A 115,343-nucleotide genomic window follows, 5' to 3' on the forward strand; every position below is an offset into this window, starting at 1 on the left:
AAAGGTTTGTGTACCAATAAAGTTCGGCTTGACCGGTGCCTGTTGAACAAAGTCAATTTTAAAACCATTCTCGATTGATTCTTGATAAGAGAGTTTGGCTGCTTTAGGTTGTTTATTGGCTAGACGAGTACGAATCTTGTCATAATCTGCTGCATAGTCTGCCAACAGCTGCGGTTTCATTTCTGCAGAGAGCAATTGTGTTGCCACGCCCACTGCACGAGATGCATCTGCAGTATAAAGCACACCATCATTATGATACTGAGGTGCAATTTTTACCGCAGTGTGTGCTTTAGAGGTTGTTGCACCACCAATCATTAAGGGAATATTAAATCCTTTACGTTGCATTTCTTTGGCAACAAAAACCATTTCATCTAAAGAAGGGGTAATTAGACCTGATAAACCAATAATATCTACTTGTTCATCAATGGCAGTTTGTAAGATTTTTTCACAAGGGACCATGACGCCCAAGTCAATAATGTCATAGCCATTACAACCTAAAACGACACCCACAATATTTTTACCAATATCATGTACATCACCTTTGACTGTCGCCAACAAAATTTTACCTTTGGATTGACCTTGTGTTTTTTCAGCTTCAATAAATGGGTTTAGCCAAGCAACGGCTTGTTTCATTACCCGTGCAGATTTGACGACTTGAGGCAAGAACATTTTACCGGCACCAAATAAATCACCGACAACATTCATGCCTGCCATTAATGGCCCTTCAATGACATCCAGTGGTCGCGTTGCTTGTAGACGTGCTTCTTCGGTATCTTGATTAATATAGGTAGTAATCCCTTTAACTAGAGCATATTCTAGACGTTTTGCTACAGGTTCGTTACGCCATTCAAGATTTTCTTCAACTTTTTGAGAGCCACCTTGGCCACGGAACTTTTCTGCAATTTCGAGTAGTTTTTCTGTTGCATCATGACCGCTTTCACCTTGATTTTGGTTTAAGATTACATCTTCAACGGCGGCTTTAAGCTCTTGCGGAATATCGTCATAAATTGCCATTTGACCAGCATTGACAATTCCCATGGTCATCCCTTGTTGGATGGCATGATAGAGAAATACCGAATGAATTGCTTCTCGAACAGGCTCATTACCACGGAAAGAGAAAGAAACGTTAGATACACCGCCTGAAATCATGGCATGAGGTAGATTTTGTTTAATCCAGCCAGTTGCTTCAATAAAATCAACAGCATAGTTATTGTGCTCTTCAATACCTGTTGCGACAGCAAATACGTTTGGATCAAAAATAATATCTTCAGCAGGATAACCAACTTCATTGACCAATATATTATAAGAGCGTTGACAGATTTCTTTTTTACGTGCAGCCGTATCTGCTTGTCCATCCTCATCAAAAGCCATCACAATAATAGCAGCACCATATTGACGGCAAAGACGTGCTTTATGAACAAACTCATCATAACCTTCTTTTAAGGAAATGGAGTTTACAATAGCTTTACCTTGTACACATTTTAAGCCTGCTTCAATGATTTCCCATTTAGAGGAGTCAATCATGATCGGAACACGTGAAATATCGGGTTCAGAAGCCACCAAGTTTAAGAAATGCACCATAGCACCCTCTGAATCGAGCATGCCTTCATCCATATTAATATCGATGACTTGCGCGCCAGCTTCAACTTGCTGACGTGCCACATCAAGTGCTTCAGCAAAATTTTCTTCTTTAATTAAGCGTAAGAATTTTTTAGAACCTGTGACGTTGGTTCGTTCTCCCACATTAACGAATAAAGAATCTTGCTTAATATTAAATGCTTCTAAACCACTTAAGCGACATGCTGCTTCAATATCCGGAATACGTCGTGGACTAATGTCTTTCACTGCTTGGTAAATTGCACGGATATGATCTGGTGTTGTACCACAACAGCCGCCAGTGATATTAATTAAGCCACTTTCAGCAAATTCTTTAAGAAATGCTGCTGTTTGTTCTGGTGTTTCATCATAACCGCCAAATGCATTTGGCAAACCCGCATTTGGATGAGCAGAGACAAAGGTATTGGCTACATCTGCAATGGTTTTCACATGAGGGCGCATCGCATCTGCACCTAAAGCACAGTTAAAACCAATTGAAATAGGTTCAGCATGGCGTACTGAATTCCAAAAAGCCTCTGCTGTTTGGCCTGTCAATGTTCGCCCAGAAGCATCAGTAATTGTCCCTGAAATCATGATAGGTAATTCAATCGACAATGTTTGAAATACTTCTTTAACAGCAAAAATAGCCGCTTTTGCATTGAGCGTATCGAAGACCGTTTCGATGAGAATAATATCCGCACCACCTTCAATCAGTGCTTTGGTTGCTTCAATATAGTTAACTTTAAGTTCGTCAAAAGTAATATTACGAAAAGCAGGATCATTGACATTGGGTGAAATTGACGTGGTACGAGAGGTTGGCCCAAGCACCCCAGCAACGAAACGTGGTTTATCTGGTGTCGAATATTTTTCACATGCTGCTTTGGCAATTCGTGCCGCCTCACGATTAATCTCAACCACTAAATCTTCCATATGGTAATCTGACATGGAAACACGTGTGGCATTAAACGAGTTTGTTTCAATAATATCTGCACCAGCAGCTAAATAAGCTTCATGGATATTTTGAATAATCTGGGGTTGGCTGAGGACTAAAAGATCATTATTACCTTTTAAATCATGTGCCCAATCTGTAAAACGCTCACCACGATAATCAGCTTCTTCCAATTTATGGCGTTGGATCATGGTACCCATTGCGCCATCAATAATTAAAATTCTTTTAGAAAGAAGCTCTTTAAGGGTGGTCAGTGTGGACATTGAAACTTTCTCAGCAGATATTAAAAAAACGCCTATAATGTTAGCAGATTCATACATTGATTTCTGCTGAGATTCGTCAAAATGATGGATATAGGTGATTTATAAAAGTGATAAAGCCTTGATCAGATTGATGTCTGACTTTTTAAGCTATTTTTTAGCATAATTTGGCTTGCTGTTTTAGCACGCATTAAATGATTGATATCACATTTGATCTTGATCACCAACAGGCTGGCTTATATTCGCAAAAGGTTTTAGTACTTTAAGCAAAGCTGTAACATATTGTTGTGTTATGTACACGCAACCAGTCATAAGGTCTATCATCGAATTAAAATAATCGACCATGTTGCAATAATAATGATTAAAGACACAAATTGAGCAGCACTGCCCATATCTTTGGCATTTTTGGACAACGGATGTTGCTCTAAGGAAACCCGATCAACGACAGCTTCAATGGCGGAATTAAACAGTTCAACAATAACGGATAGTAAGCATACGATAATCATCAGGGCTTGTTCTACAGCACTGACTGCTAAAAAAAATGAAACAGGAATTAAGATTAAGTTCAGAATAATAATTTGACGAAATGCCGCCTCATGATGAAAGGCAGATTTAAATCCTGATAAAGAATACTGTGTAGCATTAATTACACGTTTAAAACCAGTCTTACCTTTAAAAGGAGAATATTGATTCATAATGAGATTATCCAAAACTTTGCAAAATATTAAAATATGGTTCTTAAATAAAGCTTAAAAAATATCTGTGGCAGTGATGGATTGATCCTTTTGTTTACATCACAACCATTTCGCTGTTCCTAAAAATAATAGCGACCGATACTATGGTGGGACAAAAAATGCTACAACAGCATATCATTGATTATTGACTATTTAATGACATCTTATTGATGATAGTTAAAAAAACAGAAGGCAATAAAAAAACTCTTCATAGTTCCTCCATATTTAAAATAAAAAGAGATTTTTCTGTAAGCTATTCTTGTATTTTTAATCTGAGTCACAGATCATCGTGATGAACTTACTATCGGTAAATATAGTATTTATCTGTAATCCAGCCACTTTAATAATGGAAATGTGAATCAGACATTATGTTGTCTAAATATTTTATTGAGCGCCCAATTTTTGCTGGTGTTTTAGCCATTATGTTGATGGCTTTAGGTATTTTTTCGATTTTAAATTTACCTGTGGAGCGCTATCCAGATATTGCACCACCTAGAATTGTCGTCAGTACGACCTATTCAGGCGCAGATGCGACAACAGTAGAAGAAAGTGTTACACAAATATTAGAACAACAAATGAAAGGATTGGATCATTTACTTTATTTTAGCTCAAGTAGTGATAGTAATGGTCGCAGTCGAATTAACTTAAGTTTTGAAAATGGCACCAATCCAGACACAGCACAAGTTCAAGTACAAAATGCGTTGAATAGTGTGCTGACACGTTTACCTGCAGATGTACAGCGACAGGGGATTAACGTTTATAAGTCTCTTGGTGATACGCATATGGTGATTGGTCTATTTGATCAGACCAAACGCAGTAATAATATTGAGCTATCTGACTATTTATTAACTTATTTAGAATCAGAAATTGCACGGATTGATGGCGTTGGTGAGGTTGATGTATTTGGCGCACAATTTGCCATGCGTATTTGGTTAGATGCCAACAAGTTAAAAGAATATAAACTGATGCCAAGTGATATTCAAAAGGCAGTGGAAGCACAAAATACCCAAGTTGCTGCAGGGGGTATTGGGCAATTACCGGTCGCGACAACACAATACTTAAATGCCAAGGTGACTGCTGGTACACGTTTAAGAAGCGTAGATGATTTTAATAAAATTATTGTGAAATCAGCTCAGGATGGTAGTTATGTGTATTTAAAAGATGTGGCACGAGTTGAAATTGGTGCAGAAAATTATCAGGGATATAACACCATTAATGGTTATCCTTCTGCAGCGATGGCCATTTCTCTGGCATCCGGTGCTAATGCGGTAGAAACCACACAGCGTATTCAAGAAAAAATTAATCATATTTCACGTTTACTACCCAAAGGATATCAACTGGTTTATCCAAGGGACAATACACCATTTATTCAAGAATCACTTAAAGAGGTGGTTAAGACACTAATTGAAGCTATTGTTTTGGTTGTGATTGTCATCTTTATCTTTTTACAAAATTGGCGTGCAACCTTAATTCCAACACTGACTGTACCGGTGGTGATTCTGGGAACAATGGCGGTATTATTTGGCTTGGGAATGAGCATCAATACCTTAACATTATTTGCACTGGTTTTAGCCATTGGTTTGTTGGTGGATGATGCGATTGTGGTGGTTGAAAATGTTGAGCGTTTAATGCATGAACATGCTTTAGATGCAAAGCAAGCATCTATCGTTTCGATGCAAGAAATTAGTGGGGCATTAGTTGGCATTACCTTGGTTTTAACGGCTGTTTTTGTGCCGATGGCTTTTTTTGGTGGTTCAACAGGAGTGATTTATCGACAGTTTTCTATCACCTTGATTACTGCAATGTCGATTTCTTTATTGGTGGCCTTGGTATTAACCCCTGCATTATGCGGCCTCATTTTAAAACCTAATATTCAACCATATCGCTGGGCAACATGGTTTAATCAGCAATTAGACAAAATGAAGCAAGCTTATTTAAAGCTGTTTCATTTAAGCATACAACATCGTTTAATCACTGTCGTGATTGCTTTAGCTTTGGTTGTCGTATTTAGTTTATTTTACCGAATATTGCCGACGAGTTTTTTACCGAGTGAGGATCAAGGTAGCTTAGGTATTCAAATTACTTTGCAAGAAAATGCGCCAATGAGTAAAACCATTGAGGTAGGGGAAGATGTTCGTCGTTACTTTTTGCAGCATGAAAAAAATAATGTTGAATTGGTCATGTTGCGTTACGGTAATAATCGTTCAGGTACAGGCCAGAATTTGGCACAAGGTTTTATTAAACTTAAACACTGGGATGATCGACCTGGCAAGAAAAACAGTGCCGATGCTATTCGCACACGTGCGATGCAATATTTAGCACATCATGCCAATGCACAAATCAGTATGACCATGCCTCCTGTGGTCAATGGTTTGGGAGATACCAATGGTATTAATTTGTGGTTACGAGATATTGATGGCCAAGGACGTCAGCATCTTGCAGAACAGTTTAATCTCATGCAACAGCAAGCGAAAAATTATACGTCATTTGAAAAACTTGAAAAGAAATCAGCGCCAGAAAAAGCCAACTTACATGTCGATATTGATCAAAAAGCAGCATTAGCTGCTGGCGTTGCCATTAGTGATATTAATAGTACTTTATCCGCAGCTTTAGGCGGTAAATATATTAATGACTATATTGATCGTGGCCGAATTAAAAAAGTCATTATGCAAAGCGATGCTATTTTTAGATCACAACCTACAGACCTACAATTTTGGCATGTCCGTAATAGTGCCAATGAAATGGTACCCTTTAGTAACTTCTCTCAGGTCAGTTGGTCGGGAGGGCCAGAAGTGGTAAATCGATTTAATGGTTATACTGCTATTGAGCTAGAAGCAATGAAAGCTGAAAATGCCAGTTCTGGTCAGGCGATGAAAGAGTTAGAACAATTAGTCAATCAACAGACTGGCGTAGACTTAGCTTGGAGCGGTTTATCTTTTGAAGAAAATAAGTCCAGTCAGCAAGCCATTTGGCTATATCTGATTTCGATTGCATTTATTTTCTTATGTCTGGCAGCCCTTTATGAAAGCTGGTCTATACCGACTGCGGTGATGGCGGCAATTCCTTTAGGTATTGGTGGTAATATTCTATTTAGTTATTTTGCTGGTTTCCCCAATGATATCTATTTTCAAATTGCTTTGCTGACCACCATTGGTTTGTCATGTAAAAATGCGATTTTAATTGTCGAATTTGCTGCATTATCACAGCAACAAGGACATACTGCGATTGAGGCGGCACTACAGGCTGCAAGTTTACGTCTACGCCCTATTTTAATGACGTCTTTGGCTTTTGGTGCAGGTATTATTCCATTGGTTTTTGCCTTTGGTGCTGGCGCAGCAAGTCGTCAAGAAATTGGTATAAGTGTTTTAGGCGGGGTAATTTTCGGGACACTATTGGTTCTGGTTTTTATTCCTTTTATGTATGTAGCGATTCGTCAATTTTTTAAACAAAAATCGTGATGAATATTAAACTGAGTTGTAATGAAGTTTAATTTTGCTAAATGTTACATCTACCTGTTGATTGATGTTTATATCGAATGTCTCGTATAGCAGATTAAAATCGTAATGGTATGATTTTGCAAATATTAAATAATTATTCAACCTACTTTGAGCGATACTTCTATTGCATTGTGTTTAGGGTGAAGGAGTGAGTAAGTCCTAAACGATATATGTATAGCGCATATCGTTGTTGAGTTATGATTTTTATATGGTTTTAAGCTTGATTTAGTTTGCTCACTCTAGATCAAATCTATGGAGATGATGGATAAATCTCGGTATGGAATTTGTGTCATTATTAAATGTCAATGTTTTATTGTATGATTTGTAATTTTTTTGTGTGATGGCTTGAGCTGATGATAAGTTATCGGTACTATGGCCTCGCCGTATAAGCGGTATATAGAGGAATTATTTTTTAAATGGACAGGTGTAGTTGTCATTCATTTTATTTTTCAAAAACTTATATATATATTATTCAGCATAAAGGCTGTTTTTTGACATCGTATTAATTTGTCTTGTTGCCTTTATTGCTGTGTTAATTCGCATGCAGGGGCCAACATGAGCTATAACAATTTCTTATATTTATTAAATGATGCATTAGAAAAAAATCATATTTCACTTGCACTAGAATCAGTAAAAACATTTCATGCTGAAGATTTGTCTGATCTTTTAACCCAGCTTCCGTTACAAAATAGTCAGACTTTACTGATCCATTTAACCAATCGTGTTGATGTTTTTTCATGCTTTTCTCCCGAATATCAGGCCACTTTAGCCAAGGTAATGCCACGGAATGTTTTGGCCGAAATTATTGGAGAAATGTCTTCAGATAAACGTGTTGATGTTTATAAACGTTTAGACACCAGTCAACAAAATGCATTATTACCCGCTTTAGCTCAGGCAGAACGAGAAGATATCCGTCAATTGGCTTCTTATGTTGAAGGCACAGCAGGCGCCATTATGAGCTCTGAATATGCCACATTAAAACCCAATATGTCGGTTGAAGATGCAATTAAAATGCTGCGGACTGAAGCACCTGATACAGAAACCATTTATTGCTCTTATGTCCTTGATGAAACCCGAAAATTATTGGGGGTAATTTCGTTAAAAGAATTAATTTTAGCGCAGGAACATCAAGTTATTAGTGAATTAATGACGACCAATATTGTTTCTGCTGCTGTAAATGCCGATCAGGATGAAGTGGCAAAAATTATTGCACGTTATGACTTATTGGCTTTACCTATTGTTGATGATCATGGTGTTATGGTGGGTATTGTAACGTATGATGATGCTATGGATGTGGCCAGTGAAGAAGCAACCGAAGATTTTTTAAAAGTGGGGGCTGTCAATGGATCATCTAAATTTAGTCTTAAATCTGCACCATTATTTCAACTCTATACCAAACGCGTCTATTGGCTAGTGATTCTGGTTTTTGGTAGTTTATTGTCGGGTATTGGTATTGCGCATTATGAAGATATTATTGCTGAACATATCGTCTTGGTATTTTTCCTGCCACTGTTGGTTGGCAGTGGCGGAAATGCTGGTTCGCAGTCTTCGACTTTAATGGTGCGAGCTTTGGCGACAGGGGATGTGCAGTTTAAAGATTGGTTTTATTTACTTGGCCGTGAATGTTTGGTCGCCTTGGGATTGGGATTAACCATGGCAGTTGCCGTTTCTTTGCTTGGATTTTATCGTGGTGATGAATTTGTTGCATTGGTTTTAGCCTTAAGTATGACCGGTATTGTACTGTTGGGCTGCTTGATTGGTATGAGTTTGCCTTTTTTATTAAATAAGATGGGGTTAGATCCTGCGAGTGCATCAGCACCTTTGGTGACATCGATTTGTGACGCAATGGGCGTGTTGGTGTATTTATTTATTGCATCGATCATTTTATTTTAATAGATGATTGTTTGAATTTCATATACGTTGAGCGCATTAGTCTGCTGGTTACTGCAGTAATGAAATAAGGAAAAGTCAGTTTGAGGTTTCACCCCATGACAACTTCAAAGTCGCATGAGGTGAAACGATTATGGATAGTTTGATTAAAGCGTAATCAAATATATCAAGGTAGATTTAACTGTTGTAATGCTGCAACACGTTGTTCAATACTTGGATGAGTGTGGAACAGTGCTGCTAAGCTAAATCCTTGTTCTTTACCTTCAGCAATTGCAAAAGCTTTCATTTCTTTTGGCATTGCATCTGGCATTTCTGATTCGGCTTGTAAACGTAATAATGCTGAAATCATGGCTTGTTTACCTGCCAAACGTGCACCTGCTTCGTCTGCACGGTATTCACGATGACGTGAGAACCACATCACGATGGTAGAGGCTAAAATACCAAAGACGATATCCAGTACAATGGTAATGATAAAATAACTTAAACCTGGTGCTTCACCTTCTTCACGTCCGAAGACATTACGATCAATAAAGTCACCTACAACGCGGGCAAAGAACATGACAAAAGCGTTTACCACACCTTGAATTAATGCCAGTGTTACCATATCACCATTGGCAACATGGCCAATTTCATGGGCAAGAACAGCACGTAATTCATCTTTATTCATACGCTCAAGTAGGCCTGTCGAAACAGCGACCAAGGCATCATTCTTATTCCAACCCGTTGCAAATGCATTAGATTGATAAGAAGGGAAAATACCTACTTCTGGCATTTGAATGCCTGCACGTTGAGAAAGTTGCGCGACTTCTTGTAATAACCATGCTTCAGCTTGATTACGAGGAGCGCTCGGGTCAATGAGTTCAGTACCTGTAGTTTTCTTTGCCATCCACTTCGACATGAATAGTGAAATTAAAGAACCAACCATACCGAAGACAAGACAGATAACCAAAAGATTGCCTAAATTTAAGCCACCCGCGCCATGGTAACTACCGACACCGAAGAGTGACAAAATTATGCCAGCTACAACCAGTACCGCGAGGTTGGTTAGCAAGAACAAACCAATCCGCATCATTGAAAAAATCCTCTTATAATAAAAAATTAAACTAATTTATGAATCATAAATCATGTGCTTAAATATGAGGTGAAAATATTAAAAATTCAAGAAATAAAACAAAAAACTCAACTAAAAATCTTAAGTTACTGTCAAGAATTGTTGCGGTGATGCAAATAAATTATAGATTTTATTTAATATTTAATTTTTATCGTTAAACACATCAAAAACACTATAGTGACTGAGCATTTACAGTTTGCTAGCCAGATTGCTTTTTATATCGCATCAACCAAGCACAATTTGATGACATGTAAATATATTCGGATATTTTACGCTTAGGCTGGCATTTGATTGAACAGAGAAAATAAAATTAAATGCAGCATTTTTATGCTGTATTTCAGGATAAATGGGCACTATTTTCACTACAATATCCCGAAAAAATTTAATCTGTATCGATTCAAGCTAATCTAAAACCGTAATTGATGCAGATGCTGTTGCATGTTGTGTGGCATAGGTTCGTATAGATGGATCACGCTGCGCTGACTGCTGGTAGACAATTTTAGAGGCGAGGTTTAATGCGGGTAATGCAGACTGAGATGAGAATGATGATAGATCAGTTTGGCTATATAAATTTTTAAAACGACTCATGACGCGTTGCACATAGTCTTGTGTTTCTTTAAATGGTGGAATACCGCCATATTTGCTTACATTACCTTCACCTGCATTATATCCAGCCAGTGCCAGCGGTATATTGCCATTAAAGCGGCGTAACAGCCAAGATAAATATTGTGCACCAGCCATAATATTCTGATAGGGATCATAGGGCTGTGTAACATTAAAGCGTTTAGCTGTTGCTGGCATCAGTTGCATTAATCCTTGTGCACCCACAGGTGAGCGAGCATAAATATTAAACCCTGATTCGGTATGCATCACTGCTTTGATTAAACCTTCAGCTATTTTATGCTGCTGCGCAGCTTGTTGAATAATCGCATCGAATGCATTTTTATTGCCATGAAAACTGGGCAGAACTGATGCTTCAGATTTCCCCCAATTTTGATAGTGATGGATATTACTGTCAGGATAATAAGTTACTTTTACACGTGTTAGCGTCCGTTGCTGATGTTTTTTATTGGTTAATAAGGTGCTACCTGTGACCGTATCTTTATATTGATAAATATTTTCTGCATAGCTATGTGCTGCGATGAATACTATATTTGGGCTTATCAAAAGATAAAATAAGCAATTGAATAATTTTTTTATCATTGTTCTAAGGTCAACATATTTTTTCCCAATGGGGACAATTTTGATAGAGTGAAAAATAGGCCTGCTGATTATCATTAAAGTATTGGATTGATTCTCATTCAAGATATGCTTCAATTTAGCATCATTGAAAGATTGATATCTTGAAGATCATACTTTTAGAAAAGCAAGTCAAATCGATTAATCATCGAGCAAAAAAATATTTATTTTTTTTCAATACGAATGACTTGACAGGACTAACTACTTGAAAATAAAAGCTATTTAAATTGATTAAAAAACATACAATTTAAATAAAAGCCTTAACTTTGGGGGGCAGAAGATTGTCAAGTCTTTCTTCATCCACAAAGTTATCCACAGCTTTTGTGGACAACTGTAGAAAAGTATAAAAGATAAGCAATTTTACTCAATGTTGCATCTTAATGTTGAATATAAGTGAAAAAAATGACAAAACAATGAAGAATTTTTTAATTACATTCTTTTGATGCGTCCGGTGTGTATTTCAGCTAAAATTGCGCGGTATTTTTTTTATGGGTCAATCTCGTCTATGTACTCGCCAGTTGAGTTCGATCAAGGATTTAATTTTAAGCCAGAACTACCAACAAGCTCTGCGTATTATCGTTTGTTGAAAAAGCTCCGTCGCCAAGTTGGACATGCCATTCGTGATTTTAAAATGATCGAAGAGGGTGATAAGGTCATGGTGTGTATTTCTGGTGGTAAAGACAGTTATACCTTGCTTGATATTTTGTTGCAATTTAAACGCATTGCGCCGATCAACTTTGAGGTGATAGCAGTTAATCTTGACCAGAAACAGCCTGGTTTCCCAGAAGATGTCTTACCACGTTATCTAGAAGAAAATAAAATTCCATATTATATTCTCGAGAAAGATACCTATAGTATTACCAAACGTCTCACGCCTGAAGGAAAAACCTACTGTGCAGTATGTTCACGTTTGCGCCGTGGTTCATTGTATGGTTTTGCACAAGAAATTGGCGCAACTAAAGTTGCCTTAGGTCACCATCGTGATGATATTTTAGCGACATTTTTCTTAAACTTATTTCATGGTGGTAGCTTAAAAGCCATGCCACCTAAATTACTATCGTCAGATAAAAAAAATATCTTGATTCGTCCACTGGCTTATGTCGAAGAAAAAGATATTATTAAGTATGCAGAAATGCGTAAATTTCCGATTATTCCATGTAATTTATGTGGTTCTCAGGAAAACTTACAACGTGCCATATTAAATGATATGTTACGTAGCTGGGATAAAGACTATCCAAAACGGTTGCATAGTATTTTTGGTGCATTACAAAATGTATCACCATCACAACTGGCAGATCGTGAGTTATTTGATTTTGAAGCATTAGATGCACAGCGTGAATTTGACTTTAAAGGCTCATCCACAATTAATGATGAAGAAGAGGCCAGCAAACGTATTAATATGGTCAATTTAGGTTTTGTTGCTGATTAAGCACTTTTAAGACACCATACTGTTGGCGTATGGTGTCATTTTTCGATGCGATGATATACCACAGATATTATAACTGTGTGGCTGTTTTATGCTGGAACTTATTAAAAAGTAAAGTAAATATAATTAAAATAACAATTTTTGAACGATGCGATTAAATTTTATTAGCCCAAAGCAAAAATTACGTGCTATAACAACTGACGAGCTAAAAGCTTCATCAAGATGTCATCTGGATGGATGATACACAAATGAACAAATAAATAGAGGAAACATCATGCCTGCTTTTTTATCTGAAGATTGGTTTGCAACAGTTGATGCCTTAACGGCTGAAGTCGGTGAGTTAAACTTACCACCTGCATTGGCAAACCTTGCAATTAATTTAGTGGTTACAGATGCTTCAGGTAATATTGAGTTAGCATTAGATGGCGGTAAAATTAAAAAAGGCTTGTCTCCAAATGCCAAAACAACACTAAATATGGATGCAGAAACTTTACGTAAAGTATTCTTAGAGTTTGATATGGCAGCCGCAATGCAAGCATTTATGACAGGCAAAATCAAAGTACAAGGCGATATGTCACAATTAATGGCATTACAAACTGCAAAGCCAAGTCCAGAACAAAAAGGATTGTTTAAGCGCATTCTTGAACAAACGGTTTAATGGTGATTTGTAGCATTATGGCATTGTTATCATCTCAGTATATTGTCTCGTGTAGGCTGAGGTGATAAAGGCTATGATTGATATACGATCAATCCAATCAGCACCCAGTCTAATCAATGACTGAGGTGCATGCTGATTGATTAAATACTCACCAATTGTGGTGTGGTCTTGATATGTTCTAAGTACGCACGAATACGAGTCACATATTGAACTGCTTGACCATAACGACTATTGGCTCTTTTATTTTGCTCTAAATAAGAATATAAGTTTACCCAATTATTAGGGTTTTTACCTTGACCTTTTAAACGCTGCTGAATTTGGCCTACGGCACCAGGTCCCATGTTATATGCAACCAGAGCATACCAATTGCGATCTGGATAAGGAATACTGGCATAGCGTGTGAGCAGTTGATCATAATATTTTGCTCCACCTTCAATACTCTGTGATGGATTTGTACGATCATTTACGCCCATAGCTTTTGCTGTACCATTGGTGAGCATCATAATACCACGTACACCTGTGGGAGAAACAGAGTTTGGTTTTAAATATGATTCTTGATAACCAATCGCAGCCAATAAATGCCAGTCGATATCATATGTTGCTGCAGTCTTTTTAAAACTGGCTTTATATATCGGCATGCGTTTACTGAGATCACGTTGAATGATATTCCATGATTCATCTTTGACAATATTACGATTATAAAATGACGCAAGCTGCTGGATAGAACCATTTTGCTTATTACGACAAATATATGCACTGGCATTTTGACTTAATGGATCATTGGCAAACTTAAATACCCAATTGAGTTCTGGATTAAAGCCATTTTTAGTCAGTGTATTTAAATCACCACATGTTGCAGAAAAGGAGGTGAGATTCCTTTTTTCTACAGCATAAATGTTTGCTGTGGTCATGGCAAAATTAGCTTGACCGACATCCACCATTTTGAGTGCTGTTGCATTATCTTTAACGGTTTTAAACTCTAGTTTAACATTTAAACTATTGGCATAATTACGAACTAAATCATAACCAAAGCCATGGCGATGGGTACCTTTATCAAAAATGGTACTTGGATTTTCAACAGCAACGACAATCAATTTATTTTGATTGATGACAGTGTTGAATTGCTGTGCTGTCTTACTGGCATTAATACTGTGAAATGGAAAAATAACCGTACTGAGTATTAAAGCTTTTGCTGGGAGTGAATGGATAATTGAGTTAAGGCTAAGCCTCGACCCAGAGGTTGAACTACTACGCATGTTGTCTCCGCTACAAGTAATTTACTCCCCAAAAAGCTCTAAGAAATGTGCTTCGAACTTTCTTAAGTTTGATAAATTCAATTCAAGGGGTGGCAGTCATGACGTCATTCAAGATGACATAAGGTGGATGAAAATTTGTAGAAAAACTACAATGGTTAAAAATCGATCTGCATGGAAGATGTGCGAATAATAAAGTCGAAAAAAAAATATGTCAAATTTTGTCGTAAAAAAAAAGAATACTATTGGTTTAAGTTATTGTTTATTAGTTGATTATTTTTTTAGTTTTTGCTTTTGTTTAATGTTTATACTGTATTAACAAATTTAAGTTATTTTTTAACACAATAAAACACAAAGAATAATCAGGATATTGTTAAGTTTTTATTGGTAATTGATCGACAATCATAGTGTTTTAACTGATGAATAGTCACTATTGTGAAGGTTGGTTTTTAAATCGATTTAAAGGAAATAAAGGGTGAAATAGGGTTTATTTTGAGTGGATGATCAAATTAGAACATGATAAAAAAGCGTATAAAAATGCCGATGGTATGATAGGGTTTTTACCCTATTTTTGTTAATTTCTAGCTTTGTTAATACAGATATTAAGACTTATTTAATTACGATTTAAGGCTGTGACGAGAGTCCATTTTTCTTTAAAGTAGATCGATATTCGCTGGGATACTTTGTTGGTTGCTTAAATAATAAGCATGTATAATATACTTAACAATATACAATGTAGTTCACAATATAGTTAATCGAAATTTTAGAGAAAAATTTTCCTTTAATTTTGAATGTGTGTGAGTTGGGCGGGGGAGTATCTGAGAATTTTTGGGTGATCAATCACAAGAATTAAATATTGATGATTGATTAATTTTATTTTATATCATTTTCAATATTTCAGAAATTTTCTTTCTTTATCAATCGCTGTATAGTTAAGTTTTAGCGTGCAATAAGATGCTTAAGCGTCATCTTTGGGGTATTGATTTTGAATCGTAAATTATTAACTTCAGAAGGTTATCAACGTTTACAAGATGAATTAAATGACTTGGTTCGTAGAGAACGACCCGAGATTACTAAAATTGTTGCATGGGCTGCCAGTCTTGGTGATCGATCTGAAAATGCTGATTATCACTATAATAAAAGAAAATTACGCGAAATTGATCGTAGAATTAGATATTTAACAAAGCTGTTTGAAGTCGCTCGTAAGGTTGATTATAGTCCTGAACAAGAGGGTAAAGCTTATTTTGGTGCATGGATTGAATTAGAAAATGATGCGGGCGATACCATTAAATTTCGCATTGTGGGTGATGAAGAAATTTACCTACGTAAAGATTATATTTCCCTGCAATCACCTATGGCCAAAGCATGTCTAGGTAAGTCTGTTGATGATGAAGTACAGGTGATCACACCAACAGGTCGAAAAAACTGGTATATCTGTAATATTGTTTATGAAAGTTAAAAGCATCTATATAGATAGCAATACAGGATTAACTGATCGATATCCGTGTGCAATTAAGCCATATATTTGATTTTAATCGGTATTTATAATGATTGATATGATAAGTTTTGATTTAAAACGATCATGAGTGAGCATGATCGTTTTTCTGTGGGCAAAATTAGAAGAAATAGTTGATTCTAAATAAGTAATTCCGTGGTGTACCTGGCATAGCAGATGAGCGCCAATATGTTTTATTGGCAACATTGGTTACTGCAAATGTTGCGCCCCAATGATTATCTTTATAGCCAATCGCCGTATCTATGCGTGTCCAGTGAGGCATTTTCAAGTTATTGTTATCGGTTGTATAATATGAACCTGTATAGGTTACCCCAACTTCACTATATAGTTTTTCATAAGGCAAATAGCGTATAAATAAATTTCCTGTATTTTTTGATACATTTCTTAGATCATTACCCACTAAACTTTCATCGCGTTTATTTTTAGAGATTGTAGCATCTGTGTAGCCATAGCCTCCCCTAAGATATAGCTGGTCGAAAATTTGCCCAATAAAGCTAAATTCAGCACCTTTTGATATGTTTTCGCCAATAATAATATAAGGAGAATTATCATCATCAGGATCTTCATGACCTTTAATATTATGCTTTTTAATATGGTAAGCAGAAAATTGTGTGCTGAATTTTTCATTTAACCAGTCACTTTTTATACCCACTTCATATTGATCTAAATATTGTGGATCCTGATTAAAAGCATCTAAATCTGTCGTTGCTGAAACAACATTGACAGACATATTACCTCCAAAAGGTACAAAACTACGGCTATAGGATGCATATAGACTATGTGCTGGTATAGGTTGCCAAATAAAGCCAATATTAGGACTAACCGTATGACTTTTGATTTGTTTGGATGCACCGTAATCTGCTGAACTTTCTAATTTATTTGTTGTTTTGGTCTGATAGGTATCATATCGTAAGCCCAACATTAACTTATATTTATCATTTAAGCTGATGAGATCTTGTAAAAATATACCGTAATTAGTGCCCTCATTGTAATTATGAGACGTTATTAAATGTCCAGTGCCTCGATGATTAAATCTGTCTCCTGTTAATGGATGAACAAAACCATAAATTAAAGAACCGTCGCTATTTTTATTTGAAAGCAAAGGTTCTCTTTGCTCATAAGACCAATCTAGTCCTATTAATACGTTATGTTTAAGTACCTTGGTATAAAATTCAGCCGTGATATCAAAAGTACTTGCTGTGGTTTTATTGGTTGTTTGTTGCCAATAATAAACTTGATTAATATAACCTTTATAACAACCTTTATTGGTTTTTGTTGGTGTTACATCGCTCGTACAGATTGAGCCCAAATAAAAGTGATCAAAATTTTGTTGTGCTTCTCTATGACTTAAACTCCAATGTGCTTTCCAATTGGGGAAGAATTCGTATTTAATATCTGTTCTTGCTGTTTTTAGAAGATCATCTACATAATCATTATCTTGTGCAAAGCCCATTTTAATCGATGTTTCTGCAGGTAGATTATCATAAGAGGGTCCACGATCAGGTATTCGATTGAGCCTGTCATCGGTATATTCTGTCGTCCATATTAATGTTTGATCATCACTACGATATGTCATGCTGGGTGATAGCATGTCTTGATTTGATCCAATACCCGATCGAAAACTATTTGTATCTGATTTTTCTCCTACTAAACGAATAGCCCAGTTATTATTTAAAATTTGATTGATATCAATTGTTCCACCTACATTATTATCACTTCCAACATAGGCACCAATAGAACTTTTTGAATCAAAATTGGCATACTTTGTGACCATATTAATCACACCACCTCCAGCACTACGCCCATATAGTACAGAAGCAGGACCTTTAAGTATTTCAATCCGTTCAACATTCGCCGTACTACGACGAACTTGCCCGCTTTCACGAACACCATCTCTGTAGATATCTCCAGAATCAGCACTAAATCCACGAAGCATAATACCATCGCCACGCATATCATAGCTGGTTGAAACACCTGGTGTTCCTTGTAGCATGACACTTAAATCATTTTCACCATAAATTTTGTATTTTGAAACATCAATAGTATCAATTGTTTGAGGAACATCCTTTTTGTCTAGACCATTTCGAGTCACATTTGCTTGTTTATAATCGACATAAGTTTTTATGGGGTCACCGTCATCCATAGCTTCGATTGTCATGGTTGGTAAGCTGGCGGAGACAATTTGAGAAGTGTTGATAATATCTGCGGCTTGAGTGTCTTGAATGGCCATGACAATCATAAAACTGAGAAGACTTACACGAAAATTGTGAACAATAGTCATTGATGAATACATAAATGTGTCTAGATTATGGATATTGTAAATGATAATTGTTATATTTTACGTTATTATTATAATTTATTTCTAGTGCTTTGTTACTTTTAGATGAGCTTGGAAAAATGATTTGTATAAACGTTATGCTGTTGGAGATAGACGGACAGTGTATGATTTGGATAATCTGACGTTTAAAATCAGACTGAAATATATTAAAAAGCCTTGACGATAATCATAGAAATATTTCATGATTGAGCATGAGAAATATTAAATAAAGTTAGTTTAAGTCGGCTTAATATAATGTGTGAATTTTAGGCTATATCCTAAGATATCATGATTTTTTAGAGTTGATGGGTTGTTGATTATTATGGGTTAAATTTAAATATGATAATTATTGCTAGAATGATATAGCCTGACGTTATTTATAGATGAAAGAGCAAGAATCGGATTTTTAGTTTTTATATGATTTGTTAATGTGGCCATTAGTTTGAAAATTTCGGTAAATGATCATGTCAGAAAATATCAACTATATTCGCATTGCCAAAGCGATTGAATATATTCATCAGAATTTTAAACAACAACCGAGTTTATCTGAAATCGCCCAACATGTTCATCTTAGTCAAGCTCATTTTCAAAGAATTTTTACAGAGTGGGCAGGGGTTAGTCCTAAAAAATTCTTACAATATATTAGTGTGGAATACGCTAAATCGATATTAAAGCAAAACCCAAAAAATAGTCTGCTGGATGCGACTTTTGCAACAGGCTTTTCAAGTCCTAGTCGTTTACATGATCTATTTATACAAATAGAAGGAATGACACCTGCTGAATATAAAAATGGTGGGGCGTCTTTGCAGATTAATTATCAGTTTGCAGTAACCGTTTTTGGCTGTATTTTAGTTGCCACAACCGTAAAAGGTATTTGTTATATGGTATTTACTGAAGATGATGATCAGGCTTTATTACAATTAAAACAACAGTTTCCCAAAGCAAAATTTAACCATCAAATAGATGAATTACAACGTAAAGCAATTGGTGTTTTACAATCAGATGATCAAAACTTATCTGAAATCAAATTACATTTAAAAGGTAGCGCATTTCAACTTAAGGTTTGGGAAAGTTTACTTAAAATTCCTATGGGACAATTAACGACTTATGCAGCAATTGCGACAGAGATTGGTCAGCATAATGCCTCACGTGCGGTTGGAACAGCAATAGGCCGTAATCCTGTGGCATTTCTTATCCCATGTCATCGTGTGATTCAATCTAGTGGACATTTGGGGGGGTATCGCTGGGGAACAACGCGAAAAACAGCGATGATTGGTTGGGAAGGAGCAAAAACAGATCGAGTTTAAAATAATGATTGATGTATAAGTCAGTTTAATAAAAAACGGTATTTGATCATGCTTTTCTCATTACCTTAAAGTATGGCTTAAGTTTCACGATCTTAATCAATAGTAAATATCATCATATAGGCTTTAGAAATATGGATCTATTTAAGCAACACAATCAACTTGAAAATTTGTTACCTGATGATGGTCACGCTCTATATTTCGGCCCAATTTTGTCAGGATTGCAAGCTGATCGTTATTTTCAGTCATTATTACAGTCAATTGCTTGGCAACATGATGAAGCGATTATTTATGGAAAGCATATTATTACCAAACGTCAAGTTGCTTGGTATGGTGATCAGCCATTTGGCTATACCTATTCAAGAATAACCAAACATGCGCTGGCTTGGACTCCAGCATTACTTGAATTGAAGCATATCGTCGAACAAGTGACCCATGAAAAATTTAATTCCTGTTTACTCAACCTATATCATGATGGCCAACAAGCGATGTCGTGGCATAGTGATGCAGAAATTGATTTAAGAAAAAATGGTACAATTGCATCACTGAGTTTAGGTGCTGAAAGAAAATTTGTTTTTAAACATAAAGTCAGTAAAGAAAAGATTGAATTATGGCTAGCGCATGGCAGCTTATTGGTGATGAAAGGTTTAACACAAACACACTGGTTACATTGTTTAGCGCCCAGTAAACGAATTACGACAGCACGAATTAACTTAACGTTTCGACAAATGAATAATAAAAATTCGCTATCACATCAATAAAACGGTTTTATTTAATAGCGTTAAAAATGATTTGAGGTTCTAAATCATGATTGAATACATTGTAAAAATAGATTGGTTAAAATAATCACATGCTGTAACCACTGAAGCATATGATCAGCTTGAATAGCGCATTTTAGTTATTTTTCTGTTCTTATTATTTTTTAAGTTCACCTTTTAGCGGTGATGCCAGTTAAAATAATTTATAATAAACTGTTTGAGGTATTCAAATTGAAATTAAAGAAATCTATTTATATCGGATTGTTATCATCGATTTTATCTTGTTATTCAATGAGTGGTTTTGCAAAAACAACCGAACAGTCGATTAACTTTGCAAAAGCAACTAATCAAAAAACTCAAAAAGGGCAATTTAAGGGCTATGACGATATACAGTATAAAATTTATGCTAAAAAAGGACAGGTTTTTAAATTTAAAATAAAAAGCGATCATAATTTAGCAAACATCAATATTTTTTCGCCGGGACAAAAACCTGGCAAAAATGAAGCAATTTTTATTGGTAGTATTAAAGGACAAGATGGAGAAATTATTTTACCTGCAACAGGTGAATATACCTTACAAATTTATCAAATGCGAAACAGTGCTCGCCAAAATAAACTGGTTAATTTTCAACTTTACCTTCAAATCACAGATCCAGAGACCCAGTTAACGCAAAAATTTGATGCTGTCGGTGAGTTACCTTGTTCTTTAACTCTAGGGCAGCCTACTCAACAATGTCAATTTGGCGTAGTGCGTCAAGGCAATGGAAATGCATTGGTCACTGTATTCTCTAAAGAAAATCAAGCCTATTTATTGCAGTTTAATCAAGGTCAATTAAGCTCTCCATCCGGTAAAACTCAAAAAAGAGCAGATTTGTCTTTAATTGAACTAAATACTCATGAACGTTTTGAGATTCCAGATGCTGTCATTTATGGTGGATAAATACTGCTGATTTGATGATGATATAACTAAGTATTTAATATTTATCTTATCAAACCCCGAATAAAGAGCATTGAATAGCGTGTTTCATCAACTGAGTTTTGTCATCATTGAGCGATAACGCGTATTCTTGTTCTCCTGCAGATTGGTGATATGCTGAACAATGAGTATGTAAAATAGCGCTAAAATATTTTATTTTTCCCAGCAATATCGCCAATTGATACGCATTTTATGGTTCTAGATGAGCATCAATCAATGCCTTTATTTAAATGATAAAGATGAATAAAGTTCAGTTTTGCTAGATATGGCTTCATATTATTGATCTTATTAAATTGATATTTTTTAATTTTAAGATGAGTTTTATTCACTTTGCCATATATATGTGAAATAAAAAATAGCTTCCACTTTAAATCAATTATTTGTTTTTGATGATGAGATATACTTAATAATTTTTTATAAATATTTGATATTTAATGTTAAATAGATTTGTGATTAGTGCTCGTAAAAATGATACGGATGATATAAGTTGGTTGTTAATGACAAGAAATAAGGTCTTGATTTGTTAATGTGAATATTATTCATTTTTAGGTGAAGTTAAATCATTTTTATTCACTTTAATCTTCGCGTATAACTAACCCCAGTTCAGAAATTTTTATTTTTAAATTTGGGTAGCGGATCATCATGAATAATAAATTTGCATGTTCAATTAAGCGTATTCGTTTTGACGAAAACTATGAACCAGCGGATAACACACGTTTGACAACTAACTTTGCCAATTTAGCACGTGGTGAAAGTCGTCAGGAGAATCTTCGCAGAACTTTAGCGATGATCAATAATCGTTTTAATTCTTTAGCAACTTGTGATAATGCTAAGGCTGATCGTTATTCACTTGAAATCGATATTATTTCTGCAGAGCTGGATATTGAAGGTAATGGTCAAACATTTCCGTTTATTGAAATGTTAAAAAGCACCATTATAGATCATCATACTCATGAACGTATTGAAGGTATGATTGGCAATAGTTTTTCTTCTTATGTACGTGATTATGACTTTAGTGTACTGCTGTTGGCACAGGGTTATCAAGGCAGTGAAAAACCAGAAAATTTTGGTGATTTACATGGCAAACTGTATCAACATTTGGTTCACTCAGCAGCTTTTAAGGCTGAGTTTAAAAAACAGCCTGTTATTTGTTTAAGTGTTTCAACGACAAAAACCTACTATCGTACAGCAAATATACATCCTGTATTGGGCGTAGAATATAAACAAGATGAATATTCACGTACAGATGATTATTTTAAAAAAATGGGATTAACTGTTCGATATTTTAAACCTGAAAATGGTAATGCACCATTAGCGTTTTATTTCTCAGGTGATTTATTACGTGATTACACCGATTTTGAATTGATCAGTGCAATTAGTACCATGGAAAGTTTTCAAAAAATTTATCGTCCTGAAATTTACAATACCAATGCAACGGCCGGTTTGGTGTATCAACCAAGTTTACAATACCAAGATTATTCATTGACTCAGATTGTGTATGACCGTGTTGAACGTGGTCAACTTGCTGTTAAACAGGGACAATGGACAGAAGAAAACTTTATCAAACCTTATCACGATATTCTTGAGCAATGGGCTGCTGAATTTACAATTAACAATAATGCTGATCAAGAACAAGCTGCGTAATTTATTGAAAATAGAGATAGAAGATTAAATATGGCGATTTTATTACCGACCTCAACTGCTGGCAGCTTACCTAAACCATCGTGGTTGGCAGAACCTGAAAAGCTTTGGTCACCATGGAAATTACAGGATCAAGAATTACGTGATGCTAAGCTGGATGCTTTACGTTTATCATTACATGAGCAACAGCAAGCGGGTATTGATATTGTCAGTGATGGTGAACAAACACGTCAGCATTTTGTGACCACATTTATTGAGCATCTCGATGGTGTTGATTTTTCAAAACGTGAGACAGTAAAAATTCGTGATCGTTATGAAGCGAGTGTTCCTTCTGTGGTTGGTGAAGTGTCTCGTCAAAAACCAGTCTTTATTGAGGATGCACGGTTTTTACGTTCATTGACTGATCAACCGATAAAATGGGCATTACCGGGTCCAATGACCATGATTGATACCTTATATGATGGTCACTATAAAAGCCGTGAAAAATTAGCGTGGGAATTTGCTAAAATTCTAAATCAGGAAGCACGTGAATTAGAAGCTGCTGGTGTTGATATTATCCAATTTGATGAACCTGCATTTAATGTGTTTTTTGACGAAGTTAATGATTGGGGTGTAGCTACTTTAGAGCGTGCACTTGAAGGCTTAAAATGTGAAACTGCGGTTCATATCTGCTATGGTTATGGTATCAAGGCAAATACGGACTGGAAAAAGACCTTAGGTTCAGAATGGCGTCAATACGAAGAAGCTTTTCCAAAATTACAGCAATCTAAACTCGATATTATTTCACTTGAATGTCACAATTCACGAGTACCGATGGATTTGATTGAACTGATTCGCGGTAAAAAAGTCATGGTTGGCGCAATTGATGTGGCCAGTAATAGCATAGAAACAGCTGAAGAAGTTGCCAATACGTTACGTAAAGCACTTCAATTTGTCGATGCCGATAAACTTTATCCATCAACCAACTGTGGTATGGCACCATTGGGTCGTGAAGTTGCACGTGGTAAATTAAATGCCTTAAGTGCAGGTGCAGAAATTATTCGCCAAGAGTTATCTCGATAATTCTGGTCAGCAAATAATGTTTTCAATGTATTGAAAGCATTATTTGTGTGATGTAATGCGTGTGGTAAAAGTTTAATGTTGGAATATGGTAATGGTTGAAGCGATAGACTTTAAAAATGCAATGTCTTTATTAACAAGTGCAGTGAATGTTGTCACCACGATGGGAGAGTCTGGTCGTCATGGTTTTACTGCATCTGCAGTATGTAGTGTGACGGATACACCACCAACCTTACTGGTTTGTATGAATAAATCATCACGTTCTCATCACAGCTTTGTTGAAAATAAAGTGTTGTGTGTCAATGTTCTCAGTTCACAACATCAACATCTTTCTAATACATTTGCATCATCTAAACTCAGTTCTGATACCCGTTTTGAGCAAGGGGAATGGACGACTTTAGCAACGGGTTCTCCTGTACTTAATAATGCACTGGTGAGTTTCGACTGTCAGATTGAACATATTCAAGAGGTCGGCACACATACGATTTTTATTTGCCCGATTATTGCCATTCAAAAAAATAAACAAGATCAAGCATTGGCCTATTTTAATCGTGCTTATCATCAAATTGGTGAAATAGAAACGGTTTAAATCTGTTTTTAAATAATTTATTGCAAGCTCATTCAATTTATAACGTTGGTATTTAGTGGAACTGATTATTTTTTTAGCCATTGGCGCGTTTGCAGGATTTGCAGCGGGATTATTTGGTGTGGGTGGAGGGACGATTATTGTACCTTTATTATTCATCGTCTTCAGTCAAATGGGCTATAATCCTACAGTGGTCATGCATTTAGCATTAGGTACATCGCTAGCCACAATTATTGTCACCTCAATAAGTTCATGTATGGCACATAATAAGAAAGGTGGCGTTATTTGGCCAGTCTTTAAGCATTTAGCACCGGGTATGGTGCTCGGATGCTTCTTTGGTGCAGGAATTGCCGGTTGGCTTTCGGGCTTTTATTTGCAAATTATTGTGGGTTTATTTTTAATTTGGGTTGCCTATACCATGTTTGCAGGTGCAAACAAGACCATCGATCAAGGAAAAAGCCTGCCATCAACACCTGCACAAATGGTTGCTGGTACTGGAATTGGTTTTGCTTCAGCGATTTTTGGTATCGGTGGTGGTAGTTTAACCGTGCCTTATCTGACACGTTATGGCGTTGTTATGCAAAAGGCAGTAGGTACTTCTGCCGCATGCGGTTTACCCATTGCGATTGCAGGTGCTTTGGGTTTTATTTATTTTGGAATGCAACAACAGGTTAAAATTCCAAATACGCTAGGATATATTCATATTTATGCTTTTTTAGGGATTAGCATTATGAGTTTTTTTACTGCAAAACTGGGTGCAAAAGTAGCGCATGCTTTATCGCCAAGTATACTTAAAAAGTGTTTTGCAGTTTTATTGATCGTAACGGGATGCTTCTTTATATTTAAGAGTTTGGCATAACGTCGTTTAATTTTTTAATCGCTGAGCTAAAATTTTATTGCAAAAATAAAGCAATAATGTGATATCTCATACTGGTTACACAGCGTAAAATTATCATTTGGTTTATTGAATATCGTTTAAGATCACGTAATATCCATGATTTGCTATATGGGTAAGATCTATCAGCATGAGATATTCAATTAACCTCGGTTTAATCATGATATTCTACTGCTGAACTGAACATTCGGTCTCTGATTTTAAAAAAATATACCACTTCGATAGGATGATGGTGAAGAGGATTTGAGACTGGATAATCAAAGCAAAGATGAAACTCTATTCTGTGTATTTAATTTCTAGATGATTATATTCTAGTTCACAATATTAGTGCTGTTTAAGCTATAAACAGGTTGCTACCTTCAGTGAGCATTTTTTCATTTCTGATAAGGGTCTGCGCTATACCAGATCCATGCTATTACTGATCAATAAAATTTAGGTGTAGAGATAGATGATTGAACTGCGACATTTAAAAACACTGGTAGCACTACGTGAACATGGTTCATTGGTCGCTGCTGCAAGTGATTTATGTTTAACCCCATCCGCATTATCGCATCAGCTTAAAGAGCTTGATCAATTTTTGGGAACGGAAGTGGTTTATCGTCGAACACGTCCAGTCAGTTTTTCTAATGTAGGACAGCGCCTGTTGAAATTGGCAGATGAGATTTTGCCACAAGTACAAATCGCACACATGGATATTACGCGAATTTTACATGGTCAAACAGGACGAATTATATTCTCTTCAGAATGTCATAGCTGCTTTGACTGGTTGATGCCTTTACTCAATCTTTATCGTCAACAGTATCCTGATGTAGATCTTGATTTTGCTTCAGGTTTTGAAGCAAATCCACATGAACTTTTACAAAATGGTGAATTTGATTTGCTGATTACTGCGGATCCAATTGCATTAAAAGGTATTGAGTACTTTCCGATTTTTGAATATGAGTCGCGTTTGGTACTTTCCAATACACATCCTTTAGCACGTGTAGCCAATATTACGGTACAAGAACTGGCAGAAGAAACCTTGATTACTTATCCTGTAGATAAGCATCGTTTAGATATTATGTCGCGTTTATTTATTCCAGCCAATATTCAACCCAAGCAAATTCGAACCACAGACTTAACACAAATGCTTATTCAACTGATTGCAAGTGGCAGGGGGATTGGTGCCTTACCCGATTGGGTGGTAAATGAATATGAGCAAAAAGGTTGGGTGATATCACGACGATTAAATTGTGTTGCTCCACAAGGTTTACGTCGAACACTTTATGCTGGTTATCGTCGTGAAGATCAACAAAAAGATTATTTTGATGGTTTTTTAAAACAATTAGATCGTTTTTCTAAAAAACGTCATCGTTATTACGACTAGAGCAGAAGTTCGTACTGTAATGAATTTTAATAACAAAACCTTTAAAAGGTTGAAAATCGTATCAAATCAAGCAAAATTGATTTTATTTTATGCATTTGGTTGGTTTTTTATAGAAAAGTATTTGCCAAATCGACATTTTATTTATATTATAGCGGCCATGGAAGCGTGGCAGAGCGGTTTAATGCACCGGTCTTGAAAACCGACGAGGGTTTATAGCCCTCCGTGAGTTCGAATCTCACCGCTTCCGCCAAATTCTGAAAAGGAATCAAATCATAAATTTGATTCCTTTTTTTTTGTCAAAATTTTTTACGTTTCGAAATTGCAGTGATTGTTTTTTTATTGCTATTCAAGTGAATTGACGATACATCATGTTTAATGATCATCCTGCCACGATACCTCAGCATATTTAGGCTAAGGCGCCATAAAATAATACTCAATCGCTATAGCTGAATAGATCTAATTTTATTCTGAGTTAGATGTTGATGGTGCATTACATCATCTCTTGCAATTGAACCAAATCATCATATTTCCATGATGAATTACAGCTTGATAATAACAACTGCAACGCTGTATATGATCCATTTTTTTCATTTTGCACAAACATTTCGCAGAAGCTGGATAATCCTCGCAGATTTTGGACAGACGACAATCGCTATTCACAGACATGATAGCTGTCAGAGTTAGGTCTGGAGTTGGTGAAATGGCAGGTCAATATATTGAAGTAAAAACACAAACAGGGAAGTCATTTGCTGCGTATTTAGCGATTGCAGAAGGTGGTAAAGGACCGGGTATTGTATTGTGTCAGGAAATTTTTGGTGTCAATGCAGCAATGCGTGCCAAAGCAGATTTTCTAGCAGAAGAAGGTTATACGGTCATTGTTCCAGATTTGTTCTGGCGCACCGCAGCAGGTATTGAGCTGGATTATACCGAGCAAGATTTTAAAAAAGCTTTTGAGCTTTACCAAAATTACGATGAAAATCTAGGTGTTGAAGATATTCAAGATACTTTGAATTATCTAAAAACACTTGCAAGCTGTGATACTGCAGCTGGCTTAGGGGTAGTGGGATATTGTCTCGGTGGTAAAGTTGCTTACTTAGCAGGTTGTCGTATTGCAGAAGTGGCTTGTACAGTCAGTTATTACGGTGTCGGCATCGAAAAAGCTTTACATGAGCTTGCCGATGTTAAAGGCCGTATGGTTTTACATATTGCAGAATTAGATAAATTTACCCCGCCAGAAGCACGGCAACAGATTTTAAATGCTGCTGCACAATATAACAATATCTATGCCTATGTTTATGAAGGTGTAGATCATGCCTTTGCTCGTCCAAATAGCGAGCACTATCATAAGCCATCGGCACGATTTGCGCATGAACGAAGTATTACTGCATTGCATCAAACGATAGGCCCTGTTTATGACCTCGTTGCGCTTTGGGAAGAACACATTCGTCATGAATTTGATACGCGTGATGTGCCTGCGACGATGGCGACGATGGTAGCTCAACCTTATGTCAATCATATTCCAACACTTACAGGTGGTGTTGGTTATAGCCAGCTTGCGCGTTTCTATCAATATCATTTTGTGCATCAAAATCCTCAAGATATGAAAATCACTTCGATCTCACGTACTGTTGGTTCAACACAGGTAGTGGATGAGTTCATTATGAGCTTTACCCATGATCGTGAGATTGACTGGTTACTACCGGGTGTTGCTGCAACAGGAAAATATGTCGAAATTCCGATGTTAGGTGTAATTCAGTTTCGTGGTGCCAAATTGTGTCATGAGCATATTTATTGGGATCAAGCGTCTGTTCTGGTGCAAATTGGTTTGCTTAATCCTGAAGGTTTACCGGTTGCAGGGGTTGAAACTGCCCAAAAACTGTTAGATGAAGACATACCATCCAATACTTTAATGCCATCTTGGCCAAGCAGTGAAGGCAAGTCAGTTTAACGACTGAAATCAACCATCAGGAGTAGAATATGAATATTGAATTACATCAGAAAATTGCTGTGGTGAGTGGTGGTGCAACGTTGATTGGTCAGGCCGTAGTACAGGTATTGGCCGATGCAGGTGCCAAAGTTGTTATTCTGGATATTGCCGAGCATGGGCAGCAAATTGCTGATGCCATCAAGGGGCAGGTGAAATTTATTCAAACCGATTTAACTAGTGATATCGCAATTGCACATGCAGTTAGCACCATTCATGCAACATTTGGAACAGTTGATTATTTAGTCAATCTGGCCTGTACTTATCTGGATGATGGATTCAAATCCTCACGTGGCGATTGGTTGCAGGCGTTAGATGTCAATCTGGTTTCGGCAGTCGAATTAACCCGTGCTTTTTATGAAGATTTAAAAACTCATCAAGGGGCGATCGTAAATTTCACATCGATCTCTGCCAAATTCGCCCAAACAGGCCGTTGGTTATATCCAGTTTCAAAAGCGGCGATGCGTCAACTTACTCAATCGATGGCTATGGATTTTGCACCTGACGGCATCCGTGTCAATTCAGTATCACCAGGCTGGACATGGTCGCGTGTTATTGCAGAAGTGAGTGGTCATGATCGCGCTAAAGCAGATCGCGTGGCAGCGGATTATCATGTATTGGGTCGCTTGGGCAATCCAGAAGAAGTTGGCAAGGTTGTCCTATTTTTACTTTCATCTGCCGCAAGTTTTGTGACAGGTGCTGATTATGCCGTCGATGGAGGTTACTCCATCATGGGGCCAGAAAGGAATCAACCCGCTATTTCACGTTTAGCCGATGAAGCGTAATAGCAGATCAATATTTAAACCTTAAATAATTGAAAAAATATGGGAGAACCATGATGCGTCGTATCGCAATTGTTGGAGCGGGTCAATCTGGATTACAGCTCGGTTTAAGCCTGTTAGATACAGGTTATGATGTCACAATTTTAACCAACCGTACCGCAGATGAAATTCGGCAGGGTAAGGTGATGTCAAGCCAATGTATGTTTCATAGTGCCTTACAAACTGAGCGTGATGTTGGACTGAATTTCTGGGAAGAACAATGTCCTGCTGTTGAAGGAATAGGATTTACATTGGTTAGTCCTGAAACTGGAAAACCTGCATTTTCGTGGAGCGCTCGACTGGAGCGTTATGGTCAATCGGTTGATCAGCGCGTGAAAATGCCTTATTGGATTGAAGTATTTGAACGTCGTGGTGGCAAACTGATTATTCAGGATGTTGGCATTGATGAGTTAGAACAACTAACTGCCGAGTATGAACTGGTGTTGTTGGCGGCAGGTAAGGGCGAAGTGGTTAAACAGTTTGTACGTGATGACGAACGCAGCACATTCGATAAGCCACAGCGTGCGCTTGCTTTGACTTATGTCACCGGTATGCAACCAATGTCGCCGTATTCACGTGTTAATTTTAATGTTATTCCCGGTGTTGGTGAATATTTTTGCTTTCCTGCATTAACTGTTACAGGTCCTTGCGAAATTATGGTGTTTGAAGGTATTCCGGGTGGTCCAATGGATTGCTGGCAAGATGCCAAAACATCTGAACAGCATTTGCAAATGAGCAAAGATATTCTCAATAAATATCTGCCTTGGGAAGCTGCACGGTGTGAAAATATTCAACTCACCGATGCTGGTGGTTACCTTGCAGGACGCTTCGCACCAAGCGTACGTAAGCCCGTACTCACTTTACCATCAGGTCGTCAAGTATTTGGTATGGCTGATGCATTGGTGGTGAATGATCCTATCACTGGCCAAGGTTCTAACAATGCAGCCAAATGTAGCAAGATTTATTTTGATGCCATTTTAGCGCATGACACCGAAGTATTTACAGCTGAATGGATGCAGCAAACCTTTGAACGTTACTGGTCTTATGCCGAAAAAGTTGTGGCTTGGACCAATAGCTTACTGGTTCCACCTCAGCCACAAATGATTGAAGTATTAGCCGCAGCAAGTCAAAACCAAGCCATTGCATCCGTGATTGCCAATAACTTTGACGATCCACGTCACTTTTCTCCATGGTGGTTTGATCCAGAGCAAGCGCAGCATTTTATTGAAGCCAAAAGCTGTCAGAAAGTTGCTTAAAACACTAGGAAAGAAGAAGTGAATGTCATGAATATTAATACATCTTATGAGCTCGGTTTAAAACCGATTGATATTGAAAACCCAAGAGAAATTCGTAACTTACTTGGGCAGTTTGCAACAGGCGTGACAGTAATTACAACACGTGGTCGGGATGGAGGTAAAATTGGAATGACCGCCAATTCATTTTCATCATTGTCACTTGATCCACCTTTGATTCTGTGGAGTTTATCGAAAACTGCACCGAGTCTACCCGATTTTACAGCAGCTGAATATTTCGCGATTCACATGCTGGCTCAGGAGCATCATTCACTTTCTGGACATTTCGCACGGGGATCAGAAGATAAATTCGCCAGTATTGCACATCGTGAATGTGCGCATGGTCTACCTCTACTTGAGGATGTACTTGCGACATTGGTCTGTAAAAATATTAACCAATATGAAGGTGGTGATCATCTCATTTTTATTGGTGAAATTGAGCATTATCAACAACGTATTGGTGAACCTTTAGTGTTTCATGCAGGTAAATATCGTATTGCTGCAGAACATCCAGAACTCAGTATTTAATGATATCCATCACGATCAATTCCGGTCGTGATTTTTTCAGGGATAGAATATGAAGAACCATGTGATAAAAAGAGGTTTTCTTGCTGGAACAGTGGTCTTGACTGCGGTTACAGCCCATGCTTATGACTTACCAACGGTAAATCTGGGTATGACCAGTTTTCTGGATGGTGGATTACCTGCCGGACCGGGTTGGTATTCACAAACTTATTTTCAGAATTATGATTCAAATAAACTTATGGATCATCAAGGTAATCAACTGCCTTTACCTAAAACTGATTTAAACTATCAGGTGCTTGTTGAACAAGTTAGTTATATGTCCAATATACGCATTGGTGATCATGCCGCATTGGGGCTTAATGTTCTTATTCCATTTGTCAGTAAAATGGCGATGAATGATGGATTGAATAATGCAGCCATCAAGGCACAGGGTGGTTTTGGTGATCTGATGATTGGGCCATTTATTCAGTTTGATCCAGTGATGGGTCAACACGGTCCTAAATTTGTACAGCGTATTGAGTTGCAGGTGAATTTACCAACAGGCAATTACGATCGGCAAAAAAATATCAATCCTGGAAACAATGCTGTTTCTTTGGATCCATATTGGGCAGCAACGTACTGGTTTAATCCAAAATGGACAGCTTCTACGCGTATTCATTATTTATATAATTTTAAAAATGATGATCCTAACTATAGCTATGCCACAGCAGATGATATTCAAGCAGGGCAGGCAATTCATGCTAACTTTGCAACAGATTATGCAATTACGCCACAATTACGTTTGGGTTTAAATGGCTATTGGCTGAAGCAAATCACAGATAACAAAGTGAATGATGAAAAAATGAAAGATACACGTGAGCAAGTTTGGGCCATTGGTCCGGGTGCAATGTATAGCTTTTCAAAAAATGACCATGTGGTTGCCAATGCATATTTTGAGCAGAATGCCAAGAATCGACCTGAAGGTACGCGTTTACAGCTACGTTATATTCATCATTTTTGATGGGTATATTGAAAAATTTAAACATCAATACCTTGGCTTATTTAGAACATTCTAGATAAGTTTTTTTAATTAATCAGATACAGATTAAAATACAATTATTTTAATGATTCAATTTTAAAATAACGTAGCAGTGAAGTAATTAAGTTTTTAAATACAGTCACTTTAATATCAAAATTGATTTCATAGACGATGATTTAAATCTCTTTTGATTGGTGCAAAAATCATAGCTTGATTATGAATATGCTTTAAATCCAGAATTTTGATGATCCATCGTAGATCTGCGTGTAGACGAAGGTAATTCACCATAACGGCGTTTATATTCCTGAGAAAAACGACCAAGATGTGTAAAGCCCCATTTGAATGCGACATCAGTGACAGAAATATGCTCGTTACGCAATAATTCGATATGTGCTTGTTCAAAACGCAGCGCTTTTAAATAAGACATTGGTGACGTATTTAAAAAGCTTTTAAATCCTGCAAATAGCGTTCGTACACTCACACCCGCATGTTCGGCCAGTTGTTCAATACTTAGTGATGCATGTAAATTTTCACGCATAAAAGCTTCGGTACGTTTGATAAAATAAGGAGAAATCGCGTGTGTTTTGCTGTGTTCAATACCTTTTAATAAAGTATTTTGCTGACCATAAATCAGTGCGTTAAACAGGCTAGATTCAAATTGTTTAAAAGCCATTGGATGATGTAATGGATGATGTTCACAAGCCAAAGTATCCATGAGGGTACGCATGAGTTGTAAGAAATAACCACCACCTTGCGTCGAAAAATCAAGTTTTGGTTCAAATAAAGGCAAATGATGAGGTGCATCTGGCAGATGCTGGCGACAATGTTGTAACAGGTCTTCTTTATCAATTTTCAAGATGAGCTGTGGAGAGTTTGCATGCCAACGCATTTTTAAAGATTGATTTGGAGAAATGAGTGAGGCAACTTGTGTATACGAAATAAACTTTTGCTGATTAATTTCAATTTCAGCATAACCCTGTGTTGGAATTTGAATCAAATAAAATTTTTCTAAATGATCAGGTTCAATATAAACGTCAGCGCCGTATTCAAGGCGACTAATGGATAAGCGACCTGCCTTGAGATGGTGCATGGATGAGTGAAAATCATTACGCTGCTGTACTACTTTTAAAAGATGTGGCTTAAAAATTTTTCCAACACTTTTGCAAGTTTCGCTTAAATCTTGATGCTGAAATACCAAGTTTTGTGATGAAAAAATAGCGCATTGTTGTAGATGGCGTCCATTTAATTCCATAGTGGCATTGATCTGACTCATGCATATTCCTTTTTAGCTGGCTTATTGGTCACATCACATCTGAGTCAAAAAAGTCATCAGATTGCTATGTTACCCACAATACTTAAATATTTAAGTGGCTCGCAATGACATAAAGAATTAAGCAAAAAATAGACCAATCCAAACACTGAGCATACTATTTTTAAACTTATTGGAGCATGATCAAAGGGCTAAAAAATTGACAAGGATGACGTTAAATCAGAGCATAAAAATTGATCATGTCCTAAACTCTTTATAGGATCTTATTCCTTAAGATCTATGCTTATATATAACAAATCTGACCAAAATGATCAATTTATTTTAGTGATATGGTTTTATTTTAAGTTTATGAAATATAATGATTATTTTAATTAAATTGTAAATTTTTTAATAAAATTAGACTGTATAAAACTCAGCAGATAAAAAAGCGCTAAGCTGGAGTCAATTTCAGTAAAAAAGTCTGTCCTATTTGATGATTTATTTATAGATCACTTGAATAACTAGAAGCGCAGCAATGTCATATCTTTTGATATGACATGCATACAAGGACAGCATTAAATTTTTGCGCTATTGCTTTGCAAAAATTTTTCACTATAAATATGGCAATCTGCAATGGCATGTTCATCCAACCATGTTTTAACCGCTTCAATCATGGGGGGTGGACCACATAAGTACATATCAAATGTTTGCGCTTGGAGTTGGTTTTTATCCAAATGTTCATGAATATAACCAGACTTGCCATGCCATTGTGCTGAAGCTTTTGCAACAATTGGATGATAACTAAAGTCTTTAATACGTTCAGCATAGGCAGTTAAGCGATTTTGTTCGCAAAGATCTGCCTCAGTATTTACACCATAATATAGATGAATTGGCGGTTGATTGGCTTGTTCTGCAATATTATCGAGCATACCTAAAAATGCAGATAAACCTGTACCACCTGCAATAAAGACCAAAGGACGCTCTATTTCACGAAGATAAAAGCTGCCTAAAGGTGCTTCCATCATTAAGGTTTGACCAACTTGACAGCGTTCTCTCAAATAATTGCTCATCACACCATGCGGCAGTAGGCGAATCAGAAATTGAAGTTGATTGTTGCTATTTGGACGATTGGCAAAAGAATAAGAACGCCAGTGATCTGTATCTGTAATTTGCAAACGAGCGTATTGACCAGGTAAAAAATCAAGTTGCTTAGCGTGGCTACTGGCATCTAAATGTAAAATGGCAGTGGTTTCTGAAACCAGTTCTATGCCAGTAACGACAGTTGCAATTTTGAGCGTTTCACCTGCATGACAAATATTTGAATGATGATCAAAATAGAAAGCTGCATTGGATTTAACACGCGTTTGGCAAGCCAATATTTTACGATCAGCCAAATCACGTTCACTTAATGCATCTTCATCAACATATTCTTGTTCATAACTACCTGTTTCACATTTGCCTTGACAGGTGCCGCACACACCTTCACGGCAATCTAAGGGGAGATAAATACCTTGACGAACTGCTGCATCAAGCAACAACTCATCGTCCTGTACAGCAATAAAAAAAGTTTTACCATCGGCAAAATTAAGTGCAACAGAATGATTCATGCTGATACTCCTTAGACGTGATAAAAGTCGAGCACTGAATCGATCTTATCATTCAGTAACACACTGTGCTGACGACGGATACGGAAGCTATCTGCTGTTGGGCGCAATAAATAGGTTGCACGTCCATAAAAACAACCCTCAAGTCCTTGACGATTGTATAAGGTTCTCCAGTTGACGCTGGCTTCAATTAAACCATCATCCAGTGTTTTTACCTGTATGTTATGAATATTATGTTGCGTACGCGGTAGTGGCGTTGCTGAAGCGGCTTTACCTGTGCGAATACGAAACACACGGTCTTCAAGACCAGAACGATCTTCATAATAAATATATGACAAACCTTGGTTTGGATCTTGTACGTAGTGATGATCATCAATCCATTGAGGGATGTGATATTCACTGTCTTCATCATATAGGTTGATATAAGCATCCCAATCGTAGTGATCGCATAATTCAGCTTTTTTATAGAGGAATTGCGAAACTGCAAAATGAAGTTCAATAGACATGATTACACCTCATCCGTAACGGGTTGATGATCAAAAGTAATGTCGTGCATTTTCAGTGCTTTTTTGTTAAGTCCATCCAGTAGCAATCGTTGCCAGTGCCCATGTTGGTTGACATATAGACCTTCGTGTGTAAATTCACACCCAGTAATGACTGGCTTAATGCCTAGATCTTGCGCGTTTTGTGTTGAACCATAGATCCATTGATGGTGCCCACGAGAAATATCACTCCAACGCTCTATACGCCCTTGAAAGCCTTTTTGTTGTTCACGGAATTCGACCAGATCATCGGGTGTGCCTAGACCAGAGACATTAAAGAAATCTTCAAACTGACGAATACGATTACGACGTGCTTCTTTTGATTCACCTTTGACGCCAATACATTGGCTAATGACCTCAGTTTTATTCCAAGCCACTGGACGTACAATACGTAACTGTGAACTGATCTGATCCATAAAGAAGAGACTTGGATATAGGTTGAGGTTACGTAAGCGATGCATTGCCCATTCAGCGTGTTTTTCACCAAATCTTTCTAGCAAATAAGGCATAACGCTATCATAGCCAGGACGTACTGTTGGATTGGGCATGTCACTAAATAGCACGCTATGACCATTATTAAAGCTAAACCAACCATCATCGGTTTCGGCATCACCTGCGCCCAGTTTGCTATAATCGAGTGTATCGAGTTCATCACCTTTTGCTGCATTGACTTGCTGGCGGTGTTGTACGGTAGAGACATAGTTATAATGCACAGTACTGACGTGGTAGCCATCTAAACCATTTTCATTTTGTAGTTTCCAGTTCCCTGCAAAGGTATATGCAGATTTACCCGGTAAAACCTCAAGTTCACCTGTAGGTGATTGGTCAACCATCAGATCGAGAAATATTTTGGCATCACCCAAAAAGTCCTCAAGTGCATCTGTAGCCTGAGTATCTAAACTTACAAAGACAAATCCACGATAGCTTGCAATACGACCTTGTTTTAAACCACGGCTTGATTTATCAAAATCTTCACAGTATTCACTTGGCGCTTTAACTTTGACCAGACGTCCATCAGATTTGTAGCACCATGCATGAAATGGACAGGTAAATACAGACTGGTTTCCTTTAGCAACACGGGTCAGTGTCGCACCACGATGTTCACAAGCATTGACCATCGCATGCAATTGACCTTGAGCATCACGACTGATAATGATCGGTTGACGACCAATCTGTACGGTAACGAAGTCGTTATTGTTCGGGATTTCACTTTCATGGCAGGCATAAATCCATACTTTTTCAAAAATGAGTTCCATTTCAAGTTCAAATAGCTCGGGCTCGGTAAACATATCGCGAGCAATTCGATAGACACCATCATTGGGGCGAAAATCGATACAACCCTGTACAAAATTTTGCCATTCGGCGAGGTTACGTGCAGTCATGGGCTCTTCCTCTATCCAATCAATGCTTTGATATGATTGAACCGCGAATTTAAGCCATGCTCTATCCAGATTTTCCTTGTTTTTATCCACTTTATGCAGTTTGTTATATGCTGAATTTAAAAAAGGTCATTATTTTTCTAGAATTTAATTTATTGTTAATTTTATTTTTGATATAAATATGGAATTGCATATATACGAATATTCATATATAAGTATATTGGCGAATTTAATTGAGCTTGAGCAAATGACTGTTACTCTAAAAATAGAAATGGATCATCATCCTGAATCTGCGTTATCAGATTCGACATCGATGCGAATCCGTCATGCCAAGACTAAAGCTGAGCGGATGGTGTATCTTAAAACATCCCTCGCTCAAAATAAGCTGATTCAAATGATTATATTTACAGGTTAAAAAAGAAATATGTTTCCTTATTATATTTGGCGTTAGAGCTTGACCTTTACATGGATAAAAATGGCTTAACCTGATGCTTTTATTTGATTTTGATTAATCCTTATTTGGGGTGATTGAATGGGAAACAGCTTTAAATCACCGATGAAATTGGTGTTAGAAATTTTGCCATAGTCAGATAAAAGCATTTTATTCAATAAGATGGGAAAAATACTGAATATCTGTAGTGATTATAATCAAAATATTATGGATAGATGAATATTGATATATCCATAGATTAAAGTGAGTAAAAATATGGACCAAATTGATTTTTTTAAATGTTTGGCGGATGAAACTCGATTTAAGATCGTGATGTTAGTTGTTAAAAATAATGAGCAGTGTGTTTGTGATTTGACGGAAAAATTACAACTCAGCCAACCCAAGATTTCACGGCACTTAGCCTTGTTGCGTGCTTTAGGCCTGTTACGAGATCGACGTCAAGGACAATGGGTCTATTACAGTCTTAATCCAAATTTACCCACTTGCTATTTAGATATATTGAACATCCTTAAAAATGCAGATTTACAACCAAAAGTCGCAGCATTACTGCAGCAAATTAATCGTGATTGCGAGTAGAACACTATGAATTTTCTTTTTTTATGTACGGGAAATAGCTGTCGCAGTATTTTATCCGAAGTGCTTTTTAATCATCGCGCTCCAGCAGGCTGCAAAGCCTATAGTGCAGGTAGCAAACCCACTGGACAGGTACATCCATTGACCATTGAAACACTGCAAAACTTAGCTTTTTCAACTCAAGGTTTATGGAGTAAAACGATTGATGACTGTAAACAATACCAACCAGATGTGGTGATTACGGTTTGTGATGCAGCCGCTCAGGAAGCTTGCCCGCTGTATTTAGGTGAGGCCATTAAAGCACATTGGGGATTGGCTGACCCATCACACTTGGATTTACCACAACAACAAAAACTACAAGCATTTCAAGTCACCGTTGATCATATCAACCGCCGTTTAGATGCATTATTGGCACTTGATATAGCGCATATATCACGTTCTGAGTTGATTGCGGCGATCAATCAAATTTCGCACATTGAATGAGATCACCATAGTGCAACACAGATTATCTTTTTTAGATCGTAACCTTACGCTATGGATTTTTATGGCAATGGCGTTAGGAATTGCGATGGGTATATTTTTTCCACAGGTCTCAGTAGCTTTGGATAAAACCAGTGTCGGCTCAGTTAATCTCCCGATTGCGATCGGTTTGATTTTGATGATGTATCCACCTTTGGCAAAAGTGGACTATGCGGCTTTGCCACAGGTATTTAAAGATAAGAAAACACTGGCATTATCCTTAGTACAAAACTGGCTTATCGCACCTGTTTTGATGTTTAGCTTAGCCATTATTTTTTTACATAACGATCCTGAATATATGACAGGCTTGATCCTCATTGGCTTAGCACGCTGTATTGCAATGGTTTTGATTTGGAATGGTTTAGCCTGTGGTGATAACCAATATGTTGCTGCATTGGTTGCCTTTAATAGTATCTTTCAAATTTTATTCTTCAGTACCTATGCATGGTTATTTCTGACTTTGTTACCTCCTTATTTTGGTATTGCAGGACAAGTAATCGATATTGATTTCTGGACAATTACTCATACAGTATTGATATATTTAGGGATCCCATTTTTTCTGGGTTTTATGACCCGATTTATGTTGGTGCGTGCTAAAGGTTTGGTCTGGTATCGAGAGAGTTTTTTACCAAAGATAAGTCCGCTGAGTTTACTGGCTTTATTGTTCACGATTGTGGCGATGTTTAGCCTTAAAGGACATGAAGTACTGAGTTTGCCTTTGGATGTCTTGCGGATTGCAGTTCCATTGACGATTTATTTTATCATGATGTTTTTCATTAGTTTCTTTATGAGTAAATGGATGGGAAACAATTATGCTAAAACCACCGCCATTTCATTTACTGCTGCAGGAAATAATTTTGAATTGGCACTGGCTGTTGCGATTGCAACCTTTGGTTTGGCTTCACCAGTCGCATTTACCACGGTGATTGGCCCACTGGTTGAAGTGCCGGTACTGATTGCTTTAGTCAGCGTTTCCTTGTGGCTTAGAAAAAAAATTTTTAAAACAGAGATATAATTACCATGACTGTTCCAAATATAGAGATGAGTCTTCTTGATCAACCCACTTTAGAAAAAGTACAGGCCAAACCGTTAAATCATCCACCACGTATTTTACTGTTGTATGGTTCAAACCGTGAACGTTCATATAGTCGGCTGGCGGTGATGGAGGCAGGACGTATCTTGGCGCAGTTTGGTGCTGAAGTAAAAATTTTTCATCCGAAAGGTCTACCGTTACCTGAAGATGCGGATATCGAACATCCAAAAGTCAAAGAGCTACATGAACTGTTAGCGTGGTCGGAAGGCATGGTATGGTGTTCACCAGAACGTCATGGTGCAATGAGTTCAATCTTTAAATCGCAAATTGACTGGATTCCTTTAGCTGGTGGTGCGATTCGTGCAACACAGGGAAAAACCTTAGCCTTGATGCAGGTTAGTGGTGGTTCGCAGTCTTTTAATAGCGTTAATCAAATGCGAATTTTAGGACGTTGGATGCGTATGATTACGATTCCAAATCAATCCTCTATTCCTAAAGCTTTTTTAGAGTTTGAAGAGGATGGACGAATGAAACCATCCGCTTTCTATGATCGCATTGTGGATGTAATGGAAGAATTATATAAGTTCACCTTATTGACGCGTGGACAGCATCAGTATCTCACAGACCGTTATTCTGAACGAAAAGAATCTGCTGAAGCATTGTCTCAGCGCGTCAATCAACGTTGTTTATAGAGATATTGATTTGACGATCAAATGCCGACGATCAATTCGGTATTTGTATTGTGTTTCATATCACCCAACTTGAATCACTACCAACTATATTTAACCATGACCTGAAGGTTGGTTGGTGCACCATAATAGCTATTTAACGCAGATAAATGATATTTCTTATTAAACAGGTTGTTAATATTTAAGTTCGCTGTGAGATGCTGATTAATTTTATAACGTGCCATTAAATCAAGGATCCCATAGCTACCTTGTTCTGATTTAAATGAGTGAGTACGTGTGACATAGGTGTAGATATTACTTTGCCAATTAATTCCAGCGCCGACAGTTAAAGCCTCATCGAACTGCGGTAATGTGTATGAAGTAAATACTTTAGCGACGTTATTGGGTATATCGCTATTGAGGCGATCGCCTTTGTTATCTTGCGATAGATTACGTGCAAAGCTGGCGGAGATTTGCCATAGGTCTGTAAGTTTGCCTGTAGCTTCCAGTTCAAATCCATGACTTTTAGTGCCAGACTCGGCACGATATGGAGATACTGTTTGACCATTGGGGAGTGTAATGGGTGCAGCACCGGTGATGAGTACCGCTTTATTGTCTTCTTTGCTTTGATAAATGGCAGCACCAATATTCAACTGATGATCAAAAAATTCACCTTTAAGGCCAATTTCAGTACTATTACCCACCACAGGATCGATAAAATTACCATTAATATCATATCGATCCTGTGGAGAGAAGATATTGGTATAGCTGGCATAGGCTGTCCAATGTGGTGTGAGATCGTATGTTAATCCAATATACGGAATGATTTTTTTTTCTTGTTGTTTTTTATCTGTGGGACGGGCTGTTTCCGGATATGTTTTAGAAATTCTTTCCCAATGATCAAATCGGGCACCCATAATGATGGCAAGTGGCTCAGTAAGTTTTAAACGCACTGCACTAAAAGCAGAGAGACTTTTTTCATCTGTGCTATACCAGCCATTGGTTTTTAGTTCTGGCTGACTTGGTATATAACCGTTCCAAGTAAAAATATTGTTGATTTCCTTAATATCCCAACCTGTTGAACTTGGGCGTTTATTTTTACTTTTTGTATAGGTGCTTCCAATGACAATTTCATGTGTTTGATCAAATAAATCAAATGTGCCATTGAGTGTGAGATTAAATAAATCTTGGATCGGTTTATATTGCCAACGTGTTCCGTATAGTACTGCACCAGCGCCAGTATCTTTATTAATACCTGAACCTGAAAATACATAGCCGACGATTTCATCGGAAGAGGTGATGGTACGAGAAGCGATCCCATTGAGTTTCCAATGGTCATTGATTTGATGTTCAATGTCGGCAAAATAACCAGTGCTTGAACGATCTGACGTGGACCAATTTGCAGCAGCTGAATCTGAGCGTGACCAATTAATTGCTGTACCATCTGAATAGTAAGTCGGTAAACCACTGCGGGCAATTCCCTTGATATCAATTTGTTGGTAACTTATTCCTATACTGGCTTTGGTATTATCTGATAAATCTGCTTCAATAATGCCATAAGCAACTTTTCGTTCTTCATGATACCGATCAATATAACTATCACCATTTTGATAAGCGAGTATGGTTCTGCCACGAACATGAGCCGATGGTGTCAAAGGGGTTGAAACATCAATATCTGTACGATAATTATTCCATGATCCAGCACTGGCACTGATCGATGATTTAAAATCTGCTAAGGGTTTCTTACGGACCATATTAATGCTTGCACTGGCTGTACCTGCACCCGTCATTAATCCATTTGCACCGCGAACAATTTCAATTCGATCAAAAAGAGCAGTGTCCTGACTTTGGAATATACTTGAATATGAATTCAGTAGTTTTATACCATCGAGTAAATAGTTATCTACAGTTTGTCCTCTTGCATAAATCGGTGAGTTATCCGATCCGATATTTCCGCCTTGTTTAATGGTTAGGCCTGCGGCTTGATTGACAACATCCATCAATTGTGTCAGGTTTTGATCATCCATTTGTTGTCGTGTAATAACACTGACCAATTGAGGTGTTTCTTTTAAACTGAGCGTTAAACCAGTAGATGCAGTTGTTGCTTGGGCTGTGTATAAACCAGTTTCTTCGGTTGTTAAGTGTTGCGTATTATTGGTTTGCATAACAATGGTTGGGAGTTGTGTGATTTTATTTGCTGTTGCTGAGTCTAGCGTTGATGAAAGCATAAAATCTTTGGACTGACTGGCATTATGCTGATTGATGATTTTATCAAGTGCTTTAATGCCAAACCCACCATTTTCGAGTTTAATGGCTTCAAAATTTGCCGGTTGTAAGAGTTTTCTTAAAGCTTGTTCTGCCGAGTAATATCCTGTTAAACCATTACTGGGTAGTTTTGAAAAAGTCTGTGAATCGTAACTAATCGTCATGCCTGTCTGAATAGCCAATTGTTTTAAAACCTGATGGAGTGTTCCTTTGGGGATTGAGAAATTATAGACAGTTGCTGCATAAAGTGTCGTTGATGTTAAGCCACATGTGATCGTTGGAATACCGACTAGAGCGAGACGAATGGCAATTGCTAGGGTATTTTTTATTCGGTCGTTCATCATATAAATATTTATCTAAAAGCATGTTATTTATAAGTCGAATCACTTCAAAAAATAGCTCATTTTTTATGACTTGTGTATCGTATAGATGTTGATGATCATGCATGATGGATCAAAATGATTTTTTAGATTTTATGTGATTGAGCAATAATATCTTGATGATTGGTTATTAAAATCATGGTTGATATTGGTGAAAGTTTAAAAAATAATCTGCAGCGCTTGATCATCATGATTATTTTTTTACATAAAGCATATATGGACTATAAAAATCCAATTTCAGACGATGCGTATACGCTAGACTTTCTAAACTTTGAGGGATGTTTGCCAGTGAAAATACCCCTGATATTGGCAAGTTTTCAATTCTTGAGTCGATAAAATAATGCCCTTTTTTGTAACGATAAAGTTCATTTAAAACCTTTTTTAATGGCCAGTTTTCCACGACCAGTAAATGCTGTGTCCAATACGGACGATCATTTTTCAAGGGAATTGCTTGTGCGATAAAGGTATTGTCAAATACGGTACGATAACCTTGTTGAATCACTTGAGGTGTTTTTTGATCATGGGTATGTATAGCGACAGCATGCTGATAAACATTGAGTTTTGTCTTATGATTTTCATGTCTAACAGTAAATTCTGTACCCAGTGCTTGCATCTGACCATATTCAGTTTTTACAAAAAATGGGCGTTTTTGTTGATCGTGAGCTGTTGCTATATATATTTCACCTTGAACGAGTTCAATCATCCGAGTATTTTTTGAAAAATGAATATTAATATAACTATTGCTGGCTAAGGTTAATTGGGAACCATCGTTGAGTTTAAGATTTTTAATTTCGCCTACATCGGTATGATAATCTGCTTGCCATTTTGTCCAAGGTAGCTGATACACAATACATGAGATGATAAAAAGGCTTGATAGGCTTAAAATTGTATTGTGTTTTAAGGTTTGATTAAATTTATGCTTGGAAGAAGTGAAGGATTCGGATTTTAAGCAAGCAGGTAACTCACTTAGACTGGAGATCAATGTGGTGACTTTTTCGATTGCAAGTGCATTTTCTGGTTTTTGTTGTTTCCATTGTTCAAATTGCTGATATTGTTCATCACTGACTTCACCAGAGTTTAAAATAACGAGCCAGTCGGTCGCTTCATCTAAAACTTTTTCATTAAGCTGTTCTTGAATGGTCATAAAAATAATTTCAACGAGCTTTATTGCTGTAACAGGTGAATACAGGAAAGAAAGGCCAGTTTCATATCCCGTTTAACCGTTGCTTCAGAAATATCTAGTTTATGAGCAATTGCTTTATAGGTTAGGCCATCTAATTGAGAAAATAAAAATACTTGTGTGACTCGTGGTGGTAATTTTTCTAAAATTTTATGTACCTGAAATAAGGTTTCTCTAATACAAATTTCATGCTCGGCTGACGGATGAAATTCTTCTGGCAGTTGAGCCAGCGCCTCCAAATACAAACGTTCAACATGTTGATGACGCCAGTGATCAATAATGACATGTTTTGCAATACCCAATAACCATGCTTTAGGCTCTTTAATATTGTGATGATCGTAACTACTTTTTAAGGCACGATAAAATACCTCATGACTTAAATCTTCAGATTGATGATGGTGCTTAAGTTTACTTTTAAACCAAGATAATAATGTAGTTTGGTGTGTTTGATAAACAAGACTGAACCATAACTGCTTGTTTACATTTAGATTCATAATATAGCCTTATAACAAAACCAATAAAAATTTACTTGAATGGTATTAGATTAAACAATGAGGAGAATAATAATGATTATCATTACTGAAAGCAATAAGCTAAATTACAAACTTTAACATTTATTTTGAGCTGTTTATTTTTTTCATCCGTCTAACTAAACATAGCTGTGTAAAAGCAGTGTCGTGTATTGAAGTGATCTAGTCATGAAATCCTATTTTATTCTGTCGAATGCACAACAGCATTATCGACTTATTGTATTAATACGTATTTTACTTGCGGCATTTGGTGGTTTTGCTGTGGCAAATTTAAGTGTTGCTGCCATCGCGTTACTTTTTCCTGATGAACTTGCCATTGCAACTTATGCTGGTTTTCTATTGAGCTTTGTGGTTTGGCTAGTTTTGATATTGGCGATATTCAGTATCAAAAAAACCATACATGCTGTTTGGTTATGTATTGGAGTACTTTTTAGTTTGGGGTGCTTGCTCAGCATTTTAAAAATTTGGGGAAATACATGAAAGAAGGTTTTCGCCAAAGTATGGCATGGTTACATACATGGACTGGTTTAGTGGTGGGCTGGGTTTTATTTTTTGTATTTTTAACGGGTACGGCAGGTTATGTTCAAGTTGAATTAACTCGATGGATGCAACCTGAAAAGGCTTTACAGTCAAGTGTTACCGTTTCAGAAAATGAACAAATTGATAAAGCATATCATTATTTAAAACATCATTCAGATGCGCAAAATGCTGAGCGTTGGGGCATTAATTTGCAAACCAATCAACGTGGATCTGATGATTTTGCTGTCAATTGGACATCGTTATCAAAAGAACCAAATTCGCAAGGACAATATCATCATAAAATACTGGATACGACATCCGGCCAAGTTATTTCTCAACAAATTCAGCCTCGTGAAACTGGTGGTGGTTTTACACTCTATCGTATGCATTATGCACTACATTACATTCCGTATGATTGGGGAATTCGCATTGTAGGAATATGCACGATGCTGATGTTTATTGCCATTATTTCAGGGGTAATTACCCATAAAAAAATACTTAAAGATTTCTTTACCTTTAGGCCAGCCAAAGGTCAGCGTTCTTGGCTGGATGCCCATAATGTGATAAGCGTCATTGCATTACCGTTTTATCTTATGATTACTTATAGTGGTCTGATTTTCTTTGCAAATGCCTATATGCCTTTGGCTGTTCCGATGATCTATGGCGCAGGAGAAAAGCAGACAGAACGTTATTATGCTGAACTTTATCCAAACTCCCGTTTTAATCAAGATCATGCTCAACCGACCAAAGCAATCGGTGAGATCAAAGACCAGTTCGTTGCAATTCAGCCTTTACTGGCAAAAGTTCAAAATGAATGGGGGGCTAAAGATAAAATTAGTCAGGTTAATTTTTATCCTGAACAAGGGGCAAACCCTGCGAAAATTGAATTTTACCAGACAGGTAGCGACACGATTGCCAGAAAGCGCACATCTTTAAGTTTTAATTTATATACAGGTCAAAAGATCGCTCAAGATCAATCTAATCAAGAAAAAGCACCAATGATATTTGGGACAACAGTATTGGGATTACATGAGGGATTATTTGCTTCACCTTTGCTACGCATTTTCTATGTTATCACTGGTTTTCTAGGTACTGCAATGATCGCTACGGGGTTAGTCTTGTGGACGGTTAAACGTCGACCAAAACAATTAAAGGCAGCTCAAATGAGTTTTGGGCATGCATTGGTTGAACGCTTAAATATTGCCATGATTGCTGGATTACCACTTGCTATAGCAATTTATTTCTGGGCAAACCGATTGATCCCAGCTAATTTTCCACATCGTGCTGATTGGGAAGTACATAGTTTATATATCACCTTATTATTGAGTTTTCTATATGGCTTAAGCAGGCCGATAGTTCGTGCTTGGATTGAACTATTAGCGATAGCTGCTGTGGCCTATTTATTACTGCCTTTACTTAATGTTGTAACGACAGAACGTCATTTAGGTATATCTCTTCTACATCAGGACTGGGTCTTAGCCAGTATTGATATTGGTTTTATACTACTCGGTGTCATGCTGGCTTGGGCAAGCTATAGCGTTTGGCGTAAACGCGATCTCATTTTAAAGCCAGTAGTTAAAAAAACTAAAAAGCATAGCGTATCAAAGCGAGAGGCACCTATTGAATTAGCACATTCAGAGGACGTGTCATGAATATATTATCGATCCATATTTTAATCGCACTATTGTTGAGTTATATCGGATTATTCGCATTAAACCTTACCATGGAGCGAAATGCCAAGCTGATCTTAAAGCAGCCTTTATCTATCAAGAAAAATCAGATGATTAAAGTTTTGGGCTGGATGTGTCTCGTATTTTCATTATTCAACAGTATATGGGCATGGGGAGGTCCCATTGGTATTACCGCATGGTTTGGTGTGATTACAGTGATTGCTGGAGTCATTGTTTTTATCCAATCCTATCGAGCAAGACTCAATTTAAACTTATCCATCATCGCATTTTTTGTCGTGATTGGATTGCAAGTTCTGCGATGGTAAATGAGTAAGTTTTATGAGTAATCAATGTATAGATGTAACAAAAAAACGCACCTTATTCGGTGGAAATTTAAAATATATTCTTGGATTTGTTATTTTTATTTTATTGATGGTCGCGGGGATATATTGGAAAAAAATATCAACAAAGCCAGCAGTATCATATAGTCAATGGAATAAACCGGTTCCTGTACGTATCACGCCCGTGCAGCGTAATGATTTAGATATTGAAATTAAGGCGATTGGTACGGTTGTTCCAGCGCATATTGTCAATGTACAAAGTCAAGTTTCTGGTGTATTACAACGGTTGTACTTTAAAGAAGGACAGTGGGTTAAAAAGGGGCAGTTATTGGCTCAAATTGATCCTGCTGCTTTTGAAGTTGCTTTAGCACAGGCGGAAGGTCTAAGACAGCAAAACCTTGCACAATTACATCATGCACAAACAGAACTGCTACGTTATCAATTACTGTTTAAACAGGACTCTATTGCAAAACAACAAGTTGAACAGCAACAGGCACTTGTAAATCAACTTAAAGGCCAAATGCAATCCCATCGTGCACAAGTACATGCAGCAAAATTACAATTATCGTATACCAAAATTTATTCGCCGATTGATGGCCGTGTTGGTTTTAAGCAAAAAGATACCGGTAATTTGCTCCAAGCCAATGAAAGTACAGGTTTGGTCACCATTACCCAAGTTCATCCAATTTATGTACAGTTTGCAGTCGCTGAACATCATTTAATGGGATTACGTGAAAGCTTAACATCAAATCATCAACTGCAAGCCAGTGCATGGGATAAAGCAGAGCAAAAACAGTTGGCAATTGGTCATATACAAGCATTAGATAATCAAATTGATCTCAGTACAGGCACAGTCAAGTTAAAGGCCGTATTTGATAATCGTGATGATCGGTTATTTCCAAATCAATTTGTCAATATCCGTTTAAGTTCACAGATTATTAAAAATGCCGTCAATATTCCAAGTGATGCAGTTCAACATGGTGCAAAAGGTTCTTATGTTTATATCATCAATAAAAATAATCGAGCAGAACTTAAAACCGTTAAATTGGGGTTGAGCAGTAAGGGGCAAGTTGAAGTTTTAGATGGTTTGAATGGCACTGAAAAAGTGGTGCTTGAGGGTATTGATCGTCTATCAGAAGGTAAAGAAGTCAATATTATTTCTGATCAACAATCATCTCGCTTTGTCACAGAATCAGCTGCTGGATAAATCATGAATATTTCACGGTTCTTTATTTTACGTCCAATTGCAACAATATTACTGATGTTGGCATTGTTGTTGAGTGGTCTGCTGGTTTGGAGAGTACTTCCAATATCGGCTTTACCACAAGTTGATTATCCTGTTATTCAGATCTATACCTTTCAACCGGGTGCCAATCCAGACACAGTACAACGAACGATTACTGTGCCACTGGAGCGTGAATTGGGGAAAATTGCCGGTTTAAGGCAAATGTCATCCAGTAGTTCGATTGCAGCCTCTGTAATTACATTACAATTCGATCTAAATGCTGAGCTGGCTGTAGTGGAACAAGAGGTTCAGTCTGCATTAAGTATTGCAAGCAGTAAATTACCCGATGATTTACCAACAGCACCGATTTATCGTAAAGTTAATCCAGCCGATGTTCCTGTAATTACCTTAGCCATTAGTTCAGAAACATTACCTCTAAGTACAGTCTACGACATGGTCGATACTCGTATTGCACAAAAATTGTCGCAATTGACTGGTGTCGGTATGGTCAGTCTTGCAGGAGGCCAGAGGCCAGCCATCCGAGTACAAATCAATCCAACTGCACTCGCAAATTATAAAATAAGTACAGAGGATATTCGATCAAGCATTAATGCCGCAAATGCCAATCAGCCAAAAGGAAGCTTTGATGGACCATTTCGGACCACAATGTTGGATGCTAATGATCAGATTCGCTCAATTGCCGATTATGAAACTTTAATTTTACGCTGGAACAATGGCGCACCTATTCGTTTAAAAGATGTTGCAACAGTCATTGAAGGCAGTGAAGATCGTTATATGGCCGCATGGGCAGATAGTCAATCTGCAATCTTGGTCAACGTACAACGCCAACCAGATGCCAATGTCATTCAGGTTGCAGATCAAATTAAACATCTGCTACCTGAGTTACAAAAAAATCTGCCCGAGAACGTTAAAATTCGTATTTTGACAGATCGAACTGAAAGTATTCGCAGTTCAATTGATGATGTACAACAAGAATTAGTTTTTGCAGTATGTCTGGTCATGATGGTGACATTGCTGTTTCTAAGAAATTTATCCGCCACGATTATTCCTGTTATTGCTGTACCATTATCGATTGTTGCTACATTTGTTGTCATGTATTGGCTGGGCTTTTCGATCAATAACTTGACTCTGATGGCACTGACGATTGCTACAGGCTTTGTTGTCGATGATGCCATTGTCATGTTGGAAAATATCACCCGGCATCGAGAATCAGGTGAAAATTTATTACAGGCTGCATTAAAAGGTTCTCGAGAAATTGGTTTTACCTTGATTTCACTGACTTTTTCTTTAATTGCAGTATTGATTCCCTTGCTATTTATGGGAGATGTTGTTGGGCGTTTATTTCATGAATTTGCCGTCACCTTAGCTGCAGCAATCGCATTATCTCTGATTGTTTCTCTAACACTTACCCCGATGATGTGTGCATATTTACTTAAAAATAATCGACATACCGCATCAAGAAGTCGCTGGAGTTTGGATTGGATTATTCAACAATATGCGCGTGGTTTACAGTGGGTTTTTAAGCACCAAACCTTCACTTTGCTTGTGATGTTAAGCACCATTATATTAGCAGGCGTAATGTACTGGATGATTCCCAAAGGGTTTTTTCCAGTACAAGACAGTGGGGTCATTCAAGTGATCACAGAAGCACCTGATGATATTTCTTTTCAAGCGATGACTGAACGTCAACAAGCATTAGCACAAAAAATTTTAATAGATCCTGCTGTTGAGAGTTTATCCTCATTTATTGGGGTTGATGCCAATAATCCAAAGCTGAGTAATGGTCGAATTTTAATTAATTTAAAACCGTATGCTGAACGTGATAGTGCATCACAGGTCATGATGCGTTTGCGAAAACAATTTGATCAGGTTCAAGGAATTCAAGGTTGGATGCAGCCTGTGCAAGAGTTAAGTCTTGAAGATATTATTAGTCGAACCCAGTATCAATTGAGCCTTAGCACGACAAATTATCAAGATTTGCAACATTGGACCAGCATTTTAGTTGATGCTTTGGCTCAACGGCCAGAGTTGATTGATGTAACCAGTAATGGTCATGGATTGGGCTTACAAGCCTTTATTGATGTCAATCGTGATGCCGCAGCACGCTTGGATTTAAGTCTTGAAGACATTAGTCTTGCCTTACAAAACTTGTTTGCACAGCGACAGATTGCAACATTATATACCCAGTCCAATCAATATCGTATTGTATTGGAGCTTGTGCCAGAATCGATACAACACGTTGATGATTTGGCACAAGTTTATATTCATAAGCATAGTGGCGAAGCTATTTTGTTGAGTTCAGTCGCCACCATTGTACAAAAACGTGTTCCAATGCTTTTGCAACAACAATCACAGTTTCCAGTCAATAATGTGTCCTTTAATTTAGCAGAAGGTGTGGCATTGGGGGAGGCAATTCAGGCTATTCATCAAGTTGAACAACAATTAAATTTACCGGTTGAGGTCAAAGTTAAATTACAAGGCGCTGCGGCAGCTTATGAACATTCAAAACAACATACCTTCTGGTTGGTGATTGCTGCGATTGTCACCATGTATATTGTGCTAGGGATATTGTATGAAAGCTTGATTCATCCTATTACTATTCTTTCTACTTTACCTTCGGCTGCAATTGGCGCCTTATTCGCTCTATTTATCGTGAATCGTCCATTAGATATGCTAGCATTAATCGGCATTATTCTATTGATTGGCTTAGTCAAAAAAAATGGCATTATGATGGTGGATTTTGCTTTAGCTGCCCAACGTCATGAAGGAATGTCACCACAACAGGCCATTTACCAAGCTGCTTTAATGCGTTTTCGCCCAATTTTAATGACGACTTTGGCTGCATTAGCAGGTGCTATTCCATTGATATTGGCATCGGGTGCAGGAGCGGAGTTAAGACAACCACTGGGAATTGTCATGTTGGGAGGATTGTTATTCAGCCAAATTCTTACACTTTTTACAACACCCGCCGTTTATTTGTTTTTTGATCGTTTACAGCAATCTTTGCGGCGATCGGCTTCAAACTCAGACCAAGTGATTGCAGATGATAACGGGAGAGGGCTTTGAAACTTCTCTCGACATTTATTGATCGACCAGTGGCCAGTATGTTAATTGCAGTTGCAATTTTTTTGTTGGGTATCTTGGCGTATTTACGTTTACCTGTTGCCGCTTTACCACAAGCAGATATTCCCACGATTGTCGTGCGTGCTCATTTACCCGGTGCCAGTCCTGAAAGTATGTCAGCAACAGTAGTAACACCATTAGAACGTGCGATGATGGGTGTTTCTGGTGTAAAGATGATAAATTCATCAAGCAATCAAGGTGCAGCACAAATTATTTTAAATTTTGATTTGGCGACAGATATTAATGAAGCGGCAAGAGAGGTACAGGCTGCAATTAATGTCGCAATGTCACAATTGCCTTCAGGTATGCCCAGCCCCCCTAAATATTTTAAGCTCAATCCAAGTCAAAGTCCTATTTTTTACTTAGCATTGAGTTCAGCCAATTTATCTGCAGGTCAATTGTATGAAATTGCGAGTGATTTATTACAGCCAAGTTTGGCACAGATCAATGGGGTAGGAGAGGTTTCTATTGATGGAGCATCCATGCCTGCCGTACGGATTATCTTTAATGCGAATGCGCTCATTTCACAAAATGTCACTTTAGAGCAAGTACGAGAAGCGATTGTAAAAAGTAACCGTACTCAAGCATTGGGTGTGGTTGAAACTGAGCAATTACGTTGGCAAGTTGCTCTTTCTGATCATTTAAAAACAGCCGCAGATTTCGCTAATCTTGCAGTTTATCGTAATAATCAAACCATTGTACGCTTAAAAGATATTGCACAAGTTCAGGATTCAGTAGAAAACCGTTATGTGAGTGGTTTTCATAATGGTCAACCTGCGGTGATTATTAAAATTAGCCGACAACCGAATGCCAATACTGTTGCAACGATTGAGAAAATTAAAGCAAAACTACCTGAATTAAACATGATGCTATCAGGACGTGCTCAGCTGACGACAGTCATGGATGGATCAACAAATATTCAAGCAGGTTTGCAGGAAGCACGAAATACATTATTGCTTGCAATTGTTTTGGTCGTGATTGTTGTGGCATTGATGCTGGGCAGAATACAAAGTGCCTTAATTCCTGCTGTCGCATTAATTGTGGTATTGATTGGTGCAAGTAGTTTCGTGTATTGGGCTGGATTTTCACTTAATCATTTGTCAATTATGGCAGTCATTGTCGCAATTGGGCTGGTGGTTGATGATGCAATTGTCGTTCTGGAAAATATTGAACGTCATATTGAGCAAGGTGAACAACCGATTCAGGCGGCATTAAAAGGAATTCAAGAAGTTGCCACGACTTTGATTGCAATGAATTTAGCTTTAGTGGTGATTTTTATTTCTATTTTATTTATGGGGGGCGTGATTGAGCGTCTTTTTAGGGAGTTCTCGTTAACATTGGTGTTTATTGTGATGTTATCTGTGGTGATTTCACTGATATTGACACCTAGCTTATCTGCCCGTTATTTACAACCTTTAGCACAGTACCAGTATCAAACTTTATATCAGTATAGCCATCATTGGATGCAAAAACTAACACAGACGTATTTAGCTTCACTCAAGTGGATGCTTAAGCATCATTATGTGGTTATTTTATTGTGGCTAACTGCAATCAGCGGTTCTGTTTATCTTTATCAAATATTACCTAAAACTGTATTACCTGAACAGGATACAGGACAAGTTGAGGTATTTATTCGGGGTGATGATGGATTTTCATTTCAGATTATGCAGCCTAAGATAGCGACGTTTACTAAAGGTTTATTGAAAGATCCTGCTGTACAAAATGTAGTTGGCGTTTCAGGTGGTTCAGATGGCACCAGCAATTCATTTTTAATGGTGAGCTTAAAATCTAGAGCTGAACGAGATGGCCAAACGGCGGATGAAATTGTTGAGCGTTTAAAACAAAATGCACCGTGGCAAGCTGGTGCTATTTTCTCAGCACAAATAAAGCAAGTACTTGAACTGGATAATCCATTTGGCAGTCATGGGCAAGATTATATGTTACTGCTGCAGTCGGATAATGTTGCATTGTTACGTGATTGGATTCCTAAAGTTGCACTCGCAATGCAAAAACTTCCTCAACTTGAAGAGGTTGAATCAATCGGAGATGAAGGTGTACAGCATGTTAAATTGGATATTGATCGTGAAAAAGCCCGACACTTCGGTGTAAATATAGACAGTATTGCGAGTGTTTTAAATAATTCATTTTCACAACGTCAAATCTCAACAATTTATGATCAACGACAGCAGTTTCATGTCGTCATGGAAATTGATAGGCACTCTACTGAACAGCCAGAAGCTTTAGCCAATATTCGAGTACCAAATCAACACGGTACCCCCGTTCCATTGAGTAACTTTGCCACATGGTCCTATGGCATTAGTAATGATCGGGTTTATCGCCGTCATCAATCTGCGGCAATGGGTATTGGCTATGTTGTAAAACCAGAATATAGCCATGAACAAGCTGACGCTGCGATTCGTTCAGTCTTGGCTGAACTGATGTTACCCAATGAAATTTTTATGACCAGTGATCAAGAAGCAGAGGAACAGAGTTTACAAAGTGGTTTAAGTACACCAGTACTTATTTTAGTGGTGATGTTATTGATTTATATCGTGCTCGGTGTGACCTATGAAAGTGTCATTCATCCTTTTACGATTTTGTCCAGTATACCTGCAGTTGCTTTAGGTGCTTTGCTAACACTGTGGATGTTTAATTTTCATTTTACCCTTATTGCTTTATTAGGCATGTTTTTACTGATTGGGATTGTGGTAAAAAATGCCATCTTATTGATTGATTTTACGTTAATCGAACGGCAAAAGGGCAAATCAGCTTATCAAGCCATATTATCAGCAGCAGAACTTCGATTTAGAGCGATTTTAATGACCAATATTGCAGCATTATTGGCTGCGATTCCATTGGCACTCAGTTGGGGAGAAGGTGCAGAATTACGCCAACCATTGGGTATCGTGATTGTCGGTGGCTTAGCACTCGGGCAATTACTCACTTTATATACCACGCCAGTATTGTATTTAATCTTAGAAAAATATGCTGATTTTTTTATAAGATCAAAAAATAAGTATGTGACTGATTTAGGTGAATAGGAAAGAAGATGCGAAGTTTAATCTATAAAAATCTAGTAAGCCTCAGCTGCATATTCATTTTAACGGCCTGTAGCTCTAATGCTGTACGATATCCTGTTGCATATAGCGCTCCGATCATAGAAACAGATGATCGATATCAATATGCAGATTTAAATTGGACAGCAACGTCAGTCATTAAAATTTCTGCTGAGCAATGGTGGCATATTTATCAAGATCCGATTTTAAGCCAGTTAATACAGCAATTGAATCAAGAAAATTTAACCTTACAACAAGCTGAAGCACGTTATCAGCAAGCACAAGCACTACTTGATATACAGCGTGCTCATCGTTTTCCCAATATTACCGTCAATACTGCTGCAAATCGTAATGGCGCTAAGCATAGCAGTATAAATAATCAATTTGGATCAGCAATTCAAGCCAGTTGGATACCAGATCTATGGGGAAGAGTGGCGAAAGCAATTGAAGGACAGCAAGCGAATCTCGCAGCAAATCATGCCGATTTAGATGCTGTAAAATTAAATCAACAGCTTTTAGCCATAGAAGCCTATTGGAATATTCGTGTGCTTGATGCACAGTTCGATCTACTGCAACATACCGAAAATAGCTATCTTCGCTTTGTACAAATCTTAAACAATCAATACACTGCTGGCATGATTGCTCGTGCGGATGTTATACAGGCAGAAGCACAGTTAAAACAGGTACAAATTCAACTGGTTGAAAGTGTTCGTGCTCGAAATTTACAACAAAATATTTTAGCCGTATTACAAGGTAAAAGTGTTGCTCAATTTCAATTGGTGAAACAAAAGCAAACATTTATAGTGCCATATGTTCCCACTCAACTACCGAGTCGATTATTGATACAGCGTCCTGATGTGATTCGTGCAGAACGTGAGTTAGCAATCACACATGCTGAGCTTGGTTTAGCACAAACAGCATGGCTTCCTGATGTCACGATTGGTTTAAATGGAAGTCTAAATAGTCAAATTTTGAGTACTCTTTTCCAATCACCACAATATTTATGGTCTACAGGTTTACAGGCTGTAGCCCTTGTTTTTGATGGTGGAAAACGACGTGCAGAAGTTGCTCAGGCTCAAGCGAGTTATGCTGAAAAATTAGCAGCATATAAACAATCGATATTAATCGGTTGGAAAGATGTTGAAGATGCGTTATTGCAGGTTGCAAGTTTTCAACAGCAACACACTGAACAAGAAAAATTATTTGCTTTAGCGATCGAAAATGAACAAGTTGCCAATCAGCGCTATCAGGCTGGCTTAGTCACGTATTTAGAAGTTGTCACTGCGCAAAACTTAAGACTGCAGGTCGAACAAGACCAGTTGCAGTTAAAGTTATCACAATTAAAGAATACAGCACAATTGATTGCAGCATTGGGTGGGAAGGTGAAATAAGCCTTGTAAAGCATTGTGATATTCCAGTTACTTTTCTAGCGATATTTTATTTCAGTTAAATGAATAGTGTAATCACTGAAAATAAGATGACGATAGTTGGTACATGTAAGAGTTAGAAAATGTCATCATTTTTTTATTGATATCAGGATAATTTATTTTGTTAAGCCAGAAAAAAAAATTAGCGATACAACAACTTATTATTGAAATATTGAATAAACACGTTGCTGGATTAGCCGTGGATCAGCTTTATATTCAAATCAATATGGTTAAATCTTGTAGTTTAGCAAGTATTTATCGAATACTGTCTGAAATGAGAAAATTAGGTATCGTTCGTAAAACTGAATTCGCTCGTCAAAAAGCCATTTATACGATGGCGCAACAGCAGTTAAATTGCAGTGTAATGGATGTGTCGACGAGTGAAATATCGCCATGTATTGACCAAGATATTTTGCTTGATTTTAAGCAACTACTCGATAAATATCAAAATGAGTTCACCAATATGGATGTTGTACTATATAAAAAATAAACACATTTTGTGTCAAGAGAGTCACCTTACTTAATAGTCTGAAATAATCCTGATGCCTTAGCTTATATACCATTCAAATTAAATGACTGGCTACTCTATTTAACTGTGACTTCAAGATGGGTCACTGCACCGTCATTGTACGGTGATTATTCTTTTAGATAAATTCTATTTATTATTGATCTAAAATCCTACCGATCAACTTTCTTAATGTGATCTTAATAACTTGATTTTAGCCTGACATAGAAAAATTTCTTTGAGGGCGGGGGCGGTGAGTCAACACGTAAACATACGATGTCATAAAAAACTGTTATTTGCGATTGGTATATTGGTCGTGCTGATTCTCTGCATATGGTTGGGTCGTGATTTATTGTCTCATCACAATAAAACGGTATCGGTACAGGAAACTGATGTTGCAAGTAGTGATGCCATGAGGCGCGATGTTTCTGGCAAGCATATACTCATTTCTGCGCAACAAATGAAGCAGGCTGGTATTTTAATACAGCATTTGGGTCTTCCAAACACAGCTATTCAAGCAACTTTATCTTTACAGGGGCAGACACAATGGTCACCCGAGAGTAAGGTGGTTTTGACCAGTCCAGTCGCTGGCGTGGTACAACAAATTTTGGTCCAGCCTTTGGCAACCGTTGTACGTAATGACAATGTATTGATGATCAATAGTCCAGATCTCATTCAAATTCAAAATGACATATTGCAAATCCATGCACAGCAACAACTGGCACAGCAAACTTTAGCACGCGAACGTCAATTATTTGCAGAAGGGATTATTGCTGAAAAACGTGTACAAGAAGCACAAAACCACATACAACGTTTGAATATCGACTTAAGTGCCAAACAACGTCTGTTGCAGTTTATGGGAGGGAACAGTGCCACTGGTCTAAATCCTATCGTGTCTGTAAAAAGTCCAGCCAGTGGTCAGATAGAGAGTTTATTCGTTTCTACAGGTCAGTATGTAGACGTAGGTATGGTACTAGGACAGTTGGTAAATGCTGACTTACCTTTACAGTTGCAATTGCAGGCAAGTTTAGCGGACAGTCAATATATTGATGTTGGCGATACGGTTAAAGTTGAAGGTTGTGAAATTACCGGCAAGGTACAGAAAATCGCGCCTACATTGGCAGGTAATACACAAACTCAAAATATCATCGTGCAAATGAATACCAAGCATCGCTGTCTTCGTGTACAACAATTTGTCAAAGCACAAGTGCAAAGTCATTATCCAGCCACAATGGCAGCTTGGACTGTACCAAGTACTGCACTAACATTAAAAGATGGTCAATATTTCGTTTTCGTTAGAAATCAAAATGGCTTTATGGTCATTCCTGTCAATGTCGTGGGTGAAAACCAACAACAACGGTATATTCGCTCAACAAGTTTAAAACCAGAGATGCAGATTGCAACGCATGGTGTTGAACGTCTCAAAGCAGTTTGGTTAGGTTTTGGTGCTGAACAAGTCCCAGCAAGCAACAATCATTCGACAGCTGCAGTAGATTGAGGTCAAGCACATGTTGAAACGTATTATTGCATTTTCACTGAGTCAACGCATCCTGGTTTTGCTGATAGGGCTGGCAATTAGTGTGGCTGGCTATATGGCTTTTACCAAGCTACCGATTGATGCTTTTCCAGATGTGTCAAGTACTCAAGTTCAGATCGTGATGAAATCACCGGGTATGACGCCAGAAGAAGTAGAAAGTCGTATCGTGGTACCGATTGAACAAGAAATGCTGGGAATTCCGCATCAAACTGTATTGCGTTCGCAATCTAAATATGCAATCGCCATCATTACCCTAGATTTTGCTGAAGGTACAGATCCTTATTGGGCCAGACAACAAGTTAATGAGCGCTTAAATGGTGTCATATCGGTATTGCCAAGTAGTGCTTCAGGTGGAATAGCACCGATGACCACGCCTTTGGGTGAATCATTTATGTTTACCTTGCATGGCCCACTCAATAACATGGAAAAACGGACTTTATTAGATCGAGTTATCCGTCCACAGTTACGTAAAATCGAAGGAGTCGCTGATGTTAATGCTTTAGGCGGTTTGGTGCAGACTTTTGAAGTCATACCAAATTTAGCAGCTTTAGCAGCACGTGGTTTATCACTGAATCAACTACAACAGGCGATTGAACTCAACAATGCCAGTGATGGTGCAGGCCGACTCAATGAAAATGGTGAGTCATTGTTGATTCGTAGCGATAGTCGTATCAGTACCTTAGCTGAATTGGGCGATATAATTGTATCTAGCAATCAGGGCGTTTTGGTTCAAGTGAAAGATGTGGCAACAGTACGTACAGGTGCTTTAACGCGTTATGGTGCTGTGACTGAAAATGGTCAGGGTGAAGCGGTTGAAGGGATTGTCCTCAGTTTAAAAGGTGCTAATGCGCGTCAGGTGGTACAACAGGTACGTGAACACTTACAAGAAATTGAAAAAACGTTACCTGCTGGCACCACCATTGAGCCATTTTATGATCGTGGTGAGTTGGTTAATCGAGCCATTCATACCGTCAGTAAAACATTATTTGAAGCTATTATTCTTGTCTTAATTTTACTGTTACTGTTCTTAGGAAATTTACGCTCTGCATTAGTGGTTGCTGTTATTTTACCATTGTCTGCATTAAGTACATTTTTAATGATGTATCAGTTTGGCCTGAGTGCTAACTTGATGTCACTTGGTGGCTTAACCATTGCGATTGGTTTATTGGTTGATGCTGCTGTAGTCGTGGTTGAAAATATCGAAATGCAGTTAGCTGAGGCATATCAATCTAAAAATCGCGCATTTTTACCAATATTGAATGTAATCTATCGTGCAGTTTGTGAAGTTTCAGTGCCTGTGACCGCTGGTATGATCATTATCATGTTGGTCTTTATTCCACTGATGACGCTTGAAGGTCTTGAAGGCAAATTATTTGCTCCCGTTGCATTGACGATTGTTTTTGCATTGTCGAGTTCGCTATTCTTTTCTTTAACGCTTATCCCTGTGCTCTGTTCTTTTTTTCTAAAGCCTCAAGCTCATCACACATCATTTGTTGTACGTCAGCTTGAAGCAGCTTATAGCAAGATTTTGAATGCCAGCTTGGCCAATCCGAAAAAAGTCTATGTGATGGCAAGTGTAGCGTTATTGGCCGCGATTTTGACTTTTCCATTGATTGGTAAATCATTTATGCCGACGATGGATGAAGGCGATACCATTTTACAGTTGGAAAAAATTCCATCGATTAGTCTGCAAAACTCGATTATGTTGGACTTGGATATTCAACAACGCATTTTAAAACAAGTACCTGAAGTTAAAAGGATTGTGGCACGTACGGGCTCTGATGAACTTGGTTTGGATCCCATGGGGCTGAATGAAACAGATAGTTTTATTGTGCTTAAACCGCAAGATCAGTGGAATGGTCAAACCAAACAACAAATTCTAGAGAAAATACGTTATGTCTTAAATGATGTTCCAGGGGTAAATCTAACCTTTAGTCAACCGATTGAAATGCGTACATCCGAGATGCTTTCAGGAGTACGGGGTGATTTGGCGGTAAAAATTTTTGGTACAGATCTCGACCAACTGAATGAGTTATCCAAACAAATTGCTGGAATTTTACAGGGTATTGAAGGCAGTGAAGATGTCATGACCTTGGAAAACTCTGGCGTGCAATATCAAGAATTACGTATTCACCGTGATATGGCAGTACGTAATCAGCTGGATAGCCAAAACATTCAAGCACAACTGAAAATGTTGATTGAAGGTAAAGAGATTGGTTCGATTATTCAACAAGGTCGCCCGATACCATTAATGATCAAAGGCGATCCAGATTTGAGTCAGTCCAGTTTTAACTTATCCAATATTGCATTACCCATTGAAAATGCTGCTGCAGTTCCATTGCTATCTTTGGCTGAAATGATCAAAACTGAAGGTGTGGTAAAAATTGATCGTGAAAATGCCTCACGAATGTCAGTGGTCCGTTCTAACGTACGTGATCGTGATTTGGTGGGTTTTGTTGATGAAGCCAAACTAAAAGTAGCTGAAAAAATCCAATTACCTGCGGGTTATCATTTGAAATGGGGTGGACAATTTGAAAATCAACAACGTGCTGCAGCACGCTTGATGCTGGTCGTTCCAGCAGCCTCGACGATGATCTTTTTCTTATTATTCACAACATTAGGTTCTGTACGTCAAGCAGTATTGGTATTTAGCAATATTCCATTTGCACTTATTGGTGGCGTGTTAGCGCTGGCAATAACGGGTGAATATCTGTCAGTGCCTGCTTCAGTTGGGTTTATTGCGTTAATGGGAATTGCCGTACTCAATGGTCTGGTGATGATTAGTTATTTTAATCAGTTAATTGCTCGTGGTGTTGAGATCGAAGAGGTCGTCCGAGAAGGTGCAATGCGTCGTCTGCGTCCCGTAATGATGACTGCCAGTATTGCAGCATTTGGTCTGATTCCATTGTTATTTACCACGGGTCCAGGCGCAGAAATTCAACGACCACTTGCCATTGTGGTGATTGGTGGTTTGGTCTCATGTACGCTATTGACCCTTATTTTATTACCTAATCTATTTAAAAAGTTTGGTTTAGCGAGTGATCATCATGTCTGAAATATGCCAACTCTCTATTAATGTGTCGAGTGATATTGTCGAAGAATTAATGAGCCATCTATCGCTGATTCCTGAATGGGTCACAGGTTGTACCTGTGTCGCCGCAAAAGGCTTTAGACATCGCCAGCATTATCGCAATATACAGGAAAAGATTTGTGGCGCAACTGAGCGTAATCTGATCTTGATGATTTTACCGCAAGCATCAGTCATCTTGGTCTTAGCGCACATTAAACAAAAGTTTAAATCAAGTGATTGTTTTTACTGGGTACTTCCGGTTATGAATTCTGGCTATATCGGTCAAGGAGTGCTTGATTAATGACATCAAAATTCAATATGCAGCTCAATACTCAATGGTCTTTACCCCGTGATATTTTACGTTTATTTGGCTTAGGATGCTATTTTGTACTGATTCAAGTGAGTTGGGCCAATTCGATCCTTGATCCAGTATTACCTCCTTTGGCCGCAGTAAAACAAACTTTGGCAGACAATCCGAGTGTGCGCGCAGCAATATCTGATCAAGACTATGCCAGCTTTGCTGGACAAGACCTTAAACTGGGACAAAATCCATGGACTGTACGTACCGGTATGCAACTGCGTAAGACTGATGCACCAGTCGATCAGGGTAAATCCAACAGTTATGAGCCGAATTTTGCGATTGAGAAAAAGATTCGCTTACCAAGTAAATATCAACTCGATCAAGATTTGGCACAGCGAGGTATTCAAATTGCTGAGCTAAAATATGAAGATGCCAAACATGAAGCGGCTAAAACGCTGCTGGTGAACTGGTTTAGCTATATGCGTTCTGCTTTACAACTCACACGTTTGCAACAACAATTAGAGCAACTTCAACAGTATATGCTGATGACCCAGCAACGTATTCAAGCAGGTGATGCACCACGTCTAGAGCTAATGTTATTAAATAACGAATATAATCAGATTGATGAAAAATATATGCAGGCTAAAGCCATTTACGACCAAGCACAGCAACAATTAGCGCGTGATTATCGTGGTGCTATTCCACAGCAGTGGAATAGTGACATCATTAAAGTGGAGACGATTCAGCATACTCAGGCAGTCTGGGTAGACAAGATTTTATCTGCTAACCATGAGTTAGCATTAGCATATATGCAAGCAGAGCAACAACATACGCGAGTACAGCGAGAACGACTCAATAAGGTTCCCGATCCAACGATTGGTCTAGGCTATAGTCGTGAACAGTCTGGTACGGAAAATCTCATGGGTGTCTCTGTTTCGGTACCCTTATCTGGTCGTTATACACGTATTGCGGTCGGTATGGCAGCAGCCGAAGCAGATAAAGCTGATTATGAGATCGAGCGTGTAAAAAAACGTTTGCGTCAAGAGGCACAATATTTATCCATCCAAATGGAGTCTGCTCAGCTACGTTATGTTAAAACACGGCAGAATTTAAATCAGTTGCAACAGCAGCATAATTTGATGCAAAAGGCCTATAAGCTGGGCGAACTTAGCCTAAATGAACTCTTGTTACATGCACAACAATTGGTTGAAGCACGCCTTCGCATTGATCAAGCTAAAGTTGATTATGCTGAGAGCTATGGACTATTGTTGTTAAATTCACATCAGTTATGGCCATTGCATGATGAGCAGACATATGTTGATACACAGCAGCTGAACTCATCAGGTATTCATTAAGTAGGTTGGATATGAGAGTTTTATTGGTAGAAGATGATGCATTACTGGCCAAGGCGACAGCACGTGGTTTAGATCAAGTGAATTTTGTGGTTGATATCGCAGGCACGGCAGAGCAAGCATATCACTTCTTGGCGAGCTACCACTACCATTTTGTATTACTCGACTTAGGCCTACCAGATCGTAATGGAATTGAGATTTTAAGATATCTGCGACGTAAAAAAAATATGGTAGGGATTATTATCCTGACTGCACAAGATCAAATTGAAGATCGTATTGTTGGCTTAGATGCTGGTGCTGATGATTTTGTAGTGAAACCTTATGATCTGCATGAAGTGGTGGCACGAATGCAGGCCGTATTGCGACGGATTTCAGGTGAGATGAATGATCAAATTCAAATCGGGAATATTCAGATCAATAAAGCCAATAAACAGGTTTTTCTAAATGAGATTGAAGTGGAATTGACCTATAAAGAATTTCACTTACTTGAATTACTGATATTGAATCGTGGTCGCGTTATTTCTTGTGAAAACATTGAAAACTCATTTTATACCTATGATACCAATGTAAGCAGTAATGTAGTTCAAGTCCATATCCATAATTTACGCCGTAAGTTGGGTAAAGATATTGTACGGACCGTACAGGGTTTTGGTTATATCATGGATAAGCCAAATTAATGAAAGATAAGTTAAATATAAAAAAATCTACAACAGAAAAAATTCATAGCTATTCATTGACACAGCGCCTTTCGGTGATTTTGCTGGTGATTACTACCAGTGTATGGATAGGAAGTTTGGGGTGTATTTATTGGGGGATGCAAAATACCGCCAATAACATTTTTGATAAATCCTTAGCTGAAACGGCACATGCTTTATTGTCAACCACCTTAAGTACACTCAATGACACAGTGCCGAATCATACTGCAATTGAAAAAGCTCAAGGTGAACATTATGATCAAATTATTTTCCAGATTTGGCATCGTGATGGACAATTAATTTACCGCTCTGTCGGCGTATCAACGCAACCTTTAGTTCAACATGAAAATTTTGGTTGGATAAATATACAGGGTAAAACCTATCGTAGTTATGCTGTCTGGGACAGTACCCATACCATTCAAGTGCAAATTGCGCAGGTTTGGAATATTCGTCAAGATATTCAAAAAGAAATGCTATTATTTTTGATCTTGATATCCGCCATATTTTTACCACTTTTATCTTGGTTGATTGTTCGGACAATTCGCAGCCATTTATCTGCAGTATATAGCATTAGCCAAAACTTAGAAAAACAATCAATTGATCATTTAGAGCCGATCCATCCTGTGGTACCCAAAGAAATTAAACCTTTGGTTAGTTCCTTAAATATCTTACTCAGTGAAATTGCAGAGAGTATTCAACGAGAAAAACGCTTTACATCTAATGCTGCACATGAATTACGTACCCCACTTGCAGCAATCCGCTTACATGCACAAGTTTTACAAAATGCACGTTCCCGCGAAGAATCACAAGAAGCTGTTCAAGACATTATTACGGGGGTGGATAAAGCATCTCGTATGATCGCGCAATTACTGACATTGGCTCGTCTTGAACCGAATGCTGCTCAGACAAAATCTAAGATTGATTTGGTTAATATTATTCATGGTACATTGAAAATGATGGATTTTCAGTTACATCAAGCCAAGATTGATTTACAACTGGAATTACAATCAGCCCCGGTTTGGGCACAACCTGATCAGCTAGAGATTATGCTGAGAAATATATTAGAAAATGCGATTATCTATCGTAGTCAAATTCGTCCTGCCATGATTAAAATCAGTTGTGGAAGTGAGAATGGCTATGCTTTTATCAATGTTGAAGACAATGGTATTGGTATTGAAGAAGCGCAGATTCCTCTGGTATTTCAACGCTTTTATCGGATTCATCAACAAAGTGAGATTATAGGAAGTGGTCTTGGCTTATCTATTGTAAAGCAAATTGTGGATTTATATTCTGGAAAAATAGAGATTTTTATACCAGAAAATCAACAGGGTATCGTGATTAAGATTAGATTTTGTTTATGCATTTAATTTTTTTGTGTATGGTAAACAAGCTGATGATTGTTATTGATGCATCGACATTGCTACATGTTTATTCTCATTTTTATACTTGGCTATGATTCAGGATGATGGTCCCAGTATCGTAGTGCTCAAGCCACTTTGTTGATTAAAATCGATCATCAAATCAAATCTAGATCAAGCCATATTTTTTTGATGATTCGTTGATTCAAAAACGTCTATGGATTACAGTTAAAATTCGTCACTATACTATTTTTGCTCATATTGAATGAGATATTGAATTAATTGATTTAGCGCATGCTGTGTATCCGCTGTCAGTTCGAAAGAACAATTGATTCGCAGATGATGTGGTGTTTTTTCCGTGCGATAAAATAATCCACCAGAAGCAACGCTAATTTGATGTTGCAACATTGTCTGATAAATGACATTACTGTCCATATACTCTGCCAATGTAATCCATAGAAAATAACCTGAAGGATAATAATGGATGCTACAGGTATTGGGGAGGTTTTTTTTAAGATACTGATAATATTGATTTTTGATTCGTTTTAAGCTATTGCGTAAATTTTTTAAATGTTTTTCATAATAACGGTGTGATAGATAATCTGCCAGTGAATTTTGAATAAAGCAATTCACAGATACGGTACTCATCAGCTGTAAATGTTGAATATTTTCAGAAAATTTTCCTGCATATACCCAACCAATACGAAAGCTAGCGCCTAAGGTTTTTGAAAATGAAGAGCAGTGAAAAACTAAATTTTGCTGATCAAAATATTTCATAGATAAAGGCTTTTTATGATCAAAATAAAGCTCTTCATAGACATCATCTTCAATTAAATAAATATGATGCTGCTGTAATAGTTTTGCCAATTGTAATTTGATGTCATCACTGACCGTAAATCCAATTGGATTATGACTATTTAACATCAACAAGCATACCTTAATCGGATAGTTGTTAATGGCATTTTTAAATGCTTCTAGATCTAAGCCATGTTCAGGATGCTCTGGAATGGTAATTACCTTTAGACCAAAGTGTTCTGTTGCCTGCCAAGCACCATAAAAAATAGTCTCTTGTAACAGAATATAGTCACCAGGTTGGGTTAAGGTTTGTAAGGCTAAATTAAGTGCATCTAATCCACCTGCAGTAATGACAATATCAGAAGGATCAGTCGCAATACCTTGCATACAATAGCGCTGTGCAATTAATTTTCGCAGTTCAAAATTGCCTGGCGGTAGACTTGGTGCCTGTTCATAACTTAAACGATGTTTGGCGCGTTGTGCCAAAGTGAGCATCAGTTTGGGAGAGTAGAGCAGTTGGCTGTTTGGAAATGCAATCCCAAAGGGAATTATATTTTCAGATTGAATTGATTTTAAATAACGAAAAACGGTCGAATTAATTTCGATTTTCTCATTGACAAGAACTGTTTTCGCAATCGCTAAGCTATGTGGATCTTCAGCAACAAAGTAACCTAATTTTTCTTTGGCATAAATCAAACCTTGTGCTTCCAGTTCTTGGTAAGCATGCATCACTGTAATTAGGCTAAATCCTGAAATTTCAGCTTGCTGACGTAGAGATGGTAATTTTTCATGGGCTTTCCATGTCCCATTTGCAATCAGATGCTTTAGACTGTGTGCGAGCTGTTCAGATTTATACATAACCGATGATTCATATTGATTCACGAGACGAAATATGGTGAATATTATCCATATTGCATTGATATGATTGCTGATTAACACAGTAACATTGATTGCAATTTTAAACCATGATTTAGCCGTAGATGATGGCTGATTTTATCGACAAGTAAAAAACAATAGCAGGCTAAAAAATCTTGTAATCATGGCGAATGCTAAATATTTAAGTGATCATAAGCCAATAAACCACGATATGAAATTGATATTGATCATATAATTTTTTATGTGGAAGCATTTTTCATTCTGGATGCAACAGTAAACAGCCCCATCTCATTGATGTTGCTCGCTACGTAACTCATATGGAAAGATAGCGAAAAATATTCAATAAAATATAACAAAGAAATTCTTTAATTAAATCTTGTTATAGTTTTTTGGCGCTTTTTTGTAGCTAGTGATTCATTTAAAATCAATTGATAATAAAAAAATGAAAGATTCTACTTTAAAGGTAAAGTGATGTTTATCACAGCACAATTAAATAAAATTAGAGCGTTAGTTGAACAACAGGGTATTTCAAGTCAATTGCAAAAAATGTTTGAGCAGCGTTATGTGAATTTAGAAGCAATGTTGTTGCGAGCTAAAGTTTTGCGTGAATTTTCAACATCTAAAGTACAATATATTGCACAGTCAAGTATTCAGTCTAAACACGCTAATTTGGCTTTTTTATTTGCACCTTTTATTCTTGCAAACTTAAATCATACGGTGATTTATCATACCCCTGCCACATCTGCTGTTATAGATATCTTAGGTCGCTATTACCCCGCTGAAAAAAAACAATATATTAAAATAGATCAGGTTTTATCTGCATTGAATCTGTATTTAGATTTAAATGATGATGCATTAGAAGAGATTGATTTTTTTTATTATTCCCTAATTGTAGCCTTAAGTCGCGCAGATGTATCACAGATTTTTTTAGTGACTGATATCCAGCTAAATAGAGCAGTAATAACAGAAATAGAAGCATTTTTTAAAGTCGTGATTCGTTATATTCAAACGGATCCACATGATCAGATAATGGAAGTCACGAATTTAAATATGCGTCAATTATTATTTAAAACCAAGGATGATCAATATACTGCATTGTGTGAAAAATTTTCAAAACTCAATGGACAATTACTGATGTGTTATGGTGTCTATAATCATCAACAAGCCAAACATTTAGTGGATGATATGTTTTATGCAGAACATATTTATGAAAAATTATCGGTATATGCAGAGTATATGCAGACCCGTCTGCAACATGAGATGAGCTAAATAAAGACATAATGACATGTTGCATCTAATCGATCATATTATTATCGATCTGAGCTACTTGATTTATTTATATGGATTGCATAAGTGGATGATGGAAATGTTTGTATATCTAGATTTTGATCAAATCTCCTTGAATCAAGACATCATACAGTTTTGTGATCAAACGCAGTACTAGTTGGCGAGATTCGGTTTGACTGTATTTGATCAACTCATTAAAGCAAAACAGTTGGCTCAAATCGTTGCTATTGCAGCCATTCACGATTGTGCTAAGCCAGATCTTAAACAACATCTCTATATGGATATTCATTAAGTGCTGTCCAAATCAAGTATTCAGCAGATCACTATTAAATTTCAGCAGATGATGCTGATTATGATGATCTGGGGTTTTGCCTATTTGCTACAAATGTTTTTACATTTGCCGATTGCCCCAGGCGTGCTCGGTTTTTTTATTTTATTATTGCTCTTGTGGACGAATAGATTAAAGCTTCAGCAGATTGAACAAGGTGCAGATGTCTTACTCGCTGAATTATTATTGTTTTTTATTCCACCTGTGGTTGGCGTAATTCAATATCAACAACTTTTATTGCTCAGTGGTTGGAAAATTATTGTGGTGATCCTGTTCAGTACAGTAATGGTAATGATCACTTCAGTATGGATGGTCCGATATTTTTTAGCTGAGGATGCAAACACATGATAGATGTGTGGGGTATTTTCTATTTATTTTGGACGCTAATCTGCTATTTGGCAGCTAAAAAGCTTTTTATACGAACTCAGCGGATTTATTTATCTCCCATTATTGTGGTACCCGTCTTAAGCATTGCCATGCTTTTCATCATGCATCATCGCTTTGATGACTATTATCGTTATAGCCAATACTTGGTCACCATGTTAGGTCCAGTTACCATTGCATTTGCTATTCCTGTATTTCGTTATCGACAGATGATTCAACAGCATTTTAAAGTATTGGTCTTAAGTTCAGCGATGGCAATGTTCGTGAGTATATTGAGCACTTGGATTTTGGCAACGATGTTTAATCTTGATCAAATTGTTAAAAATAGTTTGCTGGCACGATCCATTTCGATTCCTTTTGCTTTGGTTCTGACTGAAAAAATGGGAGGATCAAGCAGTCTTATGCCTTTATTTACTGTTATTACTGGTTTAATTGGTATGCTATTGGGCGATTTAATTCTAGGTTGGACAAATTTTAAAAATCGGATTTCTTATGGTGCTGCATTTGGTAATGCTGCACATGCGATGGGTGTCGCACGGGCAAGACAACGCAGTCAACTAGAAGGTGTGATCGCCAGTCTTTCCATGATTATTTCAGGGATGATGATGGTATTGTTCGCACCACTATTGATTACACTGATTAAGTTTTGTTATGAATTAATATATTCAGGGTATTGATCATCACATGGTTCAAAAATATCTTGTCAATCAATGTGATCCGCTATGATGATCTGTGTCAAATTTTGATTAAATCGCGATTAAACATATTTGCTGGATAAAGTATATTAAGTATATACACAGCTTTCACTTGAAGCATCGACAATGAAATGCAGTTATACGTTAATATCATATATCACAGCACTCATTTGCAGTTTGATCGAGAGTAGCTCAGTTTTCCATTGAGTATAAAATAAGACAGCAAACCGAGTACTAATCCCCAAAATGCCCCACCAATATTTAAGAATTGGATATTGGCAGCTGTTGCTAGAAAAGTAATCAAAGCAGCTTCACGACTATCGCTATGACTCATCGCTTGATAAAGACTTCCAGCAATGGTGGATAGTAATGCCAAGCCAGCCAAAGTACTGATAAATGTTGCTGGAAAAGCGGAAAATATCGTCGCAAGTGTAACACCAAAAATTCCAACAATAATATAAAATATGCCAGCAGCGATACCCGCGATCCAACGTTTGGACGGATTTTGGTGAGATTCTTGACCTGTACAAATTGCCGCAGTAATGGCTGCCAAATTAAAGGCATGTGATCCAAATGGTGCCATTAAAAAAGAACCTAAACCTGTGACTGTCAGAATCGGTTTGGCATTGGTTTTAAAACCATCATTTTTTAATACCAATAAACCGGGTATATATTGTCCTGTTAAGGTAATTAAAAATAAAGGTAGGGCAATACTGAATAATGCATGTAAAGAAAAATCAGGTACAGTTAAAACAGGTGCTGCGACTTTAAGTTCAAGTCCTGAAAAATTGATTTTTGATTGCCATATTAAGATAATGAAACCACAGATTAAAACACTGACAATCGCGTATCTTGGAGAAAACCGTTTACTAATGAGATAAATAAAAAACAGTACTATGGCCAAAAGAGGATCGATATTGATATTGGTAAAAGCTGAAATACCAAATTGCAATAGAATTCCAGCCAATAAACCAGATGCAATACCCATCGGAATCCATCGGATAATTTTTTCAAAATAACCTGTAATCCCTAAAATCACAAAAGCCAATGCAGAGAGTAGATAGGCGCCAATCGCCTGATTATAGGGAACAGTGGCCAGTGCCGTCATCAGAAATGCGGCCGCAGGCGTAGACCAAGCGGTAATAATAGGTTCACGTCGATAGTAGCTGAGCAGTATGCCTGTAATGCCTACACCAATTGAAATCGACCATACCCATGATGCGGTGAGTTCTGGGCTAAGATTGGCAATTTGTGCAGCTTGAAAAATTAAAATAAACGTTCCACCATAATTGACAATAACAGAAATTAAACCTGCCAATATTGGAGGTAGTAAGTCATTGAAATAATATTGAAAAGATGAACGTTTAACAGACATAAACCTTACCTCTATAAATTAAACAAGCCAAGAAGAGATCCAGTGTATTTTTATAGTGGTTGGGTCATAAGAGACAGTTTGATTATTTTTTAAAGTACCAGTATCCGTGATGATGTATGTCAGATGATGCCGTTTAACTCTAGAGTGATATATGCACGTGGAATAATAATTGTTAAAACAGGATCAAGCGCTATGAATTGATTTATTGCTACAAAACCTTGTCAAATATGGCAAGGTTTTTTTAAATACTGTTTTATCTTGATATTTGAGCAGAAAAATTTGCGATCATCGATAATATAACAATCTTGACCGGCAGTTATGGTTGTGAAGAGCAAAAATAGCTGAAATAAAACAGATTATTAAGTTTTAAGAATGTAATAATTTTAAGCAAAAATGACGATGGGGATGCCCATCAGGAAGTAACTCTAATAAGCGCTGGGCTGCATCAATACGTTCAGGAAGTTTGCTAATGAGACGAAATAACTGATCAATATCCTTCATTTGATAAATGAGATAGCTTAAACGGGCATCAAAACATTCTCGCCAAGTACTTAAAAAAGGGCTTTCTGACTTGGCTAAAAAACGACCTTTATACAATGAAAATGTACTGGCCAGAAAGCCTGCATGTAATGATTGTTCTGCACGAATAAAATCGGTTTGTACTTCGCAAGTCAGTTGATAAGGACGCGATAAAATGCAATGTGGTAAACGTGTTCTCAGTTGTGATAATTCGGCTTTTAAGGTTTTTTCACTGACATCACGATCACCATACAGCGCATGATGTAGTTGATCTAAGGCGATACCGTCTGGATGCAGGCTTAAAATACAAAGAATCTCAATTTGCCGTTGTGTTAAGGTTAAGGTTTGTTGATTAAACTGTACCATTGGAGTACCAAAGGCCTTGATATATAGTATATTATTTTGTTCAAATTGAATCGCCTGTTGCACCAATGTTGCACAGCGTTCAGCAGCCAGTACGCCCAAAGCGGTATGTTTTTTATATTTGGTCGATAAGTTCATGATCCCATGAAATTGTCCAGATATTGGATCAATAATCGGAGTCGCGTAACAGACCCAATCTTGTACGCTATTCATCTGATTTTCATGTGAATAAACACAACTTGAACGATGATTATTTAAGGCCAAACCAATCGCATTGGTTCCTACTGCCTGTGTAGACCAGTGACCACCTTCGATAAAGTGTACTTGTTCTGCAGATGAACGCATACAATGACTACTCCATGTCCAGAGCAAAGTACCATGATGATCGGTAATACCCATGGCCATTTCCGCGTCTTGGGCTATTTTAAGTAGATCGGCATAACGATGTTGAATCGCACGATGAAAAAGAGAAGGTTCTGCTGTTGTGGTTAAAGTTAATAAAGGTGCAGCAGTAACGGCTTCTAAATTAAAAAAATGTGTAGTTTGTAAGTGAGAATAAGGATTCTCAAATTGATTCAATAGCTTCATATCATATTCCTTTATGATGGCAGCGCCATGAAGACTGTATATTGAGTATAAATATAACCTAAGATCGCGTGATCATTTGCTTTAAATGATTGATCCTTCACTTGTATTGCAAAATAAGCTTCACTGATCTTTTATGCTTCACTTTAAAATATTATGATTCGATTTTAAATTAATTTTTTCTCCATCAATGTTACATAACGTTATTGCTTTTAGTCGATTTAGATGGACTGATTTAGATCAATTGAGCGTTTAACATGATCACGTTTAAAAGGCTGGGGAACAGGTTCCCCTTGATATTGACGCTGTGCAAAATAACTCGAACGTACCATTGGTGCACTCCAAATATTTTTAAAGCCTAATAGTTTTCCATGTGATTGATAATGTTCAAACTCTTTAAGTGAGACAACGCGTTGTATCGGGGTATGTGACACAGAAGGCTGTACATATTGACCAATCGTAACATAATCGATTTGATGATCTTTCAAGTCATTCAATAATGCCAAAACTTCAGCTTCAATCTCACCCAATCCAACCATCAGACCACACTTTGTTGCGATCTCTGGACAATCGCTTTTAAACTTGTGTAATAGTTGTAAAGCGTGTTGATAATCAGACCCTGGACGTAGAGCACGATATAGTCGTGGTACAGTTTCAATATTATGATTAAATACATCGGGTGGTGTATGGCGCAAAATATTTAAAGCCAGCTCTAATCTTCCTCTAAAATCAGGAACCAAAATTTCAATTAAGGTGTTGGGACTAGATTGACGAATGGCGGTAATACAATGAGCAAAATGCTGAGCACCACCATCGGCAAGATCATCACGGTCAACGGATGTAATCACCACGTAGGATAAGTTTAAATTTTTTACTGTTTCAGCTAAATGTTCAGGTTCTTGTGGATCTAATGGTTTAGGTTGGCCATGTGTCACATTGCAAAATAGGCATCGACGGGTACAAATATTGCCCATAATCATAAAGGTGGCGGTACCCTGACCAAAGCATTGTGGCAAGTTTGTACAGGTCGCTTCTTCACAAACGCGATGTAGTTTCTGTTGGCGTAATAACTGCTGTATATACTGAATTTCCTCAGGATGATTGATTCTGCTTCGTATCCATTCTGGCTTGCTATGTTTTTGTCCACTGGTCATTTTCACTGGAATAGCTGCAAGTTTATCTGCACCAGATAATTTATGACCGATAAAAGGCGATGTTTTTAAATCCATTTAAATTGTCCATTTAATTAAATAATTTTAGATAAAATGACATTTTTATTTAAATTGTCATTTATATTTAATTTCTCATAAAACATAATAAAAATTGCAAAATGTTAATATTACAAAACAAAGGTTGGTTAAAGGTTTGTTTCTCTAAGATTTTGAAAATAATAAAAAATTTACAAATATTTTTGCATTGCAACCATTTGTTTTTAATCGCTTAATGATCATTTTTTCAATATATTTTTTTTAGTCTAATATAAAATTTATTGAAAATATTTTTATATAAAGATACGGATGTTTAAATACCATTATTTTTTAAATATGGTTTTTTTATTTATTTTAAGCATAAATATGAAGGAATAAATATATGCAATTAACCGAAGCGCAATTGCTCGCAGCATACAAACGAATGCGTGATATTCGTGAATTTGAGGATCGACTTCACGACGAAAATAATACCGGTGACATTCCAGGATTTATCCATCTTTATAGTGGTGAAGAGGCTGTTGCTGTTGGAATTTGTGAAAATTTGACCGACCAAGATTTTATTACGTCAACACATCGCGGACATGGTCATTGTATTGCCAAAGGCTGTGATATAGACAGCATGATGTTAGAAATTTTTGGTAAGGATGATGGTTTATGCCGAGGTAAAGGCGGTTCAATGCATATTGCCGATCTAGATAAAGGTATGTTAGGCGCCAATGGTATTGTCGGTGGTGGACCGCCATTAGCAATTGGTGCTGCGTTAACAGCAAAAACCTTAAAAACAGGAGGGGTCGGTTTATCATTTACAGGAGATGGTGGCTCGAATCAGGGCTTAACTTTTGAAGCGATGAACATGGCTGTAGTATTGAAATTACCCGTCATTTTTGTATTTGAAAATAATGGTTTTGGTGAAGGTACAGCACATGATTATGCAGTAGGTAGCAAAGATATTGCAGGTCGTGCAGCAGCTTTTGGTATGCCTGCTGAAAAGGTGGATGGGACTGATTTTTTTGCAGTATATGAAGCTGCACATAAAGCCATTACACGCGCACGTTGTGGAGAGGGTCCCAGCGTGATTGAAACCATCACCAACCGTTTTTATGGTCATTTTGAAGGTGATCCAGGTTTGATTCGCTCTAAAGAAGAGTTGGATTATGTCAAAGAACATCATGATCCATTAAAAATTTTCCGTGAAAAAGTACGCGGCCAAATAGATGAAGCCAAGTTAGATGCGATTGATGTCGAGTCGAAAGCACATGTGGATGCTGCTGTTGCCAAGGCACGTGCTGCAGCTTATCCAGAATTATCGCAACTGGTTACCGATGTTTATGTCTCTTACTAAAGGAATAGTAAAGCAATGCCAAATAAAAGTTATCGTAATGCAATTAAAGAAGCCATTGAATCTGAAATGCGCCGTGATCCTACAGTGATTGTTGTGGGTGAGGATGTACGAGGAGGACATGGCGGTAAAAATACCGATGATAATAAACTCGAAGGTTTTGGGGGAGTACTCGGGGTTACTAAAGGTCTTTGGACAGAATTTGGCTCTGAACGTGTGATTGATACACCGATTACAGAGTCAGCGATTATTGGTATGGCAGCTGGTGCTGCTGCAACTGGCTTACGACCTGTCGCAGATTTAATGTTTATGGATTTTTATGGCGTCTGTCATGACATGCTGTATAACCAAGCTGCAAAATTTCGTTATATGTTTGGTGGTAAAGCCAAAGCTCCTTTGGTCGTACGTGGCATGATTGGTGCTGGATTTTCTGCTGCAGCGCAGCATTCACAGTCGCCATACAATGTTTTTGCTGCGGTACCTGGCTTAAAGGTGGTTGTCCCCTCAAGTGCTTATGATGTGAAAGGATTATTGATTCAGGCGATTCGCGATGATGATCCTGTGGTCTTTTGTGAACATAAATTATTGTATGACATTAAAGGTGAAGTTCCTGATCATGCCTATACCATTCCATTTGGTATTGCAAATTATACCCGTGAAGGAACAGATGTTACCATTATTGCCCTCAGTTTAATGGTACATCGTGCCAATGAAGTTGCAGATAAATTGGCAAAAGAGGGTATTTCTGTTGAGGTGGTAGATCCACGCACAATTTCACCATTAGATGAAGAAGGTATTCTGGAATCTGTGGCCTCGACAGGTCGAGTGGTGATTGTGGATGAATCTGCTGCACGTTGTGGCTTTGGGCATGACGTTGCGGCCTTAATTGCACAGAAAGGTTTTTATTTTCTTAAAGCACCAATCGAGTTGGTTACACCCCCTCATTCACCTGTGCCATTTTCACCTGTACTTGAAAAAGAATGGTTACCAAGTGTAGCGCGTATTGAACAGGCTGTACGTAAAACATTGGAGGCTTAGGATGAGCGAAATTAAAACCTTAGAAATCCCAAAATGGGGATTATCCATGGAAGAGGGTACCATCGCCCAATGGTTGATTGAGGAAGGTACACAATTTGATAAAGGCCAAGAAATTTGTGAAATTGAAACCACCAAAATTGTCAATGTGCTAGAGGCACCTTTTCCCGGTATATTACGTAAAATTATTGCTAAAAATGGTGATACCTTACAAGTGGGCGGCGTCATTGCACTGTGTGCAGATGCTGGCGTATCTGATGAGGAGATTGAAATGTTTGCCCAGTCTTTGACTGGCAAAGTTGCCACGCCAGAGAGCGAGACTGTACTGGCCACTGAGATCGTAACATCAACAGTGCTTGAACAGCAATCGCAGCAGGTCATCACAGATCAATCGTCTCGAATAGCACCACAACCGAGCATCTGTAGCGGATCATCTGCTGTTGTTGCCTCAGATGATCTGATTCCGCTTTCATTGCAAGGATATCAGCCACAAGATGATTTATTCATTACACCGCATGCCCTAAAATTAGCACGTCAATATAATTTGAACTTAGCTTTAATTTCTGGTTCTGGACGACAAGGCCGTATCAGTGTAGCCGATTTACAACAGGCGGTAGAACAAGCTGGTGGTCAATGGCCGGTGCCTAAACAACAGCAGAAGCATATCGGTACTAAAATATTACAGTCTACGGCAGATGACCAGCATCTTGCTGCGACCCCTGTGGCTCGCCGTTTGGCTAAACAGTGGGGAATTAATCTGCATGATTGTCGTATCTCTGGTTCTAGAGGGCGTATCTGTCGGGCAGATGTTGAAGCGGTATATCATCGTCAACATGCACAGATCGGTCAGCATCAGGCAGAAGCCGTTCATCACAATACACCAAGTAATGTGGCGGTAGCACCAGCCGTTACAACGATTGCAATGAATAGCATGCGTAAAGCGATTGCTTCACGCTTACAGGCAGCTAAACGTAATGCACCACATTTTCGTTTGAGTTTAGATTTAAAGCTTGATGCCATACAGATCTTGCGACAGCAAATTAATACTACAGTGCCTCAGCTTAAACTCTCAATTAACGATGTGTTAATCAAGGCAGTCGCAGCAGCATTGATGAAAGTTCCTCAAGTTAATGTGCAGTTTGATGAACAGCAACAACAAATTTTACAGTTTGATCAGGCAGATATTGCTGTAGCTGTTGCGATTGATAATGGCTTGATTACACCGATTATTAAAGCTGCAAATAGTAAATCTTTAGCACAAATTTCACAGGAAATGCGTGATTTGGCTACGCGTGCTAAAACAGGTAGATTGGCTATTGATGAATTTCAAGGGGGGAGTTTTAGTATTTCCAATCTAGGTATGCTGGGTATTCAACAGTTTGATGCCATTATTAATCCGCCGCAAGGTGCAATTTTAGCCCTAGGGACAGTAGAGCCGCGTGTGGTGGTCGAGCAGGATCAGATGGTGATTCGTCAAATGATGACGGCCACTTTATCATGTGATCATCGTGTTATTGATGGTGCTTTAGGTGCAAAATTTTTAGCCGCATTAAAACAGTTTGTTGAAAATCCTACCTTGATTTTGCTGTAGGGGGATTGATTATGTTAGAACAAAAATTTGATCTTATTGTCATTGGTGCGGGTCCTGGTGGTTATGTTGCAGCCATTCGGGCAGCCCAGTTAGGATTAAAAACGGCGATTGTTGAAGAAAAACATCTTGGTGGCATTTGTTTAAATTGGGGCTGTATTCCCACTAAAGCGTTATTAAATGGGGCTGCATTGGCACAACAGTTTAAGCAGGCATCACATTTGGGCTTTTCTTTTACTGGACTCCATTTTGATATTCAACAACTGGTACAACATAGTCGTCAGGTATCCCAACAATTGGTACAAGGTATTGGGCAGTTATTGAAAAAGAATCATGTGACTGTCTTTTCAGCAAGAGCCGAGTTTATTGCAAAAACCAAGTTGGAGTTAACTGCTGCTCAAGGAGAAAAATATTATATTGCTGCACCACATATTATTGTTGCAACAGGAGCAAAAGCTGCAAATTTAGCCAATGTTCCTATAGATGGCGATGCTGTATGGAGTTATAAAGAAGCATTAACACCAAGCCAGTGTCCTCAATCTCTGTTAGTGATAGGGTCTGGTGCGATTGGCTGTGAGTTTGCGAGTTTATATCAAGAGTTAGGTTGCCAAGTGACCTTGGTCGATATTGCAGCACAAATCTTGCCGCATGAAGATGCAGAGATTGCACATTATCTGCAAACACAATTTCAACAGCAGGGGATGACAGTTTTAACCCAGACAAAAGTGGAAAAAATTGAAATTGAGGCAGGGAAAATACATTGTCATCTGATCACTGCAACAGGTAAGCAGGTGATTTGCGTTGAGAAAGTACTTTCAGCAATTGGAATTCAACCGAATCTGCACAATCTTGGTTTAGAAAAACTGGGTATTGAGTTGGAAAATGGTTTTATTAAAATTGATGATTATTGTAAAACTAATGTTGCTGGCGTTTATGCGATTGGCGATGTTGCTGGTGCACCTTGTCTGGCACATAAAGCAAGTCATGAAGCCATGCTATGTGTAGAGAAGATTGCTGGAATTGCCAATGTTCAGGCTTTAGACCGGACTCATATACCAGCCTGTATTTTTACTCATCCTCAAGTGGCCAGTATTGGTTTAACAGAACAAAAAGCCCGAGCAGCAGGTTTTAAAATTGAAGTGGGGAAATTTTCCTTACAAGCCAATGGCAAGGCTTTGGCGATTGGACAAAGTCACGGTTTTGTTAAAACTATTTTTGATCAACACAGTGGTGCATTATTAGGTGCGCATATGATTGGCCATGAAGTGACTGAGCAAATTCAAGGTTTTGCGATTGCTCAATATTTGGAGGCAACAGAGGAGAGTCTTGCTCAGGTAGTTTTTCCACATCCTACCTTATCTGAAGCTATGCATGAGTCAATTCTGGCGGCACTACAACGTGCAATTCATATTTAAACCATTCAATTTAATTGAATTATTGATCCGCCAAGCTAAGGCGGATCAATTGTTTTTGTATGTTCAATATTACTTAAATTTTAATAATCGCTGTTATCTTGAGTCATCCCAACTTAATTTTAAGCAATTCATGATATTGCCACATCGTGTTGTTGGAGAGTATAGGATGCTGTACAAATCGATGACAATTTTTTTACTTTATCAAAAAATCAAAAGAGATCACATCATCGTGATTCCATCTGTATTTTTTAAATAATCATTTCATGAATATCAGATGTGTTGCGATTTCGTATAAAAAGCAATCATTTTAGTTTATGTCGAGCACAAGCTATTTCCCATAATCAGATTGAAAATTGGTACCTGAAAGAATATTTAAAGTGGTACTCGAAAATAGTGGCGATTGAGAGGACATTAGAACTGTTGGATTTAAAATATTCACGATTTTATTTTCAGTATTAAGGATTAAATATATAGCGGCTGAGAAGCCAGATAATGTCATCAAAAGATTGATGAGCAGTAGGTGATTTATCTCAATGATTATCATTGAGGTCTATCAATTTTATATTGTTATGATACACAAGTCAGTCATTTGTATTCGCTTATGCGCTTAGTCAATAGTATGTATAAGTGATGATTTCTGCTGATGAAATGTTAAAAACCAATTAAATAACAATCAATAGAGCAGCAGCAAGTATAGCAGCAGCGAGACTCGAAGGATGATCGAGTATATTCAATAATGAAACAAAATAACGTATAGATCCGTGTCATGAGTTTCACTCACGTTCCAAACGTGATTATAAGATGGATCTATTTCGCGCACCTTAAAATTATTCATGGAATGAATTGAATATGAAAATCAATAAAGATGAGTCTAGCAATGAACTGAGTGCCTCTTTAAAAACCAGACATCTCACCATGATGTCAATCGCAGGTGTAATTGGTGCAGCTTTATTTGTCGGCTCTGGCAGTATTATTGCCTCAACAGGTCCTGCAGTTATTTTGGCTTATCTTGCTGGTGGTGCATTGGTGGTTTTTATTATGCGTATGCTGGGTGAGATGGCAGCCACTTCTCCTGATACTGGTTCATTCTCTACGTATGCGGAACGAGCCATTGGACGTTGGGCAGGTTTTACCATTGGCTGGTTATATTGGTGGTTTTGGGTCCTGTTAATGGCGTGGGAAGCATATGTGGCAGGGCTTATTCTGCATGAATGGTTTCCTTATGTCAGTGTTAATGTTTTTACCTTATTGATGACCATCGGCTTTATTTCGATTAATTTTATGCAGGTCAGCAAATATGGTGAAGCTGAATTCTGGTTTGCATTGATTAAAGTCGTTGCGATTGTGGTTTTTATTCTCTTGGGCGTATTGGCCGTTATACAGCTATGGCCGATGGCACAGGTTAATCCGATACACAACTTGACTGGAAATGGCGGTTTTATGCCCAACGGTATTGGTCCAGTCATTGTTGCGTTATTGGGGGTGATGTTTTCTTTTTTAGGTGCTGAAATTGTAACCATTGCAGCATCGGAGTCAAAAAATCCTGTAGAACAAACCAAACGTGCCATTAAGTCGGTGGTTTGGCGAATTTGCTTGTTTTATATAGGCTCAATTTTCTTAATCGTATGTATTGTACCGTGGAATGATCCATTACTGGGACAAACAGGCTATGGCGCATATCGCCGTACTTTTGAACTGCTGGGAATTCCTGGTGCTCAGTGGGTGATGAATTTTGTGGTATTGACGTCAGTGAGTAGTTGTTTTGTTTCTGGACATTATACTGCTTCACGTATGTTATATTCATTATCAAAACGTGGCGATGCACCTAAGTTTTTACAAAAAACGCGTCCAAATGGCATGCCTGTTTTTGCCGTTTTGGCGTCATGTCTTGTTGCCCTAACTGTGGCATGTATGAACTTTATTGATGCGTTAAAACCACGCGAAATTCTAGATATTTTAATGAATACTACTGGAATGATTGCATTATTGGTTTATCTGGTGATTGCCATTTCTCAAGTTAAATTACGGCAGAAAATGCAACGTGAAGGTCAGGAAATTAAGTTAAAAATGTGGTTGTTTCCATGGCTTAGCTATATTGTTATTGCTTTTATTAGTGTATCGCTTATTGCGATGTCATTTATTGAACAATATCGTATCTTGGTCTGGTCTACAGGCGCTGCGACCCTGTTGGTGGTGCTGTTGGGTATTCGTATTCAAATAAAAGCGGCAAGGAAGAAAAATATTGCCTTAGCACAGCCACAGTTAACGCGTGAGTTTAATTAACCGTTCTACAGAAGATCTGGTTGGTTGGCTGAGAGACTGCTGTATTTTAGAATCATCTGAGGTTCAACAGTCTCTTATGTGAAGTCGGTATTATGACATATTATGCTGAGATTAGGATTGAGATAAATGAGGGAAAATATGATGCTCTTTGAGACATTGTCTGAGAATGCTAAAAGCGATCAACATCTCTTTTTCAGCAACACAGGCAAAACCTAATAATAAACCCCGTGCCGTATTTTGTTCTTGCTGCGTAAAATATTGAGATAATGGGCGAACTTTGACATTACGTGTCAGTGCCAATTGTGCAATCGCGACATCATCTGTATGAGATGGTAATTTTAAAACCAAATGTAAACCGGCTTCATGACTATATTCATGAACAAAATCATGTCCTAGATAGCGTTCAATTAACTCAATTAAAAAGGCACGTCGTTTGGTATATAAAAGGCGCATACGTCGAATATGTGCCGCATAGTGCCCATTTTGAATAAATTCCGCTAAGGCCAGTTGTGTCAACATATGGCCACCTCGATAGAGTTCAGCAGAAATGGTTTTTAGCCCAGCCACTAAACTTTTAGGGATTACCATATAACCTACTCGCAGTGCGGGATAGATCGTTTTGCTGAAGGTGCCCATATAAATGACAGGGGTATTTTCCTCTAAACCTTGCAGAGATGGGAATGGTTGACCCTCAAAGCGAAATTCACTGTCATAGTCATCTTCAATAATCCAGCTATGATGTACACGTGCTAAATCTAACAGTTGTCTACGACGAGAAAGACTAAGATGAGAACCTAAAGGATATTGATGAGAAGGGGTCACAAAAATGAGTTTAGGTACAGGTGCCGTTTGATCTAAGGTAATTCCCTCATGATCAACAGGCATCGCATGAATATTTAGACCATTCATACGTAAAATATTTCTGGCTCCCCAATAGCCTGGTTCTTCTACCCAGACATGTTCATCAACATCACATAAGGCACGAGAAATAAAATCAACGGCTTGATGAATACCATCGGTAATGAGAATTTGTTCTGCATCACATTTTACTGAACGTACCACACGTAAATACTCAGCGAGCGCTTGCTTTAATTCCAAACAGCCACCATCACTGGTATAGATTAAATTGGCAATGTTGGGCTGACGGCTAAGTCGATAAAAAATCTTACTAAATTCTGCATGAGGGAATTCAGTCACATCAGGTACACCAGGCACAAAGGCACCCCATTGATAAGGTGATGCTGCAGCATTTTCAAAAAAAACCATACCTCGTTGAGAAAGATTTTTTAAATCATAACTGGTATTTTGCTGTGGTGTGGTTTCTGCGCTAAGTACATTCAGATAATCTTCGGGTAACTTTTCACAGACCCATGTACCGCTACCTGTAAAAGCCTCGACATAACCTTGTGCCCGTAATTGTTCATAAGCATTTAAAATAGTATTGCGAGAAACATTGAGTTCATGGGCAAGATCACGTGAAGCGGGTAAACGTGTTTTGGGAGGTAATACATCTTCAATCATGGCATCACGTAAACAGCGAAATACCCGTTGATATAATGCACCTTCAGTTTGTTGTTGTAGGCGTTGTAAAAGATGATCAGCCAATAAACTACGCAAATCCGTTCCTTATAATTAAAATCCTGTATCGCCAGATGAGCATACAGGATTTCCGTATTAGCTTGTTAATACTTTGCTGATTTTGTAAAATCAGAGATTAATAAGATATATGTGGTTGTTAAATATCAATTAAAAAGAGACCATTTTTCCTGGTTGTAGCATCGCACCCAATCCAAAAGCACTTTTTGCCAGTGGAATCATAATCGGCGCTAAACGACGGCCAAATAAGATATTCTGATGCTCAATTTTAGCCAGCATGGCAAAATCATGATTTTTACCCACAAAATCATCGGCAATTGCTTTGCCGATACGGACGGTCTGTGCCACACCGTGCCCACTCCAGCCGTGTACGGCATAAATTGGAAATTTATGTTCAAATTTACGGCTATCGACTGCACCATTAACCGTGAGATCTGTCGTGCCACTCCAGACAAAATCCATGCTTAGGTTTTTAATTTGTGGAAAAACAGTATGAATACGTTGCTGAAGATAGGCCAAAGTTTTTTCAGGACCCCAGCAGGTTCCAGTTCCCTGTCCACCAAATAATAAACGGTTATCCGTCACTGGACGATAATAATCAATTTGAAATTGGGTATCATAGACCGGATGTCCATGAGGCAATAACTGCTGAATATCAAGTTCTAAAGGTGCCGTGGTACTGACATAGGTATAAAAGGGAATCGTGGTTTGCTTTTGTTCTGGTAACAGTTTAAACGAGGCATGATGTACGGCAAGCACGACTGATTTTTTTGCTTTTATTCGTGCTTGTGCTGTTTGGATATAAATACCATCTTCTTGCTGTTTAATACTCAATGCTTCAGTATTTTCATAGACTGAACCACCATTTTGACAAAATGCATAAATAAGACCACGATTTAAAGCCAAAGGATGAATTTGTCCACCTAAATGGTCAATTAATCCACCAGTATAATAGTCGGACTTAATATAGTCCTGTAACTCGTGTTTTCCGACAATTTGAGTGTGATCTTCACCTAAAAATTTTCGTGCATCAGCACCTTGTGTTAAAGCAACTAAATGCCCTTCATGTACGGCTGCAGTAATATGACCTTGTTGACGATTGAATTGTAAATCATAGTGCTCTGAAATATGATCAATCAATTGCATTGCTTCAGTAGAGGTGAAGTGCCATAATTTTTGAGCATCTTGATAACTTAAATGCTCAATCATATCTTCTGCTTCCCAACGTGCAAGACCGGGAGTCAATTGTCCACCATTACGTCCTGATGCTGCACTACCAATACGGTTTTTTTCTAAAACAACAGTATCTACGCCTTGTTCTGCTAAATGTAAAGCTGTTGATGCACCGAGTAATCCTGCACCAATTACCACGACATCACATTCAATATCGTGGTTTAACGGATCAAAGGTATGCCATGCAGCCAGTGAGCTTTCATAATAATTGGCCGGATTTTCTAGATCTGCTGTTTGTGGATGTTTGCTATTAATCCAGCTCCATTCTTTACCGACTTTATTGGCTGCACTGTTTCTAAATTCAACATCTTTTAGATGTTGTGGTTTGTTAATTTGTTGAACGTTTGTATGGGTTTTCATGTCGATATTCCTAAAGATAATTAATTAATAGGCATTACTAATAGCGATTGTTTGTTTTTTAAGCATTTTATAGATAAATAATGAAATGCCTGCTAAGAGCCAAAAACAGCCAAAAATGAGTGAAGATGAATCAAGATTGATCCATAAAGCCATAATAGTGATCATTGAAAAAAGAGGTAAAAATAGGTTGAAGAATTTATTTTTTAAGCCATTACGTTGTTGATCACGAAGATAAAATTTTACAAATACGGAAAAATTAACTGCAGTAAAGGCCACTAAAGCACCAAAACTAATCAGGCTAACTACTTGTGCTAAATTTAAAAACATTGCAGAAAGTGACACCAATCCTACAAATAGTACTGAGAAAAAAGGGGTGTTGAGTGATGCATGAATTGTACCAAAATACTTTTTAGGAAAGATATTATCTTGACCCATAATATACAATAAACGCGATGCACTGGCATGTGAGGCCAGCCCTGAAGCAACAGTATTCATAATCTGACCGCATAAAAAAATAGATTGAAATAGCGCGCCACCTACATATAAAACAATTTCAGGTAATGCTTCAGATGGATTTTGAAAACGGATGTTGCTGGGAAAGTATAATTGAATAAACCATGAGGCTGTAAAAAAGATCACTCCTCCAGCAAGTGTGGTTAGAATCACTGCACGTGGAATGGTTTTGGTTGGATTGCGCGTTTCATGAGATAGAGTGGTCACTGCATCAAAACCGAGAAATGAAAAGCATAAAACGGATGCACCCGCAATTAAAGGCAAGAGTTCTTGTGGGCCATGCCAAAGTGGTTTTAAGCTAAGAACATGCTGATAGCCTTGACTGGAACCAATACCATCAATGACCAAGTAAATAAAAACCAGCATTAAAATAATAGGGGCAAAAACAAAAACAAGGCTTAGGTTTGCAAGCAGTTTGATTCTAAAACAATTGACCAATGTCACGAGGCCAGATGATACGATGACCCAAAGCCAATAGGGCACACTGGGGATTAAAGCATGCAAATAAATAGCAGCTAATAGCACATTAATTAACGGCAGTAATAAATAATCGAGTAATGAACACCAACCGACAAAAAAACCACTTTTTGCACCTAGGCTTTGTGCCGTATAACTATAGGCAGAACCCGATTTTTCTGAATGACGACTAAAGCGTGCATAGCTTAAAGCGGTAAGTAACATGGCACTTAATGCCAGCAGATAGGCAAAGGGTACATGTCCACTGGTGAGATCTGAAACAATGCCAAAGGTGTCAAAAACTGTCATGGGCGTCATATAGGCAATACCAATAATCGTCACTTGCCACAAAGACAGTTTTTTGCTGGAACTTTCACTTTTTTCCATATCATTTCAACCTTGAATTTTTATTTTACTTTCTGTCCTAGAAAGTTCAGATAAATTTAGGCAACAGCAAGCCCATACTCGATGCCTATATGTAAAGTCATCAAGTCATTAAAAGCGCTGATTGTAACGACAAATCATTTTTTAACTGCGATTAAGTCGACCATAAGCTGATGGACGTTTAATCAAAATAATTTATAAAACAATCAATTGTAGTGAGGGGTTGCTGCGTGTGATCTGCTGTTGTCTGCTTTTGTGTTTTAATAAAGTGCCAATACGAATACTGACATCATTGGAACTAATGACACGTGCGCTATCATTAATAATCACTGCTTTTTGCTTGATATGTTTGAGCTTTGGAATCAGCAGCTTTTCTAAAGCTGAAACTAACATATCAATCGCAATCACACCAATAAATTGAGCATTTACAATAACAGGGTGGGCAACTGTAATGGTATATGCACCATTGCAGATATAATCAACATAAGGACCATAGATACACGGCTGATTGTTTTGTGCGGGTTGCTGAAACCATTCAAATGATCTGAAATCTAAAAAACGTTGTGCATTCTGATAGTTTTCAAGTTGTGCTTGTTGTAATTGTTCAGCTTTTTTATACCACCATTCAAGTGTCCAATAATCTTGTTCATCGTGTGTCTCAGGGCTATAACTGGCAAATCCCATGCCTTGGCTATAGCTACTATGATGTAAAGCACTTTTAATTTCCTGTTGCAATAAATGACGTTCTGCTGTAGATAATTTAATGCCTTTTTTGGGATCAATATGATGTTGGGCACAAATACGACTGGTTTGATTGGCTAAACGTTCAGCAGTTGATGTACTTTCGTCAACAATTTGTGTCAATAAATCCTGAAGCTCTTGGATATATAGATTTTGGGTCATTCCTGTAACTCCTCAATTCCATATTAATTTTAATGCCTGATTTCACGTCTCGAGATGAATACTGAAACTACAGCAGAGATAATCTATAGCGCAGCATCTGATCGGTTACCATGCTAATCATTTTTCTGGCTTGAATTAAAGCATCATCTTCATTTGCATTAACAAATGAAGACAGTAGGCATTGATATTGTTGTTGTATCGCAGCATGAAATTCATCATCTTGATAAAGTACAGCAATTAATGGTGCCCATTCTGCTTGGATCGTCAGTTCTTGATTGGCAAGACGTGAAGATTGTGCAAATGAGCTCATGGTCAGTAAGCAGCGTAGATCATATTGTGCACGTGTATCTGGTTCACTGGCTTGGCTAAATTGTTCAATTAAGGTCTTAATCTTATTAATTTCATAAGATGTTGTACGTTGTACTGCTAAATAGACACTATGGGAAAAATTTGCACAATGAAATTCGCCTAAATCTGCTAAAAACTCACTGGATGCTTGACGCAAAGGATGTTGATTTAATAAAAAATCAGAAGGCAGTTCACAGACAAAACTGCCACCATTTCGACCACGACGTGTATCAATTAAACCTTTTACACGTAATGTATTTAATGCTTCACGCACAGTAATGGGAGAAACGCCCATGAGGCGTGCTAAGTCAGCTTCATTAGGAAGTTGTTCATTACTTTTGAGCAATCCAGAGACAATTGCATTTTCCAAACGTTCAATCACTTGTTCTGAACGAGTTGCTTGACCGATGGGGGCAAAAATAATGGTATAGGCTGACATCGCAATCTCTCTTAATAGCTCGGCTACTTCCCTTATTGATACTACAACAGTATCAAGGATTTAAAATATGCCGTAAGGGTGAACGGCTTGTTGATCTTCTGGTACTGCAGTAATTGCATCCCAAAGTTCGGCAATCTTACCATTTTCAACACGCCAAAGTTCAAAATATGCATGTCGATCACCCGCAATCTCACCTTCTGAATGGGTAAGAACAAACTGTCCATCAGCAATGGTACGATGAATTTTATGATAGACTAAACCTTGCCCTTGATCACGAATGTGTTCTAAAAAATCAATGACAGCATCTACACCATCACCAATATCAGGGCTATGCTGTAAAAAGTGATTGCCTTCAGCATAACGTCTAAAACCGCTATAGTCTCCAGCAATTAAAGTTTGCGTAAAAAAATTGCTAACCAGTTCACGATTTTTTTCTATATCACCATCAGTATCGACTTGATTGACACCATCTAGCTGTGTACGACCACTACTATTCGCTGCTGCTTCTGGGACGAGTCCATCCCAATGTTCAACAATTTTACCATTATCGACACGATAAATATCAAAACCCACCAGTGGTTGTTCATCTAAGCCTTGAAAACGACCATGAATCGCCACCAAATCACCATCCGCCAAGATACGGATTGCTTGATGTTGTAATTGAGGTGAATCATTGACTAGTTGGGCTAAACCTGAAATACCATCAGCAACTAAAGGGGAGTGCTCAATAAAGTTTTCTGCAAAATAGCGTGAAAGTGCTGTCGTATCGCGCAGGGTAAAAAGTTCATAGTGGGCTTGATTGACAAAGTCTTTAAGTTCCTGTTTATTCATTTTCATATCCATGTTAAATCGATTTGGTTTTACTATGGTTGATCATTTTTGGGGCAATGTGATTAAAGATTGACCCGATCCATTTATAATGATAATGCTCGATGATCCATTTCAGTAAACAGATCATCTATTAATAGAGCTTTAGAACTGAGCGCTATTTGGCGATGATTAATCCGTTGCACTCATCACATGTTTGATACGGGTATATTCTTCAAAACCATAACCTGATAAATCTTTGCCATAACCTGATTTCTTAAAACCGCCATGTGGCATTTCGGCTGTTAATGGAATATGTGTATTAATCCATACAGTACCAAAGTCAAGTTCACGTGCTAGACGGGTTGCACGAGCATGATTGGTGGTCCAAACACTTGATGCAAGACCATATTCCACATCATTGGCTTTATCAATCGCATCTGCTTCATCAACAAATTTTTGTACAGTAATGACTGGGCCAAAAATCTCATTTTGAATGGCATCATCATGTTGTTGTAGGCCAGAAATAACTGTCGGCTCAAAATAAAAACCACAACGATCGGCTTGTTTCCCACCTGTTTCAACTTTGGCATGTGCCGGTAAATTTTCAATAAATGCTTTAATATGTTTCAGTTGATTGGCATTATTTAATGGTCCATACAGCGCATCTTGATCATCTGGATCACCAAAGCGGGTATTTTTTGCTGCTTCAACTAATTTGCTAAGAAATTCATCGTAAATCGTTTCATCTACAATCACACGTGTTGCTGCAGTACAGTCTTGCCCAGCATTAAAGTAGCCTGTTATAGCAATGGTTTCTACGGCCTTGTCAATATCGGCATCAGCAAAAACTAAAACAGGTGCTTTGCCACCAAGTTCTAAATGTGCTTTAGCTAGATTCGCTGCTGCAGACGCTGCAACTTGTAAACCGGCACGTACAGATCCTGTAATTGAAACCAATGCGGGTGTTTTATGTGAAACAACTTTAGAGCCTACTTGTGCTTGGCCTAAAACAACGTTAAAAGCACCTTTAGGGAAAAATGGCGCAGCGATTTCAGCCAGTAATAAGGTACTTTCTGGAGTGGTATCGCTAGGTTTAAGTACTACCGTATTTCCTGCTGCTAATGCGGGTGCAATTTTCCATACTGCCATCATTAGTGGATAGTTCCATGGCGTAACTTGACCTACGACTCCCACAGGTTCACGACGAATACTTGAACTTAAACCTTCTAAATATTCACCTGATGCAGTGCCTTCCAGTAAGCGTGCAGCACCTGCAAAAAAACGAATTTGATCAGCACAAATCGCAACTTCTTCTGAAGCAATTAAATGTTTAAGCTGCCCAGTATTACGACTTTGCGCTTCAATTAAACGTTCTGCATTGGCTTCAATGGCATCTGCTAATGCCAGTAATGCTTTTTGTCGTGTAGAAGGTGTACTACGGCCCCAGATTTTAAATGCTGCTTTGGCAGCAGCATATGCGCGATCGACTTCTTCATCTGTTGCATTCGGAGATTGTGCATAGACTTGGCCTGTGACTGGGCTAACTAAATCAAAATATTGATCTGATTGCGCTGCGACATATTCACCATTAATAAAATGTTTAAGTTTCACATTTGACATTTTTTATTCCTTGTCCTTGGTTTTAAAATATAACATATAACAATATATGTATTATGTTTTAACTTAACTGTCAAATAGCAAATCACAGAAATTCATTATTTTTAAGTATTGATTGAGTATTTTAAAAATTTTATTGGATATAAGTTATTAATTTATAAAAATTTAATTTTTTTTATTGTTGTGCTAAAGATGTGGAAAAAAATAATGATGATGGAATATGATACTGCTTGATTGGCCGTGATATAAATTTACTACAAAATTGGTACCTTATTAAGATATTAAAGTGGCTCTCGTTTCATCATGATATTCGAGCGACATTAGCTTCATCAAAGACAATGTCGTGATCCATCATCTAAAGATGGTTCTCGGGCAAAAACATCAATAAATGATTTAGAGGTACGGATATGGATAATCAAAATGCTGCAATTAATGCACGTAAACTAGCAGCAACACCACGTGGTGTTGGCGTCATGTGTCAATGGTTTGTTGAGCGTGCTGAGAATGCAACGTTATGGGATAAAGACGGACGAGCATTTATTGATTTTGCTGGTGGTATTGCGGTACTCAATACGGGCCATCGTCATCCGAAAGTTATTGCTGCGGTGACTGAACAATTGGGTAAATTTACCCATACTGCCTATCAAATTGCACCTTACGAAAGTTATATCTCTTTAACTGAACGTATTATTGCCCGTGCACCGATTACAGGTCCTGCTAAAGCAGCATTATTTACTACGGGTGCTGAGGCTGTCGAGAATGCAATTAAAATTGCCCGCGCTGCGACTAAACGTCATGGTGTGATTACTTTTGGCGGAGCATTTCATGGCCGTACATTTATGACAATGGCAATGACCGGTAAAACTGCACCGTATAAACGTGATTTTGGTGTGATGCCATCAGGTGTATTTCATGCCCGTTATCCTGTCGCAGTAAATGGCATAACAGTCGATGATGCAATTGAAAGTCTAGAAGAAATTTTTAGTACAGATATTGCAGCACATGATGTTGCTGCGATTGTTTTAGAGCCTGTACAAGGCGAAGGTGGCTTTAATGTTGCGCCACAAGAATTGATGATTCGTTTACGTGAAATTTGTGATCAACACGGTATTTTATTGATTGCAGATGAAGTGCAAACAGGCTTTGCACGTACAGGTAAACTGTTTGCTATGGAACATTATCCAAATGTAACAGCCGATTTGATTACCATGGCAAAAAGTCTAGGCGGTGGTTTCCCAATTTCTGGTGTTGTTGGCCGTGCTGATGTGATGGATGCACCTAATCCAGGCGGACTCGGTGGAACTTATGCAGGTAATCCATTAGCAGTTGCTGCTGCACATGCTGTGATTGATGTGATTGAAGAAGAGAATTTGTGTGATCGTGCCAATAAACTTGGTGCTCAATTGATTGATGTACTGGAAGATCTACGTGATTCACATCGTTTTGTCCGTGATATTCGTGGTTTGGGCTCTATGGTTGCGATTGAACTAGAAAGTGCAGAACAGGTTAAAGCCATTCAAGACTATGCAATGGATCATCAGTTAGTATTGTTGTCTTGTGGTAAAAAAGCCAATGTTATCCGTTTCTTATATCCACTTACAATTCCAGATGCGCAATTTAAACAAGCCTTAGATATTTTGCAGCAAAGTTTTGCGGCGATTTCAGATAAGCAAGCGAGTATTTCTGCATGATTGATCAAAAATATCACTACTTATTAGATCATCCCGATATTGTCTTTGTTGCACCTGCATCGGATGATTATATTGAAGTTAAAGATGCTGCCCTTGGCACATCTTTGGCTTGGGTAAAAAAGCATGATCGTCACTCAGTGACTGCAGCGATTTTACGTGCTGAGCAAGCACAGGCCAAATTCAAGCACTATACGGCATTACAACGTGCAGACTTGTTATTGGCTTGGTATCAATTGATGCTTAAGCATCAAGAAGATTTAGCACAGATTTTAACAGCCGAGCAAGGCAAGCCACTTGCCGAAGCACGCGGTGAAATTGTTTATGCAGCGTCATTTATTCGCTGGTTTGCTGAACAGGCGCGTCGAATTGATGGTGATATTTTACCATCAACGCAAGTACAACAGCGTTTATTGGTATTAAAACAACCCATTGGTGTAACAGCAGCGATTACGCCGTGGAATTTTCCTGCGGCGATGATTACACGTAAGATTGCGCCTGCACTTGCAGCAGGCTGTTCAATGTTAATCAAACCTGCTGAACAAACACCTCTCAGTGCTTATGCACTTGAAGTATTGGCACAACAGGCTGGCCTGCCACACGATATTATGATCACCTTAAGTGGTGATGCAATTGAAGTGGGACAGACTTTATGTGCCAGTGATATTGTGCGTAAATTAACCTTTACGGGTTCAACTGAGGTTGGGCGGATTTTAGCCCAACAATGTGCACCGACCATTAAAAAGCTCTCTTTGGAGCTGGGTGGTAATGCACCAGTACTGGTATTTGATGATGCCAATATTGAACAGGCAGTAAAAGGCATTTTAGCCAGCAAGTTCCGCAATAGTGGCCAAACTTGTGTTTGTGCAAACCGTATTTATATTCAAGACGGAATTTATGATCAGGTTGCACAGCGTGTAGTGGAAGAAGTACAAAAACTTAAAGTAGGTGATGGGCGTTTAGTAGAAACGACGCAAGGTCCATTAATTGATGAAGATGCCATTGCCAAAGTTGAAGCACATATTCAAGATGCGTTAGAGAAAGGGGCAACTGTAGCAACAGGCGGTAAGCGTGTAGCAGTAAGTAATACCTTTTTTGAACCCACAGTATTGACAGATGTTCGTCAAGATATGCGCGTTGCACGTGAAGAAACTTTTGGACCATTAGCACCATTATTCCGTTTTAAAACTGAACAAGAAGCGATTCAAATGGCCAATGATACCGAGTTTGGTTTAGCGGCTTATTTCTTTACGCAAAGTACAGCACGTCAATGGCGTGTCGGTGAAGCGTTAGAATACGGGATGGTTGGTGTCAATACGGGTATGATTTCAAATGAAGTTGCACCTTTTGGCGGCGTTAAACAGTCTGGTTTAGGGCGTGAAGGTTCGCAATATGGTATTGAGGATTATTTAGAACTCAAATATCTTTGCGTTGATATTTCAAACTAAGTTGAGCGAGGCTGGTTTGCCCATTCAAATCGGCCTCGTTATTTATCATATTTAATTGTATTTCAATCATATATCATCCAGCTAATCTCAATGAATATTCACATATCGAGCTATTGAGCTAACGATTGTGTATCGACATAAGTTTCAACAGACATTCCTGGACGTAAGCGCTGGATATCGATTTGATCTGGATCAATTTGAATACGTACCGCGATACGTTGTACCACTTTCGTAAAGTTGCCTGTGGCATTATCTGGTTTAATGACACTAAACTGCGAACCTGTTGCTGGAGCAATTTGATCTACGTGGCCCATAAATTTTTGACCATCTAATGCATCTACAGTAAACCAAGCACGTTGACCAAGCTTAATATGTGCGATTTGGGTTTCTTTAAAGTTGGCAATAACCCAAGTTTGTTGAGGAACCAAGGTAAAAAGCTGTGTTCCTGCCGCGACATACTGACCGACACGTGGTTGAATTTGTCCTAATTGACCATCAATTGGTGCATTAATTGTACTATAGTTTTTAGTGATATCTGCTTGATTTAATTGTGCTTTCGCACTAGTGACTTGAGCCTGTAAGCCAATTTCTGCTACCTGTGCTGTTTTTAATGCTTCTTGGGTTACAATAAGATTTGATTGTGCTTCTTCTAATGCAGCATGTGAACGTTGTGTTGCTGTTTCAATCTGACTAATTTCTGAGGCAGATGCTGCACCTGTACGTTTGAGTTGGTTATAGCGTTTTTGTTCACTCATCGCCAATGCATAGTTAACTTGAGCCTGTTTGATTTGTGCTTCCGCTGCTAAAATATCGGCTTTACGTTGTTGTATCGCCTGAGTTTGGTTGGCTAGGTTGTTTTGTGCTTGGGTGAGTAGTGCTTGTGCTTCAGTGACTTTTTGCTGATAACTATTGGCATCAATCGTCATTAAAATTTGTCCTGCTTTGACATGATCAAAATCATTGACATTGACTGTTCGAATATAACCATTGATTTGCGAAGATAAAACCGTAATTTTGCCATGAATATAACTGTTATCTGTCGCTTCAACTGATCCCTGAAATGGACCAATTTTCCACGCATTTAAGATCAGAAAAATACCGATAATTAAAACTAAGAACATCAATGCCAGCATTGGTTTTGTGGTTTTAATTAATTTACTGGCATGGCCAATAAATTCATGCTGCTTAGAATCCTGTGATGGAGAAAGATCGGTTTTGGACTGATTTTCTTGCATGTTACACCATAAAAATTTTAAAATATAAATATTAAAAAGGACTAATATTTTGTTTTTTAAACAAATATTTATTAATTGCGATGACAAAAATCCCCCAGCAGAGTAGCAGGATTGCAAAAATAGCATTTAAAGTAATGACATCATTATAAGCACTCACTTGTGCTTGTGTGGTCACGGACCGATTGAAATCTTCTAGTGCAAGTTGATGTTGTATGGTTTGATCTTCTGTATAAAGATGTGCATTTGTTTTATATCTATCCAGTTGTTGTTGGACCAAAGGATCCGTTTGCAGCAGTTCATCTTTTAGGCTTTGTTGATGTGTTTGTGTTCTAATTTGTTGATAAGTTGAATAAAATGCAGAACCCATTAATCCGCCAAAATTTTGTGTTGCTGAAAAAAGCACCACAAAGGTAATCATATGTGTTGCACCACTTTTTAATGCGCGCATCATACCCGTTAAGAGTAAGGGACCCATAAAAATACCTGTTGCAAAACTAATTAAAAACTGGCTCCAGTAAAAATTGACTGGACGTGCAGCACTGGTGAGTTGATGATCAAGTGCACAGGCGATTAAAATGAGCAATTCTGCTAACAATAAATGTAACACGATTCTGTCTAAAGAAAAGGTAAAAGCACTAAATACTGTTCCCGCTAACACACCAAAAAAAATGATGGTATATAAAGGTACAAATTGTTCAGGACCCATGCCAACCGTCTTTAAAAAATTAACCGCAGCATAACTTTGTTCTGAAAGTAAAAATCTTAATGCACATGCGCTAATAATAAAACGCAATGTAGCAGCTGTACCTAGCCATTCCGTCATAATGAGAGGATTTTTACGTCGACTTTCAAAAAATAAACCACAGGCGATTAAAATTAATCCAGTTATGAGAAAATAGGCTAACCATGGAGCATTAAACCACCAGACAATCGGTCCTTGTGTGAGTACTAAACATAAACAACCAAAACCACAAGCCATTAAAATAAAAGTAATAAAATCCTTTTTTTCAAAAACTTTAACTTGTAAGCTGCGTGGTAATTTAACAGCGACGACCAGAGCAAAACAACATAAGGCCAAACCCAACTCAAAACCGTATAACACGCCCCAATCATTGACCTCAGTCAGCGATGGTGAAATGATCCAAGCCAAAGGGATACCCAATTGCTGACAACCTAACGCAAGATACATTCCGTTTTTTGAATGCTGTTTGCCGAAGGCTTGCATGATGTAATACATCCCTAAAGAGCTTAAAGGGGCAGCCGTAAGCCCACTGATTGCTCTGACAAAAAGTGCCATCGCAAAGGTATGGACAAATAAATGTAGCAATATCACGATAATAAAAATCAATAAGCCTACTTCTGAATAAGCACGTAAACCAAATTGCTGTCGAGATTTAAACAGTAATAAATTAGAACTCACATTGGCCATGACATAGACTGCAGGAATTAATGCAGCCTCTGACGCTGTGAGTGCATATTGACCTTCAAAAATAGGTAGATTTGCCGTAATAAATCCATTGCTTAAACTTCCCGCAATGGCAATAAAAAAACCAATCAGTAAATAAATACTACGCACTGGAAGCGAGCGTTGTATAAATGCAGGTGATCCAGGCAAAGTCGGTTTTTCATCGTCGGTCCAATCCGGAATAGGGCCAATAATTGTGGGCTTATTTTCCATAAATGCTCTTGATGATTATCATTTGTTTGATTTGTTTTTTAGTATGTATTGTGAATAACGACGTGATAATCTGGATACAAAATTGACGCGATTTTCTACATGATGTTGGCGATAAAAGTTTAACATACTCAATATTCAACCCATAAAATACCTTGAAATGATTTATTGAATCAATTGAAAGACCGTACATTATTTTATTGATTCAGCACTTTAAACAAATAGCAGGGTTGATAAGATAATAATATTTATCTGCTTACTTTGCTAAAAATAGCATGACCTTGATCAACTTATACCGTTATTTGCGATTTAAGTTGATGCGATACATTTCACCTGTAAACCATGAGGATGTTGTAAGCTAAATATAAGTTGATAGTGATACTTTTCAACTAACGTTTTAATTAATGCTAAACCTAAACCATGACCTTGTTGTTGTGCTGATTTTCGCCAAAAACGCTGACTTAAGTAATGTAGTTCCTCAGCTGTTAACTGTTGACCATTATCACTGATCATTAAATCATGATCGCACATGGTAATTTTAATGCAGCTTGCATCTGCATGGAGTTCAGCATTTTCGATTAAATTTTTAATTACGCTATAAAGTACAAAATAAGGCAACTTCATTGTGGTGAGTGTATGCCATTCAATGTCGAGCTTATCTTTAAGCTGTGGATAGAGCGGGCATAAATGATCAATCACTTGCTGTAGTACAGGCTGAAGTGCAGTATCAGGTGCTGGGTGTTGTCGTTTATGATCTGCTTGGGTCAACGTCAATAATTGTTCCAGTAATAAGGCATAACGACGAATACTGACATTGGCCTGTTCTAAGTTTTCTTGCAGTGTGTGAGGTGCATGTTGTTGCTGTGCAATCATCTGACTTAATTGTAAATGTGTTTTAATGGCAGTGAGGGGACTACGTAGTTCATGAGCTGCATAGGCAGTAAATACTTTTTCACTTTCTAGACTGTGATGAAGTGTTTGAATTAATTGTGTTGAATGATCGACAAAAGGTTGAACCTCTCTGGGGATATGCTGTGGATTTAACTGGCTTAGATAGTGTGTTGCTTGATTTAATGATAAATTACTAGCACCCAGATGTTCACAAATTTGATCTAAGCTTTTAAATTCCTTACGAATAATATAAATAATTAAGGCGCTACAGGTGATTAAGGATAGAATCAGTGGAATTAATATGGATTGCAAAATTTGCTGCAACAATGAATCTCGCAAGGATAAACGTTCTGCTGCAACGACTTGAATATCACCTTGACGCAATACATAGCTGCGCCATTGTGTCGTCCCTTGTTGCCAAGTACTGAAACCAACTTGCTGTTGGCTTAATTGCTTCGGGGCACCTCGTGTTTTCGCAATCACTTGATGTCCAATACGAATATCAGAACTAAATAATGCCACCTCACAGGCAATTAAATGTTCCTGATCTGCGGTGCTACTGACTGAATTGAGCAATGCAGGGGAAATATCCTGTAGCGGTAATTGTTGAATCAGACGGGCAACCATATGTGCAGAGGCCGATAAGCGTTGATCTAGTGTTGCCTGTAAACGATGTTGTAAGTCAATATATAACCAGACAAATACCATACTCCATAGGCATAGTAATACCATTAATAAACTGATCACCAATCGCCATTTTAAACTATTGCTACGCATGCGTTTCACTCAGATATTTTAAACATATAACCAACGCCGCGAATGGTTTGTATGATGTCTGGATTGAGCTTTTGTCTTAAATGATAAATATGAACATTGAGTGCATTGCTTTCAATACTGTCTTGATAACCATAAAGTTTATCCAGAAGTTGTTCATTTTTTAAAATTTGGTTGGGATGGCTCATCAGGGTTTCTAATAGACTGTATTCACGTCTAGAGAGCTGAATCGGTTGATTTTGATAACGTACATCTTGGGTATCACGATTCAGTTGAATATCTGCCAGTGTCACGATATTCGATGAAAAACCACGATGACGCCGTGTTAAGGCATGAATACGTGCAATCAGTTCCTCTAATTCAAAAGGTTTGGTTAAGTAATCATCCGCACCAGCATTGAGGGTCATGACACATTGCTGGGTATGTAAGCGAGCAGTTAAGACCAATACGGGGAGATCAATCTGATCTTGACGCCATTGTTGTAATAATTGCAGACCATCTTGATCGGGAAGACCCAAATCGAGTAAGCATAAATCTACAGCACTGTTACGAATAAAATAATCTGCATCACGTGCATTATTGACATGTTCTACAGAAATATTCAAATAGGCCAATGCTGCACAGATACTTTGTGCAATATATGGATCATCTTCAACTAAGACCACAAACATAATCACTCCCAAGTAATCGGTAATATTTTAGAAACATTTAATGTTGTTAATGCTCTCTTAATTTTAGTTTTTGAATAATAATGAAGATGATGTTAAAACCATGTTGAAACAAATGATGACACAGTTTTTGAGGATATTGTTATTCTGGACAATGCTATTATTGAATCTGTTGCAGATCAACAGTGCTTATGCCGATTTTTTACCACCTGATCAAGCATTTCGTTTTAAAGCAGTCTCGATTAGCTCTGATCGTGCAGAGTTGAGTTGGCAGATTGCAGAGGGCTATTATCTTTATCAAGACCAATTTAAAGCGAGTAGCCAGCAGCAGGTGATTCGCTTGAATTTACCTGCTGCACAAGATAAAGATGATCCAAATTTTGGTCAAACCAAAGTATATTACCATCACGTTAAAACGACGATTCCAGTACAGCCTAACCAGCAATTAAACATTCAATGGCAAGGTTGTGCTGAAAGTGGTTTATGTTATCCATTACAGCGTAAGATGCTGCAAGTGGATGCAGATGGTTTATTGCCAGAACAACAGTCCACAGAAAATCATCAACTACTCGCTAAGCTAACGGCACCGGCAAGTTCGTCATTGACTCTGGCACATGATCAACTACCTGTAGACACAGCACCTAGCAAAGCGTTATCGCAAACAACGGTTGCAGCAGCATTACCACCAGCGACAGTACCCGCATCAGCATCGCACGATCAGGATCAACAGCAAAGTAGCGCTGCCAGTCAAGCAACCACAGCTATACAGGCGGATATCACCAATAAAGTTCAATCACAAGCGATTGCATCATCAGCGATGGCTTTGGAAAGCCAATGGAATAATGATCAGTTCTTTTTGAATTTATTATCCCAGCAAAATCTTATAGTTAACTTATTGATATTTTTAGCTTTAGGCATATTACTGGCCTTTTTGCCGTGTTCTTTGCCTTTAATTCCAATTATCTCGGGTATTTTGGTACAGGGTAAACGTGGTTATCGAGCTGCATTGATTGCAGGTACATTTGTCTTCGGTATGGCCGCAGTATATGCCGTGATGGGGTTTGCTGTTGCACAATTAGGTTACAGTTTTCAACGTTGGTTTCAAAGCCCATTCTTTATTGGTATTTTTGCATTTTTATTTCTGCTGTTTGCAATCAACTTATTTGGCGTATTTCAACTTTCATTACCACAGCGTTTATTACATCGCCTTGATTTTTGGCAGCAAAAACAACAAGGTGGTACCTTATTGGGTGCATTGTTAATGGGGATGATTGCTGCACTGATTGTTGGTCCATGTATGAGCGCACCTTTAGCTGGCGCTTTATTGTTTGTGGCACAATTGAATACGCCACTCATGGGGGCCAGTTATCTGTTTATTTTGGGTATCGGTATTGGCTTACCATTATTTATTGCAGCTGTTTTTGGTGCACAGTATTTACCTAAACCTGGACGATGGATGGATCGTTTAAAGTTTAGTTTTGGTTTTATGATGTTGGCTTTGGCAGTTTATTTTATTCGCCCATTATTGCCAATGACACTCTATTTTATATTAATGGCAAGCATTCTATTGCTTTTTGCAGCCTATTGTCTTGGTTATTTACTGCGTCAAGTACAAAGCTGGATCAGTAAATTATTTATTCTTTTAGTTGTTATTGTTTCAGTATGCTGTGGTGGATGGCATATTGTGCAAGCAATTCAACAGATCAATGTGACCCAAGCAGATCAGCATCTTGAATGGATTAAAGTCAATAAGGCTACTGTATTACGTCAAATTTTGGCACAACATCCAGATCAGGCTGTAGTCATTGATGTCTATGCGGATTGGTGTGTTGCCTGTCAACCGATTGAACGTGAAGTATTGCCAAGAGCGGATGTACAAGCGGTATTAAGTGATGTGGTACGTATTAAATTGGACTTGACCAATTATGATGTCAGTCAAGATCAACTGTTAAAAGATTGGCAAATTTTAGGACCACCTACCATGATTTTCTTAGATACACAGCATCAAGAGCAGCGTGATTTACGTTTAACCGGAACCTTTAATGCAGCACAACTGATTGCCAGATTACAGCAACTTAAGCTGAAGCAGCCATGATGATTTCATTGGATGCTTTACATATTGGGCCATTGATGTTGCCATGGCCCTTACTCATGGTTGTATTGGCACTGTTGCTGATTGCCTTGATGCGCCGTTTAAGTCATACGCGGCTCAATTGGTCCAAAGAGATCATAGCGTGTTTTGATGATTCTTTATGGACGGCCTTTATCATTGGTTTACTTGCTGCACGTCTTGGTTTTGTATTGTTGCATTGGGATGTTTATCAGCTTTCACTGATCGATATCATTAAAATACAAGATCAAGGTTTTAATGTGATTGTGGGTATATTGGCCGGTAGTATATGGTTTTTTTATAAAAATACTGCACTTACTCTTCTTGCTCGACTCAGTTGGCTGATGCTTTTTATTTTGTTGGTGGCTTCGGGAAGTTTGGCGCAAAAAGCATTGCAGCATGAGACACATTATCCAGATTTATCCTTTAGATTATTAAAACAGCCAACAGATGCTGTGCCATTAAAACAGTTTATTGGCCAACCTACAGTGATTAATTTATGGGCCAGTTGGTGTCCACCTTGTCATCGTGAAATGCCACTCTTACAACAGGCAGCCCAACGTCATCGCGATGTTGGCTTTATCATGCTCAATCAAGGTGAAGATGCACAGACCATTCAGCAGTATCTGCAACAGCATCAGTTTAATTTTGACTATGTATTATTAGATCAGCAGGGTGAAATGGCTCAGCAAATGAATATGTTTGGTTTGCCAAGTACATTATTTTTTAATGCACAAGGACAAATGGTGGCACGTCATATGGGAGAACTTACACCCGCCATGCTGCAACAATATATGCAGAAAATCATAGACAAAAAATAGCGCAATTATGATCAATCCTATAGGTGAGTAATGAACAAATTAAGCTGGCGTCATTGGCTAGTCCTTTTATGCTCAAGTAGTTCCATGTTGACGAATGCAACAACGGATATTAAAGCAGAAATTCAAAATCAAGGGTTTGAATTTATTAAACAAATTCCTGCACCACAGGGTATGACAGGCTGGGCAGGACATAATAATCAACATCCAGCGACGATTTTTATATCCAATGATCAGCAGTATTATATTGTCGGCGATCTCTATAATGCCCAAGGTGATAATCTTTCCATTGATGCAATGAATAGCCACGTTAAAAATGCGGTGCTTGAAGATGTTTGGCAAACACTAGCAGCTTCAACTTGGATTCAAGATGGCGATATGAATGCACCGCGTATTGTCTATGTTTTTTCCGATCCTAATTGTCCTTACTGTCATACGTTTTGGCAACAGGCCCGACCGTGGGTCAAATCGGGGAAAGTACAACTACGGCATATTATGGTGGGCGTGATTCGGGAACAAAGCCGTGCTCAAGTGGCTACATTACTGATGTCAAAAAATCCACAAGCGATATTTACACAATTTAATCTAGATCAAGCCAAACATCCATTGCGTCCAGCAGGCAAAATTCCTGCTGAAATTACACAGAAGCTCGATTTTAATGAAGGTTTAATGGATAAATATGGCTTTTTTTCGACCCCATCTATGATATGGAAAGATAGCCAAGGCCAATTTAAATCTGCTCAAGGAACGGCGACAGATCTTAAAGAGATATTTGAAAAATAACGGCAAGTATAGTGCTGTTTCTTCGTTGAAAAACTATGGTGCCGCTTGCCTTGAAGCGGCACTTATATACAGATCAAATCGATGTAACGTCATGGCGCATTGGCCCAATAATATGAGCAAAATCTTAGATAATATCTTGCTTATTTCTATCGTAACGCCTGATAGATAATCTGCTGCTTGAAGCAAAAATTTACGCAAAATTTACGCCTTTATATCGGCTTTAAATAGAGATTTTACGCCACCTTTTTACATACTAGCCTTTGTAATATCTCTGGTGATAGGATGTAAAAATGAGTGCTGAATGGGTTCAATATCAGCAAGTACAATGCTCAATCGTATATATGCAGCAAAACCATAATAATGATATTGCTGTTAATCAAACTGACGGCTCCTTATGTGGAGAACGATCATGTTAGAGTTGAGTGTACTATTACTGATCGTGCTGATTCTGGCTTATCCTTTGGGTAAGTATCTTGCACAGGTTATGCAAAACCAGCCATTAAAAAGTGATGTCCTGTTTCATTGGATTGAACGTCCAATTTATGCCATGTTAGGCACCAATCCGCAACAGGGCATGAATGTTAAAAGCTATATATTAAGCTTTATTTGTAGCTGTTTTTTCCTTGGGTTGGTCGTTTTTATTTTATTGTTAACCCAGCAAAGCTTACCTTTAAATCCACATCATGCACCGAATATGTCATGGGATCTGGCTTTGCATACCATGATTTCTTTTCTGACCAATACCAACCAACAACATTATTCAGGACAAGTACAACTGTCTTATCTATCACAAATGGTGGCTATTGTTGGATTACAGGTCATTACACCGATGATGGGCTTGGCTATGGTGGTTGCCACCTTGCGTGCTTTATTCCAGCAACCTTTAATTTGTAGTCAAGATCAAGTGCAGATCAATAATACGATCCAGTCTGTTGATCAGATCAATGTCGGTAATTATTGGGCAGATTTGATTCGTCCAACATTACGTTTTTTACTCCCATTGTGCTTATTGTGGTCATTATTACTCAATAGCCAAGGTGTACCGGCGACTTTTCAAGCAGGACCACAAATTCAAGTCATGGATCAAAGTAGTGAGTTGGTGACACAGCAAATTCCGCTTGGCCCTGTTGCGCCTATGGTCGCGATTAAACAATTGGGAAGTAATGGTGGGGGATGGTATGGCCCAAATAGCAGTACGCCTTTAGAAAATCCTACCCCACTTTCCAACTTATTCGAAATGATAGCGATTTTACTGATTCCAGTCTCGGTAATTTTTATGCTGGGTTTCTTTACCCGAAAAATGCGATTTGCTGTTCTGGTTTTTGCATCGATGCTCTTGATGTCATTGGTTTCAGCAGCGAGTGCACTGTGGTCGGAAAGTTTGTTTACGACAACGATGCAATCAATCGTGATGGAAGGAAAAGAATTACGTTTTGCTGAACATAGTTCTGCGATTTGGGCAGCAATTACGACTCAGGTCAATAATGGCTCGGTCAATATGATGCATGATTCTGCTGCACCTTTAACAGGATTGATTGCATTAATGAATATGCTGATTAATGCGATTTGGGGTGGAATTGGCTGTGGTTTACAGCAATTTATGATTTATCTATTTTTGGCTGTATTTATTGCCGGTTTAATGACTGGGCGAAGTCCTGCATTATTTGGACGTAAAATTGAAGCAGGCGAAATTAAATTATTGGCTATATTGATGATTTTACAGCCATTGGTCATTTTAAGTTTTACTGCAATCAGCTTATTTATTCCCGAGATAACTGGCAATAGTAATCTGCAATATCATGCAGTTTCACAGGTTTTATATGAATATGTATCAGCCTTTGCCAATAATGGATCTGGATTTGAAGGTCTGGCAGACAATAGCATCTGGTGGAATATTACAACATCAATCACTTTATTATTGGGACGGTTTCCAACCTTAATTATTCCGTTATTAATCGCAGTACGACTTGCAGCAAAACCAGCAATGGCACAGAGTGAGGGTAGTCTTCGTATTGAAACCCCAACCTTTGCATTGACCTTAATTGCCATTGTATTGATGTTGACGTTATTACAGTTTATGCCAGTACTGGTCTTGGGACCAATTGCAGATCAACTGTTATGGTTACAGGGTTAGGGATAAAAGCAATGAATCATTCAAAACATGTAGTTAATACCCCGAAAATAGCGATATTTTTTCAAACTGAAGCATGGAAAAATGCCTTGATTAAATTGCTTCCACAGCATGCACTGAAAAATCCAGTTATGGCGATTGTGTGGCTCGGGACATGGATCACTTTACTCAGTACCGTTACGGGGCAAGCCAATCTTATTTTTGGTTTAAGTGTCAGCGTTATTTTATTGATGACCGTATTGTTTGCGAATTATGCAGAAGCGATTGCAGAGGCTAAAGGGCGCGGTCAGGCATCGTCATTACGTCAAGCACGACAAAATTTAACTGCACGTCGGTTAGCTTCTCAGCAGGATACAGAAGGCAGTTTGATTGCAGCAACAGCATTAAAAGTAAATGATTTGATTGAGGTTCGTGCTGGTGAATTGATCGCTGCAGATGGTGAAATTATTCAAGGCTTTGCAACCATTAATGAGGCAGCGGTTACGGGTGAATCGGCCGCAGTATTACGTGAAGCGGGTACCGATAAGTCCAGTGTGATTGGTGGCACTAAAGTATTGACAGATCGGATTATTGTCCAAGTGACTGCAGAGACAGGCAATAGTTTTTTAGATCGTATGATTGCACTCGTGGAAGGTTCAAATCGTCAAAAAACACCAAATGAAGTGGCATTGGCTATTTTATTAAATGTGATGACCTTGACTTTTGTATTGGTGGTGGCAAGTTTACCGATCATGGCTCATTTTCTAGATATCGTCATTCATCCTATTATTTTGGTGGCGTTATTGGTGTGTTTAATTCCGACAACGATAGGTGGCCTGTTACCTGCCATAGGCATTGCAGGCATGAATCGTGCACTTAAAGCCAATATTATTGCTAAATCAGGTAAAGCCGTTGAAGTTGCTGGTGATATTGATGTATTGCTATTAGATAAAACGGGAACCATTACCTATGGTGATCGTCAAGCAACTGCATTTTATCCAATCAGTACTGTGACAGAGACTGAATTACGTGAAGCTGCGATGTTTAGTTCATGGGCAGATCCTACCCCTGAAGGCAAATCGATACTTAGTTTGGCTAAAGCACAAGGTGGAACGAGCATAGAGCCCAACCATACTGAATTTATTAGTTTTAACGCTGTAACCCGTATTTCTGGTGTTAATTTAGCCAATGGTCAGCATATTCGTAAAGGTGCTTTAGATGCAATTTTAAACTTTACTGGACAACCTATCGCACAGCATAGTGAATTACAGACCCGAGTCAATCAAGTTGCATCAAAAGGTGCAACACCTTTAGTCGTGGCAAGAGATAGCTGCATTTTAGGGGTGATTGAATTATCTGATGTCATTAAACCGGGTATTAAAGAGAAGTTTGTTCGTTTACGTGAAATGGGCATTAAGACGGTGATGGTGACAGGGGATAATCCCTTGACTGCAGCTGCGATTGCAGCTGAAGCTGGTGTCGATGATTATATTGCTGAAGCCAAACCTGAAGACAAGCTGAATTGTATTCGTTTGCAGCAACAGCAGGGACATTTGGTGGCAATGGTGGGAGATGGCACCAATGATGCACCAGCGCTAGCACAAGCGGATATTGGTTTGGCGATGAATTCAGGCACACAGGCAGCAAAAGATGCAGGCAACATGGTGGATTTAGATTCCGATCCAACCAAACTACTTGCTGTGGTTGAAATTGGTAAGCAACAGTTGATCACACGTGGTGCACTAACTACATTTTCTTTAGCCAATGATATTTCGAAATATTTTGCCATCTTACCTGCATTATTTATTGCGGCTATTCCTCAAATGGAAGTATTAAATATTATGCAGTTGAGTAGTTCAGAAAGTGCCATTCTGTCGGCCTTAATTTTTAATGCCATCATTATTCCTTTGCTTATTCCGATTGCATTACGTGGTGTGAAATTTAAACCAGCTACAGCAACCCAATTACTACGTCGTAATATGCTGATATATGGTTTAGGTGGTGTATTACTTCCTTTTGTCGCTATCAAAGCCATTGATATCGTCATTAGCCCATTATTGCTGTTGTAATTTGTCAATGAGGATAAAAATGAATATTCAATATCAATCTGATTTAAGCTGCTCATTTAGACAAATTCTACGTGCAGCATTGGGATTAGTGGTGGTGGTTTGTGGTTTATGTGGTTTTGCTTATAGCAGTATTGCAACAGGGCTAGGTCAACTGCTTTTTCCGCAACAAGCCAATGGAAGCTTAATCGTGCTACATGATCGCGTGGTTGGTTCGTCTTTAGTCGCGCAACCCTTTTTACAAGCACAGTATTTCCAGCCTCGGCCTTCTGCATCTGGTTATGATCCGATGGCGATGGCGGGCAGTAATATGGCAAGAACCAGCCCAGAACTACAGCAAGTGATTACGACACGTTTAGCACATCGTGCTCAATTGGAACAGGTGGCTTTATCTGAAATTCCAGCAGATTTAGTTACCGCTTCTGGCAGCGGTATAGATCCTGAGATCAGTGTTCAGGCTGCAATCATTCAATGTCAACGTATTGCACGCAGTAGAAATTTATCTGAAGATCAATTGTTGGCTTTGGTACATCAGCATACCATTCAGCCAACTCTAGGATGGTTAGGTCAAGCTCGTGTTAACGTATTACAGCTCAATCTTGCTTTGGATCAATTACAAGCAAAATCATGATGATCTGCAATAGCAGATTAGACCTAGATCTTGATGACTTTGCTGATGAGTGACGAATGACATCTGATGATAGTCAGTCATTCATCAGCAAGATCATCTTTAACATATCCAGTGCAGCATAGCGCTAAGAGAACTATTATATTGATGAATTTACATAAATTGTGTTTGACTTTAAAACAACGCTGTCACTTGATCAAAGTATCGTGTTATGAATAATAATCGCAATCATAAAGCTGATGTTTTATTACAGCATAGCCAGCGCTATCAATCTGGACGATTAACGATATTTTTAGGTGCTGCCCCCGGAGTTGGCAAAACCTTTGCCATGTTAGTTCGTGCACATGAACTGGCTTTAACCGGCTGCAACATTGTGATTGGTTATGTAGAAACACATGGACGTCGTGAAACTGAGAATTTACTCGCAGGCCTGCCGATTATTCCTCGTCAAACCATAGCCTATCAAGGTCATCAACTTGAAGAAATGGATTTAGATACGCTATTAGAACAAAAACCGAGTATTGTTTTGGTCGATGAATTGGCGCATAGCAATATGCCGGGTAGTCGTCATGAAAAGCGTTGGCAGGATATTCATGAGTTACTTGATGCGGGTATTGATGTCTTTACCACCATGAATATTCAGCATTTAGAAAGTTTAAATGACCTTGTTTTTCAAATTACCGGTATCCGTGTAGTAGAAACAGTACCAGATCGTGTATTTGAACGGATTCGTGATATTCGTTTGATTGATTTGCCTGTTAATGAGCTACTGGAACGTTTACATCAAGGAAAAGTTTATCTTCCTGAGCAAGCCCAATATGCATTAGAGCGTTTTTTTAGTCATGCCAATCTTACGGCATTACGTGAATTGGCCATGCAGACGGTTGCCAATTATGTGGATACTCATGTTCGAGAAAATTTTGCAATACAAGGTGTACACCCCATTCCACTCAAGCAACATATTCTCATTTTACTCGATCGCAATGTAAATGCTGAAGCCTTGGTTCGGATGGGATGTCGTATGGCTGAACATCGTTTAGCTGCTTGGACTGTGGTTGTTTTTTCACCCAAATCACAAGCATCTGAGCAACACCATATTGAACAGGCACTTAACTTGACCCGTCAATTAGGTGGTATGACCGAAATTTTATATGGTCAACAAGTCGCCCAACAAGTTTTTAATTATATGGTTGACCGAGGGATATCCACAGTAGTATTGGCACAGCCATCAGCACACAGTTTAAATTTATGGGATATATTTAAACCCAATATTGTACAGCAACTATTGAAATATCATCCTGGTTTTGAAATCAGTATGGTGCCTATTTTACGGCAGCCTAAAAGCACAATGGCGCCACTAGAGCGGGGACGATTATTATCCGCTAAAGAAATGTTGTATATCATTGCCACCAGCATCGGCAGTATTGTCTTGGCAAGTTGGGCCGAAAAATATTTGGGCATTGAAGATTTTTCACTGATTTTTATTACGGCTGTCGTATTTGTTGCGTCACAGACACGAATGTTTGTGGCCTTTTTTTCTGCAATCGTCTTCTTTCTGGCTTATAATTTCTTTTTTATTTCACCGAAATTTACCTTGCAAATTTCTGCACATCAAGGGGTCATGACGGTGATGGCTTTTCTTGCAGCAGCACTTATTTCTAGTCGTTTGGCTTCACGTTTGAAAGAGCAGGTAACGGCTTTAAAAGCTGCAAATAGCTATAAAAGTATTATGCAAGATGTTGGACAGAAATTATCGACCGCAGTTGATTTAGAACAAGTACGACAAGTTGCCGAACAGAGTCTGGCACAAAATTTACATGCACAAGTCTGGCTCTATTTTTCTGAAGCTGTTGTAGATGCATCTTCGTCTGTATTGACAGATAAAGAACAAATTTCAGCAGATTGGACATTAAAACATCATCAACCTTCTGGGCGCTTTACCCAGACTTTAACGCAAAATGAGTGGTGGTTTGTCCCTTTATTGGCATCGAAACAGTGTTTGGGTGTTGTTGGACTGAAATTTTCTACAGATCAGACCCACTTAAGTACAGCACAAAAGCAGCTGGCAGAAGCGATGATTGAATACATTGCACAAGCATTATCTCGAATACAGTTGGCCAAAGCACTGGAGAATGCAAATATCAATTCGGAAACCGAGAAATTACGTTCAGCATTATTGTCTTCAGTCTCTCATGATTTACGTTCACCGTTAGCATCAATGATTGGTGCAGCCGATACATTAAGTCATTATCGTCATGCGATGAATGAAGAGGATCAGAATAGTTTATTAGAAGCAATTCATTTAGAAGGGGAGCGTTTAGATCGTTATATTCAAAATTTACTTGATATGACACGATTAGGACATGAAGGGCTCAGTTTAAAACGTGATTGGATTGGTGTGGATGAATTGATTGGTTCAGCGGTCAGGCGCTTATCACGGTATATGCCTCAGGTAATGATTGATGTTGATCTGCCTTCATCGACATTAAGTCTATTCGTTCATGCTGCTTTAATTGAACAAGCGATTTTTAATGTTTTAGAAAATGCGGCGAAGTTTGCACCAGAACATACAGCAGTTGTGATTGAGGTGACTCAAATGAATCAAAATGAAGTAGAAATTGCCATCACCGATCAAGGTCAAGGTATTCCAGCAGAGGAAAGAGAACAGATTTTTGATATGTTCTATACCATGCAGCGTGGTGATCGTGGACAATATGGCACAGGATTAGGTTTAACTATTGTCAAGGCGATTATTGGGGCACATATGGGAAAAATTATGGCATCTTCGGCCCAACATGATCAAGGGACCTGTATTCGTATACAGTTACCGATTCAGCCAACCCTTTAGATCACTTGAGTTGAGGATAGATGATGTCTGAAGTAAAAGAATCACTCGCAACAATGACACAAATATTGATTATTGATGATGAAAATCAGATTCGTAAGTTTTTGGATATCGCATTAAGAGCACAAGGATATCGGACCTTATTGTCTGATCATGGACGTAATGGTATTACACAATTGGCATTACAGGGAGCTGATCTGGTCATTCTTGATCTCGGTCTTCCGGATTTGGATGGTTTTGAGGTGTTGTCTGAATTAAGAACATGGTCAGATGTTCCCGTGATTGTTTTATCCGTACGTGCCAGTGAAGATGAAAAAGTTAAATTACTCGATGCAGGCGCTAATGATTATGTCACCAAGCCTTTTAGCATTCAGGAATTAATGGCGAGAATTCGGGTGTTATTGCGTCAATTTCAACAGCGTACGGTAACATGCGCTATTTTTGATGATGGCATGTTAAAAATAGACTTTGCACAAAGACAGGTTTTTTTACAACAACAATTACTTGCTTTGACGCGTAAAGAATATCAGTTATTGCATTTATTGGCACAACATCAAGGTCAGTTATTGACTCAACCACAAATTTTAAAAGCATTATGGGGGCCTACACATCAGGAAGATACCCATTATTTAAGGATTTTGGTGGCCAAGTTGCGCCATAAGCTTAATGATAATGCCATTCAGCCAAAATATATCATTACAGAGCCGGGGGTTGGTCTGAGATTTTTAAATCGATCTTAAAAACAGTATAAATATGAATGACATTTGATAGTACAGAAAAAGATGTCAGTTTACACATCAGATAAAAATAACGCTTCTATTGGTGTCGTTGATAGCGGGGAAGCTCAGTTGCTGATCATGGTTATTAAAGCCTAAAAATTTTATGTGATCTTTACGTTACAGCATAGTGAACTTGCTTTATTTTGGCTGTTATCGAAGCGAATGAGAATAGTTAAATGAGTTCTTCACTCATGATTGCCCCAGTAACCCTATCAACAAAAAAATGGCCTACACCAGTCACTGATACTACGCTGGATTTTACGACATTGTTTTTACAAGAAATAGACCAATATTTACAACGTTATCCATATACGCAATATGTTGATATTTATTTACATGATTTGAATGGACATCGCCGGGGTAAACGGATTGATGTGGCGTGTTTAAAGTCATTGCGAACAGGTTGTTATTTTCCCTTGTCAGTTTATGCCATGAGCTTGGATGGCCAAGTGATTGAAGACACGGGTTTGGGATATGCTAATGGTGAACCTGATTATCTGTGCCTGCCGCTATTAGGAACATTGCAGCCCTCAGCATTTAATCCAGAAAAACATGCCCAAGTATTGTTAACCATGCAAGATGGTCATCAAGGATGTCCTTTTGAGCCCCGAAATATTTTAAAGAAAATAGTTCAACAGCTTCATCGACTTGATTTTTATCCATGTATTGCTGCTGAACTAGAGTTTTATCTTGAACCTATTCAAAAAGACTCCAGTCATAGTGTAGCGTTAACACAGTGTTTTGATATAGATCCTCCTCGTCAAGATCAACATGTTTTAGATGAAATTAACCATATAGCGGCAGAGCAAGGTATTCATATCACGGGCATTGTTGCAGAATCATCATCTGGACAGTATGAAATTAACCTGCAACATCAGCATGCAGTTTTACAGTTGTGTGATCAACTGATGTTGTTAAAACGGACCATTAAACAAGTCGCGACCAAACATGGATTTCAAGCCAGTTTTTTGGCTAAACCAAATTTGCAAAAAGCAGGCAGTGGTATGCATTTTCATATGAGTTTGGCTCATTTGGAACAAAAAAATATATTTAGCAGCACATCGTCAGATCAATGTTCAGAGACGCTACTAAAAGTCATCAGTGGATTAATCGCCCTATTACCTGCATCAGTCGCGATATTAGCCCCCAACGTTAATTCATTTCGACGCTTTAGCCAAGGACATCATGTGCCTTTGGCAGCTACATGGGGCGTGAATAATCGTCATGTGGCTATCCGTATCCCTTGTTCGGATCAAGATAATCAACGATTAGAATATCGGGTTGCGGGTGCAGATTGTAATCCCTATTTGGCTGTTGCCATGATATTGACAGGTACCTTACATGGTTTAACACAAGACTTAGAGATACCGCAGGCATTCACTTCACCAACCTTATCCAAGGACGATGTCTTGTTCGCAACGAATCAATTGGATGCTTTAGCGCAATTAAAATCGGATCCAGTATTGGCCCATTATATTGGCGCCGATTTTATTCGGCTTTGGTGTGCAGTAAAATATGCCGAACATTGTGATCTTTTTAAGCAAATGACCAGTATGGAACAAGCGTGGGATCTTTAGTGGATCATGACGGATTGGCACGATATGTCAGGCTGATTTTTTCAGTATGAGCGATTTGTAGGTCAAATGGTTTAGAAAAAATAAAAGGACACCACTGAGCTGTTGTGTCCTTTTAAGTTGATTAAGATCTAAAGTTGATTGTTTTTCTCTAGGCTGTAATTTTTTTGCTTTTCATAATCAAATTCGCCTTCCCATTTACTGATAACAAGAACGGCTAAAGCATTACCAATGACATTCAGTACAGTACGTGCCATGTCCAAAATCCGGTCAATCCCTGCAATAAATGCCAGCCCTTCGAGTGGAATACCCACACTGCCCAGAGTCGCTAATAGCACCACAAACGATACGCCAGGTACACCTGCAATTCCTTTTGAGGTAATCATGAGGGTTAAGACCAAGATCACTTGCTGGGTAATACTTAGATCAATACCATAAAGTTGTGCGATAAAAATAGCAGCAATACTTTGATAGAGCGTAGAACCATCTAAGTTAAACGAATAACCAATAGGAATAACAAAACCTGCAATAGGTTTCGGTGCACCATAGGCTTCCATTTTTTCCATGATACGCGGTAATACTGTTTCTGAGCTGGCCGTTGAGTACGCTAGAATCAATTCATCTTTTAAAATTTTAATTAATGCCCAGATACTAAAGCCACAGATTTTCGCAACTAAGCCCAGTACAACAAAGATAAAGAAGAAAATAGCAGCATAAACCAATACAGCTAATTTAACCAATGGCACTAAAGAGCTAAAGCCAAAGTTTGCGACTGTTGCGGCAATTAAACCAAATACCCCAACAGGTGCAAACATCATAATCATATGTGTGACTTTAAACATTGTTTCTGAAACGGCATTTAAAACTTTGATGAGTGGTTGTTTAACCTCACTATCCAGTGCACCCAAACCTAAACCGAACATGACCGAGAAGAAAATAATCGGTAACATTTGACCACTGGTCAACGCTGCAAAAAAGTTTGATGGAATCAGCGATAAAATGGTTTGTACTAAGCTGTGAGAGTGTTCACTCACTTCATGTGTGGTATTTTGATAGCTTGAAATATCGGCCTGTGTCAGGGCAGACATATCAATACCTACGCCAGGTTGGAAGATATTGGCAGCAAATAAGCCGACAAGAATCGCAATAGTGGTAATAATTTCAAAATAGATAATCGTTTTAAAACCAAGTTTACCAATATTGCTACCATGGCTGGTATTGGCAATACCCAAAATCAGCATGGATACGACCAATGGAATCACAATCATTTTAATTAGATTAATAAAGATTGTGCCTAAGGGAGTTAAAAAGTTTGTGACTAAAGTATCACGGTATTCAGGAGAGTAGTGTAGGAAAGAACCAACAAGTATCCCTAGGATCAAGGCAATGACAATTTGCCACGCTAGACTAATTTTACTTTTTTTCATATTTAGCTCTGAAAAAATGAGATTCGATAAAATACCTCATACGGTCGATAATTTTAATTGTTTAAAAAAAATATAAATTATCGACCCATATGGCAGTATTGGGAGTATGGGTCTATTTTGAAGCCTAGATGATAAATGACCTATTCTTTTTCGTATAATTTATATTTGTTTGGTTACAATTTTCTCAGTTTTACTTGATATTTCGATTTAAATACCCGAATTAATTTGTATTATTAATTTAATGCAACTTATTAATTCAATTTTCTTAAGCGATAAAAGGCCAAAATTAAGCAAATTAAACCAAATGCACTTAAATAAATTAATTTTGGTATGACGATAATCGTCGGTACACCCATTTGATTGAGTTGAATAAACATTTGAATGCCAATTGATGAAGGCAGGACTTGGCCTAGCCAATGCACCCAAGTTGGCATGGCTTCATAAGGCCAAGCAATACCCGATAAAATAAACAGTGGAACAGAGGTAGCAACAAAAATTTGTCCTACACGCTCAGCACAATCTAAAAAAGTAGCAATCAATAAACTTAAGCCAATGATGCAACTGACAAAAATAGGAACGGCAATTAACATACCCCATAAATTACCACCATGAGGATAATCATAAAACCAGAAGGTCAAACCAAAAAAATAAAAACTACCTAAACAGCCGATGGTAAAGACCGCAAAGAATATTCCCCAAAATTCAGCAACTTTAGGGCGCCATTGTGATTCACGAAATCCCGCGATTAACATGGTTAAGCCCAAAATAATAATTTGATGAATAATTAAAGGAGCAATTGCTGGAAAGACATAACTGCCATAACCCGATAAAGTATTGTACAACGGAATTTGATGGATCGGGATGGATGGGCTAAATGCACTGATATGCAGAAATGGTGCCAGTTGTTGGCGTAAGGTATCTTCAATCGATGTTGCAATACCTTCTCCAATTTTTTTAGAGGCCAATAAGTTGGTGGCACTTAAATAAATTCCGATTCCGCCAGTTTTACCTTGTAACAAACTTTCTGACAAAGCATTGGGTAAATATAAAATACCACTTGCTTTGTCGTCCTGTACCAATTGCTGTGCTTCTAGAAAGTTACCCGTAATATGAATTACCCTCACATTAGGAGTAAGGAAAACTGCATCAATAATTTTATAATTCAGGACGGTTTTTTCTTCATTGACAATCACAATTGGAAGATCTGTCGGTTGTTGCGATTTATAGGCTGTTGGGTAAAAAAAACTATAGAAAAAAATAGAGGCAATCAATGTCGCGACAATCGGTTCACGCGTAACGATATCTTTAAAGGTTTTCAGATAATATTTTAAGAATTCTTTCATACTTGAGAGCCTTTTAGATAGCGTTTTAAAAAGAAAATCGAAAGCACAAAAAAGATCAAGCTATATAAAATTAATACCGATAAAGGAATCAGTGAAATGCTGAGTGGGCTGCCTATTGCCCATTGTTCAGTTTGTAGTTTGGCATAATGCGTATAGGGAATAAAATCTGACCAAAATTTGGTAAATTGTGGTGCATTGGTCAGTGGTAAAGTCACACCAGCAAAACTAAGTGATGAACCACCATAGACTGCAAGTATACCAAAAGTGGTTAGTGAATCTTTAAAAATCAGTACCATGAGCGTAGCCATAAATGAGTAGGCTGCATAAAAAAATAATTGTCCGAGTAAAATGAACCAGCCTTCACCAGCGATAAACCATCCACGAATACCAACCAGCCAAATCATCCATAATGCGGTCCAAAATAAAAAAATGACAATATAAACTAAATTTTTAGATAAAATTGCACTAAACAAACTCTGTTGGTTGACCCATTGCCTCACC

At 38.0% G+C, this 115,343-nt stretch carries 85 protein-coding genes, 1 tRNA gene and 3 pseudogenes (2 of these 89 cut by a window edge); 58 read left to right on the top strand and 31 right to left on the bottom strand.

From position 1 onward, the window contains the following. Both metH and QSG86_RS08060 read right to left on the bottom strand, forming a co-directional pair. Positions 1–2,808, bottom strand: partial view of a methionine synthase gene (gene metH / locus QSG86_RS08055; protein ID WP_317031010.1) — the 5' portion only. 879 nt of this gene lie to the left of the window's left edge; only the first 2,808 of its 3,687 coding nucleotides appear in the window; it begins with the start codon at positions 2,806–2,808; its stop codon lies off the left edge, out of view. 317 nt (positions 2,809–3,125) lie between these two features. Beyond that, positions 3,126–3,500, bottom strand: a complete 375-nt coding sequence (locus QSG86_RS08060) for a diacylglycerol kinase (protein WP_317031011.1) — start codon at positions 3,498–3,500, stop codon at positions 3,126–3,128. A 407-nt stretch (positions 3,501–3,907) separates the two neighbouring features. Here QSG86_RS08060 and QSG86_RS08065 point away from each other — a divergent pair, with 407 nt between their 5' ends. Both QSG86_RS08065 and mgtE read left to right on the top strand, forming a co-directional pair. After that, positions 3,908–6,997: a multidrug efflux RND transporter permease subunit gene (locus QSG86_RS08065; protein ID WP_317031012.1), complete on the top strand. Its 3,090-nt coding sequence runs from the start codon at positions 3,908–3,910 to the stop codon at positions 6,995–6,997. 594 nt (positions 6,998–7,591) lie between these two features. After that, entirely contained in the window at positions 7,592–8,929 is a 1,338-nt protein-coding gene (gene mgtE / locus QSG86_RS08070) for a magnesium transporter (RefSeq protein WP_317031013.1), read from the top strand. A gap of 163 nt (positions 8,930–9,092) precedes the next feature. Here mgtE and htpX read toward each other — a convergent pair whose 3' ends face one another. Together htpX and QSG86_RS08080 are read right to left on the bottom strand one after the other, a co-directional pair. Next, positions 9,093–9,998: a protease HtpX gene (gene htpX / locus QSG86_RS08075; protein WP_317031014.1), complete on the bottom strand. Its 906-nt coding sequence runs from the start codon at positions 9,996–9,998 to the stop codon at positions 9,093–9,095. 441 nt (positions 9,999–10,439) lie between these two features. Beyond that, a complete protein-coding gene (locus QSG86_RS08080; RefSeq protein ID WP_317031015.1) occupies positions 10,440–11,240 on the bottom strand; it encodes a lytic transglycosylase domain-containing protein in 801 nt (266 codons plus the stop codon). 541 nt (positions 11,241–11,781) lie between these two features. Here QSG86_RS08080 and ttcA point away from each other — a divergent pair. Further along, positions 11,782–12,705, top strand: coding sequence for a tRNA 2-thiocytidine(32) synthetase TtcA (gene ttcA / locus QSG86_RS08085; protein WP_317031016.1), 924 nt, complete (start codon positions 11,782–11,784; stop codon positions 12,703–12,705). 271 nt (positions 12,706–12,976) lie between these two features. Continuing rightward, the gene (locus QSG86_RS08090) at positions 12,977–13,360 is read left to right on the top strand and encodes an SCP2 sterol-binding domain-containing protein (protein ID WP_317031017.1); all 384 of its coding nucleotides are present in this window, start codon (positions 12,977–12,979) and stop codon (positions 13,358–13,360) included. A gap of 140 nt (positions 13,361–13,500) precedes the next feature. On the opposite strand, the gene QSG86_RS08095 is transcribed toward QSG86_RS08090, so the two are convergent. Beyond that, on the bottom strand, positions 13,501–14,616 hold the full coding sequence (locus tag QSG86_RS08095; RefSeq protein WP_317031018.1) for a transglycosylase SLT domain-containing protein: 1,116 nt from the start codon (positions 14,614–14,616) through the stop codon (positions 13,501–13,503). A gap of 982 nt (positions 14,617–15,598) precedes the next feature. Between QSG86_RS08095 and greB the strand changes: the two genes are divergently transcribed. Next, positions 15,599–16,072 (top strand): transcription elongation factor GreB, encoded by a 474-nt coding sequence (gene greB / locus QSG86_RS08100; protein WP_317031019.1) that lies wholly within the window; start codon positions 15,599–15,601, stop codon positions 16,070–16,072. Between the two features lie 157 nt (positions 16,073–16,229). On the opposite strand, the gene QSG86_RS08105 is transcribed toward greB, so the two are convergent. Continuing rightward, positions 16,230–18,410 carry a TonB-dependent receptor gene (locus QSG86_RS08105; RefSeq protein ID WP_317031020.1) on the bottom strand — a complete coding sequence of 727 codons (2,181 nt, stop codon included), beginning with the start codon at positions 18,408–18,410 and terminating at the stop codon, positions 16,230–16,232. A gap of 500 nt (positions 18,411–18,910) precedes the next feature. On the opposite strand from QSG86_RS08105, the gene QSG86_RS08110 reads away from it, so the two are divergent. The 14 genes and pseudogenes from QSG86_RS08110 (at position 18,911) to QSG86_RS08175 (ending at position 32,652) form a co-directional block, all read left to right on the top strand. Next, complete coding sequence (locus tag QSG86_RS08110; protein ID WP_317031021.1) at positions 18,911–19,753, top strand: methylated-DNA--[protein]-cysteine S-methyltransferase; 843 nt, start codon at positions 18,911–18,913, stop codon at positions 19,751–19,753. A 131-nt stretch (positions 19,754–19,884) separates the two neighbouring features. Then, on the top strand, positions 19,885–20,511 hold the full coding sequence (locus QSG86_RS08115; RefSeq protein ID WP_317031022.1) for an alpha-ketoglutarate-dependent dioxygenase AlkB: 627 nt from the start codon (positions 19,885–19,887) through the stop codon (positions 20,509–20,511). Between the two features lie 183 nt (positions 20,512–20,694). After that, positions 20,695–21,159, top strand: a pseudogene (locus QSG86_RS08120) (hypothetical protein); the annotation flags it as partial. A gap of 966 nt (positions 21,160–22,125) precedes the next feature. After that, positions 22,126–23,127: a putative oxygenase MesX gene (locus QSG86_RS08125; RefSeq protein WP_317031023.1), complete on the top strand. Its 1,002-nt coding sequence runs from the start codon at positions 22,126–22,128 to the stop codon at positions 23,125–23,127. A gap of 30 nt (positions 23,128–23,157) precedes the next feature. Further along, a complete protein-coding gene (locus QSG86_RS08130; protein WP_317031024.1) occupies positions 23,158–24,186 on the top strand; it encodes a methionine synthase in 1,029 nt (342 codons plus the stop codon). A gap of 91 nt (positions 24,187–24,277) precedes the next feature. Beyond that, complete coding sequence (locus tag QSG86_RS08135) at positions 24,278–24,772, top strand: flavin reductase (protein WP_317031025.1); 495 nt, start codon at positions 24,278–24,280, stop codon at positions 24,770–24,772. A gap of 55 nt (positions 24,773–24,827) precedes the next feature. Further along, positions 24,828–25,628, top strand: coding sequence for a sulfite exporter TauE/SafE family protein (locus QSG86_RS08140; protein WP_317031026.1), 801 nt, complete (start codon positions 24,828–24,830; stop codon positions 25,626–25,628). Positions 25,629–26,112: 484 nt separating this feature from the next. Further along, complete coding sequence (locus tag QSG86_RS08145) at positions 26,113–27,030, top strand: LysR family transcriptional regulator (protein WP_317031027.1); 918 nt, start codon at positions 26,113–26,115, stop codon at positions 27,028–27,030. 159 nt (positions 27,031–27,189) lie between these two features. Then, positions 27,190–27,280, top strand: a tRNA-Ser gene (locus QSG86_RS08150). 450 nt (positions 27,281–27,730) lie between these two features. Continuing rightward, on the top strand, positions 27,731–28,978 hold the full coding sequence (locus QSG86_RS08155; RefSeq protein WP_317031028.1) for a dienelactone hydrolase family protein: 1,248 nt from the start codon (positions 27,731–27,733) through the stop codon (positions 28,976–28,978). A gap of 29 nt (positions 28,979–29,007) precedes the next feature. Then, positions 29,008–29,799: an SDR family oxidoreductase gene (locus tag QSG86_RS08160; protein ID WP_317031029.1), complete on the top strand. Its 792-nt coding sequence runs from the start codon at positions 29,008–29,010 to the stop codon at positions 29,797–29,799. 53 nt (positions 29,800–29,852) lie between these two features. Then, a complete protein-coding gene (locus QSG86_RS08165; RefSeq protein WP_317032706.1) occupies positions 29,853–31,091 on the top strand; it encodes a styrene monooxygenase/indole monooxygenase family protein in 1,239 nt (412 codons plus the stop codon). Positions 31,092–31,118: 27 nt separating this feature from the next. Continuing rightward, a complete protein-coding gene (locus QSG86_RS08170) occupies positions 31,119–31,655 on the top strand; it encodes a flavin reductase family protein (protein WP_410487453.1) in 537 nt (178 codons plus the stop codon). Between the two features lie 49 nt (positions 31,656–31,704). After that, complete coding sequence (locus QSG86_RS08175; RefSeq protein WP_317031030.1) at positions 31,705–32,652, top strand: transporter; 948 nt, start codon at positions 31,705–31,707, stop codon at positions 32,650–32,652. A gap of 232 nt (positions 32,653–32,884) precedes the next feature. Here QSG86_RS08175 and QSG86_RS08180 read toward each other — a convergent pair whose 3' ends face one another. The 4 genes from QSG86_RS08180 to antA all read right to left on the bottom strand — a co-directional run bounded on the left by QSG86_RS08180 (position 32,885) and on the right by antA (position 37,447). After that, the gene (locus QSG86_RS08180; RefSeq protein WP_317031031.1) at positions 32,885–33,943 is read right to left on the bottom strand and encodes an AraC family transcriptional regulator; all 1,059 of its coding nucleotides are present in this window, start codon (positions 33,941–33,943) and stop codon (positions 32,885–32,887) included. Positions 33,944–34,494: 551 nt separating this feature from the next. Further along, complete coding sequence (antC, locus tag QSG86_RS08185) at positions 34,495–35,532, bottom strand: anthranilate 1,2-dioxygenase electron transfer component AntC (protein WP_317032708.1); 1,038 nt, start codon at positions 35,530–35,532, stop codon at positions 34,495–34,497. A 5-nt stretch (positions 35,533–35,537) separates the two neighbouring features. Further along, on the bottom strand, positions 35,538–36,029 hold the full coding sequence (gene antB, locus QSG86_RS08190) for an anthranilate 1,2-dioxygenase small subunit (protein ID WP_317031032.1): 492 nt from the start codon (positions 36,027–36,029) through the stop codon (positions 35,538–35,540). A 2-nt stretch (positions 36,030–36,031) separates the two neighbouring features. Beyond that, positions 36,032–37,447 carry an anthranilate 1,2-dioxygenase large subunit gene (antA, locus tag QSG86_RS08195; protein ID WP_317031033.1) on the bottom strand — a complete coding sequence of 472 codons (1,416 nt, stop codon included), beginning with the start codon at positions 37,445–37,447 and terminating at the stop codon, positions 36,032–36,034. A 244-nt stretch (positions 37,448–37,691) separates the two neighbouring features. Here antA and QSG86_RS08200 point away from each other — a divergent pair, with 244 nt between their 5' ends. The 5 genes from QSG86_RS08200 to arsH all read left to right on the top strand — a co-directional run bounded on the left by QSG86_RS08200 (position 37,692) and on the right by arsH (position 40,712). Beyond that, entirely contained in the window at positions 37,692–37,859 is a 168-nt protein-coding gene (locus QSG86_RS08200) for a hypothetical protein (RefSeq protein WP_317031034.1), read from the top strand. A 291-nt stretch (positions 37,860–38,150) separates the two neighbouring features. Beyond that, positions 38,151–38,471 carry a metalloregulator ArsR/SmtB family transcription factor gene (locus QSG86_RS08205; RefSeq protein WP_317031035.1) on the top strand — a complete coding sequence of 107 codons (321 nt, stop codon included), beginning with the start codon at positions 38,151–38,153 and terminating at the stop codon, positions 38,469–38,471. 6 nt (positions 38,472–38,477) lie between these two features. Then, on the top strand, positions 38,478–38,951 hold the full coding sequence (locus QSG86_RS08210; RefSeq protein WP_317031036.1) for an arsenate reductase ArsC: 474 nt from the start codon (positions 38,478–38,480) through the stop codon (positions 38,949–38,951). A gap of 61 nt (positions 38,952–39,012) precedes the next feature. Further along, on the top strand, positions 39,013–40,002 hold the full coding sequence (gene arsB / locus QSG86_RS08215) for an ACR3 family arsenite efflux transporter (RefSeq protein WP_410487518.1): 990 nt from the start codon (positions 39,013–39,015) through the stop codon (positions 40,000–40,002). Positions 40,003–40,007: 5 nt separating this feature from the next. Further along, complete coding sequence (gene arsH / locus QSG86_RS08220) at positions 40,008–40,712, top strand: arsenical resistance protein ArsH (protein ID WP_317031037.1); 705 nt, start codon at positions 40,008–40,010, stop codon at positions 40,710–40,712. Positions 40,713–40,789: 77 nt separating this feature from the next. Here the strand turns inward: arsH and QSG86_RS08225 are convergent, their stop codons facing one another. The 3 genes from QSG86_RS08225 to QSG86_RS08235 form a co-directional block, all read right to left on the bottom strand. Further along, the gene (locus tag QSG86_RS08225; protein ID WP_317031038.1) at positions 40,790–43,297 is read right to left on the bottom strand and encodes a TonB-dependent siderophore receptor; all 2,508 of its coding nucleotides are present in this window, start codon (positions 43,295–43,297) and stop codon (positions 40,790–40,792) included. A 229-nt stretch (positions 43,298–43,526) separates the two neighbouring features. Next, a complete protein-coding gene (locus QSG86_RS08230) occupies positions 43,527–44,477 on the bottom strand; it encodes a FecR domain-containing protein (protein ID WP_317031039.1) in 951 nt (316 codons plus the stop codon). 20 nt (positions 44,478–44,497) lie between these two features. Beyond that, a complete protein-coding gene (locus QSG86_RS08235; protein WP_317031040.1) occupies positions 44,498–45,007 on the bottom strand; it encodes a sigma-70 family RNA polymerase sigma factor in 510 nt (169 codons plus the stop codon). A gap of 204 nt (positions 45,008–45,211) precedes the next feature. Between QSG86_RS08235 and QSG86_RS08240 the strand changes: the two genes are divergently transcribed. The 14 genes from QSG86_RS08240 to QSG86_RS08305 all read left to right on the top strand — a co-directional run bounded on the left by QSG86_RS08240 (position 45,212) and on the right by QSG86_RS08305 (position 65,252). After that, positions 45,212–45,523, top strand: a complete 312-nt coding sequence (locus QSG86_RS08240) for a hypothetical protein (protein ID WP_317031041.1) — start codon at positions 45,212–45,214, stop codon at positions 45,521–45,523. Next, positions 45,520–47,214, top strand: a complete 1,695-nt coding sequence (locus tag QSG86_RS08245) for a PepSY-associated TM helix domain-containing protein (protein ID WP_317031042.1) — start codon at positions 45,520–45,522, stop codon at positions 47,212–47,214. Before QSG86_RS08240 ends, QSG86_RS08245 begins: the two co-directional genes overlap by 4 nt. Beyond that, the gene (locus tag QSG86_RS08250) at positions 47,211–47,558 is read left to right on the top strand and encodes a DUF3325 domain-containing protein (protein WP_317031043.1); all 348 of its coding nucleotides are present in this window, start codon (positions 47,211–47,213) and stop codon (positions 47,556–47,558) included. The genes QSG86_RS08245 and QSG86_RS08250 overlap by 4 nt, the downstream gene beginning before the upstream one ends. Before the next feature lie 13 nt (positions 47,559–47,571). Beyond that, positions 47,572–48,780 carry an efflux RND transporter periplasmic adaptor subunit gene (locus QSG86_RS08255; protein WP_317031044.1) on the top strand — a complete coding sequence of 403 codons (1,209 nt, stop codon included), beginning with the start codon at positions 47,572–47,574 and terminating at the stop codon, positions 48,778–48,780. 3 nt (positions 48,781–48,783) lie between these two features. Beyond that, entirely contained in the window at positions 48,784–51,885 is a 3,102-nt protein-coding gene (locus QSG86_RS08260) for an efflux RND transporter permease subunit (protein ID WP_317031045.1), read from the top strand. Then, positions 51,882–54,983, top strand: coding sequence for an efflux RND transporter permease subunit (locus QSG86_RS08265; protein ID WP_317031046.1), 3,102 nt, complete (start codon positions 51,882–51,884; stop codon positions 54,981–54,983). The genes QSG86_RS08260 and QSG86_RS08265 overlap by 4 nt, the downstream gene beginning before the upstream one ends. Before the next feature lie 8 nt (positions 54,984–54,991). Next, a complete protein-coding gene (locus QSG86_RS08270; protein WP_317031047.1) occupies positions 54,992–56,389 on the top strand; it encodes an efflux transporter outer membrane subunit in 1,398 nt (465 codons plus the stop codon). A gap of 157 nt (positions 56,390–56,546) precedes the next feature. Next, positions 56,547–56,915, top strand: a complete 369-nt coding sequence (locus QSG86_RS08275; protein ID WP_317031048.1) for a transcriptional repressor — start codon at positions 56,547–56,549, stop codon at positions 56,913–56,915. Between the two features lie 268 nt (positions 56,916–57,183). After that, positions 57,184–58,428: an efflux RND transporter periplasmic adaptor subunit gene (locus QSG86_RS08280; RefSeq protein WP_317031049.1), complete on the top strand. Its 1,245-nt coding sequence runs from the start codon at positions 57,184–57,186 to the stop codon at positions 58,426–58,428. A 10-nt stretch (positions 58,429–58,438) separates the two neighbouring features. Then, a complete protein-coding gene (locus QSG86_RS08285) occupies positions 58,439–61,522 on the top strand; it encodes a CusA/CzcA family heavy metal efflux RND transporter (RefSeq protein ID WP_317031050.1) in 3,084 nt (1,027 codons plus the stop codon). Further along, positions 61,515–61,838, top strand: a complete 324-nt coding sequence (locus tag QSG86_RS08290; RefSeq protein ID WP_317031051.1) for a DUF3240 family protein — start codon at positions 61,515–61,517, stop codon at positions 61,836–61,838. The genes QSG86_RS08285 and QSG86_RS08290 overlap by 8 nt, the downstream gene beginning before the upstream one ends. Beyond that, positions 61,838–63,193: a TolC family protein gene (locus tag QSG86_RS08295; RefSeq protein WP_317031052.1), complete on the top strand. Its 1,356-nt coding sequence runs from the start codon at positions 61,838–61,840 to the stop codon at positions 63,191–63,193. The genes QSG86_RS08290 and QSG86_RS08295 overlap by 1 nt, the downstream gene beginning before the upstream one ends. An 11-nt stretch (positions 63,194–63,204) precedes the next feature. Next, a complete protein-coding gene (locus QSG86_RS08300; RefSeq protein ID WP_317031053.1) occupies positions 63,205–63,867 on the top strand; it encodes a response regulator in 663 nt (220 codons plus the stop codon). After that, positions 63,867–65,252 (top strand): ATP-binding protein, encoded by a 1,386-nt coding sequence (locus QSG86_RS08305; protein ID WP_317031054.1) that lies wholly within the window; start codon positions 63,867–63,869, stop codon positions 65,250–65,252. Before QSG86_RS08300 ends, QSG86_RS08305 begins: the two co-directional genes overlap by 1 nt. A gap of 237 nt (positions 65,253–65,489) precedes the next feature. Here QSG86_RS08305 and QSG86_RS08310 read toward each other — a convergent pair whose 3' ends face one another. Beyond that, entirely contained in the window at positions 65,490–66,896 is a 1,407-nt protein-coding gene (locus QSG86_RS08310; RefSeq protein ID WP_317031055.1) for a PLP-dependent aminotransferase family protein, read from the bottom strand. A 489-nt stretch (positions 66,897–67,385) separates the two neighbouring features. On the opposite strand from QSG86_RS08310, the gene QSG86_RS08315 reads away from it, so the two are divergent. The 3 genes from QSG86_RS08315 (at position 67,386) to QSG86_RS08325 (ending at position 69,590) form a co-directional block, all read left to right on the top strand. Further along, a complete protein-coding gene (locus tag QSG86_RS08315; protein WP_317031056.1) occupies positions 67,386–68,183 on the top strand; it encodes a hypothetical protein in 798 nt (265 codons plus the stop codon). A gap of 358 nt (positions 68,184–68,541) precedes the next feature. Beyond that, entirely contained in the window at positions 68,542–68,877 is a 336-nt protein-coding gene (locus QSG86_RS08320) for a CidA/LrgA family protein (protein WP_410487519.1), read from the top strand. Further along, on the top strand, positions 68,874–69,590 hold the full coding sequence (locus QSG86_RS08325) for an LrgB family protein (RefSeq protein WP_317031058.1): 717 nt from the start codon (positions 68,874–68,876) through the stop codon (positions 69,588–69,590). Before QSG86_RS08320 ends, QSG86_RS08325 begins: the two co-directional genes overlap by 4 nt. Before the next feature lie 184 nt (positions 69,591–69,774). On the opposite strand, the gene QSG86_RS08330 is transcribed toward QSG86_RS08325, so the two are convergent. From QSG86_RS08330 to lipA, 3 genes are all read right to left on the bottom strand, one after another. After that, positions 69,775–70,983 (bottom strand): benzoate/H(+) symporter BenE family transporter, encoded by a 1,209-nt coding sequence (locus tag QSG86_RS08330; protein ID WP_317031059.1) that lies wholly within the window; start codon positions 70,981–70,983, stop codon positions 69,775–69,777. Between the two features lie 366 nt (positions 70,984–71,349). After that, positions 71,350–72,453 carry a transcriptional regulator gene (locus QSG86_RS08335; RefSeq protein WP_317031060.1) on the bottom strand — a complete coding sequence of 368 codons (1,104 nt, stop codon included), beginning with the start codon at positions 72,451–72,453 and terminating at the stop codon, positions 71,350–71,352. Between the two features lie 218 nt (positions 72,454–72,671). Next, the gene (lipA, locus tag QSG86_RS08340; RefSeq protein WP_317031061.1) at positions 72,672–73,679 is read right to left on the bottom strand and encodes a lipoyl synthase; all 1,008 of its coding nucleotides are present in this window, start codon (positions 73,677–73,679) and stop codon (positions 72,672–72,674) included. Between the two features lie 361 nt (positions 73,680–74,040). On the opposite strand from lipA, the gene QSG86_RS08345 reads away from it, so the two are divergent. The 6 genes and pseudogenes from QSG86_RS08345 to QSG86_RS08365 all read left to right on the top strand — a co-directional run bounded on the left by QSG86_RS08345 (position 74,041) and on the right by QSG86_RS08365 (position 81,321). After that, positions 74,041–75,003 carry a thiamine pyrophosphate-dependent dehydrogenase E1 component subunit alpha gene (locus QSG86_RS08345; protein WP_317031062.1) on the top strand — a complete coding sequence of 321 codons (963 nt, stop codon included), beginning with the start codon at positions 74,041–74,043 and terminating at the stop codon, positions 75,001–75,003. A gap of 15 nt (positions 75,004–75,018) precedes the next feature. Then, positions 75,019–76,038 (top strand): alpha-ketoacid dehydrogenase subunit beta, encoded by a 1,020-nt coding sequence (locus QSG86_RS08350; protein WP_317031063.1) that lies wholly within the window; start codon positions 75,019–75,021, stop codon positions 76,036–76,038. A gap of 1 nt (position 76,039) precedes the next feature. Continuing rightward, a pseudogene (locus QSG86_RS16660) lies at positions 76,040–76,865 on the top strand (E3 binding domain-containing protein); the annotation flags it as partial. A gap of 77 nt (positions 76,866–76,942) precedes the next feature. Beyond that, positions 76,943–77,626 (top strand): annotated as a pseudogene (locus QSG86_RS16665) (dihydrolipoamide acetyltransferase family protein); the annotation flags it as partial. Positions 77,627–77,637: 11 nt separating this feature from the next. Beyond that, positions 77,638–79,038, top strand: a complete 1,401-nt coding sequence (lpdA, locus tag QSG86_RS08360) for a dihydrolipoyl dehydrogenase (protein WP_317031065.1) — start codon at positions 77,638–77,640, stop codon at positions 79,036–79,038. Positions 79,039–79,887: 849 nt separating this feature from the next. Continuing rightward, positions 79,888–81,321 (top strand): amino acid permease, encoded by a 1,434-nt coding sequence (locus QSG86_RS08365; protein ID WP_317031066.1) that lies wholly within the window; start codon positions 79,888–79,890, stop codon positions 81,319–81,321. Positions 81,322–81,432: 111 nt separating this feature from the next. Here the strand turns inward: QSG86_RS08365 and QSG86_RS08370 are convergent, their stop codons facing one another. From QSG86_RS08370 to QSG86_RS08400, 7 genes are all read right to left on the bottom strand, one after another. Further along, entirely contained in the window at positions 81,433–82,938 is a 1,506-nt protein-coding gene (locus tag QSG86_RS08370) for a PLP-dependent aminotransferase family protein (protein ID WP_317031067.1), read from the bottom strand. Positions 82,939–83,067: 129 nt separating this feature from the next. Further along, positions 83,068–84,510: an FAD-dependent oxidoreductase gene (locus QSG86_RS08375; RefSeq protein WP_317031068.1), complete on the bottom strand. Its 1,443-nt coding sequence runs from the start codon at positions 84,508–84,510 to the stop codon at positions 83,068–83,070. Positions 84,511–84,534: 24 nt separating this feature from the next. Continuing rightward, positions 84,535–85,866 carry an APC family permease gene (locus tag QSG86_RS08380; RefSeq protein ID WP_317031069.1) on the bottom strand — a complete coding sequence of 444 codons (1,332 nt, stop codon included), beginning with the start codon at positions 85,864–85,866 and terminating at the stop codon, positions 84,535–84,537. Positions 85,867–86,058: 192 nt separating this feature from the next. After that, positions 86,059–86,766, bottom strand: coding sequence for a cache domain-containing protein (locus QSG86_RS08385; protein WP_317031070.1), 708 nt, complete (start codon positions 86,764–86,766; stop codon positions 86,059–86,061). 67 nt (positions 86,767–86,833) lie between these two features. Further along, the gene (locus QSG86_RS08390) at positions 86,834–87,553 is read right to left on the bottom strand and encodes a FadR/GntR family transcriptional regulator (protein WP_317031071.1); all 720 of its coding nucleotides are present in this window, start codon (positions 87,551–87,553) and stop codon (positions 86,834–86,836) included. A 60-nt stretch (positions 87,554–87,613) separates the two neighbouring features. Further along, on the bottom strand, positions 87,614–88,384 hold the full coding sequence (locus QSG86_RS08395) for a nuclear transport factor 2 family protein (protein WP_317031072.1): 771 nt from the start codon (positions 88,382–88,384) through the stop codon (positions 87,614–87,616). A 168-nt stretch (positions 88,385–88,552) separates the two neighbouring features. Next, entirely contained in the window at positions 88,553–89,983 is a 1,431-nt protein-coding gene (locus QSG86_RS08400; RefSeq protein WP_317031073.1) for a gamma-aminobutyraldehyde dehydrogenase, read from the bottom strand. 404 nt (positions 89,984–90,387) lie between these two features. On the opposite strand from QSG86_RS08400, the gene gabT reads away from it, so the two are divergent. Next, positions 90,388–91,671, top strand: a complete 1,284-nt coding sequence (gene gabT / locus QSG86_RS08405; RefSeq protein WP_317031074.1) for a 4-aminobutyrate--2-oxoglutarate transaminase — start codon at positions 90,388–90,390, stop codon at positions 91,669–91,671. Further along, the gene (locus tag QSG86_RS08410; protein ID WP_317031075.1) at positions 91,668–93,116 is read left to right on the top strand and encodes an NAD-dependent succinate-semialdehyde dehydrogenase; all 1,449 of its coding nucleotides are present in this window, start codon (positions 91,668–91,670) and stop codon (positions 93,114–93,116) included. The genes gabT and QSG86_RS08410 overlap by 4 nt, the downstream gene beginning before the upstream one ends. A gap of 110 nt (positions 93,117–93,226) precedes the next feature. Here QSG86_RS08410 and QSG86_RS08415 read toward each other — a convergent pair whose 3' ends face one another. From QSG86_RS08415 to QSG86_RS08430, 4 genes are all read right to left on the bottom strand, one after another. Further along, positions 93,227–94,351 (bottom strand): HlyD family secretion protein, encoded by a 1,125-nt coding sequence (locus QSG86_RS08415; protein WP_317031076.1) that lies wholly within the window; start codon positions 94,349–94,351, stop codon positions 93,227–93,229. 31 nt (positions 94,352–94,382) lie between these two features. Next, a complete protein-coding gene (locus tag QSG86_RS08420) occupies positions 94,383–96,029 on the bottom strand; it encodes an MFS transporter (RefSeq protein ID WP_317031077.1) in 1,647 nt (548 codons plus the stop codon). A gap of 306 nt (positions 96,030–96,335) precedes the next feature. Further along, a complete protein-coding gene (locus tag QSG86_RS08425) occupies positions 96,336–97,694 on the bottom strand; it encodes an ATP-binding protein (RefSeq protein WP_317031078.1) in 1,359 nt (452 codons plus the stop codon). A 5-nt stretch (positions 97,695–97,699) separates the two neighbouring features. Further along, positions 97,700–98,362: a response regulator transcription factor gene (locus tag QSG86_RS08430; protein WP_317031079.1), complete on the bottom strand. Its 663-nt coding sequence runs from the start codon at positions 98,360–98,362 to the stop codon at positions 97,700–97,702. 151 nt (positions 98,363–98,513) lie between these two features. On the opposite strand from QSG86_RS08430, the gene dsbD reads away from it, so the two are divergent. The 9 genes from dsbD (at position 98,514) to QSG86_RS08475 (ending at position 112,075) form a co-directional block, all read left to right on the top strand. Beyond that, a complete protein-coding gene (gene dsbD, locus QSG86_RS08435; RefSeq protein WP_317032710.1) occupies positions 98,514–100,454 on the top strand; it encodes a protein-disulfide reductase DsbD in 1,941 nt (646 codons plus the stop codon). Then, the gene (locus QSG86_RS08440) at positions 100,451–101,290 is read left to right on the top strand and encodes a TlpA disulfide reductase family protein (protein ID WP_317031080.1); all 840 of its coding nucleotides are present in this window, start codon (positions 100,451–100,453) and stop codon (positions 101,288–101,290) included. Before dsbD ends, QSG86_RS08440 begins: the two co-directional genes overlap by 4 nt. Positions 101,291–101,320: 30 nt before the next feature. Beyond that, positions 101,321–102,070: a thiol:disulfide interchange protein DsbG gene (dsbG, locus tag QSG86_RS08445; RefSeq protein ID WP_317031081.1), complete on the top strand. Its 750-nt coding sequence runs from the start codon at positions 101,321–101,323 to the stop codon at positions 102,068–102,070. A gap of 409 nt (positions 102,071–102,479) precedes the next feature. Continuing rightward, the gene (gene kdpA, locus QSG86_RS08450) at positions 102,480–104,204 is read left to right on the top strand and encodes a potassium-transporting ATPase subunit KdpA (protein ID WP_317031082.1); all 1,725 of its coding nucleotides are present in this window, start codon (positions 102,480–102,482) and stop codon (positions 104,202–104,204) included. A gap of 11 nt (positions 104,205–104,215) precedes the next feature. Continuing rightward, the gene (kdpB, locus tag QSG86_RS08455) at positions 104,216–106,249 is read left to right on the top strand and encodes a potassium-transporting ATPase subunit KdpB (protein ID WP_317031083.1); all 2,034 of its coding nucleotides are present in this window, start codon (positions 104,216–104,218) and stop codon (positions 106,247–106,249) included. A 19-nt stretch (positions 106,250–106,268) separates the two neighbouring features. Continuing rightward, positions 106,269–106,877, top strand: a complete 609-nt coding sequence (gene kdpC, locus QSG86_RS08460; RefSeq protein ID WP_317031084.1) for a potassium-transporting ATPase subunit KdpC — start codon at positions 106,269–106,271, stop codon at positions 106,875–106,877. Between the two features lie 208 nt (positions 106,878–107,085). Then, the gene (locus QSG86_RS08465; protein WP_317031085.1) at positions 107,086–109,722 is read left to right on the top strand and encodes a sensor histidine kinase KdpD; all 2,637 of its coding nucleotides are present in this window, start codon (positions 107,086–107,088) and stop codon (positions 109,720–109,722) included. 23 nt (positions 109,723–109,745) lie between these two features. Next, the gene (locus QSG86_RS08470; protein ID WP_317032711.1) at positions 109,746–110,459 is read left to right on the top strand and encodes a response regulator transcription factor; all 714 of its coding nucleotides are present in this window, start codon (positions 109,746–109,748) and stop codon (positions 110,457–110,459) included. Positions 110,460–110,674: 215 nt separating this feature from the next. After that, positions 110,675–112,075: a glutamine synthetase family protein gene (locus tag QSG86_RS08475; RefSeq protein ID WP_317031086.1), complete on the top strand. Its 1,401-nt coding sequence runs from the start codon at positions 110,675–110,677 to the stop codon at positions 112,073–112,075. A gap of 128 nt (positions 112,076–112,203) precedes the next feature. Here QSG86_RS08475 and gltP read toward each other — a convergent pair whose 3' ends face one another. From gltP to QSG86_RS08490, 3 genes are all read right to left on the bottom strand, one after another. Beyond that, the gene (gene gltP, locus QSG86_RS08480; protein ID WP_317031087.1) at positions 112,204–113,499 is read right to left on the bottom strand and encodes a glutamate/aspartate:proton symporter GltP; all 1,296 of its coding nucleotides are present in this window, start codon (positions 113,497–113,499) and stop codon (positions 112,204–112,206) included. A 251-nt stretch (positions 113,500–113,750) separates the two neighbouring features. Continuing rightward, positions 113,751–114,842 (bottom strand): ABC transporter permease, encoded by a 1,092-nt coding sequence (locus tag QSG86_RS08485; protein ID WP_317031088.1) that lies wholly within the window; start codon positions 114,840–114,842, stop codon positions 113,751–113,753. Continuing rightward, positions 114,839–115,343, bottom strand: the final stretch of a protein-coding gene (locus tag QSG86_RS08490) for an ABC transporter permease (protein ID WP_317031089.1). 626 nt of this gene lie beyond the right edge of the window; only the last 505 of its 1,131 coding nucleotides appear in the window; its start codon lies off the right edge, out of view; its stop codon occupies positions 114,839–114,841. Before QSG86_RS08490 ends, QSG86_RS08485 begins: the two co-directional genes overlap by 4 nt.

It is taken from the genome of Acinetobacter sp. SAAs474 (assembly GCF_032823475.1).
Lineage (GTDB): Bacteria > Pseudomonadota > Gammaproteobacteria > Pseudomonadales > Moraxellaceae > Acinetobacter.

What these genes read in the sequence shown, in the direction of transcription:
- QSG86_RS08060 (WP_317031011.1), bottom strand. Translation starts at nt 3,500, where the DNA reads ATGAATCAATATTCTCCTTTTAAAGGTAAGACTGGTTTTAAACGTGTA.
- QSG86_RS08065 (WP_317031012.1), top strand. Translation starts at nt 3,908, where the DNA reads ATGTTGTCTAAATATTTTATTGAGCGCCCAATTTTTGCTGGTGTTTTA.
- mgtE (WP_317031013.1), top strand. Translation starts at nt 7,592, where the DNA reads ATGAGCTATAACAATTTCTTATATTTATTAAATGATGCATTAGAAAAA.
- htpX (WP_317031014.1), bottom strand. Translation starts at nt 9,998, where the DNA reads ATGATGCGGATTGGTTTGTTCTTGCTAACCAACCTCGCGGTACTGGTT.
- QSG86_RS08080 (WP_317031015.1), bottom strand. Translation starts at nt 11,240, where the DNA reads ATGATAAAAAAATTATTCAATTGCTTATTTTATCTTTTGATAAGCCCA.
- ttcA (WP_317031016.1), top strand. Translation starts at nt 11,782, where the DNA reads ATGTACTCGCCAGTTGAGTTCGATCAAGGATTTAATTTTAAGCCAGAA.
- QSG86_RS08090 (WP_317031017.1), top strand. Translation starts at nt 12,977, where the DNA reads ATGCCTGCTTTTTTATCTGAAGATTGGTTTGCAACAGTTGATGCCTTA.
- QSG86_RS08095 (WP_317031018.1), bottom strand. Translation starts at nt 14,616, where the DNA reads ATGCGTAGTAGTTCAACCTCTGGGTCGAGGCTTAGCCTTAACTCAATT.
- QSG86_RS08105 (WP_317031020.1), bottom strand. Translation starts at nt 18,410, where the DNA reads ATGACTATTGTTCACAATTTTCGTGTAAGTCTTCTCAGTTTTATGATT.
- QSG86_RS08110 (WP_317031021.1), top strand. Translation starts at nt 18,911, where the DNA reads ATGTCAGAAAATATCAACTATATTCGCATTGCCAAAGCGATTGAATAT.
- QSG86_RS08115 (WP_317031022.1), top strand. Translation starts at nt 19,885, where the DNA reads ATGGATCTATTTAAGCAACACAATCAACTTGAAAATTTGTTACCTGAT.
- QSG86_RS08125 (WP_317031023.1), top strand. Translation starts at nt 22,126, where the DNA reads ATGAATAATAAATTTGCATGTTCAATTAAGCGTATTCGTTTTGACGAA.
- QSG86_RS08130 (WP_317031024.1), top strand. Translation starts at nt 23,158, where the DNA reads ATGGCGATTTTATTACCGACCTCAACTGCTGGCAGCTTACCTAAACCA.
- QSG86_RS08135 (WP_317031025.1), top strand. Translation starts at nt 24,278, where the DNA reads ATGGTTGAAGCGATAGACTTTAAAAATGCAATGTCTTTATTAACAAGT.
- QSG86_RS08145 (WP_317031027.1), top strand. Translation starts at nt 26,113, where the DNA reads ATGATTGAACTGCGACATTTAAAAACACTGGTAGCACTACGTGAACAT.
- QSG86_RS08155 (WP_317031028.1), top strand. Translation starts at nt 27,731, where the DNA reads ATGGCAGGTCAATATATTGAAGTAAAAACACAAACAGGGAAGTCATTT.
- QSG86_RS08160 (WP_317031029.1), top strand. Translation starts at nt 29,008, where the DNA reads ATGAATATTGAATTACATCAGAAAATTGCTGTGGTGAGTGGTGGTGCA.
- QSG86_RS08165 (WP_317032706.1), top strand. Translation starts at nt 29,853, where the DNA reads ATGCGTCGTATCGCAATTGTTGGAGCGGGTCAATCTGGATTACAGCTC.
- QSG86_RS08170 (WP_410487453.1), top strand. Translation starts at nt 31,119, where the DNA reads ATGAATATTAATACATCTTATGAGCTCGGTTTAAAACCGATTGATATT.
- QSG86_RS08175 (WP_317031030.1), top strand. Translation starts at nt 31,705, where the DNA reads ATGAAGAACCATGTGATAAAAAGAGGTTTTCTTGCTGGAACAGTGGTC.
- QSG86_RS08180 (WP_317031031.1), bottom strand. Translation starts at nt 33,943, where the DNA reads ATGAGTCAGATCAATGCCACTATGGAATTAAATGGACGCCATCTACAA.
- antB (WP_317031032.1), bottom strand. Translation starts at nt 36,029, where the DNA reads ATGTCTATTGAACTTCATTTTGCAGTTTCGCAATTCCTCTATAAAAAA.
- antA (WP_317031033.1), bottom strand. Translation starts at nt 37,447, where the DNA reads ATGACTGCACGTAACCTCGCCGAATGGCAAAATTTTGTACAGGGTTGT.
- QSG86_RS08200 (WP_317031034.1), top strand. Translation starts at nt 37,692, where the DNA reads ATGACTGTTACTCTAAAAATAGAAATGGATCATCATCCTGAATCTGCG.
- QSG86_RS08205 (WP_317031035.1), top strand. Translation starts at nt 38,151, where the DNA reads ATGGACCAAATTGATTTTTTTAAATGTTTGGCGGATGAAACTCGATTT.
- QSG86_RS08210 (WP_317031036.1), top strand. Translation starts at nt 38,478, where the DNA reads ATGAATTTTCTTTTTTTATGTACGGGAAATAGCTGTCGCAGTATTTTA.
- arsB (WP_410487518.1), top strand. Translation starts at nt 39,013, where the DNA reads ATGGCAATGGCGTTAGGAATTGCGATGGGTATATTTTTTCCACAGGTC.
- arsH (WP_317031037.1), top strand. Translation starts at nt 40,008, where the DNA reads ATGACTGTTCCAAATATAGAGATGAGTCTTCTTGATCAACCCACTTTA.
- QSG86_RS08225 (WP_317031038.1), bottom strand. Translation starts at nt 43,297, where the DNA reads ATGATGAACGACCGAATAAAAAATACCCTAGCAATTGCCATTCGTCTC.
- QSG86_RS08230 (WP_317031039.1), bottom strand. Translation starts at nt 44,477, where the DNA reads ATGACCATTCAAGAACAGCTTAATGAAAAAGTTTTAGATGAAGCGACC.
- QSG86_RS08235 (WP_317031040.1), bottom strand. Translation starts at nt 45,007, where the DNA reads ATGAATCTAAATGTAAACAAGCAGTTATGGTTCAGTCTTGTTTATCAA.
- QSG86_RS08240 (WP_317031041.1), top strand. Translation starts at nt 45,212, where the DNA reads ATGAAATCCTATTTTATTCTGTCGAATGCACAACAGCATTATCGACTT.
- QSG86_RS08245 (WP_317031042.1), top strand. Translation starts at nt 45,520, where the DNA reads ATGAAAGAAGGTTTTCGCCAAAGTATGGCATGGTTACATACATGGACT.
- QSG86_RS08250 (WP_317031043.1), top strand. Translation starts at nt 47,211, where the DNA reads ATGAATATATTATCGATCCATATTTTAATCGCACTATTGTTGAGTTAT.
- QSG86_RS08255 (WP_317031044.1), top strand. Translation starts at nt 47,572, where the DNA reads ATGAGTAATCAATGTATAGATGTAACAAAAAAACGCACCTTATTCGGT.
- QSG86_RS08260 (WP_317031045.1), top strand. Translation starts at nt 48,784, where the DNA reads ATGAATATTTCACGGTTCTTTATTTTACGTCCAATTGCAACAATATTA.
- QSG86_RS08270 (WP_317031047.1), top strand. Translation starts at nt 54,992, where the DNA reads ATGCGAAGTTTAATCTATAAAAATCTAGTAAGCCTCAGCTGCATATTC.
- QSG86_RS08285 (WP_317031050.1), top strand. Translation starts at nt 58,439, where the DNA reads ATGTTGAAACGTATTATTGCATTTTCACTGAGTCAACGCATCCTGGTT.
- QSG86_RS08290 (WP_317031051.1), top strand. Translation starts at nt 61,515, where the DNA reads ATGTCTGAAATATGCCAACTCTCTATTAATGTGTCGAGTGATATTGTC.
- QSG86_RS08295 (WP_317031052.1), top strand. Translation starts at nt 61,838, where the DNA reads ATGACATCAAAATTCAATATGCAGCTCAATACTCAATGGTCTTTACCC.
- QSG86_RS08300 (WP_317031053.1), top strand. Translation starts at nt 63,205, where the DNA reads ATGAGAGTTTTATTGGTAGAAGATGATGCATTACTGGCCAAGGCGACA.
- QSG86_RS08305 (WP_317031054.1), top strand. Translation starts at nt 63,867, where the DNA reads ATGAAAGATAAGTTAAATATAAAAAAATCTACAACAGAAAAAATTCAT.
- QSG86_RS08310 (WP_317031055.1), bottom strand. Translation starts at nt 66,896, where the DNA reads ATGTATAAATCTGAACAGCTCGCACACAGTCTAAAGCATCTGATTGCA.
- QSG86_RS08315 (WP_317031056.1), top strand. Translation starts at nt 67,386, where the DNA reads ATGTTTATCACAGCACAATTAAATAAAATTAGAGCGTTAGTTGAACAA.
- QSG86_RS08320 (WP_410487519.1), top strand. Translation starts at nt 68,542, where the DNA reads ATGATGCTGATTATGATGATCTGGGGTTTTGCCTATTTGCTACAAATG.
- QSG86_RS08325 (WP_317031058.1), top strand. Translation starts at nt 68,874, where the DNA reads ATGATAGATGTGTGGGGTATTTTCTATTTATTTTGGACGCTAATCTGC.
- QSG86_RS08330 (WP_317031059.1), bottom strand. Translation starts at nt 70,983, where the DNA reads ATGTCTGTTAAACGTTCATCTTTTCAATATTATTTCAATGACTTACTA.
- QSG86_RS08335 (WP_317031060.1), bottom strand. Translation starts at nt 72,453, where the DNA reads ATGAAGCTATTGAATCAATTTGAGAATCCTTATTCTCACTTACAAACT.
- lipA (WP_317031061.1), bottom strand. Translation starts at nt 73,679, where the DNA reads ATGGATTTAAAAACATCGCCTTTTATCGGTCATAAATTATCTGGTGCA.
- QSG86_RS08345 (WP_317031062.1), top strand. Translation starts at nt 74,041, where the DNA reads ATGCAATTAACCGAAGCGCAATTGCTCGCAGCATACAAACGAATGCGT.
- QSG86_RS08350 (WP_317031063.1), top strand. Translation starts at nt 75,019, where the DNA reads ATGCCAAATAAAAGTTATCGTAATGCAATTAAAGAAGCCATTGAATCT.
- lpdA (WP_317031065.1), top strand. Translation starts at nt 77,638, where the DNA reads ATGTTAGAACAAAAATTTGATCTTATTGTCATTGGTGCGGGTCCTGGT.
- QSG86_RS08365 (WP_317031066.1), top strand. Translation starts at nt 79,888, where the DNA reads ATGAAAATCAATAAAGATGAGTCTAGCAATGAACTGAGTGCCTCTTTA.
- QSG86_RS08375 (WP_317031068.1), bottom strand. Translation starts at nt 84,510, where the DNA reads ATGAAAACCCATACAAACGTTCAACAAATTAACAAACCACAACATCTA.
- QSG86_RS08380 (WP_317031069.1), bottom strand. Translation starts at nt 85,866, where the DNA reads ATGGAAAAAAGTGAAAGTTCCAGCAAAAAACTGTCTTTGTGGCAAGTG.
- QSG86_RS08385 (WP_317031070.1), bottom strand. Translation starts at nt 86,766, where the DNA reads ATGACCCAAAATCTATATATCCAAGAGCTTCAGGATTTATTGACACAA.
- QSG86_RS08390 (WP_317031071.1), bottom strand. Translation starts at nt 87,553, where the DNA reads ATGTCAGCCTATACCATTATTTTTGCCCCCATCGGTCAAGCAACTCGT.
- QSG86_RS08395 (WP_317031072.1), bottom strand. Translation starts at nt 88,384, where the DNA reads ATGAATAAACAGGAACTTAAAGACTTTGTCAATCAAGCCCACTATGAA.
- QSG86_RS08400 (WP_317031073.1), bottom strand. Translation starts at nt 89,983, where the DNA reads ATGTCAAATGTGAAACTTAAACATTTTATTAATGGTGAATATGTCGCA.
- gabT (WP_317031074.1), top strand. Translation starts at nt 90,388, where the DNA reads ATGGATAATCAAAATGCTGCAATTAATGCACGTAAACTAGCAGCAACA.
- QSG86_RS08410 (WP_317031075.1), top strand. Translation starts at nt 91,668, where the DNA reads ATGATTGATCAAAAATATCACTACTTATTAGATCATCCCGATATTGTC.
- QSG86_RS08415 (WP_317031076.1), bottom strand. Translation starts at nt 94,351, where the DNA reads ATGCAAGAAAATCAGTCCAAAACCGATCTTTCTCCATCACAGGATTCT.
- QSG86_RS08420 (WP_317031077.1), bottom strand. Translation starts at nt 96,029, where the DNA reads ATGGAAAATAAGCCCACAATTATTGGCCCTATTCCGGATTGGACCGAC.
- QSG86_RS08425 (WP_317031078.1), bottom strand. Translation starts at nt 97,694, where the DNA reads ATGCGTAGCAATAGTTTAAAATGGCGATTGGTGATCAGTTTATTAATG.
- QSG86_RS08430 (WP_317031079.1), bottom strand. Translation starts at nt 98,362, where the DNA reads ATGTTTGTGGTCTTAGTTGAAGATGATCCATATATTGCACAAAGTATC.
- dsbD (WP_317032710.1), top strand. Translation starts at nt 98,514, where the DNA reads ATGCTATTATTGAATCTGTTGCAGATCAACAGTGCTTATGCCGATTTT.
- QSG86_RS08440 (WP_317031080.1), top strand. Translation starts at nt 100,451, where the DNA reads ATGATGATTTCATTGGATGCTTTACATATTGGGCCATTGATGTTGCCA.
- dsbG (WP_317031081.1), top strand. Translation starts at nt 101,321, where the DNA reads ATGAACAAATTAAGCTGGCGTCATTGGCTAGTCCTTTTATGCTCAAGT.
- kdpA (WP_317031082.1), top strand. Translation starts at nt 102,480, where the DNA reads ATGTTAGAGTTGAGTGTACTATTACTGATCGTGCTGATTCTGGCTTAT.
- kdpB (WP_317031083.1), top strand. Translation starts at nt 104,216, where the DNA reads ATGAATCATTCAAAACATGTAGTTAATACCCCGAAAATAGCGATATTT.
- kdpC (WP_317031084.1), top strand. Translation starts at nt 106,269, where the DNA reads ATGAATATTCAATATCAATCTGATTTAAGCTGCTCATTTAGACAAATT.
- QSG86_RS08465 (WP_317031085.1), top strand. Translation starts at nt 107,086, where the DNA reads ATGAATAATAATCGCAATCATAAAGCTGATGTTTTATTACAGCATAGC.
- QSG86_RS08470 (WP_317032711.1), top strand. Translation starts at nt 109,746, where the DNA reads ATGTCTGAAGTAAAAGAATCACTCGCAACAATGACACAAATATTGATT.
- QSG86_RS08475 (WP_317031086.1), top strand. Translation starts at nt 110,675, where the DNA reads ATGAGTTCTTCACTCATGATTGCCCCAGTAACCCTATCAACAAAAAAA.
- gltP (WP_317031087.1), bottom strand. Translation starts at nt 113,499, where the DNA reads ATGAAAAAAAGTAAAATTAGTCTAGCGTGGCAAATTGTCATTGCCTTG.
- QSG86_RS08485 (WP_317031088.1), bottom strand. Translation starts at nt 114,842, where the DNA reads ATGAAAGAATTCTTAAAATATTATCTGAAAACCTTTAAAGATATCGTT.